Source organism: Rheinheimera sp. EpRS3, from assembly GCF_001513785.1.
Classification (GTDB): Bacteria; Pseudomonadota; Gammaproteobacteria; order Enterobacterales; family Alteromonadaceae; genus Alishewanella.
Map to the genome: position 1 here is coordinate 1 of NZ_LNQS01000009.1, position 115,343 is coordinate 115,343.

Here is a 115,343-nt window from a genome sequence, read left to right on the forward strand (position 1 = left end):
GACGATGGTAGTGTAGCATTCGCTATGCGAGAGTAGTTCACCGCCAGGCTCCCAAATAAACAGACCCTTCGTGAAAACGAAGGGTTTTTTTATTTGTATTGCGGTAATTCACCACTGGATGGCCAGCCCCGCAGCCTCCCAATTCAAGCAAAAGGCCTACCCTCACCGGTAGGCTTTTTGCTTTTTATCTCTCAGAACTCTCACTTTGACGAAAGCGTTTAATCCGGCTCTGTTATTCGGTTAGTATCAAATGGCACCTATAACTATAAAATCGGGTACTAAGATGAATCTAAACCATACAACCAGTCGTCTGTGTTTAATCGCTACGCTGTTATTAGCAGCAAACAGTGCCGATGCGGTTGCTACACCACTGCAATATGATGACGTATTTGAATTGGAGTTTGTGTCAGATCCACAGCCGGATGCCAAAGGCGAGCAAATTGTGTTCGTGCGCAACTGGATGGATAAACAAACTGATCGGCGCCGCATGACGTTATGGCTCAGCTCGGCCGATGGTAAAATGCTGCAAGCCTTAACTGACAAAGATATTAATGCCACCTCACCGCGTTGGGCGCCGGACAACAACCGCTTGGCCTACATCGCTAATGGCCAAATTCACATTAAATGGCTCGATAGCGGGCGTACCTCACAATCAGGCCAGTTGCAGCAAAGCCCCGCGAATTTGAGTTGGTCGCCGGATGGCAAATGGCTGGCGTTTAGCATGTTTACCCCTAAACAGGTTAAACCACCGGTAACGTTATCCGGAAAGCCGGAAAAGGCTGAATGGGCTAAAGCGCCGGTTTATATTGATAACAAGCAATACCGCGTTGACGGTGCCGGTTATCTCAAGTCAGGTTATCAACATATTTACATTATGCCTGCTGATGGTGGCTCTGCTATTAAATTAACGGAAGGTGATTTTAATCACAGTAGCACGCTAAGTTGGGCGAACGATAGCAGTGCGCTGTATTTTTCGGCCAACCGGCATGAAAACTGGCAATCACAGCCGGTGAACAGTGAGATCTTTCAGCTGACACTGCAAGATCGTAAGCTGACCCAATTGACTGACCGTAATGGCCCCGATGCACGGCCGGCAATATCTCCCGATGGCAAGCTGATCGCTTATGTGGGTTTTGATGATCGCAAGCTGGCACATCAGGCTAATCGTTTATATGTAATGAACACAGATGGCAGCAACATCCGTAACCTGGCCGAAGACTTGGATCGCTCAGTCAGCGATTTTCAATGGCTACCAAACAGTAAAGCGTTGTATATCTCTTATGACAGCGAAGGCAAAGGCATATTGGCGGAACAAGCTTTATCCGGCAAACGCAGTGTACTGACAGATGACCTGGGTGGCGGCTCTTACAGCCGGCCTTATAGCGGTGGCCAATTTGCCGCGGCCGGCAATGGTCTGATTGCCTATACCCAAATGAATACGCAAAAGCCGGCAGAGTTGGCTGTTATTGCCAAGCGTAAAAAACAAACTGTGACTGATCTGAATGCCGATCTGCTGTTTGCCAACGATATCGGCAAGGTAGAAGAGTTTTGGTATAACTCGTCGGTAGATCAGCGCAAGTTGCAGGGCTGGATTATTTACCCGCCACAGTTTGACGCCAACAAGAAATATCCGTTAATTCTTGAAATACATGGTGGCCCGCACACGGCTTATGGCCCGCATTTCGCTATGGAATTACAGCTAATGGCAGCACAGGGCTATGTGGTGCTGTATACCAACCCGCGTGGCAGTACCAGCTATGGCGAAGATTTTGCTAACCTTATTCACCATAATTACCCCAGCCAGGACTTTAATGATCTGATGGACGGCGTGGATGCGGTAATTGCCAGAGGTTTTATTAACGAAAAAGAGCAGTTTATTACCGGTGGTAGTGGTGGAGGTGTACTAACAGCCTGGACCGTAGGTCACAGCAACCGCTTCGCCGCAGCCGTTGCCGTTAAGCCGGTAATTAACTGGTTTAGCTTTGTATTAAATGCTGATATGTACAGCTATTTCAGCCAATACTGGTTTCCCGGCATGCCGTGGGAAGTACCGGAGCATTATCTGAAATATTCGCCTATCAGTTATGTTGGCAATGTAACCACTCCGACTATGCTGATGACAGGTGAGGCTGATTACCGTACACCAATCTCCGAGACAGAGCAGTTTTATCAGGCATTGCAATTGCGCGGTATTGATACTGCCATGGTGCGGATCCCGGAAGCATCGCATTCCATTTACAGCCGGCCGAGTAATTTAATGGCGAAAACGGCGTACATCATCCATTGGTTTGACAAGTACCGGCAAAAAGGCAGCGATTAAGCTTAAGCCAGCCCGGTAGGCAGACTGCCGGGCTTATGTTAGGCTAAGCAGCTGATTAAGCCCTGAATGCTCGTTTTGTATGCAGTTGAATGTAATAGCACAGCTTTTTGCTTTACCTTTGAGACGGCTTTTGTATAATGGCGCGACCAGCTACAGGGGCATAGTTCCAATTGGTAGAACAGCGGTCTCCAAAACCGATGGTTGGGGGTTCGAATCCCTCTGCCCCTGCCACTTTTCCTTATGACAACACTTTCTTATTCTCAGCAGCAGCTGTTAAAAGTTTTGCAAATCTCGCCGGTGAAATTAACCGACGCTTTTGCTACTCAGCCATTGCTGGCTGCAGTAAGTTCAGCTACCGAAAACCAGTCGCAGTCAGCACAAAGTTTGTCAGATAATATTACCTCTCTAAAGATTGAATCACAGAACGTAGCGCCGGATCTTAGTCAGCTATTAGCGCAGGATATTGCTGCGGCGTTAGCCGATGGCCTGAGCTGGCAAATTGATCCTGACGCTGTGCAAAGTCACATTCAGCAGCAACAGCTGCTGACGCCAGCGTTGGCGACATTGCAACTAGCTGAACAGAAAAAAGCTTTATGGGCGCAGCTAAGTAGTTATGTACAAGGTAGCTATGAACAAAGTTGAGCTGTTAAGCCATGCTGATATCGCCGCGGTTTTGCATCTTGAGCAAGCGGCCAATAGTTATCCGTGGACAGAGGCTGCCTTTGCCAGCTGTTTTGCTGACAGTTACTTCAGCTACAAGTTGCTGGATAACGCCGGTAATATTGTCGGATTTTATATTGCCCAGCTGATTTTAGAGCAACTGGAGCTGTTTAATATTTGCGTTGCGCCAACGCAGCAAGGCAAAGGTTACGGCCATATATTAATGCAGCACTTTTTACAGGAAGGTGCAGCCAGAGGGGCGACCGAAGTCTTTTTAGAAGTACGCAGCAGTAACCTCAGCGCCATCGCTTTGTATCAGCGCTATGGCTTTACGCAAGCGGGCTTGCGCAAAGGCTATTACGTCAGTAGTGCGGGTAAGGAAGACGCTCTGCTGATGAGTTGTATGCTGTAACACAGCAGTGCATTTGCACTCTGTGCCCGCGCCATCCAAGCTGTTATAATCGCGCGCATTATCATTTACTTTTTGGGTTTTATCCCTACACCGTAGCCGGATGCCTGCGGTAACACACTATTGGATATTATGAGCACAGATAACTTTTTAGCCGAAGTAAACAGCCGCCGCACCTTTGCGATAATTTCGCACCCCGATGCCGGTAAAACTACTATTACCGAAAAGGTATTGCTGTTCGGACATCTGATCCAAAAAGCCGGTACCGTTAAAGGTAAAAAATCTGGCCAGTATGCCACGTCCGACTGGATGGAAATGGAAAAAGAGCGCGGTATTTCAGTTACCACCTCTGTCATGCAGTTTCCGTATAACGACTGCCTGGTAAACCTGCTTGATACGCCGGGCCACGAAGACTTCTCGGAAGATACTTACCGTACTTTAACTGCGGTAGATTCCTGCCTGATGGTTATCGACGGCGCTAAGGGTGTTGAAGATCGCACCATTAAACTGATGGAAGTAACCCGCTTACGCGACACGCCCATTATCACCTTTATGAACAAAATGGACCGTGATATCCGTGATCCGGTTGATTTGTTAGATGAAGTAGAAAGCGTACTGAAAATTGCTTGCGCTCCTATTACCTGGCCTATTGCCTCGGGTAAAGAGTTTAAGGGCGTGTATCACATTTTACGTGATGAAATTATTCTGTATAAATCCGGTATGGGCCACACTATTCAGGATGTAGATATTATAAAAGGCCTGAATAACCCTGAGCTGGACAAGCGCATTGGTTATTACGCCCAGCAGTTGCGTGATGAAATGGAACTGGTGCAGGGTGCCAGTAACGAATTTGACCAAGAGCTGTTTTTAAAAGGTGAGTTAACGCCGGTGTTTTTTGGTACTGCTTTGGGTAACTTTGGTGTCGACCATATGCTGGATGGCTTAACGCAGTGGGCGCCGATACCACAATCGCGCGCTACCGATACGCGTACAGTTGAACCCACCGAGGCCGGCTTTAGCGGTTTTGTATTTAAGATTCAGGCCAATATGGACCCGAAACACCGCGACCGTGTGGCGTTTTTGCGCATAGTGTCGGGTAAGTACGAAAAAGGCATGAAGGTGCGCCATGTGCGTATTGGTAAAGATGTGTTGATCCCACAGGCATTAACATTCTTAGCCGGCGATCGCGAGCATTTGGAAGAGGCTTACCCGGGCGACATTATCGGTTTGCATAACCACGGTACTATTAAGATTGGTGATACCTTTACCACCGGTGAAAATATGCAGTTTACCGGTATTCCGAACTTCGCGCCTGAGCTGTTCCGCCGTATTCGCCTTCGTGACCCACTAAAACAAAAGCAGTTGCTAAAAGGCCTGGTGCAATTATCCGAAGAAGGTGCGGTGCAGGTATTCCGGCCGCTGGATAATAACGATCTTATCGTGGGGGCTGTCGGCGTACTGCAGTTTGACGTGGTAGTACACCGGCTTAAATCGGAATACAACGTTGATGCCTTGTACGAGTCGGTTAACGTATCTACCGCGCGCTGGGTGTACAGTGATGACGGCAAAGCGCTGGACGAGTTTAAAAACAAAGCCAGCCAGAATTTAGCGCTGGATGGCGGTGATGCCTTAACCTATATCGCACCTACTATGGTCAACCTGAATCTGTCGATAGAGCGTTACCCGAAAATTAAATTCCACAAAACCCGTGAACACTAACAGGCAGGCCGCATGAACATTAAGCATTTATTAACCGAAAAAACGCAGGCCTCTTTTGTCGCGCTGGGCTTACCTGCCGATACCAATGCCGCTGTTACCATAAGTACCAAGCCGGAGTTTGGTGATTATCAGATTAACGGTGCTATGGCCGCGGCCAAGCTGTTAAAAACCAATCCGCGTCAGTTGGCAGAGCAATTAGTACAACAGCTGGATCTTGCTGATATTGCCGATAAAGCCGAGATCGCCGGTCCGGGTTTTATTAACGTTACGCTGAACAAAACCTGGCTGGCCGCACAATTACAACATGCCGGCACAGACAGCCGTTTGGGCGTGTCGGCAAATACCGCACCGCAAACGGTAGTGGTGGATTACTCGGCACCTAATTTAGCCAAAGAGATGCACGTTGGCCATTTGCGCTCGACTATCATCGGTGACGCCGTAGTGCGCACGCTGGAGTTCTGGGGCGATAAGGTCATTCGCCAGAACCATATGGGCGACTGGGGTACCCAGTTTGGTATGTTGATTGCGCATCTGGAAGACAAACTGGCCGCCGGTATCGACTTAGAGCAGGTGGCATTGGCTGATTTGGAAGACTTTTACCGTGAAGCGAAAAAACGCTTTGACGATGAAGAGGGCTTTGCCGATAAGTCACGTGATTACGTGGTGAAATTACAAAGCGGCGATGCGCATTGCCAAAAGCTGTGGCAGCTGTTTATTGATACCTCAATTAAGCACAGCGATGAAGTGTATCAAAAGCTGAATGTCACTCTTACCCATGCTGATATTAAGCCGGAAAGCGCCTATAACAATATGCTGCAAGGCATCGTTGATGATTTAAAACAGCAGCAGCTGGCAGTGGAAAGCATGGGCGCTCTGGTGGTGTTTTTACAGGAGCTGGCTGATAAAGAGGGCAACCCGTCGCCGTTTATTATCCAAAAAACCGGTGGCGGCTTTTTATACTCCACCACCGACTTAGCCGCCTGCCAGCATCGCAGCCATACTTTGCAGGCCGATCGGGTAATTATTTTTACCGACGCCCGCCAGGCGCTGCATTTTAAACAGGTAGAGCTGGTAGCACGTAAAGCCGGCTATCTGCGGGACGCAACCGCTTATGATCATTGCCCGTTTGGCACCATGATGGGGGAAGATGGCAAGCCATTTAAAACCCGTACCGGCGGTACCGTTAAACTGGCAGAACTGCTGGAAGAAGCAGTAGTACGCGCCAAAGCTGTAGTGCAGGAAAAAGCCACTGATTTAACTGAAGCAGAAATTGCCGAAGTGGCGCGTAAAGTGGGTATTGGCGCGGTAAAATTTGCTGATTTATCGAAAAACCGTACCAGCGACTATATTTTCAGCTGGGATGCAATGCTGAGCTTTGAAGGTGCTACAGCACCTTACCTGCAATATGCTTATACCCGGGTACGCAGCATTTTACGCCGCGCTGAGATTACCGATGGCTTTAGCGCCACATTAAACCTGGTTGAAGAGCAGGAAAAGCAACTGGCGGTTAAATTGCTGCGGTTTGAAGAAACGCTGCAACAGGTAATTAAAGATGCCCAGCCAAACCTGCTGTGTAATTATCTGTATGAACTGGCCAGTTTGTATATGACCTTCTACGAAGCCTGCCCGATGTTAAAAGACGGCATTGAACCGGCCGTGCGTGATAGCCGTTTAATGCTGAGTATTATTACTTCACGGATGCTGAAACAGGGTTTAGACTTGCTGGGTATCGGAGTTATGGAGCGCATGTAAAGATGAAAATCGACGCTATTCGCCGCAGCTATGTGAAAGACAAACTGGATTTGGATAAGCTCAATGCTGATCCGATAGCGCAGTTTGAATTCTGGCTAAAAGATGCCATAGCGGCAGAATTACCAGACCCTACAGCTATGTGTGTGGCCAGCGTCGACGAGCATGACCAGCCGTCACAGCGGCTGGTGCTGTTAAAAGACGTCAGTACTGAAGGTTTTACTTTTTACACTAACCTGGGTAGCCGTAAGGCCACCGAGCTTGCCGGCAACCCTAAGGTATGTCTGCATTTTCCCTGGCACTCGCTGGAGCGCCAGGTGATAGTGTATGGCACCGCCGAGCGAGTATCGAATACGCAGGTAATGAAGTACTTTTTATCCCGGCCCAAAGAAAGCCAACTGGCCGCCTGGGCGTCAGAGCAAAGCCGGCCGGTATCTACCCGCCAGGCACTGATGCAAAAATTTGCAGAGATAAAGCATAAATTTGACCAGGGCGAAGTGCCACTGCCATCATTCTGGGGCGGCTTTTTAGTGCGGCCGCATAAAATTGAATTCTGGCAGGGCGGTGAACACCGGTTGCACGACCGCTTTATGTACAGCAAGTCAGCAGATAACCGCTGGAGTATTGAAAGGTTATGCCCTTAAACGGCGATGTATTTAAGCTGTTTGATACCCATTGCCACCTCGATCTCCCCGAGCTTGCCGCTGCGCAAGCTCTTCACTGGCAACAGGCTCAGCAGGCCAGGGTTGCCGCTTTAGTTATTCCCGCTGTACAGCAATCCGCCTGGCAAAACCTGCTGGATTTACAAAAACAACAGCCCAACTGGCATATAGCGCTGGGTATACATCCGTGGTGGGCGGCTGAGCACTCGTTTGACGCTATAGCCGCACTGGATAAGCTTCTTACAGCACATAGCATTGCTATTGTTGCCGTAGGCGAGATTGGGCTGGATTTTGCGCTGGATGAAACTACTTTTGCTATTCAGCAACAGCTGTTTATAGCGCAATTGGTGCTGGCAAAACAACATAATAAGCCGGTGATCCTGCATCATAGGAAAAGCCAGCCCCAGCTGCTGGCAGAGCTTAAACGCCAGCAGTTTGGCAGCGGCGGTATTTTGCATGCTTTTTCCGGCAGTCAGCAACAGGCAATGGCCTTTGTCGATTTGGGTTTTAAGCTGGGTATCGGCGGCACTATTACCTATGAACGGGCAGAGAAAACCCGTAAAACTGTGCAAAAACTGCCGCTTGAAAGCTTTGTACTGGAAACCGACGCACCGGCCATGCCGCTGGCTGGTTTTCAGGGCGAGATAAATACCCCGGCACAACTGGCGTTAGTGTTTGACACCTTTTGCCAATTAAGGCCGGAGCCACGCGAGCAGGTAGCGGCGACGCTGTGGCAAAACAGCCTTAACGCATTAAGGCTTAGCGCGGCGTAAGCGCAATGACTGACGCGACAAACGTGAGAAACCGCGGCGTAGCATAAAGCCGACTATACCGGCCAGCACCAGCATTGCCATCAACTGTTGCATCATTTGCTGCCATGACAGGCTTATTGGCGTTAAAGACGCATCCAGCCGTAAACTCAGTTTAATGTAGCCTAACAATTGCTGATCTTTAGTAATGGTTTGTACCATCGCCTGTAACTGCTCTGTTTGTGTTGGCCCATATAACAGCCGTGCCGGCGCACTGCCTTGTGACCAGCTCATGCGCACACCATTGGCGTCATACACCACCACATCATGTAAATACTGGCTGGCAGCAATGTGCTGTGTTAGTTGCTCCAGGCCATCAAGTTGATCATTTTCTATTAAATAAGCGGCGGTGTGGGATAACGCTGTCAGCATTTCTTGCATTAACTGACTGTTTTGCTGCTGCAACAAACGCTTACCTTGCTGTTGGGTTAGCACCCAGCTATGCAATAACAGCCAGATACCAATAACAGCAATAGCAATTTGCAACAGCTTAATAGTGCTTGAAGTACTGTCCGGTATTGGGATATCGTTCTGCATATTTTCCATAAAGCGCCAGCTGAGCTAGTCGTTAATGCGCGTAGCATGCCACGGCTGTAGCGCCAAGTATAGGTAATCCAGTGTCGTTTTTTTATCAGATCCCAGTGCAGCAGCAAGCGGTAACATCACCGGTAAAGCAGCTTTCGGTTAATCAATGTTATGGTTATGCCGTTAAAAGGCATGAAGAGATGTTGCTGCTGTACAGCAAGCAAAGTCTGGCGCTGCCGGATGCAGCCGAATTTGCGCTTGGACAGCCAACAAAAGTGGCTGTGCTGCGGCTGTTTGGCGATGCTCTTAACTGGGTTGCACTACATAGCATACTGCAGTTGTATACCACAGATACCGTACTGGGTTGCCATTTATATCAGCCTCATCCCGAACTTAGCCCCGCGCTCGATCTGGCCTTGCCCACCGCACTAACTGCAGCACAGCAACAACAATTAAATTATTTGGCTGTCAGGTTAGATATTGAACTGGTATACCTGCCAACTGCCCCTGTGCTGGCAAAACCCGGTTTGCTGGTAATGGATATGGATTCTACCGCCATACAAATAGAATGCATTGACGAGATAGCCAAACTGGCCGGTGTCGGTGAACAGGTGGCTGCCGTTACTGCGCGGGCGATGAATGGCGAGCTGGACTTTGCCCAAAGCCTGATAGCGCGGGTAGCGGCTTTGCAAGGCGCAGATGAGGATATTTTGCAGCAGGTATTGGCTGGCGTGCCTTTAATGCCGGGGTTAACTGAGTTGGTTAACCATTTAAAAGTGCATCAGTGGCAGGTTGCTATTGCCTCGGGTGGTTTTACCTATTTTACTGAAGCATTAAAGCAGCGGTTAGACTTAACTGCCACTTTTGCCAACGTGCTGGAGATTGCCGACGGTAAGTTAACCGGCAAAGTGCTGGGTGATATTGTAGATGCGAATACCAAGGCGCGGGTGGTTAATGAACTCGCCGCTGAATATGCCATTGCAGCAGGCCAAACTGTTGCTATCGGCGATGGTGCTAATGATATACCTATGCTTAAAGCAGCAGCGCTGGGGGTGGCCTTTCATGCCAAGCCCAAAGTGCAGGCACAAGCTAAAGCGGCTATCCGGCACGGTTCATTATTGCAGCTGTTGTATCTGCTGGATTAAGCATGAAGCATCAGCAAAGTTCGCTTTATCTGGATTTAGACCAATACCAGCTGCACCTACGCCGCTTGTTGCCGATGCAGCAAGGTATAGCACCGGTATTAATGCTGCACGGTGCTATTGAAAACGGCCGTATTTTTTACAGCCAGTCGGGTAAGGGACTGGGTTGTTATCTGGCCGATAACGGCTTTATGGTGTACTGCGCTGATTTTGCCGGCCGTGGTTTATCAAAGCCACATGTGTCAGAAGGTTTTGTCCAAAGCCAGCAGCAAATGATCACCTGCGATATTCCGGCGTTAATTGAACATGTGTACCAGTTACATCAACAAAAAGTTATCCTGATTGCCCACTCGTGGGGCGGTGTAGTTGCCGCTGCCAGCCTTGCGCGTTTTCCGCAGCTTACGGCCAAAGTGGCCGCTAAGGTGTGTTTTGGCAGTAAAAGGGTTATCAGCATACAAAGCCTGGAGCGCAAGCTGAAAATTAACCTGATCTGGAATAAGCTGGCACCCTGGTTGAGTAAAAAGTACGGTTATTTTCCGGCGCGAAAATGGCGCTTAGGTGCTGATGATGAACCGCAGAAGTTTTTGCAGGACACCGTACGCTGGATTGAAGGTGCAGCCTTTACTGATTTAACTGATCAGTTTGATTATGGCCACAGCTGTAAAACAACGCAGTGGCCACCGGTGTGGCACTTTGCCGGCCAAAATGACCGCTTGCTGGGCCATCCGCATGATGTAAAAGCCTTTATTGCTGAAACTGCACCGCAGGCACGGTTTAGTTTACTGGGCCGTGCTACGGGCTATCAGCAGGATTATGACCACATTTCTATGCTGACACACCCCAGCGCAGTGCAGGATCATTTTGCCCAGTTACGTGACTGGTTGCTTAAGCTGGAGTGTTAACTTCTGTTGCTGTTGTACTTTATTGCTAACAGGATTTACCGCAGCACCATAACGCCAGGGCACTTCCTCTGAAATATCAATTACATCTATTACGCCTGCCACACTCCATAACTCTTCTTCCAACTGTTTGGCTTTATGAATGGCGTAGGTGCTTATGTAGTTCATTTCAGCTGCAATATAATCGGTGTCAGGCCTGCCGGTGCGTGATAACGTCAGGCGAAAACAAAACAGGCTACCTTGTTGCAGCGCATCCAGCACAAATTGCTGTTTTTTCTGCTCGGAGCTGAATTCATAATCATAGCGACAGTCTGGTTCAATATTCCCAGCAGTGATATCGGCTGGCAGAGCGATAAAAAGCTCGTAGTTTCTGGCGTTGTCAAAGCGCTTCATCTGTTTTAGCTGTTGCGCAAATTGCAGGCTGGCAGCGTTATTGCGCAGGATCATATTCAAATCAATACCATTATTATGCTGCTGTTGTAAATTCAGCAGCTGATAAAGGCTGTTGCTGTCGCTGGTTTTAGCTACGGTATTAATTTCATAGCGAATACCTTTGCGGTGTAAAAACAGCGCAAAGCTATTTTGAGAGTTCAGGTACATATTGCGTAAGGCATTAGCCAGGCCGGGATATTTAGGGCTTTCTTCTGCCGGTGTCAGTTTGGCACGGTTGCTTTGGATCAATTGCTGAAAAAACAAACGCCCGACGTGAGGCTCATCTGTCTCAGCTGCGCGCAGATTCATAATCGTGTGGCTTTTGCTTACAGCCATGACTTCATACGGCAGTTCACTGAGGCTGTGGCGGTTGCTGATCTTTTGCATATCAGGCAGGCGTAACCGCAGAATATCGCCTTTATTAAACCTTACCGGCAAGGCTGTTTCTAACTGCAAGCCTTTTGATGAAAAATCCCTGCTGTGACCACTTAGTTCGGTCTGGCTTTGTGGATCTTTTACCATTACCGCGGTTTTATACAGATAGCGGGACTCTGAGCGCAGGTTAACATATTGCACCGGTATGGCTTCGCAGGAGGCAATGCCGGGGCGTTTTTTATGACCAAACTGGGCCAGCAGCTTAAGTTGTTGCTGGTTCACTTCATAACTCTGATACCAGAAGGTGCTGTCGGTGCTGCTGATATCAGTCAGGTTAACAATATAACGTAAATCCTGCAGCAGGCCTTTTATCAGCGGTACTTGTGATGCAGGCTTTTTAACCGCGTATTGCTCAGGCACTGTTGCTGGCATTTCGGCCATAGTTGCAGCTGTGCGCAGCAAGTTGCAGTGCAATACCCGCCAACTGGGTTTGCTGGCACCAAAGCCAAGAAATAACTCTTTTAGCTGCTCAGAAGCCGCCAGCTCTTCACTGGTTGCAGAATAGAAAAACAATTTCCCTTTCGCCGCATGGGTAAAGCAGTACAGAATTGTTGATTTTTCGTCACTACTTTGCTGCAGCAGCTGCTTCAGCCGTTTTACTGATAGCAGACTGTCAAAAATAGCCTGATGTTGCTCATCCAGAAAATAATGCCAGATAGCCCGGTTGTATTCAGTTGTCAGGGCAAACATCGGCATGGGTTGGCCGTCTTTTACTGCAATAAATACTGGCAGGCTGCTAAGGCGCGGCAGATAAAACTGCTCATAGCCTTTGGTACGCATGCTATGGCATACGCTGTCGAGGTTTACTTTATAGCGGCGTTTGTTGCCGGTGATAAACTTCTGCAAAAAGTCAGCAAACTGCTGCTCATTGTCATTTTGCAAGCGTTGCAGGCGCAAATAGTGGTTCTGGCCCTGTGACTCAGTATCAACCACTTTATAGATTACACCGTCTGACAGGCCGAGCATAAACTCCTGCTCCAGGCCGGTAAAATAGAGTTTTAGTTCGGCACCGACATTAGCCTTTACCGGTTTGGTTAATTTGACCTTGCAGCCGGATACCGATAAGTCTGAGGTGCTGGCCGTCATACGCTGTTTATTCAGCTCTATTTCCACTTCAATGGCATAATTCATCCGCTCATCGCGGCGTGTGGTATAGCTGCCAAAGGAAATTATATCGGCCACTTGAGGTGGCAAATTGTCCTCTTCGTCATGATTTTTAATACTTGACGACTGCTGCAGAGCATTTTTTACCCGCTCTTCGGTTTCTTTACGGTGCATTACACGAAAGTTGTTTTCGGTATTACGCACTTCTTCATACAAACCAAGTGTGTAACCGCCATATTGTTTCAGGCCGTTTTCAAACACCTTAATGGCGTTATTATCCATATAGTGAGTTTTGCCTTTATATTCATAAGGTTTAACATCACCATCCACATGGCCACGTAAATCAATAAAGTAATTACAGGGCTGAGCCATGCGTTTCAGTTCCATTTTTAACAGGAACTGTTTGGATTTAGGAATATCGGACGTTAATAAACCGAACACCTGATCAAAGTCAGCTGAGTTCAGTAAGCTTTTCATACGGTCAATAACGCCGACGTATTCCTGTAAATCTTCTGCTGTCATAATTCAGTCAGGTTAAATGCCATAATACCGGCACCTTGGGGTTATAATCTGTAGTACGCTACGTTGTTACAAATTGAAAAGCAATATCCATGCCTTTCATTTAGCTTGAGAAAATAAATTATGGCAAAAGTAAAAACCGCTTACGTCTGCAGTGACTGCGGCGCTGACTTTGTGCGCTGGCAAGGCCAGTGTACGGAATGTGGAGCCTGGAATACCGTTAGTGAAGTACGTTTAGGTACCGCCAGCAGTAAAAATACCCGTTTTGAAGGTTATGCCGGTGCCGCGGTGGCAAAAGTGGTACGGCTGGATGAAGTAGACTTACAGGACGTGCCGCGCTTTAGCAGTGGCTTTGCTGAGTTTGACCGTGTACTGGGCGGCGGCATAGTACCTGGCTCGGCTATTTTGATTGGTGGCCATCCCGGCGCAGGTAAAAGTACCTTATTACTGCAAATTATGTGTGGCCTGGCACAACAGGGCGGTGCACTTTATGTAACAGGTGAAGAGTCATTGCAACAGGTAGCCATGCGGGCGCAGCGTTTGGGTTTGCCAACCAATGCATTGAAAATGCTGGCCGAAACTAATGTGGAAACCATTTGCCTGCTGGCGCAGCAGGAAAAACCGCGCATTATGGTTATTGACTCGATTCAGGTAATGCATCTGGCCGATATTCAGTCGGCACCTGGCAGTGTGTCACAGGTGCGTGAAAGTGCGGCCTTTTTAACCCGTTTTGCCAAGCAGTACCATATCGCCATTATTATGGTTGGCCATGTTACTAAAGACGGCTCGCTGGCCGGCCCTAAAGTGCTGGAGCACTGCATTGATTGCTCGGTGATGCTCGATGGTGACAGTGATAACCGTTACCGCACCATGCGTGGCAATAAAAACCGCTTTGGCCCGGTAAATGAGCTTGGCGTATTTGCTATGACAGGCCAGGGCATGAAAGAGGTAAAAAACCCGTCAGCTATATTTTTAACCCGTGGCAAGGAAGACCAATCCGGTAGTATTGTTATGGTACTGTGGGAAGGCACGCGGCCGCTGCTGGTAGAAATACAAGGGCTGGTAGATTATTCACCATTGAACAACCCACGCCGGGTAACACTGGGGATGGAGCAAAACCGGATATCGATGCTACTGGCTGTTATGCACCGCCACGCAGGCATACAAATGGCTGATCAGGATGTGTTTGTCAACGTGGTAGGCGGCGTTAAGGTAAACGAAACCAGCGCCGATTTAGCCACACTGCTGGCGTTGGTGTCGAGTTTTCGTGATAAGCCATTGCCAAACGATTTAGTAGTGTTTGGTGAGGTAGGGCTGGCAGGTGAAATAAGACCGGTGCCAAGTGGCCAGGAACGGTTACGTGAGGCCGCCAAACATGGTTTTAAGCGGGCTATTGTACCGCAGGCAAATTGCCCGAAAGAGCCTATTGCTGGTATGGAAGTAATAGGGGTTAGTAAACTGGCTGAAGCATTAGAGGCTATTTAGCGCTAATAAAAAGCCCCGCTTTGGCGGGGCTGTCTGGTTTAAAACTTGGTGTTTTGCGGGAAGTTAAGCTTTAACACCTGGTAGGTGTCTTCTTTTAGCTTGCTCAGCCCCAGTTTGTCGTAGCTTTCTACCATAACTTCAAGCGCCTGCTCAACTAATGGCGAGTCGCGGTAAAACTCAACAATATATTTGCCGCGGTTAGCTGCAGCCAGATAAGCACCACGGCGCATATAGTAATCCGCCACCAGCAGTTCATGCCGGGCCAGCGCATCTTTAATGCTTAACATGCGTTTTTTCGCTTCAGCAGCGTACTTGCTGTCAGGAAAGCTGCTGACCAGTAATTTAAAATCATCAAACGCCTGGCGGGTGCTGGCCAAATCACGGTCTGCACGGTCAATACCCAACATATTATGCAGCGCATTTTCGTCGGCTTTCGTATTGCTTAGGCCTCGCATGTAATATACGTAGTCCAGCTCAGGATGGTTCGGGTTCAGGCGGATAAAACGGTCAATGCCGGCCAGTGCTTTTTGTACATCGCCAGCCTGATAATGAGCATAGATCAAATCCAGCTGTACCTGTCTGGCCAAAGGCCCGAACGGGTAACGGCTTTCTACGGCCATTAACAGCTCAATAGCGCGGTTGTACAAGCCGTTATCTAATACTTCTTTGGCTTGCTGATACATGGTTTGCGCGGTTTGTGTATTACTGGTATCCGCTTCCTTCGGTTTACCGGCACAAGCCGTAAGGGTTAATGCCAGTAAAGAAATCAGTAAAAAATTCGCTTTCATTTAAAAATCCGTTACTACTTGAGCTAAATGGCTGTCTAGTCTGACGTAAAATCGCTAAAATACACACTATTGCGATTCTACCCCAGACCTGCCGGGGTTGCACACAGGATAACTGCTTCCGTTATGACAAAACAGCTAAAACTTTCAGAAATTGTACCAGAGCATCTTTTCGGTAAACGCTTAGATCAGGTTCTGGCCGAAATGTTCCCTGATTATTCACGATCCAGAATAAAAGAGTGGATCCTGGCGGATGCAGTTAAGGTTAATGGTACCATGCAAAACCGGCCAAGGGAGAAACTCCTCGGCGGTGAGCAAATTGATATTCTGGCTGAGCTGCCTGAAGATCAGCGTTTTGAAGCCGAAGCCATAGAGTTAAATATCGTCTATGAGGACGAGCATATCCTGGTGATCAATAAGCCCGCCGGGTTGGTTGTGCACCCTGGCGCCGGCAATGCCGATGGCACTTTGCTGAATGCTTTATTACACCACTGTCCGGGGATAGGTGAAGTGCCAAGGGCTGGTATTATTCACCGTTTGGATAAAGACACGACCGGTTTAATGGTGGTAGCAAAAACCATCCCGGCGCAAACTCATTTGGTAGAGGCGATGCAGGCGCGGGAAATTACCCGTGAATACGAAGCCGTATGCCATGGCGCCATGACCGGTGGCGGTACTATTGACGAACCGATAGGCCGTCACCCAACCAAACGCACCCATATGGCGGTAAGCCAGTCAGGTAAGCCAGCAACCACTCATTTTCGCGTAATGGAAAAATACCGGGCTCACACCCGTTTGCGTTTGCGGCTTGAAACCGGCCGCACGCATCAAATTCGTGTGCATATGACTTATGTTAACCATCCGCTGGTAGGCGATCCTGTGTATGCCGGCCGGCCGCGGCCACCGCGTAAGGCGGATGAGCAATTACTGACTATTCTGCGTAACTTTAGGCGCCAGGCCTTACATGCCGCCATGTTGCGTTTAGCTCATCCAATTACGCTGGAGATTCTGGAATGGCATGCGCCTATTCCGGATGACATGGTGCAGCTAACTGCAGCGCTACGGGCCGATACGGCAGAACATGGCCTGGATTATGTCTGACAACCCGCTGTTACTGCCTGACTGGCCAGCCCCGGCCAATGTGCGGGCAGTATGCAGCACCCGTAACGGCGGTTGCTCAACCGGCGTGTATGCCAGTTTAAATCTTGGCAATCATGTGGCAGATAATGCTGAGCTAGTTGCTGAAAACCGGCGTCTTTACCAACGGCTGGCTCAGATGCCGGCAGCGCCGGTCTGGTTAAATCAGGTGCATGGCACTGCTGTGTCTGTACTGACAAAGGCGTCTATTGCGGATACCGCCGATGCAAGCGTAACCTGCAAGCCCGGTGTTGTGGCCACCGTAATGACAGCAGATTGCCTGCCGTTGTTATTGTGTGATAAAGCCGGTACTCAGGTGGCGGCAGTGCATGCTGGCTGGCGCGGTTTGTGTGACGGCGTGATAGAAGCCACACTGGCGCACTTTGCCAAACCTGCTGAAGTACTGGTATATCTTGGCCCGGCTATCAGCCAAAGTGCATTTGAAGTGGGGCCTGAGGTACGTGCCGCTTTTATTAACCACAGTGCACAGGCGGAGCTGGCCTTTATCAGCGGCCACAGTAATAAGTGGCAGGCGGATTTATATCTGCTGGCAAAACAGCGCCTGCAAGCCTGTGGGGTGCAACATATTTATGGTGGCCAGTACTGCACTTATCAGCAAAATGAGTTGTTTTTTTCCTACCGGCGTGATGGCCAAACCGGGCGCATGGCCAGTTCAATCTGGTTAGCCTGATCTAAGTCAAATTTTTGACGTTTTTCTGCTTGAATTTGCAGCAACAACGCCCAATCTTATAACGCAACAGTGTTGTGCTTGTAGGAGCCAGAAATGCGTCTTGAAAAATTTACCAGTAAGTTCCAGGAAGCGATAGCCGATGCGCAGTCGCTGGCGCTTGGCCGCGATCAGCAGTTTATCGAGCCGGTGCACCTGATGTTTGCCCTGTTAAATCAGGAAGGCGGCACAGTGCGTGAGCTGTTAAACAAACTGGCGATTAATTTTAATGAATTGCGATCTAAGGTTAGTCAGTCGATAGACAAGTTACCGCGGGTTGAAGGCGAGGGCGCTAACCTGCAGCTATCGTCTGCCACTGCACAGTTGCTGCAGCAGTGCGATAAGCTGGCACAAAAACGCAAAGATCAGTTTATTTCCAGCGAGCTGTTCGTGTTAGCGGCGACGGAAGATAAATCTGATCTGGGTAAAATTTTACGCTTAATCGGCGTAAGCAAAGAAAATGTAGAAACGGCCATTACTCAAATGCGCGGCGGCCAGAAAGTCGACGATGTGAATGCCGAAGATACCCGCCAGGCATTAACTAAATACACGGTAGATTTAACCGCCCGGGCCGAGGCAGGTAAACTAGACCCGGTAATAGGCCGGGATGAAGAAATTCGTCGCTGCATTCAGGTATTACAGCGGCGCACTAAAAATAACCCGGTCTTAATTGGCGAGCCTGGCGTAGGTAAAACCGCTATCGTTGAAGGGTTAGCGCTGCGTATTATCAATAAAGAAGTGCCTGAAGGCTTAAAAAATAAGCGGGTGCTGTCGCTGGATATGGGGTCTTTATTAGCTGGCGCCAAATACCGTGGTGAGTTTGAAGAGCGGCTAAAAGCGGTGCTGAATGAGCTGGCTAAAGAAGAAGGCCAGGTGATTCTGTTTATTGATGAAATTCATACTATGGTTGGCGCCGGTAAGGCAGAAGGTGCGATGGATGCCGGTAATATGTTAAAACCGGCACTGGCGCGCGGCGAGCTGCACTGCTTGGGCGCTACCACTTTGGATGAATATCGCAAGTACATCGAAAAAGATGCGGCACTGGAGCGGCGTTTTCAAAAAGTGTTAGTAGAAGAGCCGTCGGTGGAAGACACCATAGCTATTTTACGGGGCTTAAAAGAACGTTATGAAATTCACCACGCGGTGGAAATTACCGACCCGGCGATAGTGGCGGCGGCTACCTTGTCACACCGTTATGTGTCAGACCGGCAATTACCGGATAAAGCTATCGACTTAATTGACGAAGCGGCATCCAGCATCCGTATGCAAATGGACTCTAAACCAGAAGAGCTGGACCGGCTGGAGCGGCGTATTATTCAGTTAAAACTGGAAGACAATGCGCTGGCAAAAGAGTCTGACGAAGGCAGTAAAAAACGCCGGGATGCAATTCAGGAGCAAATTGTCGAACTTGATGCCCACTACAACGAGCTGGATGAAGTGTGGGAGTCAGAAAAAGCTGCACTGCAAGGTACGCAAAATATTAAAACCGAGCTGGAACAAGCCCGGTTAGATTTAGAAGTTGCCCGCCGCGCCAGTGATTTACAGCGTATGTCTGAGTTGCAATACGGCCGCATTCCTGAGCTGGAGAAAAAGCTCGATTTAGCCTCTCAGGCCGAAATGCACGAAAACACCCTGCTACGTAACAAAGTTACCGAGCAGGAAATTGCAGATGTCTTGTCTAAAGCCACCGGCATACCGGTTAATAAAATGCTCGAAGGCGAGCGTGACAAGCTGCTGCGTATGGAGCAAGCGCTGCACGAGAAAGTTATCGGCCAGGATGAAGCGGTAACAGCGGTATCGCATGCTATCCGCCGTTCGCGGGCTGGCTTGGCTGATCCGAATAAACCGATAGGTTCTTTCCTGTTTTTAGGCCCTACCGGCGTGGGTAAAACCGAGCTGACCAAATCGTTGGCCAATTTTTTGTTCGACAGCCCTGATGCGATGGTGCGTATAGACATGTCAGAGTTTATGGAAAAACATGCCGTATCACGTTTAGTTGGCGCACCGCCGGGCTATGTCGGCTATGAAGAAGGCGGCTATTTAACCGAGGCAGTGCGGCGTAAACCCTATTCGGTAGTGCTGCTGGACGAGGTAGAAAAAGCCCATCCGGATGTGTTTAATATTTTGCTGCAGGTGCTGGATGATGGTCGGTTAACCGACAGCCAGGGCCGTACGGTCGATTTTAAAAACACCGTTATTATTATGACATCGAACCTGGGCTCGGATCTTATTCAGGAGCACTATCGTGAATACAGTTACGGTCAGATGAAAGATATGTTGATGGGTGTGCTCAGTAAGCAGTTTCGGCCGGAGTTTTTAAACCGGCTTGATGAGACAGTAGTGTTTCACCCGCTGGATAGTGTGCAAATTCGCAGTATTGCCAAAATACAGCTGGCGAGGCTGGAGCAAAGACTGGCCGAGCGGCAGTATCGCTTCAGTATTACTGAAGCTGCGCTGGATAAACTGGCAGAAGTCGGCTTTGACCCGTTATATGGCGCCAGGCCGCTGAAGCGGGCTATTCAGCAGCATCTGGAAAACCCGCTGGCGCAAGCGTTATTACAAGGCGACGTAGCGCCTGGCAGTACCATATTGCTGGACCATAACGGTTCGCAATTTATTGTTAGCAGTAAGGTTTAACCTGGTCGTTGCCGGCAGAAAGTGACTGCTTCGGCGGTCACTTTTGCCTTCAGGCTATCCATGTTAAGGTATGTCCCTTATAATCCATTGTAAATCCACAACGTAGAAGTTGCTTTATGCCTGAGTCAAAAACAAATGATACCAGCCCGCGTAAGGGCATTTACCTGCTACCTAATTTGCTGACAACCGCTGGCTTATTTTCTGGTTTTTTCGCCATAGTGTCGTCAATGAACGGTCGATTTGAAGCTGCCGCCGTAGCGATTTTTATTGCAATGATTTTCGATGGACTGGATGGGCGTGTAGCGCGTTTAACCAATACGCAAAGCGAGTTTGGTGCCCAGTACGATAGTATGTCTGATATGTTGTCGTTCGGTATTGCACCGGCGCTGGTTGCATACAACTGGGGCCTTGCCGAGTACGGCAAGTTCGGCTGGCTGGCAGCATTTATTTTTGTTGCCTGCGCCGCGCTGCGTCTGGCACGTTTTAACGCTAACCTGGGTGTTACCGACGGCCGGTTTTTTCAGGGCTTAGCCAGTCCGGCCGCTGCAGCTATTATTGCCGGCATGGTATGGAGTGGCAGTATTTATCAGGTTGATGGCGATAACATTGGCTATCTGGTGGGCTTACTTACTATTGTTACCGGCTTACTGATGGTCAGTAATTTCCGTTATAACTCGTTTAAAGATCTGAACTGGCGCGACAGGGTATCCTTTTTAACCATTTTGATGGTAGTGCTGATTTTTGTCGTAATCGCTGCCCGACCAGCTGAAATGCTGTTTGGCATTTTCTTTATCTATGCCTGCTCTGGCCCGGTGACGACTATTCGCAGTGTGCGTAAACTGAAACTGGAACACGTGCTGGGTGACTCTGACGACGCTGATTTTGCCGATATAGACAAAGAGCCTAAAGCGGCAGACTCTGCCACCAAAGACGACAGCAAGAGCCTGTAAACCGGCAGTAATACGCTAAATAAGTAATACATTAAAAACTCCGCCGCGGCGGAGTTTTTGTTTTTTAACCAAAGCTTTTATTCATATCAGCAATTTTGCCAGCTTGCTGCTGCAAGGCTGAGCTGTTGTCAGACACTATCTGAATATTGTTCAGGTTAGTCTGGGCAATTTGCTGTATATGCTCAACGCTTTGCTGCACGTCATTGGCAACGACACCTTGCTGGGTTGCTGCAGTGGTAATTTGCGACGACAGTTGGGCTATGTGGTCAATCATGCGTGAAATCTCCGCCAGTTGCTGCTCGCTGTGCTGGGTTTCTGTTACGCAAATATCCACTTGCTGGCGGCTATGCAGCATAACCTTGCCCCAGCTGAGTAAGGTTTGCTGTATTTCGCCTATCGATTGTTTAATTTGCTCTGTAGCCTTGTGGGTACGGGAGGACAAAGCTCGTACTTCATCTGCTACAACAGCAAAACCACGGCCATGCTCACCGGCGCGGGCCGCTTCAATTGCTGCATTTAATGCCAACAGGTTAGTTTGATCGGCAATACCCTGAATTTCGGTCATCACTATGCCAATGCGCTCCGCTTCAACCGCCAGGCCGTCAGCTGTAGCTGCTGCGCCCTGAACTTCTGTTGCCAGTTGCTGTACTGTTTTGGCGGTGTGCTGCATGGTGGTTTTTGCTGCTTCACAGATTTTATGCGTTTCGTTTACCTGTTGATGGGTGTCCTGAGTACGTCCGGCAATGTCCTGTACCGTGCCGTAAAGCTGAGATGTTGCTGCGACAATACTGCTTAGGCGGTCATGCTGCTGGTGAATACCTTGCTCTGTCATATGCACGGCTTCTGCCTGCGTTTCAGCAATGATGCTCAATGCTGCTGTACTGTCTGTGGCCCGGCCCAGCACAGTACGCAGCCTGGCTTGGGCCATTTTTTGCTGAAAATCAGCAATGCCGTAAGGGCCAAAACCAGAGTAAATCCAGCGTGACACACTGTCGAATTTTGCTTTGGCTTGTTGCAACTGTGCCGGAATAATAAACAGTTCGTCATAACAGCAAAGCAACCATACCAGCGGCAACAGTAAGGCCAGCAAAAAATGCCAGCCAAAACTGGCAACACCAATAGCGGCAAGCAGCAGGCTAAGCGTAACGGCTACCAGGCGTTTTAAGCCAAAGCGGCTGCGCCAGTCTGATGGTATTTTACCGGCAGCTATGGCCGGATAACTTTTATTTGCCCGCTCTACCATGGCTGCATCGGGTTTTACCCGTACCGATTGATAGCCCACCAGTTTGCCCTGTTGATAAATGGGTGTAACAAAGGCATCTACCCAGTAATAACGGCCATCTTTGCAGCGGTTTTTTACCAGGCCACGCCATGATTGGCCTTGCTTAAGCTTGTGCCACAAATCAGCAAAAGCCGCTTTGGGCATATCCGGGTGACGTACAAGATTATGGTTGTTACCTACCAGTTCTTCTTCGCTGTAACCGGCCACCTTACAAAAAGCCGGGTTGGCATAGGTGATAACACCGCGTAAATCTGTGGTAGAAACCAGTTCCTGCTCAGCAATGAATTTAACTTCTTCGTTTATAGTATTTGTGTTGCGACGGTTCATGTCACCTGCTTATTTTAGTAGTTGTTACCTTGTACCTGATCTGGTAAGTCTAATGTATTAACGTAATAATTGCAGCCATGGCTGTGGCCGTTTAACGTGTAAGGAGGTTAAGCGACCAAATCTTCGATTGTTGAAAATGAAATTGCAGGCTAAATTAAGCACCGGTCTTGAGATTGGCCTTAGCGCCCCAATTTCAGCACAATCAGCTACCAATTAAGGAATTACCTTGGGCTCAACTTTACAACAACGTCTGGCTAAGCTAAATGCAGCGCCTAATAAACATGCCATTACAGGTATTCAGCGCGGTATAGAGCGGGAGACGTTGCGGGTGAAGCCCGATGGCAAGCTGGCTCTGACGCCTCATCCACAGGCGCTGGGTGCGGCTTTAACCCATCCCTGGATCACCACTGATTTTTCCGAGTCCTTGCTGGAATTTATTACACCGGTCAGCGACAGCATTGATACCACTTTAGCACAGCTGACAGATATTCACCGTTTTACGATTAAGAACATTGGTGATGAGCAGTTTTGGGCCGGCAGCATGCCGTGTTTTATTACTGATCAGAAGCAAATTCCGTTTGCCCAGTATGGCAGCTCTAATGTCGGCAGAATGAAAACCCTGTATCGCAAAGGCCTACATAACCGCTATGGCAGCATGATGCAGGCTATCAGCGGTGTGCATTTTAACTTTTCTTTTTCACACAGTTTCTGGCAACAGTACCAGCAAATTCTGGGGCAAAGTGGCGATTTACAGACATTTATTTCCGAGCAATATCTGGCGTTGATACGTAACTACAAACGCTACGTCTGGCTGATCGTATATTTATTTGGGGCATCACCGGCGATGTGTAAGTCGTTTCTGGAAGGACGCAGCAGCCGGTATAACTTTCAGGAGCTTGGCAAAGGGTCGTTGTATCTGCCTTATGCCACCTCGCTGCGTATGAGTGACCTGGGTTATACCAACAGTGCACAATCTAGCCTGAATATCACTTACAACAGCCTGCCAGAATATATTGCCGGTCTGCATCAGGCGATTAGCATGCCGTCTGACGAATATAAAAATATTGGCGTTAAGGTGAATGGTGAATACCAGCAACTCAATGCCAATGTACTGCAAATAGAAAATGAGTTTTATTCTACCATCCGGCCCAAACGCACAACCCAGTCTGGCGAGCGGCCAACGTGTGCACTGGCCAAGCGTGGCGTTGAATACATTGAAGTGCGGGCGCTGGATGTTAATCCGTTTAGTAGTGTCGGTATTAGCGCAGAGCAGATGCATTTTCTCGATGTTTTCCTGCTGTATTGCCTGTTACAGGACAGCCCGAATATGTCGGCGGCTGAGCAAACTATTACAGAGCAAAACCTGAAAAAAGTGGTCACCGACGGGCGGCGCACTAATCTGGAGATCCAGCAAAATGGCCAGCCACGGTTAATGCTGGATTGGGCAGAAGAATTGTTTGCCGATATGATGCCGCTGGCACAGTATCTGGATTCTGCCTATGCAACGCAGGGCTATAGCGGCGCTTTGAAGCAATTTTATCTTGGCTTGCTGGATCCATCCCAGACTTTTTCCGGTAAATTATTAAACCAGTTACTGGCACAACAGCAGGATAACAGCAGCTACACCTTAAAGTTATCGGCAACGTATCGCCAACAGCTGCTACAGGAACCCTATCAGTATTATTCTGCTGAACAGTTTACCGAAGCTGCTACACAGTCACTACTGGCGCAACAACAGGTTGAGCAACAGGATAATGTGAGCTTTGATCAGTATATTGAGCAGTATTTTGCAGAAGTACCGCAATGTGAGGATAAAAAAGCGGCTACCTAATGGTAGCCGTAACAGTATCCAGGGAGAATAAAACTTGGTTGCATCCGTGCACCTTGTTAGAATCGGTTGGATGAAAAAAGTTCATACACAAATAAAACCATTTATTTTTGCCACTGCAGCAGTGCTGTTTATCAGTGGTTGCAGTACACCACCGCCGCAGAACAGCTCTAATCTGTGTGAAATCTTCTATGAACACCGTGATTGGTATGATGCTGCCGCGAAAATGCGCGACAAATGGGGCGTGCCAATTCATGTGCCTATGAGCATCATGTATCAGGAAAGTAGTTTCAGGCATAATGCGCGCCCGCCAATGCGCTGGTTTTTAGGTTTTATTCCATATGGCCGTGCCAGCAGTGCTTACGGTTATTCGCAAGCAAAAACAGTTACCTGGGATGAATACGTTAAAGAAGCCGATCGCTTCTGGGCCAGCCGTGATAATTTTTCTGATGCCATGGATTTTATGGGCTGGTATCTGGATAAAACCCACAGGGTTAATAAAATATCCAAGTGGGACGGTTACAACCTTTACCTGAATTACCATGAAGGCTGGGGCGGTTACCGGCGCGGCACCTACAAAAATAAAGCATGGCTGGTTAATGTTGCCAAGCAGGTTGATAACCGCGCCAAAACCTATGCCGCGCAGTTAAACCGGTGTGAGGATGATCTAAAACGCGGCTGGTTGTGGCGGTTGTTTTTCGGCTGACTGGATATAGAAAATAAAAAAAACGGCGCTGCCGGTTTTTTTATTGCCGTTTTAAGGCTTTTTCAGGTGCGGTAACAGACGCACGGTTTTAATCATATTGTCCTGTACGTCTACTACTTCAAGCGGATAACCGGCCAGCTTTATACTCAGCTTACCCTGGGGTATTTCTTCCAGATACTCCAAAATCAGGCCGTTTAGTGTTTTAGGGCCATCGGTCGGCAGCTCCAGGTGCATTTCCCGGTTAAGATCGCGCAGGTTAATGCCGCCGTCAATCAGGTAAGAACCATCAGGCTGAGCAATAATATCGTCGCTACCATTGCTGGCAATATCCGTAGTAAATTCACCGACCACTTCTTCCAGAATATCGGCCAGCGTTACCAGACCCTGAATATCGCCATACTCGTCAACCACCAGGCCGATACGATCTTTGGTGCGCTGAAACTTTAACAACTGTGTATTGAGCTGGGTACCTTCAGGAATAAAGTAAATATCGCTTACTGCACGCATCAGGGTAGATTTAGTCAGTTGCTCTTTAATCAGCAGGCGCATCAGCTCGCGAGGGTGCACAAAGCCGATGGCATCATCAATGTTGTCACGGAATAACAAGATGCGGCTGTACTGCATATTCGCCAGCTGTCGCTCGATGTCTTTCCAGTCGTCATTAATATCGATACCGACAATTTCATTGCGCGGCACCATAATATCTTCAACCGTGGCGTTTTCCAGATCCAATACGCCCACCAACATACTCTGGTGTTGCTCGGGGATAAGGGCGCCAGCTTCATGTACTACGGTACGTAATTCTTCAGCGCTTAAGCTATTACCCTGATGTTTTTCCGGGCTAATGCCCATAACCGCCAAAATACCGTTAGTAATAAAATTAACTAACCATACCAGCGGATAAAAGATCTTTAACAGTACTTTAAGTAACGCTGAACTGGGAAAGGCAATACGCTCCGGGTGCAGGGCTGCAATGGTTTTCGGCGTAACTTCGGCAAACACCAACACCACCATAGTTAGCGCTACGGTAGCAATCGCAATACCAACATCGCCGTATAAACGCATACCAATAATAGTGGCGATCGCAGAGGCGGCGATATTTACCAGGTTATTGCCAATTAAAATAAGGCCGATTAGGCGATCAGGCCGTTTTAACAGTTCGCTGACCCTGATGGCACCCTTATGGTTCTCGTTTGTTAAATGCTTTAAACGATAAGGGTTAACAGACATCATGCCTGTTTCTGATCCTGAGAAATAGGCAGATAAAAATAAGAGCACGCCAAGAATGATAAACAGCGTACCCGTCGATATGTCGTCCAAGAGTTAAATACCCGTATTGCCAAACACCTGTACTTGATATTACGAAGTGGCAGATGAGTCAAGAATTAAAGTGTATTTAGCAGCACTTCGCGTACAAAGCGGCTGCCAAAATAGCCAAGTGTTAACAAGGCTGCACCGGTGACAGTTAAAATATTAGCAGTTTTACCGCGCCAGCCTTTGCGGGCATGGCCCCAACATAATACGGCAAAAACAGTAAAACCAAGCAGACTGAACACGTTTTTATGCAGGTTATCTTTTGCCAGCCAGTTATCCATAAAAACTGCAGCCACCAACAAGGCCAGCCCCAGCAATATAGTACCGGCCAACAGGATGCGAAATTGTAACACTTCGGCCTGTACTAAAGGCGGCATATGCCGTGTCATGGCGGCAAAGTCTTTTTGCTTTAATCTGTTGCTGATATAGCTAACCTGAAACGAGTACAGCATCGCCATCATTAAAATAGCGTAGGCAATAAAAGCCAGCATAATATGCAATAGCAATACAATATTTTGCTCAAAGTGCTGCAGTTGCACACTGTGCGGTAAGGTAAGTACGGCCAGTTGCACGAGGCTGGCAAAGCCATAAACAACCGGTAACAGCAAGATAGTTGGGGTACGCAGGGCTGTAAGCGTTATCGCCACCGTAATAAGCCAGCACACCAGAGAGCTGACATTAAGCAAGCTGAAATTTTGCCCTTGCTCAGTAAACAACATCGTTGCCAGTACCAGCATATGCAGCACCAGGCCAATAATGGCTGCACTAAAGGTGGTTTTAAAATGCGGCCCCTGCGGGTGAAAAATGCGCAGCAATACCGAGCCGGTAGCAACCAGATAGGCAATTAAGGCCAGCGCAGTTAACAGCACCGTAGACATTAGCAGCATTTCCTTTTGTTTTAATGGCTAACCATTGTATTGCAACTTTTGCCGGATGCCCATAGCTGCGATCAACAGTTTCTTAACGGCTGCTTCTGCCGCTTGAGTTTGATATAATCGGCCGCATTATGGCTGTCGAGTGAAAAACCATGTTTGAAAATCTTTCTGATCGTTTAAGCGCCACGCTAAAAAACATTACCGGCCGGGGCCGTTTAACTGAAGACAACGTTAAAGATACGCTGCGCGAAGTACGTATGGCACTGCTTGAGGCCGATGTAGCGCTGCCGGTAGTGCGTGATTTTGTTGCTAACGTTAAAGAGCGTTCAGTCGGGCTGGAAGTAAGCAAAAGCCTGACTCCCGGCCAGGAATTTCTGAAAATTGTCCGCAAAGCCTTAGAAGAGGCGATGGGCGAGGCTAATGAAGAGCTGACACTGAACACTCAGCCACCGGCAGTAGTGCTAATGGCGGGCTTGCAAGGTGCAGGTAAAACCACCTCTGTAGGTAAACTGGCTAAATTTTTAACCGAGCGTAAAAAGAAAAAAGTGTTGGTAGTGTCTGCCGACGTTTATCGCCCGGCAGCGATTAAACAGCTGGAAACACTGGCTAAAGATGTTGGCGTAGAGTTTTTCCCCAGCGATATTTCACAAAAACCCGTTGATATTGTTAATGCGGCTATTGCTTATGCCCGTACCCGCATTTTTGATGTGTTGTTAGTCGATACTGCCGGTCGCTTGCATGTCGACAGCGACATGATGGACGAAATAAAGGCGTTACATGCGGCAGTAAAACCTATTGAAACCCTGTTTGTGGTAGATGCCATGACAGGCCAGGATGCGGCCAATACAGCCAAAGCTTTTAACGATGCCTTACCGCTTACCGGGGTTATTTTAACCAAAACCGATGGTGATGCCCGTGGTGGTGCGGCGTTGTCTATCCGCCATATTACCGGCAAGCCGATTAAGTTTTTAGGTACCGGTGAAAAAACCGATGCCTTAGAGCCGTTTCACCCGGACAGGGTGGCATCGCGTATTCTGGGTATGGGTGATGTGCTTAGCTTAATTGAAGAGCTTGAGCAAAAAGTAGATAAAGAAAAATCTGCCAAAATGGCGCAGAAGATGATGAAAGGCAAAGGCTTTTCATTAGAGGATTTTCGTGAGCAATTGGTGCAGATGCGCGGTATGGGTGGCATGATGTCGATGCTGGACAAATTGCCAGGCATGAAAAACCTGCCAGCCGGTGCGATGAACCAGATGGGTGACAAGCAGTTTGTTAAAATGGAAGCCATTATTAACTCGATGACACCCAAAGAGCGTGAGTTTCCGGATTTGCTCAAAGGCTCACGCAAGAAACGTATTGCCGCCGGTTCCGGCACTCAGGTGCAGGATATTAACCAGTTACTGAAGCAATTCACCCAAATGCAGAAGATGATGAAGCAAATGTCGGGTAAAGGCGGTTTAATGAAGATGATGCGTGGCATGGGCGGAAAACTGCCGCCGGGTATGCTGCCACCGCGCTAACCAGCAAAGAAGCTTACTTAACCCCGCTGTAATGCGGGGTTTTATTTACTGCCATAATAACGCTGTAATAGCAGCCAAGCCGCGAAATACCTTGCAATTGCGCGTCAAATCAGTAAAATGCTGCAGCCCTTCGGTCCAACCGGGGGCTTTGTTATTTTTGATAAAACCTGAACGATAAAATTAGAGGGCCTTATGGTAACTATTCGTTTACAACGTGGTGGCGCGAAAAAGCGTCCATTTTACCAAGTTGTGGTAGCGGACAGCCGTTTTGCTCGTGATGGCCGTTTTATTGAGCGCGTGGGTTTCTTTAACCCAATCGCCGGCGGTACTGAAGAGAAACTGCGTCTGGACCTGGACCGCGTTAATCACTGGGTAGCACAAGGTGCTTCACTGAGTGATCGCGTTGCAACTTTGGTAAAAAACGCTAAGAAAGCAACTGCTTAATTAGCTTAAAGGTCGTGTGGAGTAGTCAGCTTGAGTGAGAAAGATTTAGTCGTTCTTGGCAAATTTGGTGCAGTTTACGGCATCAATGGCTGGCTGAAAGTTAACGCTTACACCGACTTCCCGGAAGGGATTTTTGATTACACACCCTGGCAAATAAAATTTCAGGGTAACTGGCAACCAGTGCAGGTTTCCAGCTGGAAGCGCCATAGTAATGGCCTGATAGCGAAACTGGACGGCGTCAATGATCGGGATTTGGCACAGCAGTATGTAAATGCTGAAATTGCCGTAGCAAGCCAGGCACTGCCTTCATTAGAAGACGGTGACTATTACTGGAAAGACCTGATGGGCTTAGCAGTAATAAACGAGGCGGGCTACCACTTAGGTGAAGTAACCGACATGATGGAAACCGGCTCTAACGACGTTTTAGTAGTTAAAGCCAACCGTACCGATGCATTTGGTCAGAAAGAAAGGTTGTTGCCGTTTTTAATCGATACCGTGATTAAAAGCGTCGATTTAACCGAGCGTCGCATTATCGTAGACTGGGATCCCGCGTTTTAATGCCGGATGACACTAAGCTGTGGGTAGGGGTTATATCCTTATTCCCGGAAATGTTTCAGGCAATAACGCAATACGGGGTAACCGGCCGTGCTGTAAAGCAAGGCATTATGCAACTGCAATGCTGGAACCCGCGTGATTTCACAACGGACAAGCATCGCACTGTAGATGACCGGCCTTATGGTGGTGGCCCCGGTATGCTGATGATGGTGCAGCCGCTGCGTGACGCTATACGCGCTGCCAAGCAAGCTGCAGGTGAAGGTGTACACACGGTGTATTTGTCGCCGCAAGGCCGCAAATTAGACCAACAAGGTGTCACTGAACTGGCGACGTATTCTAAGCTACTGTTAGTAGCTGGCCGGTATGAAGGCATTGATGAGCGCGTAATAGAAAGCGAAATTGACGCAGAATGGTCAATTGGTGATTACGTGTTAAGTGGCGGTGAATTGCCGGCGATGACATTGATAGATGCAGTGTCGCGCTTAGTACCAGGCGTACTTGGGCATGAGCAGTCAGCAGAGCAGGATTCTTTTGCATCCGGTTTGCTGGATTGTCCACACTACACAAGGCCCGAAGTGTTATCAGACAAACAGGTACCAGCAGTTTTACTGAGTGGTAACCATGAAAATATACGACGCTGGCGTTTAAAGCAGTCTCTTGGGAGAACCTGGCTTAGACGACCGGATATGTTAAATCTCCTGGCTCTGACTGAGGAGCAACGACGGTTACTGGCTGAGTTCCAACGTGAATATCAGCAAGAGTGCCGGACGGGGCAGCAAGAAGACAGTTAATTCCAGGTAAAGTGAGATTGTTATGAGCAAAGTTAGCCAAAACATCATCAAAATGCTTGAAGACGAGCAGTTAAAGAAAGACGTTCCAGCGTTCGCGCCGGGCGACACTGTCGTAGTTCAGGTAAAAGTAACTGAAGGCGATAAAACTCGTCTGCAGGCTTTTGAAGGCGTAGTTATCGCCAAACGTAACCGTGGTCTGCACTCTGCATTCACTGTACGTAAAATCTCTAATGGCGAAGGTGTTGAGCGTGTATTCCAGACGCACAGCCCAATGGTAGACAGCATCACCGTTAAACGTCGTGGTGCAGTTCGCCGTGCTAAGCTTTACTACTTACGCGATCGTTCAGGTAAATCAGCGCGTATCCGCGAAAAGCTTAACTAAGCTACCCTTAAAAGGCCGACACTTGTCGGCCTTTTTTCTTTTTGGCATAGTGCACCTATGACCGATACTCAAGCCCCCCTTAGCACTGCCATTCTTAACTTGTTGCAAGGCCAGCTGGAAAGCCTGATCCTGGCGTATACGCCATCACACAGCCCGATAGAAGAACAGTATTTGTTATCGCGGCTGGGGTTAAAGCTACACAGCGATACGCTGCAAAGCGCCGATCTTGCCCGCTTTCAACAACACTTTGTGCTGTACCACCTGTTATACCGCATTCAGCAGCACTGGCTGGCCCAGCGCCACGGCTATTTGGCCATTGGCCTGGCCAAACTACAGCTATTACCGTTAACGCAAGCCTTGCCGCCAGACTCCGATGCCGGCCGGCAAGACTATTATCTGAACTGGCAGAACTTTTATGCCATGACAGAGCAATTACTTGATCAGCATCTGGATGCGTTCTGGCAACAGTGGCAACAGCCGGTCGTATCGGTAAATACAATGGCGCACAACGAAGCGCTGGCTTTGCTCGGTTTGCCCGCTTCATTTACGCCGCAACAGCTGAAAAAAGCTTATCGCACTAAGGCATTACAGCTACACCCGGACCGTGGTGGCGAGCAGCAGCAATTTATTTTACTGCAACAGGCTTATCAGCAACTGCAGCAACCCGGCTGATAGTTTTTATGTACACTTAACTATACGTATTTTCTGTGGTGCAATTATTTGCTTCCATCTTGATTTTATTGGTCTTCAATGGGTTGACGCGCTGCTTTAGGATCTTTACTATTCGCAAATCGTATTTAAATGATTACGTGTTGTATATTAAAGTTTACGTAAGGGCGCGCCTTAGCAAATTTAGCGTTTTTACCTATGCTTAATGCCTGCAACACCGCACACCGGAGTTTTAGCATGAGTAAAATAGTAGACGACCTGCGCATAGTGGCAGAAAAGCCGTTAAGCCCACCGGCAGTATTAAAAAGAGTATTGCCGCTTTCAGAGCAGGGCGCCCAGTTTGTGCAACAGGCACGTAATACCATTGCCGATATCGTACATGGTCGCGATAAACGGCTGTTAGTGGTAACAGGCCCTTGTTCCATTCATGACCCTGTAGCGGCGATTGAATATGCGCAAAAATTAAAACAACTGCAGCTACAATACGCCGACAGCCTATACATTGTGATGCGGGTATACTTTGAAAAGCCGCGTACTACAGTGGGCTGGAAAGGCTTTATTAACGACCCGCATTTAGACGACTCGTTCGATCTGGAAACCGGTTTAACCTGGGGCCGCGAGCTGTTGCTGAAAATGGTAGAAATGCAATTGCCTACTGCTACCGAAGCGCTGGACCCTATCAGCCCGCAATATATGTCGGATTTAATCAGCTGGTCAGCGATTGGCGCACGCACGGTAGAGTCGCAAACCCACCGCGAAATGGCCAGCGGTTTATCGATGCCGGTCGGTTTTAAAAACGGCACCGACGGCAATTTAAATATCGCGCTTAATGCGCTGCAATCTGCCGCCAGTGGCCACAGCTTTATTGGTATTAATCAGCGTGGTGAAGTGAGCTTAGTGCAAACCGCTGGCAACCCAGATGGCCATATTATTTTGCGTGGCGGTGCTAAGCCTAACTATGACGAGCAGAGCATTGGCGAAGCCCTGGCCAAACTGGATAAGTTGAACCTGCCGCGTGGCATAGTGGTTGATTGCAGCCATGGCAACTCAAATAAAGATCACAACCGCCAGGGTGAGGTAGCGCACAATGTACTGGCACAGCGTTTGGCGGGTAACGATGCCATTATCGGTATTATGCTGGAAAGCCACCTGTTTGCCGGCCGTCAGGATTTGATTGACGGCAAAGCAGAAAAGTACGGTGTGTCGGTAACGGATGCCTGTATTGATTGGGATACGACAGCCCAGTTACTGGCGGCATTACACCAGCAGATGCAGCCGGCGGTGGTGGCAGCCTGAAATGACAGATCTGACAGCACAGCAGGCACTGGCGCCACTGCGTCAGCAAATAGACAGCATTGACAGCCAGCTGGTGGCGCTGTTGGCGCAGCGCGCTAAAGTGACCGCTCAGGTAGGTAAAATAAAGCAGCAATTCGCTTTGCCGGTATATGTACCCGAGCGTGAGCAAGCGTTACTTAGTGCCCGGCGTGAACAGGCGCAAGCGCTGGGCGTATCGGCAGACTTAACTGAAGATGTGCTGCGCCGTATTATGCGCGAGTCATACCAGACCCAGGAAAGCGGCTTTGTGTGTTGCCGAGAGGGCGGTGGCAAGGTGGTTGTAGTTGGTGGTGGTGGTGCGCTTGGCGCCCGTTTTGTTAGTCTTTTTCAGCGTTCCGGTTACGAAGTTGTCGTGCTGGAGCAGCAAGACTGGCCGCAGGCGGAGGCTATTTGTGCTAAGGCAGCATTGGTGCTGTTGGCGGTGCCAATTACCTTAACCGAACAGTTAATTAATAAGCTACCAGCATTACCGGCTGACTGCGTACTGGCCGATATTACCAGTATTAAGCAACAGCCGCTTAATGCCATGCTGCAACAACATAAGGGCCCGGTGGTCGGGCTGCACCCGATGTTTGGCCCGGATATTACCAATCTGGTAAAACAGGTAGTGGTGGTGTGCCATGGCCGGGATGAAAACCAGTACCAGTGGTTGTTAAAACAGCTTAATGTCTGGGGCGCCGAATTGGCAGTAAAACAGGCGGCTGAGCACGACAGTGCCATGCAGCTTATTCAGGCCATGCGGCACTTTTCCTCTCTGGTGTATGGTGTGCATTTAGCCGATGAAAACGCTGATCTTAATGAGCTGTTGCAACTCAGCTCACCAATTTACCGGCTGGAGCTGGCAATGGTAGGACGCTTATTTGCGCAAAACGCCGAGCTGTATGCCGATATTATGTTGTCATCCTGTGAAGTGACTGCTTTGCTGGAGCGCTACCAGCAGCGCTTTACTGCACTGTTGCAGCTACTTAAAGCTAAAGATAAAGCCGGCTTAATGGCGCAATTTGGCAAAGGCCAGCAGTTTTTCGGTGACCTGGCCGGGCAGTTTTTACAAGAGAGTAAACAACTGCTGCAAAAAGCTGCTGACAGCCGCAGTTAACCCAACTGTGGCGGGTTATTTCTGCAACTGATAGTAATCCAGTATCAGCTGCCACGCCTGCTCCGCTGTATCGGCGTACTGGATCAGCTGCAGATCTGAGGCGCTGATCACGCCTTCTTCTACCAGCATGTCAAAGTTAATCAGCTTTTGCCAAAAGGCTTTGTCGTACAAAATTACCGGCACCCGCGCAGCCTTTTTGGTTTGAATAAGGGTTAAGGTTTCAAACAGCTCATCTAAGGTGCCAAAGCCACCCGGGAAGGCTACTAAGGCGCGGGCGCGTTGTAAAAAGTGCATTTTACGAATGGCAAAGTAGTGAAACTGAAAACAAAACTGCGGTGTAATGTACGGGTTGGGCTGCTGCTCTCTGGGTAGCACAATATTTAAGCCTATGCTTTCACCGCCGGCGTCCATAGCGCCGCGGTTGGCCGCTTCCATCACGCCGGGGCCACCGCCGCTGATAATTGTCATGGCGCAATCGGGGTTGCAACAGCTGTAACGGGTAACCAGCGCCGAAAACTGCTGTGACGCCGTGTAATATTTACTGTTATCTAACTGTTTGTTAGCCCGCTTTAGTGCCTGCTGGTTTTGTGCGGTATCGGCTGCTGCCAGCTGCTTTTCTGCCAGGGCTACGGCCGTTTTCGCTTGATCCGGTGATAGAAAGCGTGCACTGCCAAATACCACTATGGTAGCGGTAATATTGTGCTGCTCCAGCACCAGCTGTGGCTTTAAATATTCCAGTTGCAGCCGTACATGACGCAGCTCGTCCTGCATTAAAAATTCATTGTCGGCAAATGCCAGCCGGCAAGAGCTGTGGTCCTGCAGCCTGGCAATAGCGTCGACAGACTGCTGCGCCGATGCCAGATGACGTTCGTGTAGTTGATGCGGATCAGATGTCATAACGGCTCCTTTAAAGCTAATGCTGCTTACTTTAGCTACTTACTATACAGATAATCGGCAAGTGGAAAAATGTTAAAACCAACGTCTTGTTTGATATAGGCTAACCTTTAGGCCTGACTGTTGCGGTATAACGAAGGTTAGTAAACTGACAAGGAAACACCCGATGCCTCTTTCTGCCACTCTTAGTTTTATCGGTGCCGCTCAGCAGGTTACCGGCTCTTGCTACCTTATACGCTTTAATAACCTGCAAATTCTGCTCGATTGCGGCATGGTGCAGGGCGCCGACCAAATTCGCGAATGGCACAAATTTCATTTCGCTTTTCGGCCCAAAGATATTGATTTGGTGATTTTATCCCATGCTCATATTGACCACAGCGGCTTGCTACCGCTGCTGGTAGCGCGTGGTTTTGACGGCAAAATACTCTGCACCCCCGGCACGGCCGAATTACTGCCGGTACTGTTAAAAGACTCGGTGCATTTATACTTAAAAGATCTGGAGTGGCAAAACAAAAAAGCCGCGCGCGCCGGTAAAAAGCTGCAAGACCCGGTGTTATCCGTCGCCGACGCCGAGCGCGTAGCGCAGTTGTGTGAAACAGTAAACTACAAAAAGCCTATTACGCCACTGCCGGGGTTAGAGCTGGAGTTTGCCGACGCCGGCCATATTCTCGGTTCAGCCATCGTGCAATTGTGGCTTAAAGGCAGTAAAGCTATGCGCAAGTTGGTGTTTTCCGGTGATTTAGGCAACCCGGCTACCGTGCTGATGCACGACCCAACCGACATAGGCCAGGCAGATATCGTACTGATGGAAAGCACCTATGGTAACCGTAACCATCAGAATATCGACAACTCGCTGGAAGAGCTGGCAACTGCGCTGGAACATGCCAATAAAGACGGCGGTAATGTGTTTATTCCGGCCTTTGCACTTGGCCGTTCGCAGGAAATCTTGTATTACCTCGCACTGCTGCACCATCAGTGCCGGTTAAAACAGCGGCTGGTGTTTCTTGATAGCCCAATGGCCATTAGCATTACCAACATTTATAACGACTACCTGCACAGCCTGGACCAAAAAGATCTGGCTGCCATAGGCTTTAGAAAAGGCATGCTGCTGGAGGATTTACTGCCAATGCTGCGTTTGACTGAGAGTGTGGAAGAGTCGATGGCAATTAACCGCGTAACCCAGGGCGCCATTATTATTGCTGGCAGTGGCATGTGTAACGGTGGCCGGATAGTGCATCATTTAAAGCACAATTTATGGAAAAGTTCGAATCACCTGATTTTTGTTGGTTTTCAGGCGCAGGGCACCTTAGGACGGCGTTTGGTAGATGGCGAGCGGCGGGTAAAGCTGTTTGGCCAGGAGATAATGGTAAAAGCCAAAGTGCACACCATTGGTGGCTTTTCGGCACATGCCGGCCAGAGTGAACTGCTGGACTGGGCACAGGCCATTGGCGGGCAGCCACAGTTTTATTTAGTACATGGCGAGCCAGAGGCACAACAGGCATTGCAGCAGGAATTAGCGCAGCTTGGCATAGCAGCAAATATTCCGGCCAAAGGCGATGTTATTGAACTATAAGCGTTAACATACATTTTGTTACTTTTGACCTATGGTCAGGTGCGCGTGCTGTGCTTTATAGTGTTTGCTACTTAATTGTCGCAGCGCGATACGGAGCAGCACCATGCGTAGCATCCTGTTTTTTTCCGGCCTGATACTCAGCAGTAGCGTGCTGGCCAATTCGGCAGATCCACAGGCATTAACTGCACAAGTTAAAGCCTTATGGCAAGCCAAAGATATGCAGGCAGCACAGGCATTACTAACGCCTTTAGTCACTAAAAAAACCAAAGATGCACAACTGCTGGCCTTGCTGGGGCAAACCGAAGCTCTGTTAAACAACGCTGACAAAGCAGAAGACTTGCTGGAAAAGGCCGTGAAGATTGATAGCAACAACGCTGACTACCAGCACTGGTATGCCACGGTAAGCTGCAACTTGGCAGCTTCTGCCAGTATGTTAAGTGCGTTGGGGCATGCTAAGCGTTGTAAAAAAGCCTACGAAACCGCGCTTAAACTGGCACCGGATAACCCGCGCAGCTATATTGCGCTGGGCAGTTTTCTCGCCCAGGCCCCCGGTATTGCCGGTGGTGATAAAGACAAAGCCTTGCAACTGGCTGAGCAGTTAAAGCAGATTGACCCCTTACAAGGGGCTTTATTACAGTTAAATGCATCTGATTTGCAGGATGACGCTGTGTTTAATGCGCTTTTAGCCAAAGATGAATTGCTAACACAGCGGCCGGAAACCTACCTGCAGCGTGGTGTTGCCTTTTCCCGCGCTGATGAGCATACCAAAGCAGTCGCATTATTTGACCAGGCATTGACCATGCCAGCAAGCGATGATGAAGCCGCCGCTGCACAAGCACAGGCACTGTACCAAATTGGTCGCTCGGCAGTAAAAGGCGGCATAGCTGTTGATAAGGGCATTAGCGCTTTGCAGCAGTTTATCGCTCAGCAGCCAGCAGCGGATAATATCGACTGGGCAAAATTGCGTTTAGGCCAGTTATATATAGCGCAGCAGCAACAGGCTAAAGCAGAGGAAATTTTAAAACCACTGCTGGCATCAACACAGGATAAAGAGTTAAAAGGTGAGCTGCAAAAGCTGCTCTGATACACTTAGGGCCTTAGTAGCTTAAGGCCTTTTTTATGACCCGCCCTGTACCTCTTTCTATAACGCGCCCTGTGCTTGGTGCCATTCATCATGTGGCGATAATTTGCAGTGATTACGCCCGCTCAAAGCAGTTCTATACAGAGCTGTTGGGTTTAAGTGTTATTGCCGAAAACTATCGCCGCGAGCGCGATTCATGGAAGCTCGATCTTGCCCTGCCAAACGGCAACCAAATCGAGCTATTCAGCTTTCCAAACCCGCCAGCAAGGCCAAGCAAACCCGAAGCACAAGGCTTGCGCCATCTGGCGTTTGTGGTAGAGAGTGTTGCAGAGTTTGCCGATTATCTAACCGCGCAGGGTGTAGCAGTAGAACCAATCCGCATCGACGAATTTACCGGCAAAGCTTTCACCTTCTTTCAAGACCCCGACGGCCTGCCGCTGGAGTTGTATCAGCGCTGATGCACGGGGCATTAGAGCTCCGAGTTAACCATGATCAGTAGACACCTTCTATAGTTAGATATCGCCCTTGGGGTCGGGTATTCAACGAATCACTGGTCAAGGCTGTTACGGACTGAGGTATAACATGTTTTATGTTGTTTTGATTAACTGTTTGGTTGTTGCGACAGCAGTACTGGTACATTACGAGTTTTTGGTTCGCTTATCGTCTGTTATCCCTAAAATGCAAATAAAACATCGCTACAAAATTGTGTTTGGCGTATGTGGTGCTTTAGTGGCACATATGGTTGAAATTTGGCTGTTTGCCCTGGCGTACTATTTGATGCACAACGCCGAAGGTTGGGGAGAACTTACCGGTAATTTTAACGGCAGCCTGATGGATTGTGTGTATTTTTCTTCTACGGTGTTCAGCACTGTAGGCTTTGGTGACATAGTGCCGATGGGGGATTTACGTTTTTTAACCGGCATTGAATCGCTAACCGGGCTGGTACTGATTACCTGGACGGCGTCTTTTTTATTTTTTGAAATGCAGCGCTACTGGGGTACGCACTAATACATAACGGAGGCTTTCGGAAAAGTAGTAGCCCGGTTGGTTGACAGATAATAAACCTGCTACTGTCGCTTTGAGGCCAGCAATAAGCCGGTCTATGGCAACGCCGTTTTGGTTTGTTGATACTCGGCAATAGCGTTATTTAACTGCACCATAAAATTAGGTTCTTTTTCTAAAAAACGTTTACTGATGTAAATGGCAAAAGGTAACTCCCGCATAGTTTTAAACTGATAGTTCTGCAACGGGTAGCTGTTTTCCTGAATCACGGTTAGCGCAGTTTGTTCAGGTAGCATAATGGCATCTACCCGGCGATTATTTAATAAGCGGAATAGATCCCGAATATTGTTTGGCCCACCAGCAACGCGGTAGCCTTGCGCTTTTAACCATAGATAAATATTGCTGTTAATTTGCGCCGATACAATAGCGCGGCTGGCAAAGTTGCTGCTATCGGGCGTAAGAGTTTGCTGCTGCGTTAACCACACCCAGGTCCAGCGGGTAATGCTTACCGGATCTGAGAATACGGCCATGCTGTTGCGTTCGGCATTTTCTGAGGCTAAAAATAAACCGTCGATTACATTGTTCTGCAAATCCAGCACTGCGCGGCCATAATTGGGCACCAGTGAAATATTAAAATCACGCTGTAGTTGCTGCATAATAAACACAAAAGCGTCATAACCTTCGCCTTGATATTGGCCATCCTCAACATAGGTGTAAGGAGGGTAGTCAGGCATGGCCATGCGCAATACGGCTTTTTCTGACGCGGCAGCGGCGAAGCCGACAATAAAACAACAAAAACACAGTAAGTGCCGCATTAAAAGCTAAACCTTATGGTTGCTGATTGCCGGTAAAGCTTAGTTTATTAACATAAATTTGACTAGTAAAGCAGAGGGGCTTTGTGCCCCTCAGGCTTGCACATTATCAGCCGGCAGTGACCTGGGTTGGCTCGATATCTTCACTGGGGTAGCAACCTAATACCTTAATAAACTTCGTGATTTTATTCAGCTCTTCTAGAGCGCGGGTCATGGCGTAGTCGTTCAGATTGGCAAATACGTCGACGTAAAACATCTCTTCCCACGGGTTACCGTTAATAGGCCGCGATTCCAGTTTGCCCATACTGATACCATGTTGCTTTAACACCAGCAGCGCATCTACCAGCGCGCCGGGTTGCTGGCCGGTGTACATAATAAAAGTGGTTTTCGCCGGTATGGCTTTGGCCACTGTCACCGGTTTGCGCGCCACTACAATAAAACGGCTGACGTTGTCTTTCTGGTTAGCTAAATCACGGGTAAGCACTTGCAAACCGTATAGCTGGCCGCCTTCTTCGCCGCCAATGGCTACCACTGTTGGGTCTTGCTGCTGCTTAATGCGGTTAAAGGCGTCGGATGAGCTGTCGCAGTATTCAATTTTCACCTGTGACAAACCTAAAAGATACTGGCTGCACTGGGCAATAACCTGCGGGTGAGCGCACACCTGGCGGATTTTGCTTAAATCTGTGCCCGGTAAACCGAGCAGGCAGTGGGCGATAGGGTGGGTTAGCTCGCCAACAATAGACAACCGGGTATGTTGCAGTAAGTCGTACACCTCGTTAATACTGCCCGATGAGGTGTTTTCAATCGGCAGCAGGGCGTAATCAGCATGGCCGGTTTCAACCGCCTGCACTATTTCGTTAAAGCTGTCGCAACCTTGTTCAATAATACGCTCGGCGCGGCGGGTAAAATACTTTTGTGTTGCCCAGTAACTGTATGAGCCCTGGCCGCCCAGAAAAGCTACCCGTACTGCCGGGCTGTTGGTGCCGTTTAGCTGGCCCTGAATTTTGGCCTGTTGTTGCAGCACTGAGTCTTCAATAATGACATGGTACAGCCGGGTTACGTATTGGGCGTCCAGCGCTAATGGTTTGCCTTGCTCAATCAGCGACAGCAGTAGCTCTTGCTCGCGCTTTTGGTCACGTATTGGTTTGTTTTGTGCCAGTTTGGCGTCGGCTACAGCCAGTGCCAGCTGCCGCCGTTTTGATAATAAAGCCAGCAATTGCTTGTCGGTGTCAGATATTGCGTGGCGTATTTCATCCAGTTCCATGTTAATTCTCTTTGTCTGAGCTAAAAGTAAGCAAAAAAAAACCTCCCGGCGTGGGAGGTTTCAGGTATTACTGCGCGCGCAGCTCACCGCCTCCCGTGTAAGGTGGTAAAGCGAAAAAAGCTGAGCGCGGTGTTAAGTATTTTCATGGCGTCTAACATAATCCGTCTGGATGGCTAAAGTCAACCCTGAGGTGTCAGCAGCAGCTGATATTTTTTCTCACCGGGTAAAAACGGCAAGGCCACTTCGTTTAACCAGTATTGATGATCGCCACGGTAAAACGGCGAAAGCGGGTGGCCAGACTGACCTGCCGGTATGGTTAAAATACCTTTATGTTCTTGCCCCGGCGCTACCACCATACGCTGCGACTGGCCAAAACCAGGGCGCTGCACCCTTGGCATATGGCTGTCGCCGTTAAGCTCTGTTGCTGGCATATTAAGCCAGCCACCCAACATTGGTATAGCTGCGGATAGCGGGTGATGTATACGGGCCTGATTAATGTAACCCCAGTTACTCTCGTTGATGCTGCCGTTGTCCTGCTGCAGTTTTTGCTTACTTTGTAACACGGCAGCCAGCAGTAACTCATCCCAACTGCTGAAGTTTGCCGGTAAGGTATCAGTGCGCCGCTGTTGTAACATGACCCAAAGTGGCGTTTCCAGTGAGTATTTCAGATCCCGGCTGCGGGCGCCGTGCTGCTCCAGATACGCTGACAGCGGGGCAAACTGCAACTCAAGTAATTGCAGGCGAAACGCCCGTACCAGGCTGTAACCAACGGCATCAACACTGGCACTTTGTGAGCTGGTTAGCACATGTTGACGGTATGACTGCAACTGATGTTGTTGCACAGTGTCGTTGTCCAGCACCTCTAACAACAACTGTTGCCAGCGCTCCAGCATTAATGCACGGTTATCCAACTGGATGTTATGCAGTGCCTGTTCATCGGCACTATGTAACGTGTTCAGGCCTTGCTGAATTTGCCAGCCTCTGGCGCCTAAGTCGTAACCGCCATTGCCAATTAACTGATAGTCAGCTGCGCCAATAACACGCGAATTTGCCGTCCATAGCCGGTTACTGCCGGGGTTTAATAACTGTGGCTGGGCATCTGGCGCTATATAACCAAACCAACCGTATTCAGCGTTGCTCCAGTCTTGTGCGGTATCCAGATCCGGCAGGTTGCGTTTAGGTACACGGCCCATCAGGCTCCAGCCAATATTGCCTTTATTGTCGGCCACCAGCAGGTTCTGCGTGGGTATGCCAACCTGTGGAGCCAGTTGCAGGGCCTCTTGCGCTGTTGCTGAAGTTTCCAGCTGCAGCAGGTTAAAATTAACCGCTTCAATATCATATGCTACCCAGCGCAGGGCATAAGCCGGGCTGTCGCCAAAGCGCACCAACGGCCCCCAACGGGTTTGTGCCAGTTGCAAGGGCTGATCAGGCCCGTTGGCAACTTTAATGGTTTCGTACACATATTCCAGTGCCTGCCAGCCGTCGGCGGTTAAGTAGCGTTTGCCATCGTCTGACAGTTGCAGCGCTACCAGATCGTGCCAGTCGGCGGTGCTGTTGGTAAACCCCCAGGCAATATTACCGTTAGAGCCCACTACAACAGCGGGGGTGCCGGGCAACGTAAGGCCGGAAACCGTGCGTAGTTGTGTGCCATCGCGCCAGTTTAGCTGGGCTTTATACCAGGTGCCGGGTACGCGAATACTCAGGTGCATATCGTCAGCCAATATAGCGCTGCCATGGCTGGTTAAACTGCCGGCTACGGCAAAGTTATTACTGCCAATATCGGTGGCATCTTTTACTGCACACAGGTTGCAGGCACTCTGGCTGTTAGTTAACAGTTGTGGATAGGTTGAGGCGGGCATAGGTATGGCTTCAATCTGGCTGTTATCTATTGCGGCCTGCCAGATATCAGAATGTTGCTGTAAAAAGCGATACCATTCATCCGGCACGGTTTGTTTTAATATGGTCATTGCATAGTCGTCGCGGCCCAGTTTGCCCTGTAAATCCAGATACATGCTGTAAATAACTAAAAACGAATCAGCCTCTTGCCAGGGTGTTGGTGTTTGCTGTAGCACGGTGTATTCAAATGGCGGCCGGTTAAGGGCTGCTAGGCCCTCATTAACACCACGGCTATAGTTGCTCAGCAGCTGTTTGTCCTCAACAGGCAGTGTAGCCAGCGCCTGGGTGGCCCGGCTGCGAAAGCGGTGTTGGCGCAACGCCTGATCGGCCTTTAGTGCGCGTTTGCCGAACAGTTCGGCTAGTTCGCCGGCGGCATTGCGGCGCAGTAGATCCATTTGAAAGAACCGCTCCTGCGCATGAGCAAATCCCAGTGCAAAGGCGGCATCGCTGCGGTTTGCGGCATGGATGCTAAGATAACCCAACGCATCGCGTTCCAGCCTGGCGGTATTACTGATACTGCTTGGCTGAGTGCCATCATAGCTTGGTAAGCTCAGGTACAACACGGCATAAATTGCCGCAGCGGCGAGGGCCAGCAACAAGGTTAATATGGCAAGGATCCATTTCCACCAATTCATCTTTTTGTGTCTCTGGTATAAAATCAAAAACTTAGCATAACGGAGACTACGCACAATGTCACAAAAAGTAAAAGTCTGGGATTTTGCCGTCCGGTTTTTCCACTGGAGCCAGGTACTGTTGCTGGCCGGGTTGTGGTACACCGGTGAAGAAGGTTTAATAGCGCAGCATCAGTTACTGGCGTATACGCTGCTGGCGTTGGTGGTGTCACGGCTGGTTTGGGGTTTTGTGGGCAGTAAAACCGCACGTTTTAGCCAGTTTGCCGCCACACCTGCTGCGGCTGTGTATTACCTTCGTAAGCCTTATGCTGTGCAAGGGCATAATCCGGCGTCTTTTTATATGATAGTGCTGCTGATTGTGTTGGTACTGGTGCAACTGCTCACCGGGCTTGCCACTTTTGACAACAGTTATATGAGTGACGGCCCACTGGTGCGCCTGTTACCGGCAAGCTGGGTCGACATTGCTTCGGATATTCATAAGATCAATATTAATATTCTTTTGGCGGCGGTGGCCGTGCATATTATTGCGGCACTCTGGCACAGTGCGCGGGTACATAATGTGTTGTGGGTCATGGTTACCGGCAAGGATAATACAGCAAGCACAGATGCTGGCGGTGTAAAACACAGTACGGTTTACTTTATTCTGTTTGGGCTATTATTGATGGCGTTGTATTTCTGGCAGGGGCACAAATTGCTGGCGCTGCTGTAAACAGCGCCGTGTCGCTATTAGTTTTTGTAGTCGTCGTGGCAGGCTTTGCAGTTGCGGGCAAAGCTGCCAAAGGCTTTACGCACCTCGGCCTGATCCATGCTGTCAGCCGCCGATTTTAATGCCAGTGCATCAGTTGCCAGCTTTTCGCCACGGCTTTGAAAATCGCTTAGGTTCTTCCACACATCAGCTTTGGCATCGCCACCGCCTTGTTCGGCTCCCGGTACAGTAAAGGCTTCCCAGGGTAGGGTTGTTAGCGTAGCCAGAGCGGTAGCGCGTTTGTTGACACGCTCTGCATCGTAACTGACGTCGCCTTTTAGCATATCGGCAATGTCGGCCATATTATGGCGGATCAGCTGAAATGCAGATTGACGGTACGTAACACTGTCTTTAGCTTCAGTAAAGGCGCTGCCGGCAAAAGCAGAGGTAGATAGCAGTGATACTAAAACGACAGTTAACAGGGGTTTTTTCATTGTTTCATTCTCTTTTGATGAATTAACATGCAATAATGATTGCGTCGTGTCGTTATAGAAAGCGATATCTTGCCAATAATCAATAGTTTTTTCAAAATCAGGCAGAGTAGTGAAGGACGTAAACTTTATTAAACCAACAGGAATGGACTCGCTGGGGCGCAAATTTGCGCTGGTGGTATTTCTTGCCATCGTTACTGCCGGTTTTGCCATAGGCTATGCGGTTATTTTGCTGCAAGAAGCCAATGAATTCGAGCAACAACAAGTTGCTCTGAAACACAGCGCGGCAAACCATGCCTTGCAGCTGAATAAAAACTTTTTGCAAAAAGAACAAAAAGCCATTGCCGCAAATCAGGTGATAAGCCGCAGCCTTGGCATGGCACAGCTGTCGGGGCCGACCACGATAAAAGCCGCTGCTGATGGCAGTATTCGCGTGCAGGATGATTACTCCGGCGCTTTTGTCGCCGCGCAAAACTACAATACCCGTGTTGCTGGCCTGTTTGATAAAACCGGCTTGTTGTGGCAGCAGCTTTCACCGTTGATGCTGCAGGAGTTTTTTAACTTTTATTTTATTTCCAAAGAACAGTTTATCCGTATTTCACCGGCTGACTGGGCGCTGCAGGTAAGCAGCCAGCATGATTTTAATCAGGATCTGTTTTACAACATTGCCACACCAGAGCAAAACCCGGCACGCCAACCGCGCTGGACGCCACTGTATTACGACAATATCTGGAAAAAATGGATGACCAGCCTGATCATTCCGGTTTATGTCAATGATGAGTTTGTTGGTGTTACAGGTACGGATTTTATTCTGCAGGATATTCTGGCCATGTTGCCGCGCCAGGAAGGCCGCCATAGTATGATTTTTGACAGCCAGGGCCAGATTATTAGTTCTGCCGGGCAGTTTTTGCGCACCGATCCGCCAATGAACACCCCTTTACAGGCCGATGAGGCCGGTGCCGATAGCCTGAGCCAGTATGCGCGCCAGTATGCGGCCAATCCACGACAAGTTATGCAGGCACAAGCTCTGGCGCCGGAAAAGCTTATTGCGACAGATGTTGTCGAGCGTGCAGACTGGTATGTGAGTGTTTATGTTGATAAAGCCGATATTTCTACCGCTTTTAGTTCAGTACGCTCGCGGCTGGTACTGGTATTTACTGCTGTGGCGCTGCTGGTGGCATTGTTTTTACAGCTGATTATTTATCATTTTATTTTAAAGCGGATCAACCGCTTGTCCGGTGCTATCAGCCGCCTGTCACGCGGCGATATGGAGCAGGTGCAACTGGATACGCAGAACGATGAGATAGGTTTGCTTAATCAGGCGTTTGGCCGTATGTCTGATGAAATATCTACCTTAGTTAGCGGTTTAAATGCCCGGATAGAAGAAAAAGAGCAGGCAGAGCGCTCGGCCAGAAAACTGAGTAAAGCGGTGTCTTTTTCCAGCTCAGGTATAGTGTTAACCGATCAGTTGCTGCGTATCGAGTACGCCAACCCGTTTCTGACCGAGATGATTGGCACTACAACAGAACAAATACAGTTACAGCCGCTTGGCAGTTTATTTGCCGAAGAAATGCACCACGTGGCAGAGGAAATTCAGCAAACGCTGGCTGAGCGTCAACACTGGCGTGGTGATATGTTGTTGCAGCATGCTGAGCGCCAGTTGTGGGTGTCTCTGGCGATAGCGCCTATCCGTGATGAAAAAGGCGGTATCAGTAACTATGTCTGTGCCATGCAGGACATCTCCTTTATTAAACAAAGCCAGAAAAAGATGGAGCAACTGGCCTATTACGACGTGCTGACCGGGCTGGCTAACCGCAGTTATTTCCGTGACCAGTTGCGTAAAGCCATCGCTATGTCGCACCGCGGCTACTACAGTTTTGCGTTGTTGTATTTTGATTTGGATGAATTTAAACGTATTAACGATACCCTGGGACATGATGCCGGTGACGAATTATTAAAAGAAGTGGCCAAGCGGCTGATCAGCCGCTTGCGCGAAGAAGATACTATTGCCCGGCTGGGCGGCGATGAATTTGCCGTTATTTTAAGCGGCATTACTGACCGGGGCCAGGCGTCCAGCATTGCCGCTAATTTACAGCAGGCTTTTGCTGCGCCGGTAAAACTGGGTAACCATGAAGTATCTATCAGTGCCAGTATTGGTATTACAGTAGCGCCGGAAGATGCCTCAGAAGAAGAACTGCTGCTAAAACATGCTGATTTAGCCATGTATGAAGCCAAAGCCCGCGGTAAAAACACCTTCCACTTTTTCAGCCATGACTTAAACGAAGCGGCCAATGAACGATTGCTGATTGAAAACCAATTGCGTGAAGCCATCCGTGAGCATCAGTTCCTGCTGTATTATCAGCCAAAAATTGATATTCGAGATAACAGCATTGTTGGCTATGAAACCTTACTGCGCTGGTTACGGCCGGACAATACCCTGGTGCCGCCGCTACGGTTTATTGGCGTGGCCGAAAGCACCGGGCTGATCGTGCAAATTGGCGAGTGGATTATCTGGGAAGCCTGCCGGTTTTTATCACGCCAGCATAGCCGCGGCCACAATGTTACCTTGTCGATTAACTTGTCTGTGCGGCAGTTTAAGGATGATAACCTGCCGGAAATTGTCGAGCGGATTATACTGCGCACCGGCGCTAACCCGGCGTTTTTAATCTTTGAAATTACTGAAAGTATGTTGATGGGTGACACCGATGCGGCTATTAACCAGTTAAATCAGTTAAAGCGTCTCGGGGTGTCTTTATCTATCGATGACTTTGGTACAGGCTATTCTTCGCTTAGTTATTTAAAGCGTTTTCCGGTAGACGAGCTGAAAATAGATCGCTCGTTCGTCAAAGATATTCCCGATGATCGTAACGATATGGATATTGTTGCTGCGATTATCGCTATGGCGCAAAAGATGAATCTTCGCGTAGTAGCAGAAGGGGTAGAAACTGCCGAACAAGTTGAATTTCTAAGAAAAAATGCTTGCTACCAGGTTCAGGGTTACTACTTCAGCATGCCATTGGCTGAGCAGGAGCTTAGTCGCCTGAACTATGTTGTTAACAGTTAACCCTTAATTCAGGAACATGTTATGACTTCAGAGCGTTTGTCGCTGTTAAGCGCAGCGCTGTTGACGGTATTTGCCGCCAGTAGCCACGCCGACCAGACCAGCCCCTTGCAAGGTATCCAGGATAAAACCCCCAATTTAATCGCCCTGACCGGTGCCACGGTCTATACCGAACCCGGTAAAAAACTGGAAAATGCCACCGTATTAATTGCCGATGGCCGCATCAGTGCGGTAGGCACCAGTGTAAAGGTGCCAGCGGGCTATCAACAAATTGATGCCAGCCGCTATACGCTGTATCCGGGCTTTATCGACCCTTATACCCAATATGGTATTGAGGCAGCCAAGCCAGCCAAACCCGGCAGCTATCGTGATGCGCCGGTGTATAAAAATGAGCGCAAAGGTGGCAATGCCAGCAATGACGCCATTCATGCCCAGCAGCGTTGGGTAAGTGAATTTAAGCCTGATGCCAAAGCTGCAGAGGCTTTACGCAAACTCGGTTTTACTGCCACGCAGTCAGCCCGTTTTGATGGTATTTTCCGCGGCCAGGCTTTTGTCAGCTCCTTAGGTGAAGGTTTACCAAATCAACTGGTACTAAAAGCTGATGGCCCGCAATTTATGGCTTTTAGCAAAGGTTCGTCAAAGCAAAGTTACCCGTCATCGTTGATGGGCAGTATGGCGCTTATCCGCCAGACATTAAGTGACGCCAACTGGTACAGCCAGGCTTACGGTAAAACCGATGTGCGTTATTTTAACCAGCCGGTTGAATTTAATGTGGCACTGCAAAACCTGGCCAATATTAACCAGCAAGGCGCGGTGTTTGAAACCGGTGACGACAGATCCTTACTGCGCGCTCACTTGTTGTTAAATGAGTTCAAACTGAACAATGCCGCTATGGTGGGTTCTGGTTTTGAATATGTGCGGCTGGATGAAATTAAAGCCACCGGGCGCAGCCTTATTTTACCACTTAACTTCCCTGCGGCGCCTGCGGTAGAGCAGGTGGCCGATCAGCTGGATGTGAACCTGGCCGATTTACGCCACTGGGAGCGCGCACCTGCAAACGCTGCGGCCCTGGCGCAGGCTGGCGTGCCTTTTGCACTAACCACCTACAAGTTAAAAGACACTAAAGACTTCTGGCCTAATTTACGCAAAGCCGTGCAGTATGGTTTATCTGCCGACACCGCTTTGGCTGCATTAACCACAGTGCCAGCCCGTTTGAGTGGCGTAGCCGACAAGCTGGGTAAAATTGCCCCTGGTTATCAGGCCGACTTAGTGCTGGCCAGCGGCGATTTATTTGCTGATGGCGAAATTGTGGCCACCTGGGTGCGTGGCCAGCAGCACAATATTAAAGCCATAACCCCGGTAGACTTTGCCGGCGATTACCAACTGTCTGTTGCAGGTAAGGCTGTTAAAGTTACCTTAACCGGCCATGCCGATAAACTCAGTGGCTCTGCCGTGTTACAGGCTGGCGGCGCTGCAGCAAAAAGCGTCAAGTTAGAGCATATTCACAGCCAACAGCAACTGTTGCAGTTTAACCTGAATCTGGCTGAGCTTACCGGCGATAAGCAGGTAGCGCAGTTTAGCGGCAAGTTAGCGGATAACAGCCTGACAGGTAAATGGCAGCTTGGCAGCAGCACCGAGTTGGTAACGGCACAGCGTCAGCCGCTGACAGAAAGCCCGGCCAAAACCGCAGCCAGCAAGCCAGACACCGTGATGCTGTCTAAATTAACTTTCCCTAACCGAGCTTACGGCTTACCGGTCTTAGCTAAACAACAGAATGTGCATATTAAAAATGTCACAGTCTGGACAGCAGAAAAAGACGGTATCCTTGAAAATACCGACGTGATAGTGCGCAACGGCAAGTTCGATAAGATTGGTCAAAACTTGGGTACGCCAGGTGGTTTTGACGTTATCGACGGCACCGGCATGCACCTTACGCCCGGTATTATCGACGAGCACTCGCATGTCGCTATTGAGGCCGGTGTCAATGAAGGTACCGATGCAGTAACCTCAGAAGTGCGTATTGCTGATGTAATAAACCCGGAAGATATTAACCTGTATCGTGGTTTAGCCGGTGGTACTACTACCGCACAGCTGCTGCACGGCAGTGCCAACCCTATTGGTGGCCAGGCTCAGGTTATTCAGTTTCGTTGGGGCGAAAATGCTCAGGGGCTGAAAATGAAAGCCGCACCGCCAAGTATTAAATTTGCTCTGGGTGAAAACGTTAAACAATCTAACTGGGGTGATGCCTTTACCGAGCGTTATCCGCAAACCCGTGTTGGTGTTGAAACCACCATTCGTGATGCTTTTGTTGCCGCCAAAGAGTACAAAGCCAAACTGGCAGCTTATGACAAACTGTCTAAACGCCAGCGCGAGCAGGTAGCGCCGCCACGTATTGATTACCGCTTAGAAGCACTGGTAGAAATTCTGGATAAGCAGCGTTTTATTCATACCCACTCTTATGTAGCGTCAGAAATTCTGATGTTGATTGAGCTGGCCGATGAGATGGGCTTTAACATCACTACTTTTACCCACATTCTGGAAGGCTATAAAACCGCCAAAGAAATGCAGGCCCATGGTGCCAGCGCTTCTACCTTTGCCGACTGGTGGGCGTATAAAATGGAAGTACAGGATGCCATTCCAACTAACGCCTGCTTAATGGCCGAACAGGGGATGAATGTCAGCATTAACTCAGACGATGCTGGTTTACAGCGCCGCCTGAACCAGGAAGCGGCTAAATCAGTGATGTACTGTGGTATGGACGAGCACGAAGCACTGAAAATGGTCACCATTAACCCGGCGATGCAGCTGAAAATAGACAAGGTTACCGGTTCAATTAAAGCCGGTAAGCAGGCCGATTTTGTGCTGTGGAACACCCATCCGCTATCGGTATACAGCCAGGCACAACAAACCTGGATTGAAGGTACTAAGTACTTCGATATCAATACGGATAAACAGCTGCAACAACAGCTGGAAGCTGAAAAAACTGCGCTGATCCAAAAAGTGCTGAGCGCAGATGACAGCGCTAAAGCCGGCAGCAAAGATGCTTACAAGCAGGATGAACCAGAATGGCACTGTGAAGATCAGGGCGACTGGTGGAACATCGGCAGTTATATTCACAGCCACGGCCATGGCCACAAACACTAAGGAGCAGCAGCATGAAACTTTCTAAAACCTGTTTAAGCCTGTTTGCTGCCTTAGCAGGCAGCCTGAGCGGCACACAAGCACTGGCGCACGATATGGTGCCGGGTAAAGCGGCCGAAGGCCCGTTACTGTTAACCGGCCTGACCATTCATACCGTAACCGATGGTGTAAAAACCGACAGTGATGTATTAATTGTGGACGGTAAAATTGCGGCTGTTGGCCAAAACCTGAGCGCGCCGCAAGGCGCAACGGTGCTGGCGCTGGACGGCAAACACCTGTATCCGGGCCTGATAGCCCTGGCTAACCAGCTGGGCTTAATTGAAATAGAGGCTGTGCGCTCTACCGACGATTCGCGTGAAGTAACCCAGACTAACCCGGATATTAAAGCCAAAGTGGGCTACAACGCCGACTCAGAGGTTATCCCAACCATTCGCAGCAATGGTTTTGCCTACAGCATGATTTACCCGGACGGCAGTATGCTGATGGGCCAGTCCAGCCTGATGCAGTTAGATGCGTGGAATTATCAGGATGCTGTAGTCGCTGACGGCACCGGTTTGCATGTGCGCTGGCCTAATGCCAGTACGCTGGGTTCGCGCTGGAACCCAAAACCGGCCGACGAAGTGCGCAAAGCCAATGCTGAGCAACTGGCTAAACTGCAGCAGTATTTTCAGGCAGCAAAAGCATATTATGATGCTGAGCAAGCCGGGTTAAACAGAGGCATAGACTCGCGCTGGCATGAAATGCTGGCCGTGTTTAAAGGTGAACGGCCACTGTTTGTGCATGCCGATGACGAGCGGCAAATTCGCCAGGCTATGTTGCTGGCTAAAGAGTACAACCTTAAGCTGATTATTGTTGGCGGCCGTGACAGCTGGCGCCTGGCCGATGAGCTGGCAGCAGCTAAAGTGGCAGTTATTTACACTGCACCTTATGGTTTACCCAGCCGTGGCGATGAAAACTACAGCCGGGCGTTTACCGTGCCGAAAACTTTGCAGGATGCCGGTGTTAACTACGCGTTGTCGCTTGATGGTTACTGGGATACCCGCAATCTGGTATTTGCAGCAGGCCAGGCCATAAGCTTTGGGTTAACACCAGAGCAGGCGTTACGTTCTGTTACCATTAATGCCGCGCAAATTGCCGGTGTTGCCGATAAAATTGGCAGCATTGAAGTAGGCAAAGCTGCCAGCCTGGTCGTGTCTGACGGAGATATTTTCGATTATCTGGGTCACAAGGTCACTCACTTGTGGATTGATGGCCGGGAAGTTGACTTAAACAACCGCCATAAGCAGTTACACGACAAATATAAGCAACGGATAAACTAAGCTGGATCTGTTGCCGTAAAGTCAGTGCCAGCTCATGCTGGCACTGTTGTTTTTAAAGGAAACCCTATGAAAAGCAAATTTATACCCGCTGCATTGCTATTGGCTGTAGTAGCCGGTTGTGCTGCTACGCAGTCATCAGATCCAGCCCCCGCTGCTACGGCGGCAAGCGCTAAAGCCATTGAAGCCCATATGCAGTTTTTGGCCGCGGATGAGCTGGCCGGGCGTGAAACCGGTAGTAAAGAGCATGAAATTGCCTCGTTGTATATTGCCACGCAATTACAGGCACTGGGCCTGGAGCCCGCAGGTGATAATGGCAGCTATTACCAGCGTGTGCCGCTGCGCCAGGCGCGTTTAGCACAGGAAAGCGCTAAATTTACCCTGCATACCGATGGCAAAGATACACAGCTTAGTTACCCCAAGGCCTTTTTTACCGGCCCGAGTTTGCAGTACAACCAAACCGACATTACCGCACCGCTGGTGTTTGCCGGTTATGGCATGGTATCGGAAGAGTTTGGTTTAAATGACTACGCTAATCTGGATGTAAAAGGCAAGATAGTCGTGCTGCTAACTGGCCGGCCGGACAGCCTGCCAAGTGAAGAAGCGGCGCACTTAAGCAGCCAGAAGACCCGTTTAGCAGCAGAGCGCGGTGCAGTAGGTATTATTACCGTGCACACCCCGGCTCAGGAAAAAGTGCGGCCTTATGCCAACAGCCTGTTGTATTTAAATACTCCGGGCATGGAGTGGCTGCAAGCCGATGGTACGCCGGCTGACAGCTTCCCGGATTTAAAAGGTGGAGCCTACGTGCATCATGAAGCCGCTGCTGCACTGTTTGCCAAAGCGCCGCAATCGCTGGCGGATATTTTTACCCAACTGGAAAACAAGCAAAACCCTGTGGGATTTCAGCTTGGTGTATCGGCTAGCTTAAGCCGTAGCAGCAGCCATGAAGATATTTCCAGCCCCAACGTTATTGCGGTATTACCGGGTTCGGATCCTGTACTGAAAGATGAGTACGTTGTGGTCACGGCGCACTCTGATCATATTGGCTACAGCAACGACTTACGCAACGAAGATAAAATTAACAATGGCGCCATGGATAACGCTGCCGGTGTGTCTATTTTACTGGAAACCGCGCGTTTATTTGCCCAGTTGCCGGTAAAACCAAAGCGTTCGATTTTGTTTGTGGTGGTAACCGGTGAAGAGAAAGGCTTACTGGGTGCCGATTACTTTGCGCATTTCCCCACCCGGCCAATAGATAAACTGGTGGCTAACGTTAACCTGGATATGCCGGTATTACTGTATCCGTTTGCCGATATGATCGCTTTTGGTGCTAACCATTCGTCGCTGGGTAAAGTGGTAGAAAACGCCGCGGCGAAAGAGGGCATAGCGCTAAGCGCAGATCCTATGCCGGAGCAGGCTATTTTTACCCGCTCAGATCACTATACCCTGGTGAAAAAAGGCGTACCGGCAGTATTTTTAATGACCGGTTTTAAATCGCAGGATCCAAAGCAGGATGGCGGTAAAATCTGGGCCAGTTTTTTTGCCAAGCACTATCATAAGCCATCAGATGATATTCCCAGCCTGATTAAAGACTACGGTGCAATCCGCTATGACGCTGGTGCGGTGTTTGCCAATATTAACTTTAATATTGCGCTGGATATTGCCAACACCACGCAGCGACCTTACTGGTTAAAAGACAGCTTTTTTAACGGCGCCGTTGGCCAGCCGTATAATCGTGAAGCGGTGAAGTAAGGCTCTACTCAACGACACTGATATAGAGAACCGGTTTGCTCTAAGCTAACCGTTGAAGCCCAGGACGGGCTGAGACGAGCCCCCAGGGATGGGTTTACGGCGTGTTAGCGTGAGCAAACCGGTTCGGCTTTACTGCGCAGGACTCTGATGTTCAGGATGTGGCGTCAACCACCAGCCCATTTAGTTTTAAAGCCCTCGGCCTGTAATAACTGCTCTACCAGCTCGCGCTTATCGCCCTGAATTTCAATCACGCCATCTTTTACTGCACCGCCACAGGCACATTTCTTTTTCAGTCTCGCTGCCAGCAACACCAGTTCGTCATGTGGTTTGGCAATACCGCTAATAGTCAATACCGCCTTGCCACCGCGGCCTTTGGTTTCGCGCCTTATGCGCACTGCGCCATCGGCAAAAGCTTCTGCCACCGGTTTGACTGCGGGTTTTGCATTTATTTTGCCGCTGTCGGTGCTGTACACCAGATTCGTATCGTCTTTTACTGCAGCAGTTGCACCTGCCGGGTTCATTTTTGCCTGCCAGTCGGCCAGTGAAATTTTATTGCCTGCCATAAGTGGGTTCGCTTACTTTACTTCGCTTACTTTACACAGCTGTCAGCTTAAACATCCACTTAAGCCGCGGCAACAATTTCCTTAACTTGTTGCCGACTGACTTGGTTTTTCAACCGCTTCTGGTAGAATGTTCAGCAACTTTTAGAAATCTGGATGGCTATAATGTCACGAGATGCTGTTTCTGTATCAGACTATGTTGCACACGCCGGTATACAGGCGTATCTGGACGACGTTTCACTGGCGGCTTTTGCTGAAAAAGTACAACAGCGCCAAACCGAACTGAAGGCTTTTTTAACAGCAACAACTGCGCCTGCGGTGCAATGGCAATATAAAGTGCCGGAGTTAGGCGAGGGCGGCGCTTGCTCGCTGTTTGGCCAACTGGCAGATGAGCCCTATGATTTAACGGCAATTTTGGGTGGGCAAAATGCGGCCAATCAGCATGCACTTACACAGCTAAGCCTTATTGCTGCATTTTACCGCGAACATTCTGCACTGGACTGGTTTGGTATTTATCAGGCCCGTGCCAACGGCGCAGGTGAGCTTGTGCTGGTAAAACTGGCTTATTATGGTGCGCCATCGCGCGCTGAATTTCCGTTAAATAGTGAATTTGCCAAAATCAGTAATAACAGCACGGTAGGTTTAAGCGGCAAAGCCAAAGTTATTAATGATGTGGCGGCTTATTTAGGCACAGGTGGCGAATATTACACCTGCGATCCTAAAGTGCAGGCTGAGGCTTGTTTGCCTCTGTTTAGCCAATCAGGCAAAATAGCCGGCATTGTCGATGCAGAAGATTTTAATAAAAACGTATTTACGGCGGATGCTTTGGCTTTACTGGTGGCGGTATGTTTAACCGTGCCGGCGTATTTACCATAACCGTAGCTTTTTTCATGCAACTTTAACTCAGGTAGAACACTATGTTTGCTCAGTTACAACCGGTGGCAACCGATCCAATTCTAGGTTTAATGGCAGCTTATAAAGAAGACACAAACCCGAACAAAGTAGACCTCGGCGTAGGGGTGTATAAAGACGAGCAAGGCCATACGGCGGTACTGAAATGCGTAAAAGAAGCTGAAGCGCTGCGCCTGAAGCAGGAAGACAGCAAAACCTATATCGGTATGGCCGGTGATTTGGGCTTTAATGCCCACATCGAAAAACTGGCGTTTGGCATTGGCCACAAAGTATTGCTGGCTAACCGTGTTACTACAGCACATACCCCAGGCGGCACAGGCGCACTACGCGTCGCGGCTGAGTTTATTAAAAAAGCTAACCCGAATGCGACTATTTGGGTAACCAGCCCAACCTGGGCTAACCATATCTCTATGTTTAAAGCCGCTGGCCTGAACGTAAAAGAATACACTTATTACGATTATGACACCAAAGGCCTGAACGAAGACGCTATGTTTGCCGAGCTTGCTACAGTGCCGGCTGGCGATGTAGTGCTGGTGCATGCTTGTTGCCATAACCCCAGCGGGATGGATTTAACCTTTGCCCAGTGGCAGCGTTTTACTGATATCGCCAAAGAGCGTGGTTTTACGCCTTTAGTTGATATGGCCTATCAGGGGTTTGGTACCGGCCTGGATGAAGACGCCAAAGGCTTGCGCTATCTGGCAGATAACGTTGATGAGATGATTCTGTGCAGCTCGTGCTCAAAAAACTTTGGCTTATACCGTGAGCGTATTGGTGCAGTATCTATCGTTGCAGTAGATAGCAAAGTAGCGGATGTTGCCAAAGTAAACCTGTTAAGTGTAGTGCGCAGTATTTATTCTATGCCACCGGCACATGGTGCCATTATTGTTGCCAATATTCTTGATAGCAATGAGCTAACCAGCTTGTGGCATCAGGAACTGGCCGAAATGCGTAATCGCATTAACAACTACCGCCAGCTGATTATCGACACTCTGGCTGCTGAAGGTGTACAGCAGGATTTCAGCTTTATTACCCGTCAGCACGGTATGTTCAGCTTTTTAGGTATTAACAAAGCGCAAATTGACCGCCTGCGCAGCGAATTCAGCATTTATATGGTGGGTTCAAGTCGGGTCAGTATTGCTGGTTTAAACCACAGCAATATTAATTACTTCGCTAAATCAGTGGCAACAGTATTAAAAGGCTAGGCTGGTTTTATACAGCAAAGTGAGTAAATAAAACGGCCTCTTGCGCCTTACCGCGCAAGAGGCCGTTTTGTTATGCAGCTATTTTACCTGTGCATCTATAGTCTGGCCGTTAACAGTAATGCTGTCGTCACTCATCAGATAAACATAAAGCCACATTAAATCCGCCGGGGTTTTTAACAGGTTAACATCTTCGCCCGGATAGGCACGGCTGCGCATTTTGGTGCGGGTCGCACCCGGGTTAATGCAGTTTATCCGCACGGTGCTGTTGTCATACTCATCTGCAATAACCTGCATCAGGCCTTCTGTGGCGAACTTAGATACCGCATAAGGACCCCAGAACGCACGGCCTTTACGGCCAACGCCGGAAGAGGTAAAAACGACAGATGCCTGAGCGGATAATTTTAGTGCCGGCATTAATGCCTGTGTCATCAGCATTGGCGCGGTGACATTAACCTGCATAATGTCTTGCCAGGTGGGCAAGTCAATATGTTCAAATGGGCTTAACACACCCAGAATACCGGCGTTATGCAGTACACCGTCCAGTTTGCCGAATTCAGCGGTAATAGTGGCAGCCATATCGCGGTAATGTTTCGCGGTAGCACCTTTTAAATCAAGCGGCACTATAGCTGGCTCTTTACCACCATTGGCCACTATTTCATCATAAACTGCGGTTAGCTTGCTGACTGTTTTGCCCAGCAGGATAACGCTGGCACCGAAACGGGCATAGGTTAATGCCGCTTCTTTACCAATGCCATCACCGGCACCGGTAACTAAAATTACTTTGTCTTTTAATGCATCTGTAGCTGCTTGATAATTGTGCATAAAATGTCACCTGTTGCTGCAAAAACGGCGAAAGCATACGCCCAAACGGGGCTATTTGCACCTTTCTTCGTTTATTCTGTATTTTTCAGCTAGCGATTTTGGTTGGTTTGAGTTAACTTTAACTGGTCGTAGCTGTTACAGGCTATATGTACAACAGGTTTCCAATAAGCAAGGTAAGTTTTTGCTTTGCATATAAAAAATAAGAGACAGGATAGGGGAGAAACTATGAATAAGCTGACACTGAGTGTGGCTGTCGCGGTTGCATTGGGTTTAACCGGATGTGGCGGTGATTCTTTAGATGATATTAAGCAAGATACCGGCGACAACACCGTTAAACCATATTCCAGAGTAGTATTCGATCCGGGTGCCGCCACACCAAGGCTGTCAGTGCCAAATGATTTATTATTTCAAGGCACTACTGATGGCACTTTAACCACCGACTCTGGCACAGAGCCTGATTACACTAACCCACAGGTTGCATTAGGTGCGTTAGATGGCTGGTCGACCCAAAGCCCTTATTCTATTGCTGTAGATATAGCTCCTGGCGCGGCTTTAGAAGCCAGCTCAGTGCAGCAGCCCGGTGCAGTCCGGCTGTTTGAAGTGGTCATGCAGGGTTCTACTTCAGCAGTAGAAGAGTGCAGAACGGCTAACCAGGGCTTTGCTTGTCAGGTAGTAGCAGAGCTGACCTTTGGTCAGGATTTTGTGACTGCTGTAAGTGGTAACAGCATAGCTGTTGTGCCACTGCGGCCGCTGAAGCCCGCTACCACTTATATGACAGTATTGACGTCATTAATTGAAGACAATAATGGTAACTCTGTTGCGCCTTCGACATCTTATGAACTGGTAAAACAAGACGACGAAACGCTGCCGTTAAGCACACCATCGCAGTTATCATTACAAAAGCTGATTAATAGTTTTGAAGACGTTATCGAAGCTGAAGGCGTTAACCGCGACAGTATTATTTATACGGCGGCAATGACTACACAATCGATCTCGAATGTGCTGGCAACGGTAAAGTCACTAATGGCTGCACCGGGTTCGCCTTATGCACCTTCTGCACTTGAAGTGGCCGCTGTAGCGCCGGTATCAATGCTCCCTGGAACACCGCTTACCGGTAATCCGTCTTTTGATAATGTAATGCTGTATAGCGGCAGTTTTAACCTGCCTTATTATTTAGGGGCACAAACTGCTTCAGCAACATCAGCGCCATTAAGTACCCGCTGGACAGCTGCTTGCGATAGCGGCGCTATTTTGGCTCAGGCGCCTGCCGGTACTATTCCTGCTGCTGCACAATCCCAGAACGATGGTGTCTGTATGGCATTAACGGCGACTCAGGCTGTGCAGTTACGTGATCTTGGTTTGGATAGCCGCCGCCACCTGACGAAATTTAACCCGATCCCAAAAATCAATTCATATGAGTCGGTTGACGTTATTATGACGGCGCCAAATGCACCGGCGCCTGCCGCTGGTTGGCCGGTAGTAATAATGGCGCACGGTATTACCTCTTGCAAAGAAAATATGCTGGCGGTTACTGCAGCGTTAACTCAGCAGGGTTTTGCCACAGTAGCGATAGATCAACCGTTACATGGTTCACGTGGTTTTACGGGTATTAATGCTTCGGGTGAAAGTTGTGGTGTAGCAAATGGCAATGCCACTGTATATATGAACCTGTCTAACCTGCTGGTTACCCGTGACAACTTACGCCAAAGTATCGCTGATACGCTGGCGCTGCGTTTGGCACTAAACAGCATTGAAGGTATTAGCCTGAATATGGCTAATGTTCAGCTGCTGGGTATGTCGCTGGGCTCTATCACTGGCTCGTCAGCGGTGGCAGTTGCCAATACACCATCAGGTATTACCGCAGTTGATGCAGCATACAATATGAAATCTGCTGCCTTATCTGTACCAGGTGGTGCGGTAGCCAATTTCCTGCTTGAGTCTGCCAATTTTGGCGCACTCATCCGCGCCAGCGTTATTCTGGGCGCAGATGCGCTACAGCCTGGTTTTGTTGACTACCTGGAAGATGAAAGCCCCTGTATGGCACTGGCGGCCAATCCGGCCAGTTTCACCGGCTGTGCCGCGCAATATGTTGACGCGTACTTAGCCAGCTTGGCTGAGAGTGAGAGCACTGCGGCCACTTTGGCAGCTATCAGGGCCACTATCTCCCAGTTTGCCTTTGCGGCGCAAACTATTACCGATGCCGGCGATCCAAACAACTATGCCCAGTTATTGGTTGCAAGCGAGACACCGGTGTACATTTCAGAAGTGATTGGTTCCGGTATTAACTCGGCTACCTCTGATCGGGTTATTCCAAACCAGACGGTAGGTATGCCGTTGGGCGGTACTGAGCCACTGGCTAAACTGTTGGGTGCAACTGCTATTAACGCTGTTGCCGGGCCGCAGCAACTGGCAGGTAATGTTATTGCCCGCTTTACTGCCGGCACTCACAGCTCGTTACTTGACCCAGCGGCTGGTAGTGCAGCAGCTACGGTTGAAATGCAAACTCACGTAGCATCCTTCCTGGCTACTCAGGGCGCATCAGTGGTTGTAGCTAATCCGGCGGTATTAGCGCCAGCTAACTAAGTTGTACTGTTCTATCATGTAAAGCCCGGTTCGCCGGGCTTTTTCTTTTTGTCAAAGCCGTTACAATGCAGCAAAACGTTATTAAGGAGCCTGTCTTGGAGTTTATATACGAATATGGGATGTTTCTGGCCAAAGCGGTAACGCTGGTAGCAGCCGTTGCTGTAATTATCGGTTTAATCGCCGGTGCCGCTGCGGGTAAAGCCAGGCCGAAAAAAGGCCAGTTGCAATTTACCGATTTAACTGCGCAGTACAAAGCCGTAACTGAAGATATGCAGCAGCAGTTGCTGGATAAAAAACAGTTTAAGCAATGGCAAAAAACACAACAGAGCAAAAAAACGGAAACAAAACCCAGGCTGTTTGTGGTTGATTTCCATGGCAGTATGGATGCTCGTGAGGCAGAGTCGCTGCGCGAAGAAGTGACTGCAATACTGGCGGTTGCCGACAAGGAAGACGAAGTATTACTGCGCCTGGAAAGCGGTGGTGGTGTAGTGCACGGCTATGGCCTGGCCGCATCGCAGCTTGACCGTTTGCGCAAAGCTGAATTAAGCCTGACTGTGGCTATTGATAAAGTTGCTGCCAGCGGCGGCTATATGATGGCTTGCATTGGCCATAAAATCCTGGCGGCACCTTTTGCCATTGTTGGCTCTATTGGGGTTATTGCGCAATTACCTAACTTTAATAAGTTATTGAAAAAAGGCCATATTGATTTTGAGCAATTTACTGCCGGAGAGTACAAACGCACGGTAACGCTGTTTGGTGAGAACAATGACAAAGGGCGGCAAAAGTTTCAGCAGGAACTGGAGCAAACGCATCAGTTGTTTAAACAGTTTGTGCAGGATCACCGGCCACAGCTGGATATAGATCAGGTTGCCACCGGTGAGCACTGGTTTGGCTACCAGGCTTTGCCGCTTAAACTGGTGGATGAAATTCAGACAAGCGACGCTTATTTATTGTCGCAAATGCCACAGCGGGATCTGTTTCAGGTGCGGTATCAGCTGCGCAAAGGCATTGCCGAAAAAGTCGGCATCGGTTCGGCAAATATTTTATCGGTGTGGTGGCAAAAACTGATGCAGCAATCAAGGATAGGTTAGCAGGCAGAGTTAACTGCCTGCTTAGCGACTAGCGCAGATGGATAGTTTAGCGGTTAGCGCAGATGATGAAAATCGACACTTTCCTCTTTGTTTCCGGCGTTAATGTCGTTAAAAACATTAACGTCGAACTCATTCTCACTTTTACCTACAATACATGACACCATCGCATCGCCGGTAATATTCACTGCAGTGCGGGTCATATCCAGTAAACGGTCAACGCCAATAATCAGTGCGATACCTTCTACCGGTAAACCAACCTGTTGCAGCACCATTGCCAGCATAATTAATCCTACACCAGGTACACCTGCTGTGCCGATAGAGGCCAGCGTGGCAGTAACTATTACCATTAAATAGTCGGCTAATGTCAGATCCACTACAAAAACCTGGGCAATAAATACGGTGGCTACGCCCTGCATTATTGCCGTGCCGTCCATATTAATAGTGGCGCCAAGCGGCACGGTAAAAGAGGCTATGCTGTTTTTAACACCTAACTTTTTGGTTACGGCTTCCATCGTAACCGGCATAGTGGCGTTGCTGCTGGAGGTGCTAAAACCAAACAGAGCGGCATCACGCATTTTACGGAAGAAAATTAACGGGTTCAGGCCAGTTAACAACTTTAATATCAAGCCATAAACGACCAGGCCATGTAATATCAGCACGATCATTACTACCGCAAAATATTTCGCCAGACTAGCAATCGTTTCAAACCCGAGTGTGGTAAACAGTTTTGCCATCAGAAAGAACACACCATAAGGGGCCAGATTCATCAGCAGCGTTACCAGCTTCATAATAACTTCGCTAAGATCATTAAAAACAGCCGCCAGCCGTTCACCGGCTTTGCCGCTTAATGCCATTGCCAGGCCAAATAATACAGCAAAAACAATAATTTGCAGCATATTGCCAGAAGCCATAGATTCAATAGGATTACTCGGGAAAATATCAATAAATACCTGAGATAACGGCGGCGCTTCACTTATATCAAAACTGGCATCAGACTGCATTTCTACGCCTTTGCCCGGGTTTATCAGCAAGGCCGCAAAAATAGCCAGAGTGATGGCTATCGCTGTAGTTATCAGGTAAAGACCGATAGTTTTACCACCAAGCCTGCCCAGGCTTGAGGTGTCAGACAGCGAACAGGTGCCACACACCAGAGAGACAAACACCAGCGGCACAACCAGCATTTTTAAACTGGCTATAAAAATCTCGCCACCAATATGAAAAATACCGTCAATAAAGAATGTTTTAAGTGGCAGTTCCATACCCAGAATATGCAGTATTCGTTCGTCCTGACCTGCAAGCAGCCATTTGAAGAAAAAGCCGACCAGAATACCTGCCGCCATACCAATTACAATACGGGCAGTTAACCCAAGTTTTTTATTTCCTGTCATAACATCAGACTAGTTTTAATTAAGCAGTGGCTCTAAGCCTAACAGGTTGGCCTCTGGAAAGGCAGATTGTGCTGGTTTTTTTTTATAAATTGCTATCACGCTTGCCAGATTAATGGTTTAAGATACAGAATTAACAAAAACTATATAATAAAAAACAGCTTGGGAGAGTTTTAATGCGAAACGTTCAGCAACTTATCGTTGCGCTGCTTTTAACTATGTTAGCAGCCTGCGGTGGCGGTGGTACTCTTGACTCTGACGGCGGTACAGGCGGTGGCAACACTACACCGGTTTACAGCTTAGCCGTAACATTAACTAACTCTGCAGGCACTGCTTCCACAGCATTAGCCCAGGCAACCCCATTAACAATAACGGCAACGTTAACTGCAACGAATAGCGGCAGCATTGCTAATCAGGTTATCAACTTTGCTCTTAGTGATACCGAGCTGGCTGTTTTAGGCAGTTCTGCTGGTACTGCACTGACTAATAGTAATGGTGTCGCAACCATCAGCCTGCTAGTTGGCAGTAAAAGCGGTGCGGGTACCGTATCCGCTATTTTTGGTGAAGCCACGGCTAATGCTGGTTTTACCTCTGCCGGTGATGGTGGTGATCAGGTTGATGTGACGGTAGGATCTGTTGCATTAATTGCGGATAGTTTGCTGTTAGGTTCTGGTGCGTCAGCTAAAGTAGAACTGACGGCACTGGTTCGTGATTCCAATAACGTTGTAATAGCTGGCGTTCCTGTTACTTTCGCAAGTGATTCCGGAGAATTAGTGCAGGTTGATGCAGTAACTGCTGCTAACGGTACTGCGAAGGCTACCCTGACGACTCAAACCAACAAAAACAATCGTGATATTGTCGTGACTGCAATCGTGCAACAGCAAGCGTCACAGTTAACTGTGGCCGTGTCTGGCACTTCAATTGAAGTGGCTGCACCTAACTCTGTGGTCTTAGGCGATACGGCTTCAATAGACGTATTTTTAACAGACTCAAATGATACTGGCATTGCAAACACCGAGATTGAAGTGACGTCAGCTTTGGGTAATACCTTAAGCGATACCAGCCCGGCAACTGCTGGCTCTGCCGGCAAGGCCACCTTTACTTATACCGCAGTGAATTCTGGTGTTGATACATTAACTGTTGCCGCATTAGGCGCAACCAGCACAATAACACTGAACGTCAGCGCAGATGAGTTTGCATTTGTGGCTGGCGCAAATGAAGCTGAAATACTGGAAGTTAATCTGAATACTGCTCAGGAACTTGAGGTGGAGTGGTTGATTAACGGCGCAGCTAATGTGGGTGAAAATATTGTATTTAATACTACCCGAGGTGCAATTGCTGATGCTGCAGCTAATCTGGGTAGTGCTGTAACTGCTCAGGATGTTACAGACGCTAATGGTTTAGCACAAACTTTTGTACGTTCGCAATTTGCCGGCCTGGCGACAATCAGTGCAACTGGTGGAGTAGGTGAGGATGCCGTCAGCGCGAAGAAGGTAGTAGAGTTCGTTGCTGTTAACCCGACAAAAGTTGAAACGCAGGCATTTCCTGCTCAGATTGGTGCTGGCGAGTCTAGCGCTATACGTGCAATCGTTCGTGATGTTAACAATAACCCGGTAAAAAACCAGACTGTTGTTTTTTCTCTGGATAATGCCGCTGGTGGCGTAATTAGCACCGGAACGGCTGTAACCAACTCTCAAGGCATAGCTTCTACGGTGTTTACAGCTGACACTAATACCGGAGCCGGTGTTGAAGGCTTGAATCTGGTCATTAAAGCGGCATTGCAAAACAACAACGCTATATCGGACGAGACAGACATTGCCGTTGGTAAACGCACGTTGTTTTTCCGTTTTGGTACGGGTAACGTTATTACTAAACCCAGCATCAGCACTTATGCAAAAGAGTTCTCTGTTATTGTAACTGATAGTTCAGGTAACCCAGTGGCAAATCAGGCACTCAATGTTGCAGTTGTACCAACGGGGTATCGTAAAGGCTTCTGGATTGCATCACCTCCTGCGCCAGCAGCATTTAAGGTTTGGGAGCCAAATGTTACTGCTAGCTGTGAAAATGAAGACGCAAATCTTAATGGTATCTTGGATCCTGGTGAAGATGAAAACCTTGATGGCCAGTTAACCCCAGGCAATGTGGCTGTTGTGCCGCGGACTGTGACTGCAGACGATAGTGGCATAGCAATATTTACTATAACTTACCCGCAGGACTATGGTGCTTGGATCGATGTTCGTTTGCAAGTTAGTGGTACCGCCGCAGGAACTGAAAATGTTACGTTCCGTGAATATGGTTTACCCATATCTGCAGAAGATGTGACTACTGAAACTTCGCCTCCTCCTGCTAATCCATTAGGATTCAGTAATAGTTGTGGTGATGCGCTGTAACTAGAACGAAAAGGGAGCTAAACCAGCTCCCTTTTTTTCTATCTAAATCACCTGGTTTATTCTTGCTGGAACTGATACACCGAACCCAGATCCAGAATCTGGGTTAAATCATCCAGTGCTGTGCGGGACTCCAGCAGCAACTGTGGATCGGCCAGATCGGCTTCGGAAATCTCATCACGATAATGTTTATCTACCCACTGATTTAACCGGGTAAACAACGCATCGCTCATCAGCACGTTTTGGTTTACGGCTTGTTTTTCCTGCTCGCTCATGGCTACGCGCAGACGTAAACAGGCTGGGCCGCCGCCGTTACGCATGCTTTGTTTAACATCATAGTAGTGGATTTGTTTTATCGGTGTATTGCGCTCTGTCAGCGCTGCCAGATAGGACGACACCGCGGGGCTATCCTGGCATTCTGTTGGCGCAATAATGGCCATTTCGCCGCCGGGTAACGTCACCACCTGAGTATTAAACAGGTAAGTTTTAATCGCTTCGGCTACAGAAACCTCGCTGTCTTTTACTTCAATCAGATGCAGCTCTGTGTTATTACCAAACTTACGCTGCAATTCGGTTAGCTTTTGCTGGCTGTCGATAAAGGCTTGTTGGTGGTAAAACAGCACATTTTGGTTACCCACGGCGATAACATCATTATGAAATACACCCTGATCAATCACATCGGGGTTTTGCTGCATATACACCACATGCTCTGCACTTAAACCATGTAACCTTGCTACCGCTTCGCATGCTTCCAGCGTGTGGCGGGCCGGAAAACGCTGTGGTGCCGGTTTACTGCTATCGAACGCATAACGGCCAAATACAAAGAGTTCAATACCCCGTTTGCCATAAGCGCTGCAAAGTCTGGTATGATTCGCGGCGCCTTCATCACCAAAGTGATCATTGTCCGGTAAATGTGTATGATGCGCAAAATGTTGATAGTCACGGAACATTGCCTGCAAAATCTTGCCTGTAGTAACAGGTTCAAGTGAGCGGTGAAATTTGTTAGTAAGATTGGCAGGGGTAAAATGCACTTTGCCATCAGCAGTATCAGCAGAGGGTGATATGGTGGCGGCGTTGGCTGTCCACATGCTGGAGGCTGAACAAACGGCTTTAAACACAGCGGGGGCTTGTTTGGCAGCTTTTTCAATTACCTGTGCATCTGTACCGGTAAAGCCAAGGCGGCGCAGAGTGTATAGATCGGGCCGCTCTTGTGGTGCCAGCACACCTTGCACTAAACCCAGGTCATGCAGGGCCTTCATTTTACTTAAGCCCTGTTTGGCAGCCTGACGCGGGCTGGAACTGTTCTTTGCGTTAGATAGTGAGGCAACATTGCCGATAGATAAACCGGCATAGTTATGGGTTGGGCCTACCAGCCCATCGAAGTTTGCTTCAAAGTATTTCATTTTTGCTTTATATCCTTGTTTGGAAAGGGCACTGTTTTTATTATTTTTGCGGCCACTTGAGGATGCTTCATTTGGATTGGCGAAGGTTTCGCCAGACAGCTCTGAAAATGAGCTGGTTTGCATAATAATGAGTTTATTCACTTGTCACAACTGCGGTTTACGGATATACGTTAAAAAAGCAGCATAATTGGCATGCACAAAATGTTAGGGATCTCGGGATTAAGATGGCGAAATCACTGGTTATAGTCGAATCACCGGCAAAAGCGAAAACAATTAACAAATACCTCGGTAATGACTTTGTCGTAAAGTCCAGCGTAGGTCATATTCGTGATTTACCCACCAGCAGCAGTAAAGAAAAATCTGCTGCCAGTAAAACGCTGAGTAAAGAAGAGAAAGAATACCAGGCGCTGGTCGACCGCATGGGTATAGACCCGGCACATGGCTGGAAAGCGCGCTATGAGATTTTGCCCGGCAAAGAAAAAGTGGTGAAAGAGCTAAAAGCGCTGGCAGAAAAAGCTGACACCGTTTATCTGGCAACGGACTTAGACCGTGAAGGAGAAGCTATTGCCTGGCATTTGCAGCAAATTATCGGTGGCGAAGAGCAAAAGTTTAAACGTGTGGTATTTAACGAAATTACTAAAAATGCCATTCAAAATGCTTTTAAAGAACCTGGTGAAGTGAATGTCGACCGGGTAAATGCCCAGCAAGCCCGCCGTTTTTTAGACCGCGTGGTGGGCTTTATGGTGTCGCCTTTGCTATGGAAAAAAGTCGCCAGAGGCTTATCGGCTGGCCGCGTACAATCGGTTGCGGTACGCCTGGTAGTAGAGCGTGAGCGCGAAATTAAAGCCTTTGTGCCGGAAGAATACTGGACTATAGCTGCTGATACGCACACGGCAGCTAAGCAAGCATTACAACTGGATGTCACTAAGCAACAAGGCAAAGCCTTTAAGCCGGTAAACAAAGCTGAGGCTGATGCGGCCCTGGCGCTGTTAAATAAAGCCAGTTATACCGTGCAGGAGCGTGAGGATAAACCCAGCAGCAGTAAGCCGCAGGCGCCGTTTATTACCTCAACCCTGCAACAGGCTGCCAGCACACGGCTGGGCTACGGTGTAAAGAAAACCATGATGCTGGCACAGCGCTTATATGAAGCTGGCCACATTACTTATATGCGTACCGATTCTACTAATTTAAGCGCCGATGCGGTTGCTGCCTGTCGCGATTATATTACTGAACAGTTTGGTAAAAAATATCTGCCGGAACAGCCGTTAAGTTATGGCAGCAAAGCTAATGCGCAGGAAGCGCACGAAGCTATCCGGCCGTCCGATGTTAACGTACTGGCATCCAGCCTGGCTGATATGGAAGCTGACGCCCGCAAATTGTATGAGCTGATCTGGCGTCAGTTTGTGGCCTGTCAGATGCCGCCAGCGCTTTACGACGTAAGCAATATTATTGTAAAAGCCGGTGATTTTGAGCTTAAAGCCAAAGGCCGGGTGCTGCGTTTTGACGGCTGGACCAAAGTACAACCGGCAGTGAAGCGTAAAGATGAAGAAGACAACGTTTTACCTGACGTTAAACCCGGCGAAATACTAAGTCTTGAACAGCTGATAAGCGGTCAGCACTTTACCAAGCCTACCGCCCGTTTTAGCGAAGCAAGCTTAGTTAAAGAGCTGGAAAAACGCGGTATTGGCCGGCCTTCTACTTATGCGGCCATTATTTCAACTATTCAGGAGCGTGGTTACGTCCGGGTAGAAAATAAGCGCTTTTACGCTGAGAAAATGGGTGAAATTGTTACCGATCGCCTGGTTGAGAACTTTAACGACCTGATGAATTACGATTTCACTGCCAATATGGAGTTAAAGCTTGATGACATCGCCAATGGTCAGGCGCAGTGGCGCAAAGAGCTCGATAGCTTCTATGGTGATTTTTATCAAAAACTGAAAACAGCTGAAAATGACCCTGAGCAGGGCGGCATGCGCGTTAATCAGTTTGTGCTTACCGACATCGCCTGCCCAACCTGTGGCCGGCCTATGGGCATTCGTACGGCTTCTACCGGGGTGTTTTTAGGCTGCTCCGGTTACAACCTGCCCCCGAAAGAGCGCTGTACTACCACAATGAACCTGGTTTCAGGTGATGTGGCAGTGAATGTCAGCGACGAAGATGAAATGGAAACCGAAGCACTGCGGCAGAAAAAACGCTGCACTAAGTGCGGCACTGCCATGGACAGCTATCTGATTGACGAGCAGCGTAAACTACACGTTTGTGGTAATAACCCAGCCTGTGATGGTTATCAGGTAGAGCAGGGCAGTTTTAAAATTAAAGGCTACGATGGCCCGCTTATTGAGTGCGATAAGTGCGGCAGCGATATGCAGTTAAAATCAGGCCGTTTTGGCAAGTATTTTGGCTGTACTAACAGTGACTGTAAAAACACCCGTAAGCTGCTGCGAAATGGCGAGGCCGCGCCGCCAAAAGAAGATCCGGTGCACTTGCCAGAGCTGAAATGCGAAAAGTCAGATGCCTACTTTGTACTACGCGATGGCGCTGCCGGGTTGTTTATGGCGGCCTCTACGTTCCCTAAATCACGTGAAACCCGGGCGCCGTTAGTGGCAGAGTTAGCTAAATACCGCGCTCAGTTATCGCCGAAGTTCTATTATCTGGCCGATGCGCCGGTAAAAGATCCCGATGGCAACCCGGCAATAGTGCGCTGGAGCCGTAAAACCAAGCAGCAATATGTGATGTCGGAAAAAGACGGCAAAGCTACCGGTTGGTCTGCCTGGTATGAAAATGGCAAATGGGTGGTTAGCAAATAAGGGGCTAGCCCTAAATAAGGGCATTCCCCACAGTAAAAAAACAGGCCGCATTAGCGGCCTGTTTCGTATAACACTATAAAGTTACCATTTGCGTTTAGGCGCAAACAGTTCGTCTAAATCTTTGTTTTCTTTTTCTTCCTTCTTCTCACGATCGCGCACATTGCCCTCTTTTAACTGAGTAGCAATGTCTTCCAGTGCCTGCAGCACTTCAGATTTACGGGTGCTGGTGTAGTCGTCCTGGTGGGGCGTATTTGTCAGTGCAGTTAGCGCTTTCTCAAAGTACTGCCGGGCAGAGCCAAGCATATTATTGGTGCGGGCCTGATTACCGCGTTTAATCTGGCTTTCAACATTAATGCGAAGCTGCAGCACTTCCAGGCGACGATCTTCCTGGATCACCATCTGGGTATCAACATTGCCCCTGGCATGTTCACCGCGCAGTACAGTGCGCAGGCGCTTTATGCCTTTAATCATCCCTATCAGTTGCTGATCATTGTCTGGCAGTGTGACTGATTCAGCCGGCGTGCCGCTGTCGGGGGGGCTGTTGGTTAACTGGCTTTCAGTTTCCTGCAGGCGTTGTTTGAGATCGCGTGCGCCGGGTTCAAGCTCTACCATGGCCCGCAACGTAAAAGCGACACGTTTTAGCAGCATCTGGCTGACAGCGGGCGATAATGGCACATTGGCAGAATTTACCAATAATTCTTCACTGTCCTCCAGTACAGCGCGTAACTTGCTGTATTCTGCCCGTTTTAGCGTTGCCAGCCGTTCCTTATGTTGCTGAATAGCACTGACAATAACGGCAATAATTACCAATGCAATTATCAGTGTAATGATCAAGGTTACCAGCATTCCAACCTCATTATGGACAGGTTCTACAACTCATATTAATCACAAAACAACTGAAATAACAGCTATCTGTATTACTCAGGGTAAAGTGACCCTGAGTACGCCACCGTTATAGACACCACCGTTGAACAATTCAACCGCGCCATACTGGCCTTTATTGGCATGGGCTTTGGCAATAAGCTTAGCAAAAAATATTCCAAGTCCGGTGTGATTGTTGGTTAAATCTGGTGTGTTCATGTCCAGTGCGTCAGTATTTAGCATAAACTCCGGAAAGCCGGGGCCATCATCATGCACTTCTATCTGTAATCTGTCTGCCAGTTGCTCAAACCTGAGTAATATCTGTTTGTTGCCATAACGCAGCGCATTGGCGACCGCATCGTTCAGCAGGTTTGACATCAGATCGTAGTCAAAAAACCAGTGCAGGTTAGCAGCGTGCTCTACCTGAATACAAAAACTACGCTGTTCAGTATAAAACTGATTTTTAAGTAAAATTTCTTCAACAAGATCGGTAATATAGTGCTGATCAATTTGTACCGGCAGTTGGTTACGCTCTAAACGGTACAGCGACAGCAACTGCAGCAGGTTGGAGTTGAGCCGGTTAGCTTCATAGTTAAGCCGGGCCAGTTCATCTTTTGCCGGCTCTGATAACTGAGTACTTTCCTGCTGAATAAACTCCGTAGACTGTATCAGCATGCAAAGTGAGTTTTTCATATCATGCACGGTAGAGGCCAATACAGAAGCAAAGTCTATGGCCTGAACATCTGATGTCATGTAACCTCCGATAAGCACGCAGGGAATGCGCGCGTGTAGCCTGTTTTAGCTACCATTAGTTCTAGTAAGCAGATAAATAAAAATTAGTTGGAATATCCTGCCATATAGGTATATTGAGCAATGATATGCCATTACCGGACCAGTGACACATGAAATTGCAGCAGCTGCGTTATATAGTTGAAGTGCTGAACCACAATCTAAACGTTTCCTCTACCGCTGAAAGCCTGTATACGTCGCAGCCCGGTATCAGTAAACAGGTGCGTATGCTGGAAGACGAGCTGGGTATTCAGGTGTTTGGCCGCAGCGGCAAGCATCTGACACATGTTACCCCCGCCGGGCGTGATGTTATTGATATAGCCCAGCAAATTCTGGCAAAAGTTGAAAGTATTAAAGCGGTTGCCAAAGAGCACACATTGCCGGATCAGGGCAAACTGAATATCGCTACTACTCATACACAGGCGCGGTATGCATTACCGCCGGTGATCAGTGGCTTTATGCATAAATATCCTAAGGTGTCGCTGCATATGCATCAGGGCACGCCGCAACAAATTTCTGAGGCGGCTTCGCGCGGTGATGCCGATTTTGCTATTGCCACAGAGGCCTTGCATTTATACAGCGATCTGGTGATGTTACCCTGTTATCACTGGAACCGCAGCGTCATAGTGCGCCAGGATCATCCGTTGCTGCAACTGGGTGGAAAAATTGCTGTAGAAGATGTTGCGCAGCACCCGATAGTGACCTACGTATTTGGTTTTACCGGCCGATCTGAGCTTGACAGAGCTTTTGCCGCTAAGGGACTGGAGCCGAAAATTGTGTTTACTGCCACCGATGCCGATGTTATTAAAACCTATGTTCGTCTGGGCCTTGGCGTTGGGGTTATTGCCTCTATGGCGATGGACAAAACGCTGGATAAAGATTTAGTCGCAATAGATGCCAGTCATTTGTTTGACGCCTCCACTACGAAAATCGGTTTTCGCAAAGGCGCGTTTTTACGCACCTATATGTACGATTTTATCGAGCGTTTTGCTCCGCATCTGACAAAAGATGTGGTAGAAAAAGCCAATATGCTGCGTAATCAGGAAGAGATCGACCGCATGTTTGCCCGCTTTGATTTACCAGTGCGCTGATTTGCTGCTTTGGGCCGCACCCGGGTATTACAGCCGCATGGCTGGTTTTTGCCTGGCGCGGTAGCGCACACTCATCTTAATATCTGCAACACAATACACTTTCGCAATAACATCATCTGATCAGGTGTGCATAAGTTAGGCTTATACACTACGCTTAGGGCGTCACATAACGCCTTGAGGTGTAATATGAAAACTTACATGCTGTTGGTCGTTGTCGTATTTTTACTGTTATCGGGCTGTAAACCTGCATCTGAGCCGAGTATGCCTGTTGCAGCCACTGAAACCCCTCCCCAGGCTACACCATGCAGTTTTACTATGGGTCTGGACGCCTGGGAGCCATACCAATATATGACGGTAGGCAATACCGTTACCGGGCTTGATGTTGAGTTGGTACAAAATGTAGTTGCCGATATGGGCTGCACGCTGGATGTGGTGCAGGGTAGTTGGCTTGAGCTTTTGACACTGCTAAAAAATGGCGATGTCGATTTTGTACTGGGAGCATCTAAAACTGCAGAGCGGGAAGAATTTGCTTTTTTTTCCGAGCCTTACCGCCAGGAGCGTTTTCAGTTGTATGTTCGCAAAGAGCAGGTCGGTTTGCCTTACTCCGGCTTAAAAGAATTTGTTGCTGCCGGGCATAAGGTGGGGGTGGTAAATGAATATTATTATGGTGACGAAGTGGCAGAGCTATATGCAGATGATAATTTGCGGCCACTGTTTGTCGGCGCCATTATCAGTGAGCTGAATATGGCGCGCTTACTGGATGAAGAAATAGATGGCCTGCTGGAGGATAGCTTTGTCGGTGCTGCAATATTACGGCGCAAGGGCCTGGACAGGTATATTCAGGCGCACAATATCAGCCTGGGCAGTTCAGATGTTTATGTTATGTTCAGCCAGGTATCGGTATCAGCAGAGCAGGTTGCGCAGTTTAATGCCGGGTTGAGCCAACTGCGTGACAACGGCCGTTACAACCAGATTGTCGATAAATACCGTAACTAGCTAAAACTAGCCAGGCGGCAGAGCAAACTGCTGTTGCAGCAGGTTGGCAGTGAAACTGCTTTTAAGATAAAAACCCCGTGGTAAAGTGCGGATCGGCTCTCCTTCTGCACCTATGGCATTGGTCAGCGCTTTGCTGTTGGCGGCTTTGGGGCGCAGCTGCAGTACTTTGCCGGTAGCGCCTTTTATATTATGTATGCCACCGAGGCTGATAAGCTCCATCAGTTCTTCCCAGTCCTGCTGCAGTGCCTGTTGCTGCAGTGGGTCTGGCTGCCACAAAAACGCGGTGCCGGCCATTCTGTCGGGTAACGGAATTTGCCGCTCTGCCAGCACCGGCAACCACAACACTTTTTGCAGTTTCTGACACACCCAGGATTCATGCCATTGTTGCCCGGCCACACCTGTTAGCGGCGCCACACAAACATAGGTACTTTCCAGCGGTTTGCCGTTGCGGTCTATCGGCAGGGTTTTTAATTCAACACCTAATTGCGGGAAATCCGGCTCAGCTTTAGAACCCGCACTGGCACCCAGCACATGTTCCAGTAACTGGCCAACCCAGCCCTTATCTTTTTTCAGGTTAGCCGGAACGGGTAATTGTGCCTGTGCCGCAATTTGCCCCAAAGTCAGCCCTGCCAGTGCCTGGCAGCGTGCCAGCAATTCTTCTAATGAGGCCGGTGGAGTAAACATGATCGTCGCCTTTAGCAAATACCGGATAACGCTAGCATTTTTTGCTGCTTTTGGCTGCTTAAAAACGCAGCAAACCAACTTACACACAGCCGCATTATAAAATTATTAGCGCCTGATAATAAATAACTAATTGAATTTATTAATTAATGCTTGGTGGTTAGGCCTGGCATTTTTTTGCGATAGTAAGTTATGCAATGGCTAACTAGGTGATATGCACAGTTTTATCAACAGTACCTGTGAAAAAGTGCACATTGGCAAGTGTCGCAATAGCTTAACTGTGGATAACTGTGTAAAAGGTGTGGTGAAAATACCGTTTGCCGAAGTAGCGACTTTATGAAAGAATCTTTGGCATAGTGATTTGTGATCCGCCAGAGGTTTGTGTGATCGATGCCGAAGGTTTTCGGGCCAATGTCGGCATAGTGATTTGTAACCACCAGGGACAGGTGTTTTGGGCAAAACGGTATGGTCAGCATTCCTGGCAGTATCCACAGGGTGGTATTGATGACGGTGAAACACCTGAACAAGCCATGTTTCGCGAATTGAATGAAGAAGTAGGGCTTAGTGCCGCAGATGTGGAAATAATTGCCACAACCAAGCACTGGTTAAGATACAAACTACCCAAACGCTTAATCCGCAAAGACAGCAACCCGGTGTGTATTGGCCAGAAGCAAAAATGGTTTTTGCTACGACTGACCTGCGCTGACGAAGATGTAAACTTACTTAAAACCACTCATCCGGAGTTTGACAGCTGGCGCTGGGTCAGTTACTGGTACCCGGTACGGCAGGTAGTGGCGTTTAAGCGTGAAGTTTATCGAAAAGTCATGAAAGAGTTTGCTCCGGTCGCTTTGCCGTTTATACGCCGCGAAGGCAAGAAGAAAAGTTAACTCAGCAGGGTAGTACCTGTGACGACGAGGCTCTTATGTTAGGCCAGTTACGGCGAATTGTTCAGGATGTAGCACAAGAGCCAGTGCTTCAAAATGCATTAGCTGGCTTAGTCACGAGCGTAAAACAGGCACTGGCAACAGAATGTTGCTCTGTGTACCTTGCCGATTATGAACAACAACAATTTATGCTGATGGCCACTGACGGTTTAAACCCGGACGCCATCGGCAATATTGCCATCGGTTTCTCTGAAGGTTTAATTGGCTGGGTAGGCCAGCGCGAAGAACCCATTAACCTTGCCAAAGCTCATTTGCATCCCCGCTTTAAAGTTACCCCTGAGGTAAGTGAAGACCGTTTCTCTGCTTTTCTTGGTTGCCCTATTATCCATCACCGTAAAGTGCTTGGCGTGCTGACTATTCAGCAAGCTGCAGAACGGGTGTTTAACGAAGACGAAGAATCTTTTCTGGTGACGCTAGGAGCGCAGTTAGCATCAGTGCTGGCCAATGCCGAAATGCGCCAGGCTGCCAGTGAAAGCAGCCCCAGCCAGACACAAACCGGCCAGTTAAAAGGTTTGCCCGGTGCGCCAGGCATTGCTATTGGTGAGGCCTTTGTGCTGGAACCTGCGAATGACTTTAACGCCATTTCGCTAAAACGTGCCGATGATCCGGAAAAAGAGCTGGCGCATTTTTATCGTGCCGTGAAGATTACTAAAGCAGAATTTAACCGCCTGGCTGAGCGTATGAGTGGCCATTTACCGGCTGATGCACTGGCTATTTTTGATGTTTATCATCAACTGCTGGATGCGGCCAGTTTAGGTAATGAAATAGAGCTGCAAATTGCTGAGGGCTGGTGTGCCAAAAGTGCCCTGAAGCGGGTGGTAGAAAAGTTTGCCCGCCAGTTTGACGACATGGACGATGCTTATTTGCGTGAACGCGGTACTGATATCCGCGATCTGGGGCAACGGGTACTGAATAATTTGCTTGATACTGAGCAGCGCAAAATTAAACTGCCGGAAAAAGTGGTATTAGTGGCCGACAACGTTACGGCCACCATGCTGGCAGAGGTACCCCGCGAGCAGCTGGTTGCAATAGTGTCGCTAAAAGGCTCGGTAAATTCACACGCTGCTATTATGGCGCGGGCGCTGGGTATACCTGCTGTTATGGGCGTTAGCGAGCTGCCATTATTGCACTGGCAAGGACAGCGGCTGATAGTGGATGGTTATCAGGGCCATATATTGTTGTCGCCGGTTGAAGCCATTTGTGCTGAGTACCAACGGTTAATCAGTGAAGATGTGGCGCTAAACGCCCGTTATCTGGCTGAAATAGCCGAGCCTTCACAGTCATTATGCGGTAAGCAGTTTAACCTGATGGTCAATTCCGGCCTGGCGATTGAACTGGAAACCACTAACCCGGTGTATACCGATGGCGTTGGCCTGTACCGTACTGAGTTTCCGTTTATTATGCGCAGCCGGTTCCCAACCGAGCAGGAGCAGATAGAGCTGTACCGTAAGGTACTGGAAAACTATCCTACCAAGCCGGTTGTTATGCGCACGCTGGATGTCGGCGGTGACAAAGCTTTACCTTATTTTAGTATTGTGGAAGAAAACCCGTTTTTGGGCTGGCGCGGCATCCGCCTGACACTGGATCACCCGGAGATTTTTCTGGTGCAAATTCGCGCTATGTTAAAAGCTAATCTGGCGCTGGATAATTTGCATATCTTACTGCCAATGATTTCCGATCTTGCTGAAGTAGATGAATCTGTGCGGCTGATCAAGCAAGCCAGCTTTGAGGTAAGTGACGAGCTGGCCATTGAGCTGCCTAAACCTAAAATCGGCGTGATGATTGAAGTGCCGTCGATTATGTATCAGTTACCAGAGTTAGCCCGTAAGGTGGATTTTTGCTCTATTGGTACCAACGACTTAACCCAGTACCTGCTGGCGGTTGATCGCAATAACCCGCGTGTTGCCAGCCTTTATGATGCCATGCACCCTGCAGTGCTGAGGGCCCTGCATCAATTTAGTTTGCAGGCGCAGGGCTTGCAGTTTCCTACCAGTGTCTGTGGCGAACTGGCGGGCGAGCCGGCCGGTATCTTGTTGCTGGCCGCGATGGGATACAATAGCTTTAGTATGAACAGCAGCAACCTGGCAAAAATTAAATGGCTGTTACGCCGGGTAGAGTTATCTGAGCTGGCCTTGTTACTGCCGCAGGTGCTTGCATGTCAGTCGGCAAAACAGGTGCGGTTACAGGTGCAGCGGTTTTTAGAGCAAAAACAACTACTAAGCCAGTTACGTGCCTGATATCCACCTTTTTATCCGGCCAGCCTGTTATACTGCTGCGTCACTAAACTTGAAGAGAAGCATGTGCTTACTGTTGTTCTGATCTCACTTGTGCTGGGAGCTGTGGTTGGCTTTTTTGCCGGTTTACTGGGTATTGGCGGTGGTCTTATAGTCGTTCCTGTGCTGGTTATGTTGCTACCTGCTTTTGATATAGTGACCCAACAGCATGCCATGCTGGTGGCTGTTGCAACTTCGCTGGCCTCCATTATCGTTACCGCCAGTTCCTCTGTGTACGAGCACCATCGCTGGGGCAATGTACCCTGGTCACTGGCAGGTACCATAATGCTCGGTTCCGCATTGGGGGCCTGGCTTGTTGGCTATATGGCGCATAATATCAGTGGCGATATCTTGCAGCTTATTTTCGGTGGTGCGGTATTGCTGCTGGCATTACGTATGCTGGGCTCGCGTTCAGCCGTAGGCAAAAAAGCTTTGCCCCATAATGGCATTATTATGTTGATTTCATCAGCTCTGGGCGGCATTGCCAGCTTGCTGGGCATTGGTGGTGGCGCCTTATTTGTACCGGTGTTGAACTACTTTTCGGTAGATATGCGCCGTGCAATAGGCTGTGCCGCTGCCAGCGGTATTGCTATCGCCGTTTTTGGTACTCTGGGCTATGTTATCTCCGGCTGGCAACATTATGAATTGTCGCAGGGCTTTATTGGTTATATTTACCTGCCGGTGCTATGTGGCATAGTGCTGACATCGGTATTTACGGCACCTATTGGTGCACGCCTGACCCAGCGCTTGCCAGTACTGGCAATGAAGCGGGTTTTTGGTGTGTTTCTGTTGTTAGTATCGGCAAAAATGATTTTGAGTTAAGGGTAGTTATGTCAGCAAGTTATATTACATTTCCACAAATTGATCCGGTGATATTTTCTATCGGCCCGGTAAGCTTGCGCTGGTACGGCTTAATGTACCTTATTGCTTTTGCCATGGCCTGGTGGCTGGCCAACCGGGCAGCTAAAAAACCGGGCTCAGGCTGGACGGAGCAGCAAGTCAGCGACTTATTATTTATTGGCTTTTTAGGTGTGATCCTCGGCGGGCGTATTGGCTATGTGCTGTTTTATCAGTTCGAGCTGTTTATGCAGGAGCCATTGTATTTATTTAAAATATGGACCGGTGGTATGTCATTCCATGGAGGTTTGCTGGGGGTGCTGGTAGCAATGGCCTGGTTTGCCCGCAAGAATAACAAGCCTTATCTGCAGTTAGGCGATTTTGTTGCCCCGCTTATTCCACTTGGCCTGGCCGCTGGCCGCTTAGGTAATTTTATTAATGCCGAGTTATGGGGCAGGACAACTGATGTACCCTGGGGCGTATTGTTTCCCGGCGCCGGGCCTGCACCGCGTCACCCATCACAGTTATATGAGTTTGCGCTGGAAGGTGTAGTACTGTTTGTGGTGATTATGCTGTACCGGCGCTTTTCCCCGCCGGTAGGGGCACTGGGTGGTTTATTTCTGGCCGGTTATGGTAGCGCGCGGTTTTTTGTTGAGTTTTACCGTGAGCCGGATGCGCATCTTGGCGTTTTGTCGGCGGGCATGTCGATGGGGCAGTGGTTGTCTTTACCGATGATCATCTCCGGTGTAGGGCTGATTATTTTTGCCTATGTGCACAACAAAAAAGTGGCTAAACAGGTAGTAAAAGCATGAAACAGTACCTTGATTTAATGCGCCATGTACTCGAGCACGGCCATAAAAAAACTGACCGTACCGGTACTGGCACCATCAGTGTATTTGGTTATCAGATGCGGTTTGATTTGCAGCAGGGATTTCCGCTGATCACTACTAAAAAATGCCACTTGCGCTCTATTATTCATGAGTTGCTGTGGTTTTTAAAAGGTGAAACCAATATTGAATACCTTAAAGCCAATGGTGTGTCGATATGGGACGAATGGGCCACGGCAGAAGGCGAGCTGGGGCCGGTGTATGGTGCGCAGTGGCGTAGCTGGCAAGCCGCCGATGGCAGGGTGATTGATCAGATAAGCCAGCTTATTGCTGATATTAAACGCACGCCGGATTCGCGACGTTTGCTCGTCAGCGCCTGGAACCCGGCACTGCTGCCCGACACTTCAGTGTCGCCAAAAGAAAATGCCGCCATGGGCAAGCAGGCGTTACCGCCTTGCCATACGTTGTTTCAGTTTTACGTTAATGACGGTAAGTTGTCATGCCAGCTATATCAGCGCAGTGCTGATATCTTTCTGGGTGTGCCATTTAATATTGCCAGCTATGCCTTGTTAACACTAATGGTGGCGCAGGTATGTGGTTTACAGCCGGGAGACTTTGTCCATACCTTTGGCGATGCACATTTGTATTTAAACCACCTGCAACAGGTAGAAACTCAGCTGGCGCGCCAGCCTTATCCGTTACCACAAATGCAGCTTAACCCGGAAGTTAAAGATATTTTTGCTTTTACTATTACTGATTTTACGCTGCAAAATTATCAGGCGCATCCGCATATTAAGGCGCCCGTCGCTATCTGAGTGCCAAAAGCTTGTCATTTTTTATGGCGCGTATTTTGCTTAGCTTCTGCAGACATTATGCCGAGGTTGCGTATGAAAGCGATATTTTATCCTGTGCTGGCCTGCCTGTTGCTAAGTTGCAGCAGTGCAGAGCCGGTTGCTAAATCCAGAAATCAGCCAGCGCTAAGTGAATATCCGCTGCATTACTATACGAAACAGCTGGCCGACAACTTATTTGCTCAGTTGCCAAAACAGAATGGCATTTACCATGTGGCCCCGCAAATTGCCGTTGCCTCTTTTTTACCGGTTAATACGTTGTCGCTGTCTGATGCGGATGCTGGCGAAAAGCAGCTGGCCAATCAGCTTAGTGAAAGCATGCTGGCACATGCCCGGCAACACGGCCTTAAGGTGTACGACTACCATTTACGCGCGCAGTTATTGTTAGGCGGTGATCACGAGCAGGCATTGTCGCGCCAGCTAAGCGATATAGAAACTAACAGCGATGCCGATACCCTGCTGGTGGGCACTTACAGCGCAATGGAAGATGGTTATCTGGTTAATGCCCGGCTGATCAGTATTTTGGATAAACAAGTATTGGCTGCGGCCAGCGGTTATGTGCCACATAATGTATTGTGGAGCCAGCAACAGGTAGGCAAGCGCGGTGATAAACTCTACCGGCAGGACCGTACAGGAGAGCAAAAATGAAAGCCTTATTAATTATCGTTGGCCTGACGCTGGTGGTTGGCTGTGCCAGACAACCAGAGCAGCCAAGCAGTGTGGTTACCGCGTCTGAGCGCAGCTCACGGTTAAATACGGCGGCCGATTACCAGTTAGCGTCTGTTGTGACATCACCAGCAGAAAACCAGCCGATGCTGACGGCGAACGAATATTCCCGTGCACTGGTGCATGAGCTGATGTCCAGCCAGCGTCAGATGGAAGAGGGCGGCATGGTAGGTGTAACAGATTTTGCTTTTGTTGATACCGGCCTGGATCAGGGCAGTGTGCTGAGTAACCATATGAGCGAAGCCATGATTTATGATCTGCATAAGTTTGGTGTACCGGTGCTGGATTACAAAGCGACTGATTTTATCCGCGTAACACCCAGCGGCGATTTTGCCCTTAGCCGTGACTTTACTGAGTTAAGCGGTGAGCTGCCCATCCGTTATGTGGTAACCGGCACCATGACGGCTCATAAGCAAGGTGTGCTGGTTAATGCCAGGCTAATCCACATTGGCACTAAGCAGGTTATTTCTGCCGCCCGTACTTTTATGCCACAACCGGTAGTGCAGGCTATTATTAAACGCAGCGGTAACGACAAGCTGCAGTTAAAACAAGGCTAAGTTAGGATTAAAGAAAACCCTGTTAGCTGCCGATACCTGTTTAATCAACAGTTTATCAGGCCGGGGTTGTAATGAAATTATGGGTTGTATGCAGTGGCGTATTGCTGTTGTCGGGTTGTCAGTGGAACTCTGCTGACCCTAACAGCCAAACACCTCCCCCCACAGAGCCATTGCCAGAGCAGGTTATATTGCCTGGCAATAACGGCAATTATTTACCGGCTGTTGCCGCCAGAACAAATACCAAGCCGCTATCAGATTATGCCGCAGATCTGGCGTTACAGTTAATGATGTCCATGCACTACACGCCGCCACAACAGGCGGTGGCAATCAGCTCTCTGGTGTGGTTTGACCATCAGCTTGATAACAGTAATGCACTTGGAAACCACTTAGCTGAACATCTTTATGTGTATTTACAGCGTCTTGGCGTATCAGTAGCCGATATTAAAGTGGGCCGTCAAATTCGTGTCACCCCGCAGGGCGATTTTGCCTTAAGCCGTGGTCGCTACCTGGACTCATCACAGGATATAAGTTACGTACTGACAGGCACCTTGTTGCAAGATACCGGCGGTACCGTAGTGAATGTGCGTGTGGTGCATTTACAGCATAAAACGGTTATTGCCACTGGCCAGGTGCATATTCCTGATGCTGTGCTCAGTCAGGCTACTGCTGATGTGGCGTATATTGCCTCGCCATAGGTATTCATCCGTTGCTAAACTGGCGTTTTGCACCCTAATACGGGTATTATCAGCGCCGGATACGTAAGCAGCGGAGAACATGCATGGATACACTGAGCGCAGTAGCGCTGGTAAGAAGCCTGTCGGCGCAGCAGTGTCCTGTGACTTTACTCAGCACCCTGATCAACTGGCTGAGTTACAGTGAGTTTGGTACTGAGCCGGCACAACGGGCGGCGAAATTACGTGATGCATTACAAAATAACCCCCGTCACAGCGCAGAAATTGGCGAAGTACTATTTAACTGGCTGGGCGAGGTAAATATTTACCCGGCATTGGTTAATCTGGGCTTGTTTTCCCGCTCTGGTTTCTTGCGTGAAATGGGCTCGCGGCTATACGAGCGTTTTAATCCGGCACCGCGCGATCAAAATGATTTCGCTGATGTATTAGTACAAATGTGTGACGGTAAAAGTGACGCCCGTTGGCTGCATAAACTCAATAAAGACGACATGCTGGCCTGCTTCAGTATAGTGGCGCAGCATACCAGCAGCGCCGCACTGCAAAAAATGACCGCGCACTTTCGTGAAGAAAGCTTATACGCGCTGGAAATGCTGGCAATCTGGGTCGCTGCGGAAGAAATTGAACCTGATCTGATGCGGCTTGATCGGCGCCTGAGCAGTATCGATTCGCCATTTATTGCGCTAAGCCGCGAAATGAATCTGTTTGTTGAAAGTGGCCGCCGCCAGTTGATGGAGGCGGATGCTGCACTGCATGACACCGCGCATTTGCAGGTCATGATGCAGCAGTCCCGCGAGCAGGTAGAGCGCTTAAGGCGTCGGGGCGCCGGTGTGGGCAGCTCAGTGTCGGTTGCACATCTGCTGGAGCGGCTGGAGCAAACACTGGATCGTATCGACATGCTGCTGGAGGTATTAACCAGCGATGCCGACACTCAGCCGGTAAAAGTGCAGGTTATGCTAATGGTATTGGTTGAAGCCAGCGGCGAGCACAACAGTATTTCTGCATTGTGGCGCAGCAGCACCCAAATGCTGTCAAAAAGTATCACAATTAATAAAAGTGGCCATGGTGAGCACTATATTACCCGCACCCGGACTGAATTTTTTACGCTGATGCGCTCTGCCGCAGGCGCCGGCGTTATTATTGCGCTGATGGCACTGATCAAAATTTATCTCGAAGGCCAGGGCTTTAGCCCGTTGCAAAAATCGCTGCTGGTTAGCCTGAACTACGGCCTGGGTTTTGTGCTGGTGCACATGCTGCATTTTACCATCGCCACCAAACAGCCTGCGATGACAGCCGCCAGTTTTGCACAGGAAGTCGAGCGGGGCGAAAACGGCCGCGCAGTAAACCGCAAATTAGCCGGCTTGCTGATCGACGTAAACCGCTCGCAGTGGGCAGCAGTATGGGGCAATGTCAGCAGTGCCGTATTGCTGGCCAGTAGTATTGCTTTGCTTACACTATTGATAACCGGCACACCGCTACTTAATGCTGAAATGGTGCAGTACCAGCTTAAGTCGTTGTCACCGGTTAGCGGGTTGGCATTGCTTTATGCCGCTATTGCCGGTGTCTGGCTGTTTTGTGCCGGTATTATTGCCGGTTTTTTTGATAACCGGGCCAATTGCCTTGAACTGAGGTTACGGTTATACCATCACCCGCTATTAAAACGGCTGTTATCCGACAGTCGCCGGCAGCGTTTTGCCGATTATCTGCATGACAACTATGGCGCCCTGGCCGGTAACTTTTTCTTTGGTGTGTTACTGGGCATGACCGGCTATCTGGGGTATTTAACCGGTTTGCCGCTGGATATCCGCCATGTGGCGTTTTCCTCGGCTAATTTAGGTTACAGCGCGGTCAGTGGTGAAATAGGTATACTGAATTTTCTGCTGCATCTGGTGTTTGTATTGTTGATTGGCTTTGTTAATTTATGGGTTAGCTTTACGCTGGCGTTAACTATAGCACTGCGGGCACGTGGCACTAAAATAAGCCGGTTTCGTTTACTGCTTAAAAGCCTTTGGGAGCAAGCAAAACAGCAGCCTTTGCAGGTGTTTTTTCCGGTCGATATGATACGCCAAACGCTGGCCGAAGCTGATAAAACCGATAGCAAAGCAGCAAATAAACACTGAAACAAACCCTTAATTAAATACCCCGCCAGACGCTGTGTGTCTGGCGGTAATACCGGCTTAAACCAGATATTATTCCGGCAACGGGATAAACTCTTCTTCGTCACCCACTACTTTAGCAAAGCGGCCTGCTGCCCAATCTTGCCTTGCTTGCTCAATACGCTCTTTACGGCTGGAGATAAAGTTCCAGTTGATAAAACGCGGGCCGACATTTTCTCCGCCAATAATGGCAATTCTGCTGTCCTGATTAGCGGTAATAGTGACACCCTTAGCGGCAGAAAACACCACCATACTAAACTCAGGCACTTGCGTATCTTTCACCTGTAACTGGCCTTTGGCCACATATACCGCGCGCTCTTCGCAATCGGGCAATGTAAGCGACTGGCCGGGTTGCAGATGCGCTTCAATATACAGTGTATTGGCATAGGTTTTTACCGGCGATTTCACGCCATAGGCTTCGCCCATCAGCACCCGCAGCAATACACCATCAACGGTTTTCCGCGGAATATCGCGCTCAGGGTAGTGATAAAATGCTGGCGCAATTTCTTCATCTTCTACCGGCAGAGCCAACCAAAGCTGAAAACCGTGCAGGCGATGCTCGCTGCTGCGCACTTCTGGCCGCTCACGCTCTGAGTGCGTAATACCACGGCCTGCCACCATTAAATTAATATCACCCGGTGTAATAGTCTGGTAACTGCCCAGCGAGTCGCGGTGCAGTATTTCACCTTCAAGCAGGTAGGTAACGGTTGCCAGGTTAACATGCGGGTGCGGCCGCACATTAATACCGCTGCCGGGTGCAAAATCAGCCGGCCCTATGTGGTCGAAAAATATCCAGGGCCCCACCATTTTACGCTGTCGGGTAGGTAAAGTGCGCTTAACCTTAAACTCACCTAAATCGGTTTCACGCGGTTGTATGATCAGCTCAATAGCGTCACAACCCTGATTAATATCGCATTCAAGTTCAGTGTTTTCTGTTTCAATGCTCATCTGTAATGCCTTTTAGTTGGTGTCATATAAACTATCAAACGACAGAATTTCGACTGTAATATTATCTACCTGCCTGTAGATACCGTATCACATGAGTAGTGCCAAATGCCGGATTTGTTCCTGAACAGTATGTTATTGCAATTAAATAATAAATACAGTTATCAGGCTGATTCAAAAAGCCGTAAACAACATCCTGATTAATAACAAATACAACAAAAACGGTTAAAAAATAACTTGTCAAATTGTAATTATTTGTATATCTTGCAACCGTTCAGCTTGAGTTCACACTTAATATAAGTGTCTCTTCCCAGGCTAAGACAATTAAAAGGCAAACTGCACCGAAAGGGCAGGACGCAAAGCCGCTGGTCTAACAGTATTGTTAAATACTAATGATGGCAGAGGTTACATTAGCTTAGTCGCATCCCTCTGATGTACTGCAACGCTGCCCATGTGCAGCAGTACTCATTTGCGCTTCCTATGTAGTTTGTCTTTTATGCAACCGGAAATTTATTTTTCAGTATCTGTGCGCGTTTAACGCTCAGGCAGATTATTGCAGGGAAGACTTAACAGTGATGTTGCTCCGAAAAATACCATTAGGCGTATCTGAGATACTGCTGACGTCTTTGCTGGTTTTGTTGTGGTTTACTGCAAGTGCTTTGCATGCGCAGGAACAATCGCTATCTGATCACGAGAAGATGCTAAAGCAGGGGCTGGATCGTCTTGAGCATCAGATAGCGCCCTTGCGTGAGCGGCCTGACGTTCGCTTGCAGCAGCCTAAACAGGCCACAACAAACTTCTCTGATATTGAAACTGCCGGCAATTGCTTTGATATCTCTGCTATTCACCTGCAGGGCGCCCAGATTATTTCTGCGGCCTTAATCGAAAAAGCAACCTTACCTTATCTGAATCAATGCCTTGGGCTTGAGCATATTAATGCGCTGCTTGGCGTAATATCCAATTTGTATCTAGAGCAGGGCTATGTAACCAGCCGTGCCTATATTGTGCCACAGGATTTGTCTGACGGCAGTTTAGATATTGTTGTTATGGAAGGTGTGATTGAAGGCATTAGCTCTGCCGACGGTAGTATCAGTAATACCCAGCTGAAGTGGGCTTTCCCGGCATATGCTGAAACAGTGCTTAATATCCGTGACATTGAACAGGGCGTTGAGAATTTAAATGCACTGGGACAAAACAATGCCACAGTAGCACTTAACCCCGGTGCTGAACAAGGCGGAACCCAGGTTGTAATAAGTAACCAGCTATCCAGAGCCTGGCGTGGCTCGCTGGGCATTAATAATAGTGGCGTTGACAGCACTGGCGAGTACCAGCTGGATGGCAATCTGGTGTTTGATAACCTGCTGGGAGTAAATGACACGACCTTTTTCTCCGCATCAACCAATATTGGTAAACATGAGTTGCCTCATGCGTTATCCCGCAGCTATGCCATGTCCTGGTCAATGCCGCTGGCGTACTGGCAGTGGTCATTACAAAATAGTTTTTATGAGTATGAACAAACGGTTATTGGTAATGTTGTTAACTTTTCGATTCATGGCTCGTCACTGAACAGCAGTGTTCAGCTTAACCGCACGCTATATCGCGGCCAAACCGGCAAATTGGATCTCTCAGCCAGTTTTATCCGCAAAGACAGTAAAAATTATATTGAAGATGTGTTTTTAGAAACGTCGTCCCGCACGCTTTATATCTGGGATCTGGCTGGCAGTTACCGGCATTTTTTACCTCAGGGCACTTTCAGCGTTAATGCCCATATCCATAAAAGTGTGCCCTGGTTTGGTGCCAAACAACAGTTAGTTGCAGCTGAGGACGATTTTCAGTTTACCAAATATCAGCTGAACCTTGGTTATAACACCCAGTTTCATCTGGGCGCCATGCCGGTGCTCTATGCTGTGGCGGCTGATTTTCTTTATTCCCCTAAAGTGATCCTGGCATCTGAAGGCCTGACAGTAGGTGGCCGTTACTCGGTGCGGGGCTTATCTCAAAGTAGCTTGTTTGGTTACAAAGGCGGTTATATCCGCAACGACTTTAGCTTGCCCTCAGAAACCTCGTGGCCCTGGCTGGACCAGGTGCAGTATTACGCTGGTGTTGATGTTGGTTCCTCAAATTTACCAGAGTATCCAGACAGAGGTTCTGAGTGGGTAGCGGGTTCTGTCGTTGGCATTAAATTGTACGACCGTAATCTCAGCGTCAATATTTCTTATGCCAGAGCACTGCGGGTGCCTGATTTTTTGCAGCAAAAACAACAGGAAATTGATTTTTCTGTCCGGCTAAGTTTTTAAACAAGACGTTTTTAAATAAAAAGTTTTTAAGTAAGGAAGCGAGCATGTTAACCATGAAATGGCGTGTCATAGTTGCCAGAACCCTGATCCTGGTAATGGCGGGTAATCCGGTTATTTTTGCTGCGCATGGTATGGAGCGCACAGCTAACGAGCATCTTGTAAAGCAGGCTACAGAGCAGCGCGAGATGGTTCGTATGCGGCAACAACTGGCCGCTGCACAGGTGAGAACTGCACAAACCGCGGCGCAGGCAACCGCGCCGACAAGCACAGGTGTCAGCCTGGCAAATGGACAACAAGCCGGCATTAAAACATCGGCTAATGGGACAACAGTTGTTGATATTGCCGCCCCCAGCCAGCGCGGTGTGTCGCATAACCGGTTTAATCATTTTAATGTGCCGGCACAAGGCCTGATCCTTAATAACAGCAAAGATCCACTGATTTCTGTACTGGGCGGCTGGACTGACGGTAACCGTCGTCTTACCGGCGGTACCGCCGGCCTTATTCTGGCCGAAGTAACCGGCGGTAGCCGTTCCAGCTTACTGGGCTATACCGAGGTTTTGGGAGATGCGGCAGAGTTTGTGCTGGCAAATCCTAATGGCATTACCTGTAACGGCTGTGGTTTTATTAATACGCCACGTGTTGTGCTGGCTACCGGTATCCCTGATCTGTTAAACGGTGAACTGATCGGCATTAATATCTCCGGTGGTGATGTGCGTATCGACGGCGCAGGCCTTAATGCGTCGAATGTCAGCAAGTTTGACATCCTCACCCGTGCCATGCAGCTCAATGCTGCGCTGTATGCCGATGAGCTGAATATTCGTACCGGTAGCAATTACTACGATTTTCGCACCGGTCAGGTGCAGGCAAATGCAGAGCAGGCCGCTGGTCATTCTGCTTATCAGTTTGCGTTAGATGCTTCAGCGCTGGGCGCCATGTATGCCAACAGTATTAGCCTGATTGGTACCGAAAAAGGTTTGGGGGTACGAAGTGACGGGCTGATTAACAGCGTTGATAGTTTACAACTTAGCGCTGATGGCCAATTGCAGCTAAAAGATACGGTTGCCGGTGGTAACCTGGCACTACACTCACAGCAGGCCGATATTGTTACCAGCGGCACGACCTATGGCCAGAATGTAAATATTGAACTGGCAGGTACACTGCATAACAGCGGTGTCATTGCTGCTGCAGACGCTATGCAAGTGGTCGCTTCCGGCATGCAACAAAGTGGCGATCTGATTGCCGGTGTTAATTTGCAGGGCGAGTGGCAGCAAAGTGCCACGCAGCAAGTTACTATTAGCGGTGAGCTGGTTAACCAGGGCCGCATTATCAGCCAGGGCCAGCAAACGCTGGCAGCTACCCAGCTACAGAACAGGGCCGGTGCGCTGTTACAGGGTGGTGTCGCAAATATCTCTGCACAATCGCTTAATAACCAGGGCGTTATAAATAGCACCAGTCTGGCATTAGATGCCAACACGGCACAGAGTGCCGGTCATATTCAGGCGCAGCAACTTAATATCAATGCACAACAGTTTAACTTGCTTGATGGCATGGTATATCAGTCCGGTACAGACGGTAGCTTTAACTTCAGCGGTGAAAACCTGCTGTTAGGCGGTGGCTTACTGGCTGCGGACGGTGCCACCAACGTTATTGCCTCAGGTGAAATACGCAATAATACCGACTGGTTAAGTACCGGTAATGCCGACATTAGCGCAACAAATATTATCAACAGCGGGACTTTACAACTGTTGGCCGGCTCTGATGTAACTGCAGATACATTAAATAACACCGGCAATATGTTGTTTGCCGGTGAACAGGCCGCTGCACTTAATATTAATAAGGCGCTGGATAATCAGGGCGGTCTGTTGCAATTTAGCGGCGATGCCGCATTGTCTGCAACAAACATTAATAACGATGCAGGGCAAATTTATCATCTGGGGCAGGGCAATATTTCACTGCAGGCGGCCGGGCAGTTAACCAACCGTGGTGGCCAGATACTGAGTAACGGCAATATGGCGCTGGCAGCCCCGCAGATAGAGAACCAGCAAGGTACCCTTAGCGCAGAGCAGCTTCAGCTTAGCGCGACCAGTATTAATAGCCAGGCCGGCAATATACAGGCTACTTCGCTGGACGTAATGGCACAGCAGCTGAATAACCAGCAGGGCAGTATTGCTGCACTGGGCGAGTCTGGCCAGAGTTTGCAGTTAAAGATTACCGATACACTGGATAACAGCCAGGGCTTTATATTGGCTAAAGGCCAACAGCTAAGCCTTAGTACTCAACAGCTTATTAATGATCAGGGCTCATTGCTGTTGTCCGGCGCTGATGGTTTAACCATCACTGCCAGCGGGCAGTTGCGTAATCAACAAGGCTTGATCCATAGCGGTGGCAGCCTGCGGGTAAATACTCCCTTGCTTAATAATGAGCAGGGCGAAATCAGCGCCACAGATATCAACGCGGCTGCTGCAAGGCTGAATAATCAGCAGGGTGTGATTGGCGCACAACAGGTAACATTACATGGCGCTTACCTGAACAACCGGGCCGGTAACATTGGCGCGTTCTCAGCAGCCGGTAACAACCTGACATTAAACTTTAGCCAGGCTATTGATAACAGTGCGCAGGGCATTATTCAAAGTGCTGCTGACGTTGCGGTAATAACCAGCCAGCAACTGGACAATACCGCGGGCAATATTGTACTGGCAGGCAACAATGGCAGCCTGCAGTTAAGTGCCGCGGCACTGCAAAACCAGCAGGGGCAAATTCAAACTAACGGCCAGTTGCTGTTAACTGCAGACAATGTGAATAACCAGGCGGGTTATATCGCAGCAGTGAGCGATGTCAGTATTACCGCAGCAGGGGTAAACAACAGTGCCGGCCAGATTCTGGCAGATAAGCTGCTACTAAGCACAGAGCAGCTAACGAATACCGACGGCATGATTCTGGTGCAGAATGAGCTGAATTTACACAGCCCTTTGCTGGCTAACCTACGCGGCGTTATCTCAGCACAGACACTTAATATAACCGGCAATACGCTGGACAACACCGGCGGGCAACTGCTGGCAGCCACAGAGCTGAATATCAACACCGGGCAGTTAACCAACCTTGATGGTGTTATCAACAGCCAGCAGACGCTGCAGCTAAGAGCGACAGAGCTAAATAACCGCTCTGGTGTAATACAAGGCGTTAATTCGTTTAGTGCTCAGGTGCAGGGCAGTACCGATAACCACAGCGGCCAGTTACTGGCCGGTGATAACCTGCAATTACACACCGGGCTGCTTAATAACGCCGAGGGCACAGTAGCTGCTGGCGGGCAGCTGAATATACACACCACAGAGTTGCAAAATACCGCGGCGGGCGTAATCAGTGCCAGAGCGTTAAATATTACTGCGACGACGTTGCGCAATGATGCCCAGGCCAGAATAGAAGGGCAGCAACTTCAGTTAACAACCCAATCACTGAACAACGCCGGCACCTTACTGGCTGCCGGCCAGCAAGGCGACTCTCTGGTTCTGAATACTGACGTGCTGAACAATCAGGGCCGCATCGAAAGCCATGGTGAAAACCTTAGCCTGACTAATGTGCAGCTTAATAACCAGCAAGGGCAAATTTACCATCTGGGTACTGGCGTGCTGCAACTGGAGTTTCTGGCTGAGCTGAATAATAGCAGTGGCGAAATATATTCTGCGGGCCGGCTGAATATTCACGGCGGTAATATTAATAACAGCAGCGGTTCGTTGATAGCGCAGCAGGCTTTACTGCTTAACGCAGCACAACTGGATAACAGTGATGGTGCGATACAGACCTCGGATAGTTTGAATTTGCAGGCTGCAGCGTTAAATAACCACCACGGGTTGTTAATGGCTGCAGCAGACATGCACCTGACTGTGCAGCAGTTGGATAACACTGACGGGCAATTACTGAACTTAGGTTCCGGATTGTTGAATATCGACAGCCAGCAGGTATTAACGAATGAGCACGGCACGATATACAGCGCAGGTAATCTGGCGATACAAACTGAAACCATGGCTAACCGTAGTGGTGAGTTACAGGCACAGGCTATTAGTTTAAGCAGTAACCAGTTGGATAACCGTGGCGGCCAGGTACTGTCTTTAGCTCAGCAAGGCAGCAGCCTGAGTGTTGCTGTAACCGAGCAGCTAGATAACCGCGGGGGGGTACTGTACAGCGCAGGTGGTGAAGCCGTAATAGTCGCAGATAGTTTACTCAATACCGCCGGTAATGTGGTTCATGCCGGTAGTGGCCGTTTGCTGATGACAGCGCAAAGCATAGCTAATGGTGCAGACGGCGTTATCGCCAGTAACGATGCATTATGGCTTGAAACGCAGCAGCTTGAGTCAGCAGGCCAGCTAAGTGCGCAAGAATTACATATTCAGGCTGATACGCTGGCCAATAGTGGTGCTATTGAGGCGGCTAATCTGCAACTGGGGGCAACCAATACAAATAACAGCGGGCTGATTGCGGCACAGCAACAGCTGGTGCTGAACAGCACTCTGTTGAACAACAGTGGTACCATTTTTAGTGAGGGCAACTTAACCCTTACCGGCACCGGGGTAACCAATTCTGGCACGATAGCGCAGTCGGGCGTTGGTGTACTGCACCTTGACGTACTGGATAGCCTGAATAACCAGGCGGGCCAAATTATATCTGAAGGTGCATTATTATTGACTGCCGACACTGTCAATAATAATCAGGGGCTTATTCAGGCTGAGCAGGCAGACATCTTTGTTACAGCATTGAACAATAATAATGGCCGTTTGTTCAGTGACCAACTGCAAATCCAGGCGGCTAATCTGAGCAATAACGCCGGCCTGATAGTGGCCAACGACAGCCTGTTACTGCAGGTAGAGCAGGCACTGGATAACAGCCAGGGCGAGCTTATCATCACTGACGGCAATGCCAGTATCACTGCAGGCACCCTCAATAACGATAACGGTATTATCAGCCAGTTAGCCGGGCAGAGCCTGCAGCTTACCAGCGGTGTTATAACAAATAACGGTGGCACACTGCATAGTGCACAGCAGTTAAACATCAATGCGGCACAGCTTGACAACAGTGGCCTGGTGGATGCCGCTACGCTGATTGTTGTAACCGACAGCCTGACTAACAGTGGCACTATTCAAGCGGTCAATGCCCGGCTTAGCAGCACGCAACTGGTCAATGAGGGCCTGTTGCTGGCCACCGGTACTGTGGGTGAATCTCTGCAACTTGACGTCGCTAATGGCATTGTCAACCGTGGCCATATTCAAAGCCATGGCCAAAACCTGATACTGCGCGATGCACTGGATAATGATACCGGCACGCTGGTCCATGCCGGTAGCGGCGAATTGCAGCTGACACAGTTATCCAATCAGCAGGGTACGGTGTATGCAGGCAATGCACTAACCATCGCCGGTAAGGTGCTAAACCGCGAAGGGGTATTGCAGGCGCAGGGTGCGGTAAATATCAGCGGCGCTGAGCTGGACAATAACGGTGGCGTTATCCGTAACGGCGGTAATCTGCTGCTGGATATTACAGCACTGGATAACCGTAACGGTGAGCTAAGCAACCAGGGCGCTACCGCTGAACTGAAAGTGGCCGGCCGCCTGCTTAATGCAGGAGGCATTATTGTCAGTACCGGGCAGCAACTGGACGTGCAGGCAGCAGAATTACTGCAGGGCGATGGGGTTATCGCCGGTCACGGTCTGGTCAGTATCGCTGCCGGGCAGCTTAGCCTGAATGAAGGCGGGCAAATCAGTGCCGGGCAAACACTGCAGCTAAGTGCAGATGCACTGAGCAATCAGGGCCTGTTAAGTGGCCAGAATGTGCTGGTGCAGACCGCAATGCTGGACAACCAAAGCGGGGTAATAGAAGCAGCCGACAGCCTGCAACTCAATGCGGGTTATGTGAATAATGCTGACGGTGTGCTGGTAAGCCAGGGTGAACTCAGCCTGGATTTACAAGGCCAGCAAGATGGTATTGCCCTGAATAATAATGACGGTCAGATTATAGCAACTGGTGCTTTAACACTGGTAACGCCTTACGTGGTAAATAACACTGCGGGGCAGTTGTTAAGCGAGCAACAACTGCAGGTACAGGCCGGCGCGCTGAACAACAGTAGTGGTGAGATACTGGCAGGCAGCGGCTTAACGGTTAATCTGGATACGGTGTTAGATAACAGTGGTGGTGTGCTGTATACCCGCCAGGGCGATATGACACTGACAGCCCAGAGCCTGCTCAATGATGCCGATGGCTTAATACTGCAGCACGGCACCGGCCAGATGCAACTGACGCTGAATGCGCTTAACAATAGTGGTGAAATAGGTGCCGGCACAGTATTAGCTGTGACGGCACAGCAGTTAACCAACAGCGGTTTAATACAGGCCTCAACCGTTGAGTTGGCGGCAGAGCAACTGCGCAACAGCGGAAATTTGCTGGGTGATAACCTGTTTATCAGTGCTAACCAGCTTAATAATACCGATGGCACTATAGCGGCACTGGCCACCGACAGCGCGCTGCAAATCAACGCTGCTGAACTGAACAACCAGCGCGGCCTGATCCAAAGCCGTGGCAATACTTTGCAACTGAATACTGTGCTGAACAATCAGCAAGGCGATGTGGTGTTGCTGGGTAATGGCACACTAAATATCAGTGCACTGGCGAATAACCAGCAGGGGCGCATTCTCAGTGAGGGCGCGGTAGCATTAGCCGGTGTGGTGAATAACAACCAGGGCGTCGTGCAGGCGACGACAGATCTGCAGCTTGCGGGTACTGACATCAGCAATATTGCCGGTGTGATGCATGCCGGTGGCGAGCTGAATATCAGTGGTAACAGCCTGATTAACCAGGGCGGTAAAATTTCTGCTGCCGGGCAACACTATCAGCTGGCTATCAGCGGTGCGATAGATAACAGCCTTGACGGCATACTGACCACCGCCGGTAATATGCAGATAACGGCAGGCAGCGTAAATAACACGTCCGGCCTGATTTACCAGCAGGGCGATGGCAGTTTACTGCTGCGGGTAGATAGCACGCTTAATAATAACGACGGCACTGTTGCTGCCGCTGACCTGACAATAACAGCAGCCCAGCTGAGCAACAATGCCGGCCTGCTGCAGGGCGGGGCTGTGGACATCAGCACGGCGCTACTAAACAATAATGCCGGCACGATTTACCAGCAAGGCAGTGCCGGTCAGCTGAGTATTAGCAGCGACGGTTTAACTAACGATGCCGGCCAAATCTCAGCGCTGGCTGATGCCAGCATCAGTGCCGGCCAACTTAGCAATAATGCCGGCCGGATAGAAAGCGGCAGCACACTACACCTTCGCGGTGGTGCCCTGAATAACGATAATGGCAACCTGGTTGCCAATAATATCGATATGCAACTGACCGGCGCACTGAGCAATAATCAGGGTACCTTGTTTGCTGCAGATACGCTGAATATTGCCGCAGACAGTATTGATAATACCCAGGGCACCTTAGCCGCTAATGCTGATCTACAGCTGACAGTAGCTACCGGGCTTACCAATAACCAGGGCTTATTGCAAGCCGCAGGCAACCTTGTCGCCAGCGCACAGCAAATTGACAACAGCGCCGGAACCATACAGGCCACAGCGGCGCAGCTAAATGCCCGGCAGAGTATTAATAACACAGCAGGGGTGATTAACGCCCAGACACTGGCATTAAGTGCTGCCGCGCTGGACAACAGTTACGGTGTTATTCTTGCCACCGACACCAACGACAACTCGTTGCAGCTAACTAACGTTGCGCAGTTAAACAACAGCAACGGTACCCTTGCCAGCCATAGCCGCAACTGGGATTTTACTCTCGAGGGCCTGAATAACAACAACGGCAAACTGTTACATCTGGGCTCAGGTACTTTTACCTTGTCTCAGGCGGGTAATTTAGCCAATACCGGCACCATAGCGTCAAATGCCAATCTGGTGATAAACGCCGGTAATGTTAGCAACAGCGGTACTTTGCAGGCACAGCAACAGCTGCAGCTTAATTCTGCTCTGGCTAACCAGGCCGGTGCCGTGCTGGTAGCCAACAATATTACGCTTAATGCTGCCGGCAATACTATTACCAACGCGGGTAGCATTTCTGCTGCGAACAACCTGCAGCTGGACGCTGCCAGTGTAAATAACAGCCATTTACTGTATGCCGGCAATAATGCGCTGGTAAAGGCTGCCAACGTTAGCAACAGCGGTACCTGGTCGGCCAATAACCTGAATGTATCCGGCTTTAACCTGTTGCAAAATAGCGGCCGCATTGAAAGCAATACCGCAAGTTATACCGGTAATACGCTGCAAAACCAGGGTAGCGGTGTGCTGATTAACGCTGCCACTGCGGCCAACAGCTTGCAGCTTAATGTGGCACAGCTAACCAACAGCGGCACCCTGTATAACAATGCCAGTGATATGAGCTTTGGCGGCAACCTGAGCAACAGTGGCAGCATTATTCATGCCGGCACGGGCAACTTACTGCTTGGCAATAACGGCAGCATCAACAATACCGGTGGCAGTATTGCCAGCGCAGGTTTGGCTACCATTCAAAACAGTATTATCGGTGCCGGCACCGTTTATGCTGAACAGGGTATGCTGATCAACGGCAGTGGTACCTTTACCAACAACAGCCAGCTGTATACCAAAGGCAATATGCAGGTAAACAGTGCGCTGCATAACCAGGGCGGCAGCCTGCTAAGTGATGGCAATCTGACCATTAATACCGCAGGTAGCGTGACTAACAGCGGCAGTTTGCAAGGGCAAAACCTTAGCCTGACTTCGGCTGCGCTAAACAATAACGGCGGTGTTATTACCTCAACGGGCACTAATAATGCGCAAATCAGTGCGGCCAGCCTGAGCAATAACAACGGTGTTATTCAGGCAACCAATAATAACTTCAGCCTTATTACCCGCAGTGGCGAGCTGAATAACAGCAATGGTCAAATCAAGCACGGTGGTAATGGTGTTCTGACACTGCAAAGCGCCAGCCATTTAAACCAGCAATCAGGCCTGGTGCAAAGCGCTGGCCAGTTAGTGGCTACGGCACAGGGCAACCTGGATAACAGCTATGGCGTGTTATCTGCCAGCCAATATCAGCTTACCAGCAGTGGCACCCTTACCAATAGCAACGGACAGGTTATCGGTACGGGTAGCGGTTCAAGCAGTATTCAAAGCGGTGCTTTACATAACCGCAACGGGCACATTGCTGCCAATGGCACTAACCTGACACTCAATACCGCTGCGCTGGACAATAACAATGGCAGTATCCTGCTGGCCGGCAGCGGTAATCTGGCCATTACTGCCAGCTCGGTAGCCAATGATGCGATAAATTCACGGATTATCAGTAATGGTGGTATCAGCCTCAATAGCGGCAGCGCGCTTAATAATGCCGGGGTTATTTCTGCTGCCAACCTGTTTACCCTAACGGGTACTAACCTTACCAATAGCGGCACGCTGGCCAGCCGTGGCGGTAAAGTGGATATCGACAGCATCGGTACTTTGACCAACAGCGGTACTATAAGCGGTGCTACAGCAGTAGATCTGGACGTGCGCACACTGAATAACACCAGCGGCACAGTGCAATCTGACGGCACTGTTGCTATTGCAGTAAACAGCCTGTCTGCCGGCCAGATTTATGGCCGCGATCTGCTGCTTAACAGCGATAACAGTATAGTATTGCAAAATGGTGAGCTGCTAAGTGCCAGCCGTAACCTGCAGTTAAACAGCAATGGCAATATCACAAATAGCGGCAATATTGTTGCCAGCGGTACATTAAATGTAGATGCTGCAGAGCTAACTAATAATGCCACTGGCGTGATCCGCTCTGGTGGTAATGCTGTGCTCGACCTTAACCGGTTAACCAATAATGGTATTGTCAGCAGCGATGCGGTATTAACGCTAAATGCCGCGAATACTACCAACACTGGCACCATAGCTGCGGGTAGCCATTTAGATATTAATGGCAATATCGACAACCGCAACCTGCTGTTTGCCAGTAATTTGCTAACCATCGACGGTAATGTCAGCAATACCGCCAATATTTACTCCAATCAGGACGCTATTATTTCAGGCGCCACGGTAACCAATACCGGCGGTACTATAGCTGCGGCGAGAGACTTAAGCATTAGCGGCACTATTTTGAATGATCATACCGGCACCGTTGAGTTTGTTGATGGAGCTGTAACGACCAGACATACCTATGTCGATGGGGACCCTTCCAGCTACAACCAGTATGGGCCAAAGCAAATAATTACATCAACCACAGAAAAACGCACTACAACAACCTATAGTGCACAACTATCTGGTACTGCCGGTATTATCGCATCAGGCAGAGATATGTATCTTGATGGCCATATTACCAATAACTACAGCACGATTTCTGCCGGTAATAACCTGGTGGTTAGTGGTATCAATTTTATTGGCAACTCAGCGTCTAACCAGCAAGTGCATCAGGTAGAAGTGTATGAGGAAACCATGACAGTTGGTTGCCTGGTGGGTATTACTGACAGAGGATGTATGGAGCCTGGGCCGGGCTATGGCTCTGGTGCCCCTGTAAAAGTAGATGAATACAACGAAACAACCTATACAGGCGGCAGTGTCGGCACTGTTTATGCTGGTAATGGTATTTCTGGTTCATTAAAAAACAAGGTAGAGTTAAACAATGCCAGCCCGCTAAACGGCAATCTGGTATCGGGCGTGTCTACTGCAGCCAATGGCAGCAGTGGTAGTGCTTCACGTGGTAGTAACGCCGGTGCCAGCAATAGCAGTACCGTTGCCGTTAACCGCAATAATGGTACTAGCCAGAATACCAGCGGTGCCAACCGCTCTGCCAATGGTGTCACTGCCGGTAATAGCGGTACTGTTGATGCCGAATGGCGTGACAGCAATGTTAACCATACCGGCGTGCAACCGGGCAGCCAGCTGGATAATGTAGGCATTGATCAGGTAGTTGGCACTACCGCACGGCAGATTAATACGCTGGATGCTGCAGGGCAGACAGTAGCCAATAACACCGCACTGCAAAGCCAGCAACAGCAGGTAGGGCAAGTTGGTAGTGCAACGCTGCAATCTAAGCAACAGGCCGGGTTGAATACAGATGTCAGCGGCGTTGACGCTGTGCAACTGGCGGTTAATCCTGATGCCGGTACGGCAGCTAATATCGCTGTAAATAACCCCACCCAGCAAATAACGGCTGTTAGCAGCGACAATCGCCAGCTTAATGCCGGTGATCTGTTGCATGGCAATGATCTAAACGTGGGTTCGGCGCAGTTAGTGGCCACTCAGGGCGACGTGCGCAATGTGCAGGTAACTGATCCTGCACGCCAGCAGGCTGATGCTATGCAATCGGGTATCGCCGCGCAGGGTATTGGTTTTATGTCACCGGATATGGCAGCCAGCTTGCGGGTGTCGCAAGGCACTGCACCACAGGGCCCCGGCCAGCAACAAGGTGGCGGCCTGGTCGGCAACGGTAATATCGCCGGCAATGGCGACTATAACCCCGATCTCATTATCAAAGGCCTGGTAGATAACCAGCAGGGCACGCTCGCGCAGCAGAAAAATAGTGCGCAGCAACAAAGCGCTACACAAACTGCCACACAAGGTAATAGCGCTACCGGGCAGCAGGCAGGCCAGAATGTGTTTATTACCGACGAGCAAATGCGCGTACTTACTGAAGATTTAGGCTTCGACGCTAACGCCATTAATAAAGGCCAGCAAGCCCTGTACGCCGCTATCAGCCAGAACGATTTACTGGCCGACGGCGTAACCTTAAGTGCAGGCGGTACTATCGATATTACTGCTGATGCCGGTTTTAACATCGACAGCGGCATCGCTGCCGGTGAAGGGTTAATTCTGCGCAGTGAAGGCGGCCTTAATATGGGCAACTTTGGCTTTCTCGACAGTGAAAACCTGCTGGGCCTGCAACTGGGTGGCGATTTTACCAACAATATGAACCTGCAAAGCGACACGCTATGGCTGGATATTGGCGGTGACTTTACTAACCTTGGCAGCTTAACCGGCAATGATGTATTAAGCATTAGCGCCGGTAATAATCTTATTAACCAAAACCTGCTAAGCGGCGGCCATGTGCTGTTAGATGCCGGTGGCGATATTATTAACCGCACCGAGTTTAGCCAGCACACGGTTAACTTTGACAACGGCAACAGCACTACCTACACCTCGGTAGGTAAAGCACCGCAAATTATTTCTAACGACAGCCTGAGCATGACAGCAGGTAATAATATTGACCTGCAAGGCAGCAAATTCAGCGCCGCAGGCGATATCAGCCTGAATGCCGGTAACGACGTACTGCTGGGCGCAGTAGAAAAGCTCAGCGGCCACGAGAAGTACTTTAAAGGCGGCCACGATATAGAACTGCACCGCACTTATGATGTCGTCAGTTTTGACGCTGGTGGTAATTTAAGCGTGGTGGCGGGGAATAATTTGCAGTCTGAGGGGGCGGTGTTTGCCGCTGCTGGCGATGTTGAGCTGGCAGCGGGTAATGAGATGAACTTGCTGGGTGTAGTGGAATATCACGAAGATCTTGATAAACGCACTAAGAAAAGCACCTTTAAGAAAACCGTTTATATCGATGAAACCTACAGTGCCGAGCATCAGGGCTCGGTAATTGTTGCCGGTGGCAATGTCAGCCTGAATGCGCAGCAAAGCGATGATGGCCTGCAACTGCTTAATTCCGGCAATGTGTTGCTCGAAGGCACTTACGTTCAGGCTGGCGGCAATATGGTGGCCTACAGCGGCGGCGAGTTAAATATTGTCTCCGGTGAAGAATGGCAGGCTGAAAACCATGTGAAGAAAAAAAGCATGTTTGGTGGTTTGTTCGGCTCTACCAAAATCAGCGAAACCGATGTGCAGTACCTGGGCCATGCCGAATTAAATGCCGGTGGCGATATGGTGTTGTTAGCCCAGAACGATATTAACGTGCTGGCTGGGCGTATTAACGCCGACAATATCGTGGCACAAGCCGGTTTTGGTAATGAAGGTGCCAAAGCGGCAGATATTAATATTCTGGGCGATACCGAAACAACCTCGCTGTATCAGGAAACCCGCCGTAACGGCCTGGCGCTTGGCTTTAGCGATAACTTTTTATCGGTCGCCAAAGAAACCGCGAATGAAAACCGCACTATTCAAACCGACTATGTTGGCAGCGTCTTTACCGCGAAAGACAATATGGCACTGAGTGCCAGCCGCGATGTCAATATAGTAGGCTCTGAGCTGCATGCCGGGGGTAATTTGTTGCTGGATGCCGGGCGGGATATTAATGTGTTAACCGGCCAGGGCAGTAACAGCAGCTACAGCCGCCAAACTGAAACCAAAACCGGTATTGCCATCAGCGCAGACAGCAATACCTTAAGCGTATTTGCCGGTGACGACACACAAAAAGATGCCTTAACCAGTAACAGCACTACCCAAACGGGCAGTGTATTAACGGCAAATAATGTGCAGCTAAATGCCGGTAATGACCTGCTGATATCGGGCAGCGATATTGCTGCGGTAAATGATATCCGCCTCAGTGCAGTAAAAGATATCAGCATTGTTACTGCGCAAGAGCTGTTTAACCAGCAAACCGAGCATAGCAGTATCCGCGACGGCTTAACGGTAAGCGCTAATTACAATATTGGTAATACCGTCGATGCCATCAGTAATTTAGGCCAGGGTGGTGATGCGGTCAGTGTTGCCAGTTCGGTAATGCAGGCGGCCGACACCCTGAATAACGCTGGCCCAAGTGCCGGTGCGCATTTAGGCCAAACCACGACAACCACTACCAACACCGTGCAACAAGGTATCGCCAAAGGCAGCAGCTTAACGGCCGGTGGCAATGTTACGGTTAACGCCGGTGGCGATGCCTTGTTTGAAGGGGCCCAGGTTAATGCGATAGGCAACATTAACGTTGATGCCGAAAATATCAGTGTTCTCGCCGCGCAAAACAGCAGTGGCAGCCAGCATAATACCGAATATCTGCAGGTAGGCTTAAACCTGAATGCCAGTACCAGTAATGTCAGTTTAACGGCCGGGTTCAGCCAGTCAGACAGCGAGCTGGACACGCAGAACACAGATGCAATGGGCAGTGGCCTGAATGCCGGTGGTAACGTTAACGTAAATGCCCGCAACGATTTAGCCATTATAGGCAGTGACATTAACGGCGATGACAGCGTAGCGCTGACAGCCGGTAACGACATTATTATCAAAGCGGCCGAAAACCAGTTTAGCAGCAACAGCGAAGACAGCCATTTAAGCGCAGGGGCGGGAGCGAACTTTGGCTCTAACGGCGTTGGCTTTACTGCCAATATGGCCATGGGCGAAGGCGAGCTAGACCGCGAAGGCACGAACCACAGCAACAGCCATATTACGGCAGGCAATAACCTGACGGTAAAAAGTGGCAACGACACCACTATAGCCGGTGGCAACCTGGCAGCAACCGATGTGGATATGGATATCGGCGGTAATTTAACCGTGGCGTCTGTGCAAAACACCAGCCAGGTAGAAGGTGACCGTTGGGATGTCAGCGCCAATATCACGGTAGGTGCTGGTGCCAGCGGTGGTGCCAGTGTTGGCTATGGCGAAACCGAAGGCAGCAGTGCCTGGGTTAATGAGCAAAGCAGCATTATTGGCAGCGGCTCAGTCAATATCCGCACCGAAGGCCATACCCAGATAGACGGTGCCGTGATTGCCAATATCGATGAAAACGGTAATGACCAGGGTAACTTAACCCTGGATACCGGCAGCCTGGCGTATACCGACATAGCCGACCATGACAAAGAGAAAAGCTACTACCTGAATGTAGGTTTTACCATAGGTGATGACACCAGCACTAACCAGAAAGAGAGCAACACCAACTACAACGCCAGTGGTAATTACAGTAACCACGACAAAGAGCAAATTAACCGCGCCACGGTGGGCGAAGGCAACATTATTGTGCGGGATAACCCACAACAAGACCTGAGCGACTTAAACCGCGATACCAGTATTGCGCAGGAAATCACCAAAGACGACAGCAAGGATGTGAACCTGTACGCCAGCACCACAGCGCTGGATAGTTTGGGTAATCTGGTAGAGAACCCAGAGCAGCAACTGAATAAGTGGCGGAATAATGTTGCCAGCATAGGCAGCCCGGAAGCTTACATGGGGTTACTGAATGCCAGCCTGGACGCCCTGGAGCAAACGCCGGGTGCCATCAATGATGCGATAGCGGCAGTGAGCTACTTTATTGAAAACCTCGGGGGGTTATCGCCGAAAGAGCTGATTGCGTTTGACGAAGCAGTGAAAAACAATCCCGAACTGCTTCAGCGGCTGCAAAACAGCGACAGTGCTGCAGAGCGGGAACTTGCGGAAAAAATGCTGGCGGGAATAGCCCAGATAAAAGACGGAGCACTGGCAAACCAAGGGCAGTTACCGGAAGACAATCACCAGATAGCTGATGCGCCACCGATGCCGGAGAAGAGTTTTGCCGAGCAGCAAAATGAGTTTAATTCCTTGGGTGGTTTACTGAATGACTACTACGATGAAGGGCAGAAATACGCCGACCAGAGCCTGGAAACGGGCATTAACAGAGGCCAGTACGCGGCTTCGCAAAATGAAACTATACCGGCTTTTGGTAGTGAGATAGACTTTAATGGTGCGATAGGTTTTTACCAAAATCAAAATACACAGTTACGTCAGAGTTTAGGTTTATCGCCAGATGCTCCCGTTGGAGATGGCCTCGATGCAATGTTATGGGGTGGTGCAAGCTTACTGGATGCTACATACCAGACATTACAGTTTGGCATGAACATATACAATTACCCAGCAAGTGGCGTTAATCCATTTACAGCAAAATATGACTCATTAATTGGTTATGGCACACCATTTGGTAACCCTGATTCAGTTGCCGGGGCGGCTGGCCGCAATGTAGGAGAAATAGGCAGTTATATATGGGAACCCGCTGCCTTGTTAGGGGGAGTGGCAAAATTAAGTGGTATAAATAAATTCAGCGGAGCTGGTGATATCCCGCATGGAGCAGAAATTTGGCCTCCAAACAGAGGATTTGATGGATACTCGGCCCCAGCAACATTAATTCCTGGAGTGAAAGTTGATAGGTATGGAGGTCCACAAGGAACATTTGTTGCTCCAGATGGGACACCATTCCCTTTAAGAGCTCTGCCGAATTCATCGGAAACTAAACCTTTGAATATTTATGAGGTTGTTCTTCCTATTCAAGTTGATGCTGGAAATGCAGCTCCATGGTTTAATCGACCTGGTGGTGGTGTACAATTCGAATTACCTAAAACAGTACAAGAATTAATTGATTCAGGACATTTAAAAAAGGCTGACGGAGATTGATATGGAAGAGCGGAGATATCTGAATTTCAATTTAGATCATGGGTATCCTGTAGGAAAAGGGATCTACTATGAATGCATTATATGCGGGGATGTTATCCCTAGCCATCCAGAGGAGGGTATGGGTTGCTCTTGTCGTAATATATTTATTGATGTTGATGCTGGTCGGGTATCTATCAAAAATGAAAGTCAATTTAAAGCTTTCGAGAAAAGAGAACAAAAGGGGGGGTAGCTAGAGAGGAAAAAGGGGTCGGAGCTGAGGAAAAAGGGGTCGGAGCCTGAGGGATCCCCACGAATTCAGCTCCAACACAATCCATACTCTGCCGTTTTTTGTCTGAAGTGTCCCGTTCATACCGTTCGCACACCGGGGACGGGTAAAAACAACCGGATTTTGTTGGATATTTAATCAGCTTCCGGTTGTTAACCATAAAAAATCTGGCGCTTTCGCCGGATTTTTTTATGTCTGTTGCATTTGGTTAGCCGCTTTCTGTATTTCAGGCAGGGTAAGGCGGCATCCTGTGCGAATGCTGTTTTTTTATCCTGCCATAAAACGGTTGCTGCTAATCAGGCACATAATAACCACATAACACACCCTGCCATGCACTAACCCACTGCGCCTTATCTGCATTTTTGTTCTGCCTGCCTTGCCATACTTCGGCAGGAGTTAGCCCACCTAAATTCTGATGAGTTCGGATTTGGTTATACCAAGCGCGGTAAATCGCCAGCTCGGTTTGGAGATCACATTGGTTGAAGTTTAGCTGCTGCCATTTCTGTTTAAACGTACCAAAGAGGCGCTCAATTCTGCCGTTTTGCCAAGGGCTGGCAACCTTTGTTGTTTGGTGTTTAATGCCGAGTAATTTCAGGCAACTTTTTAACCACCATGAATTAAAACAGGCTTCATTGTCCGACCGGATAAATTTGGGCAAGCCAAATTGTCTTATTGCCTGGCAGATCTCAAGAAGCAGCACATCGGAATGTTTAGATTTCAGCTCCCGCAGCGCAATACTCAGCCTTGAACCGTGATCGACAATTCCAAGAATGAGTTTTTGCTGTTTGCTCAGTGTCACCGTAGTTAAATCCATGCCCCAGGTTTGGTTAACCGGCAAGGTGCGCGGTGGCTTGTGCTTAATATCCCGGCGCAGAATGCGTATCTGGTACTGCTGATTTTTTATCTGATAGTAAACAAAGGTTTTCCCCACGCTATCACCGTTATGGCCGTAGCGCTGGTTAAACAACTCCGCTACTTTACCGGCCCCGTAGCCAGATATCGCTGCCAAATAGAGCACCTTGTCCACCACCCATTGCGGCTTTTTACGGTTTTTGTAGTAACGCTGTGTTGGCAAAACTGCTGTAATGGGTTTGGCATAAAGAGGTGCTGTCTGTGGTTTTCGGGTAAAGCAGCTGTACCAGCCTTTCAGCATCAGCAATAAGCTAAAGCTTATGTAAATTAGTAACTTTAAAAGCATGTTGTCTATAGTTCACTGAGCAGGGTTCTGAGTATACACATCCCTGATGATCGTCCTCCCGGCTCGGACGTCCTTTGTCCTCGCGTTCAGCCCTAAGAAAGCTGCGCGCCCTCGCTTTCTTCAAGACGGGCCTTACCCTGCAAGGCAGTAAATTCAGCGCCGCAGGCGATATCAGCCTCAATGCCGGTAACGACGTACTGCTGGGCGCAGTAGAAAAACTCAGCGGCCACGAGAAGTACTTTAAAGGCGGCCACGATATAGAACTGCACCGCACTTATGATGTAGTCAGCTTTGACGCCGGCGGCAATTTAAGCGTGGTGGCGGGGAATAATTTGCAGTCTGAGGGGGCACAATTTAATGCCGGTGGCATAGCGGCCCTTGCAGCAGGTAACGATATGAACCTGCTGGCGGTGGTGGAATCGCATTACGATGCTGATAAAACCACCAAAAAGAGTACTTTTAAGAAAAAAGTTACCGAAACGGTAAGCCTGCATGAAGAAGTGCAGGGCACCAGTATTACTGCCGGTAATATCCTGCTAAATGCCACGGTGGATGAGGCAGGCAATGTAGTTGAACTGCCTGGCGGCAATATCACTATGGTAGGCAGTAACCTTAACGCTGAGCAGAATATTATTGCCTTTGGTAATGATATTACCGTAACAGCCGGTACATATCAGGACTACGCCTACAGCCACACCAGCAAGAGCAGCTTTGGCGGTTTAAAATCAAAAAGCCGTGAAGAGTTGGCGCAGGATGCGCTGCTGGCAGGCTCTGAGTTAACTGCGGGTGGCAATATTCTGCTCAATGCCGGTAACGATATCGCCATCCTGGCCAGTGAGCTGAACGGCGACAATATCGGCTTAACCGCCTTTAACGAAGTGCTGGTAGCCTCGGGTGAAGAAAGCAGTATTCGTGAGTCACGCAGTCAATCCGGTGGTTTCTTTAGCGGCGGCAGCCTGTTCTCCTCCAAAGAAGCGTTAAGTGGTTTAGCCAGCATCACCGCCGACAGTTCAGTCATTAACGCCAGCGGCAATATTATTATTGATGCCGGCAGTGCTACCGTGATTGGCTCGGTGTTGGATGCGGATAAAGGCATATCGGTTAAAACGGATATTGGTGATATTCAGGTACTGGCGGCAAGGGAAACCACCGAGACCTATTCACGTGAGCAAAATATCAGCGTCAGCTTCGGTGATGCGTTAAAAGCGCTGACCCGGCCGGACGAGCTGTTAAAAGCTGAAAATGGCCAGTTAAAACTGAGCCTGGGCAGTGCCACTTACGATAAAGTCGATTTTGCTAGCAACGCCACTCACCACAAAGCCAGTGAGTTAAATGCCGGTGAGGGTATTCAGCTGGATTCGGTTGCAGATATTAAGATTGAAGGTTCGGCGATTAATGCTCAAGGCAATGTCAACCTGATAGCTGGTGGCGATGTTGTTGTTAAAGAAGCCACAGGCAGCTACAGCGAAACCTTGGAAGAAGTGCATGGTAAGGCTGAAATCAGTCTGGTGGTGCAACATCAGGCGGTAGAGGTTGCAAAGGCGGCGATGGCGGTAGATGACGCTAAAGACCAGGTAAAACAGGCCGAAGCGGATTACCGTAAATACCAGAAAGAAAAAGACCAACTGGAAACCACCTTAGCGCAACTGGAAGCTGATTATCAGAACAAAGTACCTGGCGTAAATTACAGCGACATTGTAGAGCTGCGTAACCTGCTGGACGATGTAAAAGGTGATGAAGCCTGGTACGTGGCAGGTATCGCTACTGCCAGTGCTAACTTGGTCAGTAAAAGCACCTTGCTGGTACAACAAACCGCAGCGGCAGCGCAAAGCGGTGCCACCTATGGCTTTAATGCCGGCTTACAGCTGGATATAGCGGCCAGTAAAACCGACAGCAGCCTGGATGCGACCAGCTCAGTGGCCTCCACCATTAACGGCAATAATATCAATATTGTTACCGGAGGCGATGGCCAAAGCGGCAATACCCTTATTCAGGGCAGTGCACTTAACGCCAACCAAAACCTGAATATCTTTACCGGCGAGCTTAATGTGCTGGCCAGCCAGGATACGCAGCGCTCAGAAACCGATACTCAAAGCGGCAGTATGACCATAGCGCAAACGGTGTGGGGCGCAGCAGGCGGGCCAACGGTGAATGCCAGCTTAAACAGCAGCCAGCAGCAGGATAAACAAACCACACACACCAACAGTAGCTTAACGGCAGATAACCTGAACATCGTCACCACCGGCGATGCCAATATTATCGGCGGCAACCTGCACGGTGCCAGCAGTGTATACATGGATATTGGCGGTGATTTACTACTTGAGTCGGTGCAAGACCGCTTTAGCGGCAGCAATAAAGGCTTTGGTATCAGTGGCGGTGCAGGTTTTGATGGCAGCAGCGGTGATACAAGCAGCGTAAATGGTGGTATTAATGCCAGCAATGGCCGTTACCAAACCACCGAAACGGTGCTAAGCAGCATTACCGGCGGCGCCGTTAATATTGATGTAAACGGCCATACCCAGCTAACCGGCGCCTTAATTGCGGCACAGGATGCACAAGGTAATGACACCGGCAACTTAAGCCTGAACACCGGTAGCTTTAACTTTACTGATTTGAGCAACCGTAGCTATAGCAGTAACCAGAGCTTTGGTATCAGTGGCAGTGTCGGGGTAAGTGATGCCGCCAACCCGGCAGACCCAAACCAGAGCAATACCGATTTAGCGTTAAACAGCAGCAACTACAGCTACCAGAACCAAAGTAGCCAAAGCCTGGATAAAACCTTAGCCACTGTTGGCCAGGGCAATATCACCGTGGGCGGCAATGAAGTTGAGCCACAAGGTTTAAACCGCGATGTTGATGCCATTAACAAAGAGTTGTACGCAGTAGACCGCCAGCAGGGCAATATTGACCTGACAGTAGACCACAGGTTGTTAACTGAGGAAGGGCGGGAACAAATTGCACAGGATGCAGAAGTTGTGCAAGAGGCTGTTGGTGATGTTGCACATAACCTTGGGCTGAATGACATAACCCAGTTTTTATATAACATTGACAATCCCAATGTATCAGCAGCACTTAAAGATAATGCTGAAAAAACACTAGATCTGCTGATTGCGTCAGGAGTTGACCCCGCAGTTGCTAAAGCGCTGTTAACAAATCCTGCGTTTTATAGCGTTGTTGGTGACATCCTAACCAATGGCGATGCAATAGGGGATGGTAAAATTACACCTGCTGCAAGCAGTGGTAGTGATAATCAGTCATCACCTGTGCCAGGTGAGCCTATTGAAATACTGATTACAGGTGTTAAACCTACCCCGCTACAAAAAGTTCTGCTCGGTATGAACAATGTAAAAGAGTTTGTATCTGGTTTACCTGCAGAAGAAGCACAGGCCGCCATGATTGGATTGGGCCTGCTTACTGGCGGCGTAATTAAAACCGCAGTGGATGTTGCAAAAGATATTGTTGTTGACACAGCACTCGGAGAGCAAATCAGAGACTTGCAGCAAAGCGTTGCGAAAGTTGTTGCGGCTGGAGCTACCGGGGTTGACGTCGATACCCATGAGCGCTTTTTGGGAATAGAAGTCGATGGCGGCTTCTCAACTAATCTGCAAGCGGGGTCAGAATTCGGCCTTGAAGTACTAGGTTTAGGCGCTGGTATAGGGTTTGTTAAAAAAGGCGATGGCGCTTCTTCACCGTTACCAGAGGGGTATCAGCGAAATACTGATGGTACTATAACGGGACCTGGAGGCGGCAAGGCGGTAGATACCGGTTATGCTGTAGACGGGCAAACCGTTTATCAGCGTCAAGGAGAGAGTGGCAACGGCAGTTACTATACGATTGATGCAGATGGTAAGCAGCAACCTATTAAGTCTCCAAGGCCTAAAACTGATATTGGTGAAAAGCGAGATCATCATAATGCGGAGGTTGCGGATATTGGTGGTCAATATCAGAACAAGGGTGATGTTGTAGTATATGATGGGTCGGTGACAGGTAATTGCGGAACAACATGCAAGCCCGATATATTCCATATGGGGCAAGATGGCAGTATGGGTTTTATTGAAGTTAAAACTGGCAATGCAGGATTATCCACAAATCAATCCAAGGTATTTGAACAGGTCGGAGTGGACGCTAGTGGCAAGCCGCAGTATCGGATTCCGCCAGATGCAGTTCCTAGCGGTAAGCTGGCTAAACAACTGGACGCCAGACCAGGACAAACCTTTGCTGACTTAGGTTATCCTAATGGCATCCCCGTGAAAATAGTCGAAACGGACGGTATAGGAGGGTAGGTTGAAAAAAGCGGAGTTGATTAAGTCACTAAAGAGTAAATATAAATTTGAGAAAATTGATAGTGACTGGATATTTAATTTAAAGAATGATGAAAATGGGATGCTAGATATTATTCCTAACGTAGCTGGAAGACTTGGAGCTCAGTACTTGAGGTGCATGGCTTCTATGAGTTTGCCTTGGTATGTGGAACTGCAAAGACAAGTTTTTCAAGAAGAGGATGGTTTTCTGCGGCCTTTATTTATAGGGGGGGACTCAAACTTTAAACCCCCAGCGGGAGTTGTGGAAGAAGTTCACTTGGATGCAATGATTGAAAGCAGTATCAATTGGTTTAAACAGCAATGTAAGCCAAGTGTGATAGCTGCCGATTTAGCTATTCATTATGAGAAGCGTAGTGGAGTTCCTCCATCCCGTTGGCAGTTTAAACACATATTGACCTGTGTACTAAAAGGCGATGTAGATAAATTACAAAGTTATTTAGATGCTTTTAAGCGCGGTGACCGAATGGAGTTTATCCCTATTATTCAGCAAGAGTACTTCGAGCGAGCGATTCCTCTGGCTGAAAAATACCGATCTGGCGAGTTAGTATCACCTGTTCAGTTTTGATAAAGTGTATTAGTCCCGACTTGATCTGACACATCTACTTGAAAAGATGAGAGTTACCAGTTTTGATATGGGTGTCGAATCCGTAATCAAAAACAAAAGGTAACTCTCATGCTGCATACTAACAATCCGATAATTAAACACAAGGCTGGGCTGCTGAATTTAGCTCAGGAGCTTAATAACGTCTCAAAAGCCTGCAAGGTTATGGGCGTCTCTCGTGACACGTTTTGCCGCAGAAAAAGGGGTCGAGAAAAAGGGGTCGAAGCTAATAAAGTAAAACTGAACTACACTGGTTACAAATAAATAACATGGTAATCAGCGATGGCCCGCAAACCCCGCTTTTACGTAAAAGGTATTCCTTGCCATGTGGTCCAACGTGGCAATAACCGGCAAGCTTGTTTTTACTGCGACGATGATTTTGGTTTTTACATGCAAAGCCTGGGTGAGGCTTTAAAGCGTTACCAGGTGGAATTGCATGCGTTTGTGTTAATGACAAATCACGTACATTTATTGATGACACCGCAAGATAGCGAGGGTATTTCCCGAGTAATGCAAAGTGTTGGGCGGGACTACGTGCGTTATATAAACAGCCATTATCGGCGAACAGGCACGTTGTGGGAAGGACGGCATAAAGCCAGCCTGATAGACAGCGAACAATACTTGTTGCTGTGTTTGCGCTACATAGAATTAAACCCGGTAAGGGCGTTAATGGTAACGCACCCTGGCGAGTATCGCTGGTCGAGTTTTCAATATCATGGTTATGGCAAGGCGATAAAGAGCCTGACACCGCATCCGTTATACCTTAACCTTGGTGCAGAAGCTGAAACGCGCAGAGAAGCCTACAAAGCATTATTTAGTTACGATATTACTGATGAGGATATGCGGGAATTACGGCAATGCTTAAAGCATAACTACCCGTTGGGCGGCGAGCGTTTTCGGGCAGAGATAGAGCATATGCTTGGTGTGCGGTTAGGGCGGCAGGGGCCGGGCAGACCGATGAGACCGATGAAGGAGTATTAGCTCCGACCCCTTTTTCCCTTTTAGCTCCGACCCCTTTTTCCCAGACCCCTTTTTCCCAAGCAAGGCGGCAGTTCTGGAAGAGTTTTTACACGGAACGCAAACACGACTAGGTATTACTGATAAGTTGGGTACAAGTGGACTTGGTAGTGCTGAGACGCATGTAAAAGACTTTATGATCAGACATCAAAAAATGTTAGGACTAGGTGCTGAAGATGTCGAAATATTGAAGACACTAAGAGATAAGGGGCTCTAACAATGAATGTTAGAATGAGAATAACTGAGAAGTTTGAGTTGTCAGGTGGTGTCACAGTCTTAATTTGTAAAGATTGCGAGTCAAATATTAATGTCGTAGGCAAACAGTTCAGCTTAGTTTCTGGCGGTAATCTTCGGCAGACTCTGACAATAATTGGTAAGCGGAGTATATTGAATCAGAAATCAAAATTTGACCAAGTGGCTTTTGAAACAAAAGACACTGTTGAGCTGTCGCAAAAAGAAGCGCAAAGCGGAGAATGGCAGTTGGTTGGAGACTAGGATGCTGTCATGTTAGTTGTAAAAAATCTGGCTGCTTAGCTGTGTGATTTCCTCGTTTATCTGTTTCAATTTTAAAGCGCTGGATCTGGCCGCTGGCAGCTAGTGTTTGCGGTGAAGCTGGCGCAATGCCAGCCTCCGGCATCGCCTCTAGCGATGTTTTATTGGTCGTTGGCAGCCTCCAGCAAGCGGAAAATTTTCAGTCTTAGCCGCTTATCAATACCAAGTTGTAAAGCCCGTTTAACTTCCATCAGATGCCAGTGCCAGGAAACGCTCGGTTTGTCTGTACGGAATTTAGCGATTACAAAACCAAGCGGAATGAGCATTTCATTCAGGTATTGGCTGGCGTTGTGGTGGTTATTACTCTTGATGAACTTTGATAGCTGGTCAGTTGCTATGCCTTGATTAGCCGCAATAACTCTCAGATAAGCGTTGTACTCATTATACTTTAACAAGCTAATTAGTTGCTCTACATCGGTTGGCGCTAGTCTATTTAGTCTAGATTTCGCTTGCCTCTGCTGTTTAGATGAATTAAATTCCATAGTGTTAACCTCTTTTCAGTATTGAATAGGTGTTAAAAAAGGTCAGTGCATCCGCCAAGTTGCTTGCTGACCTTTTCATTTCTGTGTTACTCATGCTGCGGTATCTTGTTTGCTTTGACTGATGCGTTGATCAAGCCATTCAGTAATGTCACTTATTAGCCAGGCAACGGCTCTATCACCAAGTTCTATTGGCTTTGGCGCTTCCCCTTTCTTAACTTTTGAATACCAAAATGGCTGCTGCATTTTGTCATTGCCAAGACTTCAGACAGATTAATTACATTCATTTTGAAACCTCATTAAAGTGGTATGTTAAGCCTCATCCTCCGAAGGCTTGTTAAATGCTAAGTGGATTCGTGCAAAACTGCAAACAAAACTTCAAACAAAATATCTCCATAAGTTATTGATAAGGTTGAATTAAATTCAGCGATGGCATGGGTTAGGCTGTCGTAAGTTGTTAATATTTAATCGAATCGACTAATTAGACTACTGTTTTTTTTATTCCAGTATTTCCTCCGAAATATTTTACTTATTTCTATTCGTTCTATTAAATAGAGTGTAATTCGGCAATACTCGGTAACGATTCAGTATAAAAAAGCCGCTAAAATGCGGCCTTTCGGGGATTCGGTAACTACCCAACAAGAAAAAGATTCTTTTTGCCTGCTGCCAAACTTAGGTTTCCGGTTGCGGCTTCTTCTATGCGGTTGCTCCACCATTCCATAAGCTTTGTTCTGCGCTCAATGTATTTTTGCTTTATTGTAAGTTGCTTCCTTGAGGGAGAAATCCCGAGCTGCAGGCCACCGTTGTCGTACAAGAAATATAACTTTTCTTTTGGGTTGGGATTATGGACTTGTGTGTCACTCAGCAGCTTGGTTTTCTCGGACATAGTCATTTTCTTAGTACTACAGAAAATGCACTGACGATGCTGTAGTACATCCTGTAGTACATTCCGTGGCGGACTCTACCAAACGGTTCTGTACTAAAGTTGCACTATTATTTTTTTAAGATACTGATTTTATATTGATTTTTTAACTTTATTGATCTTGGCTGGACTTTCTGTTTGGAGGTTATGGCTGCCCCAGCAGGAATCGAACCTGCAACTGCCCCTTAGGAGGGGGCCGTTATATCCATTTAACTATGGGGCAACGGCGCGAAATTCTAACAGAGTGCGCCGGGGTTGGGAACCTGCATACTTAGTAACCGCTGCTTTTACGTACACTTACTACATCGCCCGGCTGAATATGCTGCAGTAACTCTTGTTTATCAGTGCTGGCCCAGGCATTTCGCTCTGTCAGTTCTGTAATGGTGAGGTTTAGCTGGCTTTGTAGCAACCGTTTTACACCTGGTGTAGTAGGGTGGCGTTGTAGCTGGAACAGCTGCAATTCATCACCAATCTGCAAGCCGTGCAGTTTGCCAAGATCGAGCATAATTTCATTTTTTCTTACCTGCTTTATCGCACTGAGTAGCGGCTTACATTGCAACTGTTGTTGCATATCTGCGGCGATGATCTGCAGCAGTTTGTCTACTTTACTGCCATAAGGCATTTGCCAGAACGCCTGGCTGTGGCTGGCTGGCGTGTTGTGGCTTTTATAAGGCCAACTGGCACTGGTGCGGTATTCCTGCTGATACACTATGTTTTGCTCGAACAGATCAAACAGCGTTACATCAATAGCAAAGTAGCGCTGTTTTAAATCTTTTTGCCAGAAGTGGCTGGTGGTTTGGCCAAGAGACATGTCGTTGATACGCGCGCTTATAACATACTGATACCCCTGGCTAAACAGTTGTTCGGTTGCCGGGTATACCAGATATTGCAATGGCATTTCCTGCGGTAAACTGCTTACCGTGGCGGTGGGGCTGTAATCGCGTAAGTGGCGCTCTAACTGCGTTGTGCTGTGTTCACCCAGATCAAATAATTCGCCGTATATAGCGTCCTGGCGGGCCTGCAGCTGAATTTGGCTTAGTAATACTGGTTTACGGTATGGGTTGCCGCTGCAGTTGCTTATTTGTGGGGTGATATCTGCGCGTAGTGTTACTGTCAGCATATTATTGTGCTGGTTTTCAGATAACAGCTGTAGTTTGCGGATCTGTGCATTGCTGACTACACCCAGTTGTTCTTGCTGCAAAATGCCATTAATAAGTTGCTGGGTGCTGCTTAGGCTGGCGCCGGCAAATAATGCGGCTCTTTTCAGCGCATCTTCAATAGCTGCCTGACGGGCTGAGTCTATATCGCCTTGTTCAATAACGGCCTGGCCGGTTGCTTCATACCAGTCTGCTGTGCTGTTTGCACTGAACAGGGTTACAGCAAGCACTGCGATAAATGGGTAAAGTTTCATATAAAGTCTGCAATAAATTGGCACTGCGGATAACTAAGCAAAATGTATGCCTTAAGCTAAAGTGCTATTAAATTATGGCGTGAATATTGCTAATTCTGTTTGACAGCTAACTTTTAGTGCACAGTAAGTTTATTGTGCTGCAGGAGAATAAACATGACAGCGTGGCACACTTTAGTAGTGTTAACTGCCGTATTAGCCGGGGGGTGCTCTCCGCTGGTGAACCGGCATGTAGAGTATGCGCCGGTAAAGCCGGATGCCTTTCCGGTGTTAACTGCGGTAGGTTATGCGCCGATCAGTGTGCAGCATGGTGACAGCAATGAACACAAAATGCTGCAGGCGATGAAAGCATCGAAGCTGGATGCTTACCGTGAACTGACTGAAGTCGTATATGGACAAAAAATTGACGCGACTAATCAGCTACGCGCTATGGTGCTTGAAGATGAGCATTTGTCATCGTCGGTAAAAGGTGTGATAAGTGGCGCCCGGGTGATAAAGACTTATGCCATTGATGATGTATATGTGACGGAGCTGGAACTGGATTTTGAGCAGGTGTACCACTTATATCAAAACACCCAGCCAAGACAAACGATTAAAAGTGTACGTTATTATTACTAACTATGGGCTGAGCGTGGTTCAGGCTTTAATGCCTTTACCTTTACTGTCTACTGCAGGTTTGCCTTTGCTGGTGTAAGTCAGGCCTGATTTACCCCGGCTGGCCAGCAGTTCGGTTTTAAATCTGGCTAGTGTAAGCTGGCTTTGTTCCAGTGTTTGCTGATTAATATCATTTTGCCGTTTACACTCTTCCAGCTTTACATCCAGCGCTGCCACTTTTTGTTTAAACCAGGGCTGTTGTTTTTGCTCATCAATACCAGCGCAGGCGGCCAGTAAGGCATCATTCTGTTGTAGTTGCTGTAGCTGAGTAGTTTTAAGCGTAATAATGCTTTCCAGCACGGCGATATCGCGGCTGGCAAGGGCGGCAATTTCCTGCCGCAAAGACAAAAGCAGCTCATCCAGTAGCTGCTCTTGCTGATCTAATAAGGCGATGATGTCGTTGCTGGCGGTCGTCATTTTTTACCAAACAACTCGCTTTCAAACTGCACTATACGCCGTGCCAGTTGTTCAACATTCACTTTGTACTTACCATCGGTAATCGCCTGTCTGATTTTATCAACCTTCTCCTGATCGATGCCGCTGCTGTTACTGGCTTTTTCGGTCAGTTTAGAAAATTGTTGTGCCTGGGGCGTAATAGACACAGAATCTTGTTTTTGTGCCGCTGCCTGATTGGCATTTTGCTGCACAGTAGCCTGCTGACGTTGGGCATTTTGCTCAACTTTGTCAGTTTTTACTTGCGGACTATTCTGCAAGTTATTGATATTAATAGCCATGCTCGTACCTCATCACCTTAATACAGTTCCTTATGCACAGGTTAACGGCGTTAAACTACAAAACTTTAGTTAATATTTAAAATTTAATACTAACCTGATTTACTGCAATCACTTCTGCTGTTATAGCCCGCTTTGATTGGCGGTTAAGCACGCTTATTACATCACCTAAGCTACCATCGGCTTGTGCTATTCCGGTTGCTGCCACATTTAAGCCACTATTGCTGACTGATATTGTAACAACATCTCCTTTACAGACAAGGCAAAGATCCTGCAAGGTGATAATTTGTCCAATAGACATTGCCCGCCGGGTTTTTGCGCCGATAATTTGCTGAGTATCACTGACCAGGCTACCGCGTAAA

84 protein-coding genes, 2 tRNA genes, 1 pseudogene and 1 riboswitch (1 of these 88 running past the window's edge) are annotated in these 115,343 nt (G+C 48.8%); of the genes and pseudogenes, 59 read left to right on the forward strand and 28 right to left on the reverse strand.

Annotation, left to right across the window (positions count from 1 at the left end; genetic code table 11):
• The first annotated feature begins 283 nt into the window (after positions 1 to 283).
• The 8 genes from AR688_RS12490 (at position 284) to AR688_RS12525 (ending at position 8,292) form a co-directional block, all read left to right on the forward strand.
• A complete protein-coding gene (locus AR688_RS12490) occupies positions 284 to 2,320 on the forward strand; it encodes a S9 family peptidase (RefSeq protein WP_068234207.1) in 2,037 nt (678 codons plus the stop codon).
• Positions 2,321 to 2,474: 154 nt separating this feature from the next.
• A tRNA-Trp gene (locus AR688_RS12495) sits at positions 2,475 to 2,551 on the forward strand.
• A gap of 9 nt (positions 2,552 to 2,560) precedes the next feature.
• Positions 2,561 to 2,962: a hypothetical protein gene (locus AR688_RS12500; protein ID WP_068234208.1), complete on the forward strand. Its 402-nt coding sequence runs from the start codon at positions 2,561 to 2,563 to the stop codon at positions 2,960 to 2,962.
• On the forward strand, positions 2,949 to 3,392 hold the full coding sequence (gene rimI, locus AR688_RS12505; protein WP_068234209.1) for a ribosomal protein S18-alanine N-acetyltransferase: 444 nt from the start codon (positions 2,949 to 2,951) through the stop codon (positions 3,390 to 3,392). The genes AR688_RS12500 and rimI overlap by 14 nt, the downstream gene beginning before the upstream one ends.
• A 129-nt stretch (positions 3,393 to 3,521) precedes the next feature.
• Positions 3,522 to 5,108, forward strand: coding sequence for a peptide chain release factor 3 (gene prfC / locus AR688_RS12510; protein WP_068234218.1), 1,587 nt, complete (start codon positions 3,522 to 3,524; stop codon positions 5,106 to 5,108).
• A 12-nt stretch (positions 5,109 to 5,120) separates the two neighbouring features.
• The gene (argS, locus tag AR688_RS12515; protein WP_068234221.1) at positions 5,121 to 6,860 is read left to right on the forward strand and encodes an arginine--tRNA ligase; all 1,740 of its coding nucleotides are present in this window, start codon (positions 5,121 to 5,123) and stop codon (positions 6,858 to 6,860) included.
• A gap of 2 nt (positions 6,861 to 6,862) precedes the next feature.
• Positions 6,863 to 7,501: a pyridoxamine 5'-phosphate oxidase gene (gene pdxH, locus AR688_RS12520; protein WP_068234224.1), complete on the forward strand. Its 639-nt coding sequence runs from the start codon at positions 6,863 to 6,865 to the stop codon at positions 7,499 to 7,501.
• Positions 7,492 to 8,292: a TatD family hydrolase gene (locus AR688_RS12525; RefSeq protein WP_068234227.1), complete on the forward strand. Its 801-nt coding sequence runs from the start codon at positions 7,492 to 7,494 to the stop codon at positions 8,290 to 8,292. Before pdxH ends, AR688_RS12525 begins: the two co-directional genes overlap by 10 nt.
• Here AR688_RS12525 and AR688_RS12530 read toward each other — a convergent pair.
• Positions 8,272 to 8,874, reverse strand: coding sequence for an AhpA/YtjB family protein (locus AR688_RS12530; RefSeq protein WP_092795545.1), 603 nt, complete (start codon positions 8,872 to 8,874; stop codon positions 8,272 to 8,274). The two genes, AR688_RS12525 and AR688_RS12530, sit on opposite strands and share 21 nt — an antisense overlap.
• 71 nt (positions 8,875 to 8,945) lie before the next feature.
• Here AR688_RS12530 and serB point away from each other — a divergent pair, with 71 nt between their 5' ends.
• Positions 8,946 to 9,998: a phosphoserine phosphatase SerB gene (gene serB, locus AR688_RS20655; RefSeq protein WP_068234230.1), complete on the forward strand. Its 1,053-nt coding sequence runs from the start codon at positions 8,946 to 8,948 to the stop codon at positions 9,996 to 9,998.
• 2 nt (positions 9,999 to 10,000) lie between these two features.
• Entirely contained in the window at positions 10,001 to 10,897 is an 897-nt protein-coding gene (locus AR688_RS12540) for an alpha/beta fold hydrolase (RefSeq protein WP_068234233.1), read from the forward strand.
• Here the strand turns inward: AR688_RS12540 and AR688_RS12545 are convergent.
• Positions 10,865 to 13,387: a PilZ domain-containing protein gene (locus tag AR688_RS12545; RefSeq protein ID WP_068234236.1), complete on the reverse strand. Its 2,523-nt coding sequence runs from the start codon at positions 13,385 to 13,387 to the stop codon at positions 10,865 to 10,867. The two genes, AR688_RS12540 and AR688_RS12545, sit on opposite strands and share 33 nt — an antisense overlap.
• A gap of 120 nt (positions 13,388 to 13,507) precedes the next feature.
• On the opposite strand from AR688_RS12545, the gene radA reads away from it, so the two are divergent.
• Entirely contained in the window at positions 13,508 to 14,869 is a 1,362-nt protein-coding gene (radA, locus tag AR688_RS12550; RefSeq protein WP_068234245.1) for a DNA repair protein RadA, read from the forward strand.
• 38 nt (positions 14,870 to 14,907) lie between these two features.
• Here radA and AR688_RS12555 read toward each other — a convergent pair whose 3' ends face one another.
• Complete coding sequence (locus tag AR688_RS12555; protein WP_068234248.1) at positions 14,908 to 15,657, reverse strand: outer membrane protein assembly factor BamD; 750 nt, start codon at positions 15,655 to 15,657, stop codon at positions 14,908 to 14,910.
• 123 nt (positions 15,658 to 15,780) lie between these two features.
• On the opposite strand from AR688_RS12555, the gene rluD reads away from it, so the two are divergent.
• From rluD to pssA, 4 genes are all read left to right on the forward strand, one after another.
• A complete protein-coding gene (gene rluD / locus AR688_RS12560; RefSeq protein ID WP_068234251.1) occupies positions 15,781 to 16,755 on the forward strand; it encodes a 23S rRNA pseudouridine(1911/1915/1917) synthase RluD in 975 nt (324 codons plus the stop codon).
• Positions 16,736 to 17,482, forward strand: coding sequence for a peptidoglycan editing factor PgeF (gene pgeF, locus AR688_RS12565; RefSeq protein ID WP_231732060.1), 747 nt, complete (start codon positions 16,736 to 16,738; stop codon positions 17,480 to 17,482). Before rluD ends, pgeF begins: the two co-directional genes overlap by 20 nt.
• Before the next feature lie 93 nt (positions 17,483 to 17,575).
• On the forward strand, positions 17,576 to 20,155 hold the full coding sequence (clpB, locus tag AR688_RS12570; RefSeq protein WP_068234254.1) for an ATP-dependent chaperone ClpB: 2,580 nt from the start codon (positions 17,576 to 17,578) through the stop codon (positions 20,153 to 20,155).
• 116 nt (positions 20,156 to 20,271) lie between these two features.
• Positions 20,272 to 21,105: a CDP-diacylglycerol--serine O-phosphatidyltransferase gene (pssA, locus tag AR688_RS12575; RefSeq protein WP_068234259.1), complete on the forward strand. Its 834-nt coding sequence runs from the start codon at positions 20,272 to 20,274 to the stop codon at positions 21,103 to 21,105.
• 64 nt (positions 21,106 to 21,169) lie between these two features.
• On the opposite strand, the gene AR688_RS12580 is transcribed toward pssA, so the two are convergent.
• A complete protein-coding gene (locus AR688_RS12580; RefSeq protein WP_068234262.1) occupies positions 21,170 to 22,714 on the reverse strand; it encodes a methyl-accepting chemotaxis protein in 1,545 nt (514 codons plus the stop codon).
• Between the two features lie 226 nt (positions 22,715 to 22,940).
• Here AR688_RS12580 and gshA point away from each other — a divergent pair, with 226 nt between their 5' ends.
• Both gshA and AR688_RS12590 read left to right on the forward strand, forming a co-directional pair.
• Positions 22,941 to 24,545 carry a glutamate--cysteine ligase gene (gene gshA / locus AR688_RS12585; RefSeq protein ID WP_068234265.1) on the forward strand — a complete coding sequence of 535 codons (1,605 nt, stop codon included), beginning with the start codon at positions 22,941 to 22,943 and terminating at the stop codon, positions 24,543 to 24,545.
• 70 nt (positions 24,546 to 24,615) lie between these two features.
• The gene (locus AR688_RS12590) at positions 24,616 to 25,248 is read left to right on the forward strand and encodes a transglycosylase SLT domain-containing protein (RefSeq protein WP_068234268.1); all 633 of its coding nucleotides are present in this window, start codon (positions 24,616 to 24,618) and stop codon (positions 25,246 to 25,248) included.
• 51 nt (positions 25,249 to 25,299) lie between these two features.
• Here AR688_RS12590 and AR688_RS12595 read toward each other — a convergent pair whose 3' ends face one another.
• Positions 25,300 to 26,568, reverse strand: a complete 1,269-nt coding sequence (locus AR688_RS12595; protein WP_068234270.1) for an HlyC/CorC family transporter — start codon at positions 26,566 to 26,568, stop codon at positions 25,300 to 25,302.
• Between the two features lie 65 nt (positions 26,569 to 26,633).
• The gene (locus tag AR688_RS12600; protein ID WP_068234272.1) at positions 26,634 to 27,440 is read right to left on the reverse strand and encodes a cytochrome C assembly family protein; all 807 of its coding nucleotides are present in this window, start codon (positions 27,438 to 27,440) and stop codon (positions 26,634 to 26,636) included.
• Positions 27,441 to 27,589: 149 nt separating this feature from the next.
• On the opposite strand from AR688_RS12600, the gene ffh reads away from it, so the two are divergent.
• The 8 genes from ffh to tyrA all read left to right on the forward strand — a co-directional run bounded on the left by ffh (position 27,590) and on the right by tyrA (position 34,229).
• Positions 27,590 to 28,957, forward strand: coding sequence for a signal recognition particle protein (gene ffh, locus AR688_RS12605; RefSeq protein ID WP_068234273.1), 1,368 nt, complete (start codon positions 27,590 to 27,592; stop codon positions 28,955 to 28,957).
• 192 nt (positions 28,958 to 29,149) lie between these two features.
• Positions 29,150 to 29,401, forward strand: coding sequence for a 30S ribosomal protein S16 (gene rpsP / locus AR688_RS12610; protein WP_068234274.1), 252 nt, complete (start codon positions 29,150 to 29,152; stop codon positions 29,399 to 29,401).
• A gap of 30 nt (positions 29,402 to 29,431) precedes the next feature.
• Positions 29,432 to 29,959 carry a ribosome maturation factor RimM gene (gene rimM, locus AR688_RS12615; protein WP_068234275.1) on the forward strand — a complete coding sequence of 176 codons (528 nt, stop codon included), beginning with the start codon at positions 29,432 to 29,434 and terminating at the stop codon, positions 29,957 to 29,959.
• On the forward strand, positions 29,959 to 30,747 hold the full coding sequence (gene trmD, locus AR688_RS12620; protein ID WP_068234278.1) for a tRNA (guanosine(37)-N1)-methyltransferase TrmD: 789 nt from the start codon (positions 29,959 to 29,961) through the stop codon (positions 30,745 to 30,747). The genes rimM and trmD overlap by 1 nt, the downstream gene beginning before the upstream one ends.
• Before the next feature lie 22 nt (positions 30,748 to 30,769).
• Complete coding sequence (gene rplS / locus AR688_RS12625; RefSeq protein WP_068234280.1) at positions 30,770 to 31,129, forward strand: 50S ribosomal protein L19; 360 nt, start codon at positions 30,770 to 30,772, stop codon at positions 31,127 to 31,129.
• Between the two features lie 57 nt (positions 31,130 to 31,186).
• Positions 31,187 to 31,801, forward strand: a complete 615-nt coding sequence (locus AR688_RS12630) for a DNA-J related domain-containing protein (protein ID WP_068234281.1) — start codon at positions 31,187 to 31,189, stop codon at positions 31,799 to 31,801.
• Between the two features lie 234 nt (positions 31,802 to 32,035).
• Positions 32,036 to 33,094: a 3-deoxy-7-phosphoheptulonate synthase gene (locus tag AR688_RS12635; RefSeq protein ID WP_068234282.1), complete on the forward strand. Its 1,059-nt coding sequence runs from the start codon at positions 32,036 to 32,038 to the stop codon at positions 33,092 to 33,094.
• 1 nt (position 33,095) lies between these two features.
• Positions 33,096 to 34,229 (forward strand): bifunctional chorismate mutase/prephenate dehydrogenase, encoded by a 1,134-nt coding sequence (tyrA, locus tag AR688_RS12640; protein ID WP_068234287.1) that lies wholly within the window; start codon positions 33,096 to 33,098, stop codon positions 34,227 to 34,229.
• Positions 34,230 to 34,244: 15 nt separating this feature from the next.
• On the opposite strand, the gene AR688_RS12645 is transcribed toward tyrA, so the two are convergent.
• Positions 34,245 to 35,126: a TIGR00730 family Rossman fold protein gene (locus tag AR688_RS12645; RefSeq protein WP_068234290.1), complete on the reverse strand. Its 882-nt coding sequence runs from the start codon at positions 35,124 to 35,126 to the stop codon at positions 34,245 to 34,247.
• Positions 35,127 to 35,289: 163 nt separating this feature from the next.
• On the opposite strand from AR688_RS12645, the gene AR688_RS12650 reads away from it, so the two are divergent.
• From AR688_RS12650 to AR688_RS12665, 4 genes are all read left to right on the forward strand, one after another.
• Positions 35,290 to 36,696, forward strand: coding sequence for an MBL fold metallo-hydrolase RNA specificity domain-containing protein (locus AR688_RS12650; protein ID WP_068234293.1), 1,407 nt, complete (start codon positions 35,290 to 35,292; stop codon positions 36,694 to 36,696).
• Between the two features lie 103 nt (positions 36,697 to 36,799).
• Positions 36,800 to 37,780 (forward strand): tetratricopeptide repeat protein, encoded by a 981-nt coding sequence (locus AR688_RS12655; RefSeq protein ID WP_068234296.1) that lies wholly within the window; start codon positions 36,800 to 36,802, stop codon positions 37,778 to 37,780.
• Between the two features lie 35 nt (positions 37,781 to 37,815).
• A complete protein-coding gene (gene gloA2, locus AR688_RS12660) occupies positions 37,816 to 38,235 on the forward strand; it encodes an SMU1112c/YaeR family gloxylase I-like metalloprotein (RefSeq protein WP_068234299.1) in 420 nt (139 codons plus the stop codon).
• 124 nt (positions 38,236 to 38,359) lie between these two features.
• A complete protein-coding gene (locus AR688_RS12665; protein ID WP_068234303.1) occupies positions 38,360 to 38,785 on the forward strand; it encodes a potassium channel family protein in 426 nt (141 codons plus the stop codon).
• A 92-nt stretch (positions 38,786 to 38,877) separates the two neighbouring features.
• Here the strand turns inward: AR688_RS12665 and AR688_RS12670 are convergent, their stop codons facing one another.
• From AR688_RS12670 to AR688_RS12680, 3 genes are all read right to left on the reverse strand, one after another.
• The gene (locus tag AR688_RS12670; protein WP_231732062.1) at positions 38,878 to 39,594 is read right to left on the reverse strand and encodes a substrate-binding periplasmic protein; all 717 of its coding nucleotides are present in this window, start codon (positions 39,592 to 39,594) and stop codon (positions 38,878 to 38,880) included.
• Between the two features lie 106 nt (positions 39,595 to 39,700).
• The gene (locus AR688_RS12675; protein ID WP_068234305.1) at positions 39,701 to 40,855 is read right to left on the reverse strand and encodes a chorismate mutase; all 1,155 of its coding nucleotides are present in this window, start codon (positions 40,853 to 40,855) and stop codon (positions 39,701 to 39,703) included.
• 179 nt (positions 40,856 to 41,034) lie between these two features.
• A complete protein-coding gene (locus AR688_RS12680) occupies positions 41,035 to 43,386 on the reverse strand; it encodes a penicillin acylase family protein (protein ID WP_068234308.1) in 2,352 nt (783 codons plus the stop codon).
• 55 nt (positions 43,387 to 43,441) lie between these two features.
• Between AR688_RS12680 and AR688_RS12685 the strand changes: the two genes are divergently transcribed.
• Positions 43,442 to 44,092 (forward strand): cytochrome b/b6 domain-containing protein, encoded by a 651-nt coding sequence (locus tag AR688_RS12685; protein WP_068234315.1) that lies wholly within the window; start codon positions 43,442 to 43,444, stop codon positions 44,090 to 44,092.
• A gap of 17 nt (positions 44,093 to 44,109) precedes the next feature.
• Here the strand turns inward: AR688_RS12685 and AR688_RS12690 are convergent, their stop codons facing one another.
• Complete coding sequence (locus AR688_RS12690) at positions 44,110 to 44,562, reverse strand: c-type cytochrome (RefSeq protein ID WP_068234318.1); 453 nt, start codon at positions 44,560 to 44,562, stop codon at positions 44,110 to 44,112.
• Between the two features lie 109 nt (positions 44,563 to 44,671).
• Between AR688_RS12690 and AR688_RS12695 the strand changes: the two genes are divergently transcribed.
• The 4 genes from AR688_RS12695 to AR688_RS12710 all read left to right on the forward strand — a co-directional run bounded on the left by AR688_RS12695 (position 44,672) and on the right by AR688_RS12710 (position 53,829).
• Entirely contained in the window at positions 44,672 to 47,623 is a 2,952-nt protein-coding gene (locus AR688_RS12695) for a bifunctional diguanylate cyclase/phosphodiesterase (protein WP_068234321.1), read from the forward strand.
• Positions 47,624 to 47,644: 21 nt separating this feature from the next.
• Complete coding sequence (locus tag AR688_RS12700) at positions 47,645 to 50,764, forward strand: amidohydrolase family protein (RefSeq protein WP_068234327.1); 3,120 nt, start codon at positions 47,645 to 47,647, stop codon at positions 50,762 to 50,764.
• Between the two features lie 11 nt (positions 50,765 to 50,775).
• Positions 50,776 to 52,080: an amidohydrolase family protein gene (locus AR688_RS12705; RefSeq protein WP_068234329.1), complete on the forward strand. Its 1,305-nt coding sequence runs from the start codon at positions 50,776 to 50,778 to the stop codon at positions 52,078 to 52,080.
• A gap of 66 nt (positions 52,081 to 52,146) precedes the next feature.
• Positions 52,147 to 53,829 (forward strand): M28 family metallopeptidase, encoded by a 1,683-nt coding sequence (locus AR688_RS12710; protein ID WP_068234332.1) that lies wholly within the window; start codon positions 52,147 to 52,149, stop codon positions 53,827 to 53,829.
• 164 nt (positions 53,830 to 53,993) lie between these two features.
• Here the strand turns inward: AR688_RS12710 and AR688_RS12715 are convergent, their stop codons facing one another.
• Positions 53,994 to 54,392, reverse strand: coding sequence for a translation initiation factor (locus tag AR688_RS12715; RefSeq protein WP_082694769.1), 399 nt, complete (start codon positions 54,390 to 54,392; stop codon positions 53,994 to 53,996).
• A 162-nt stretch (positions 54,393 to 54,554) separates the two neighbouring features.
• Between AR688_RS12715 and AR688_RS12720 the strand changes: the two genes are divergently transcribed.
• Together AR688_RS12720 and AR688_RS12725 are read left to right on the forward strand one after the other, a co-directional pair.
• Positions 54,555 to 55,265: a GAF domain-containing protein gene (locus AR688_RS12720; RefSeq protein ID WP_068235863.1), complete on the forward strand. Its 711-nt coding sequence runs from the start codon at positions 54,555 to 54,557 to the stop codon at positions 55,263 to 55,265.
• 41 nt (positions 55,266 to 55,306) lie between these two features.
• Positions 55,307 to 56,503, forward strand: a complete 1,197-nt coding sequence (locus AR688_RS12725) for an amino acid aminotransferase (protein WP_068234335.1) — start codon at positions 55,307 to 55,309, stop codon at positions 56,501 to 56,503.
• 78 nt (positions 56,504 to 56,581) lie between these two features.
• Here AR688_RS12725 and AR688_RS12730 read toward each other — a convergent pair whose 3' ends face one another.
• Positions 56,582 to 57,325: a YciK family oxidoreductase gene (locus AR688_RS12730; RefSeq protein WP_068234338.1), complete on the reverse strand. Its 744-nt coding sequence runs from the start codon at positions 57,323 to 57,325 to the stop codon at positions 56,582 to 56,584.
• 225 nt (positions 57,326 to 57,550) lie between these two features.
• Between AR688_RS12730 and AR688_RS12735 the strand changes: the two genes are divergently transcribed.
• Positions 57,551 to 59,908 carry a VolA/Pla-1 family phospholipase gene (locus AR688_RS12735; protein ID WP_068234341.1) on the forward strand — a complete coding sequence of 786 codons (2,358 nt, stop codon included), beginning with the start codon at positions 57,551 to 57,553 and terminating at the stop codon, positions 59,906 to 59,908.
• Between the two features lie 95 nt (positions 59,909 to 60,003).
• The gene (gene sohB / locus AR688_RS12740) at positions 60,004 to 60,999 is read left to right on the forward strand and encodes a protease SohB (protein WP_068235866.1); all 996 of its coding nucleotides are present in this window, start codon (positions 60,004 to 60,006) and stop codon (positions 60,997 to 60,999) included.
• 53 nt (positions 61,000 to 61,052) lie between these two features.
• On the opposite strand, the gene AR688_RS12745 is transcribed toward sohB, so the two are convergent.
• Complete coding sequence (locus tag AR688_RS12745; protein WP_068234344.1) at positions 61,053 to 62,387, reverse strand: dicarboxylate/amino acid:cation symporter; 1,335 nt, start codon at positions 62,385 to 62,387, stop codon at positions 61,053 to 61,055.
• Positions 62,388 to 62,560: 173 nt separating this feature from the next.
• On the opposite strand from AR688_RS12745, the gene AR688_RS12750 reads away from it, so the two are divergent.
• Positions 62,561 to 64,774 carry a beta strand repeat-containing protein gene (locus AR688_RS12750; RefSeq protein ID WP_068234347.1) on the forward strand — a complete coding sequence of 738 codons (2,214 nt, stop codon included), beginning with the start codon at positions 62,561 to 62,563 and terminating at the stop codon, positions 64,772 to 64,774.
• 56 nt (positions 64,775 to 64,830) lie between these two features.
• Here AR688_RS12750 and astB read toward each other — a convergent pair whose 3' ends face one another.
• Positions 64,831 to 66,174, reverse strand: coding sequence for an N-succinylarginine dihydrolase (gene astB / locus AR688_RS12755; RefSeq protein ID WP_068235869.1), 1,344 nt, complete (start codon positions 66,172 to 66,174; stop codon positions 64,831 to 64,833).
• A 224-nt stretch (positions 66,175 to 66,398) separates the two neighbouring features.
• Here astB and topA point away from each other — a divergent pair, with 224 nt between their 5' ends.
• Positions 66,399 to 68,981, forward strand: a complete 2,583-nt coding sequence (topA, locus tag AR688_RS12760) for a type I DNA topoisomerase (protein ID WP_068234350.1) — start codon at positions 66,399 to 66,401, stop codon at positions 68,979 to 68,981.
• A gap of 81 nt (positions 68,982 to 69,062) precedes the next feature.
• On the opposite strand, the gene AR688_RS12765 is transcribed toward topA, so the two are convergent.
• Positions 69,063 to 69,827, reverse strand: a complete 765-nt coding sequence (locus AR688_RS12765; RefSeq protein WP_068234352.1) for a hypothetical protein — start codon at positions 69,825 to 69,827, stop codon at positions 69,063 to 69,065.
• 75 nt (positions 69,828 to 69,902) lie between these two features.
• Positions 69,903 to 70,595 (reverse strand): sensor histidine kinase, encoded by a 693-nt coding sequence (locus AR688_RS12770; protein WP_068234355.1) that lies wholly within the window; start codon positions 70,593 to 70,595, stop codon positions 69,903 to 69,905.
• 149 nt (positions 70,596 to 70,744) lie between these two features.
• Here AR688_RS12770 and cysB point away from each other — a divergent pair, with 149 nt between their 5' ends.
• Entirely contained in the window at positions 70,745 to 71,722 is a 978-nt protein-coding gene (gene cysB, locus AR688_RS12775) for an HTH-type transcriptional regulator CysB (protein WP_068234358.1), read from the forward strand.
• A 186-nt stretch (positions 71,723 to 71,908) separates the two neighbouring features.
• Positions 71,909 to 72,718, forward strand: coding sequence for a substrate-binding periplasmic protein (locus AR688_RS12780; protein ID WP_068234361.1), 810 nt, complete (start codon positions 71,909 to 71,911; stop codon positions 72,716 to 72,718).
• A gap of 6 nt (positions 72,719 to 72,724) precedes the next feature.
• On the opposite strand, the gene mutH is transcribed toward AR688_RS12780, so the two are convergent.
• Positions 72,725 to 73,402: a DNA mismatch repair endonuclease MutH gene (gene mutH, locus AR688_RS12785; protein ID WP_068234364.1), complete on the reverse strand. Its 678-nt coding sequence runs from the start codon at positions 73,400 to 73,402 to the stop codon at positions 72,725 to 72,727.
• Between the two features lie 380 nt (positions 73,403 to 73,782).
• Between mutH and rppH the strand changes: the two genes are divergently transcribed.
• From rppH to AR688_RS12830, 9 genes are all read left to right on the forward strand, one after another.
• On the forward strand, positions 73,783 to 74,286 hold the full coding sequence (gene rppH, locus AR688_RS12790) for an RNA pyrophosphohydrolase (protein WP_068234366.1): 504 nt from the start codon (positions 73,783 to 73,785) through the stop codon (positions 74,284 to 74,286).
• A 35-nt stretch (positions 74,287 to 74,321) separates the two neighbouring features.
• A complete protein-coding gene (gene ptsP, locus AR688_RS12795) occupies positions 74,322 to 76,580 on the forward strand; it encodes a phosphoenolpyruvate--protein phosphotransferase (RefSeq protein WP_068234369.1) in 2,259 nt (752 codons plus the stop codon).
• A 63-nt stretch (positions 76,581 to 76,643) separates the two neighbouring features.
• Positions 76,644 to 77,438 (forward strand): sulfite exporter TauE/SafE family protein, encoded by a 795-nt coding sequence (locus tag AR688_RS12800; protein ID WP_068234372.1) that lies wholly within the window; start codon positions 76,644 to 76,646, stop codon positions 77,436 to 77,438.
• Between the two features lie 8 nt (positions 77,439 to 77,446).
• Positions 77,447 to 78,265, forward strand: a complete 819-nt coding sequence (lgt, locus tag AR688_RS12805) for a prolipoprotein diacylglyceryl transferase (protein WP_068234375.1) — start codon at positions 77,447 to 77,449, stop codon at positions 78,263 to 78,265.
• Positions 78,262 to 79,095: a thymidylate synthase gene (locus tag AR688_RS12810; RefSeq protein WP_068234378.1), complete on the forward strand. Its 834-nt coding sequence runs from the start codon at positions 78,262 to 78,264 to the stop codon at positions 79,093 to 79,095. The genes lgt and AR688_RS12810 overlap by 4 nt, the downstream gene beginning before the upstream one ends.
• 72 nt (positions 79,096 to 79,167) lie before the next feature.
• Positions 79,168 to 79,779: a FlgO family outer membrane protein gene (locus AR688_RS12815; RefSeq protein ID WP_068234385.1), complete on the forward strand. Its 612-nt coding sequence runs from the start codon at positions 79,168 to 79,170 to the stop codon at positions 79,777 to 79,779.
• A complete protein-coding gene (locus AR688_RS12820; protein WP_068234388.1) occupies positions 79,776 to 80,414 on the forward strand; it encodes a FlgO family outer membrane protein in 639 nt (212 codons plus the stop codon). The genes AR688_RS12815 and AR688_RS12820 overlap by 4 nt, the downstream gene beginning before the upstream one ends.
• Before the next feature lie 71 nt (positions 80,415 to 80,485).
• Positions 80,486 to 81,109, forward strand: a complete 624-nt coding sequence (locus tag AR688_RS12825; RefSeq protein ID WP_068234393.1) for a FlgO family outer membrane protein — start codon at positions 80,486 to 80,488, stop codon at positions 81,107 to 81,109.
• 83 nt (positions 81,110 to 81,192) lie between these two features.
• Positions 81,193 to 83,223, forward strand: a complete 2,031-nt coding sequence (locus AR688_RS12830; RefSeq protein WP_068234396.1) for a site-specific recombinase — start codon at positions 81,193 to 81,195, stop codon at positions 83,221 to 83,223.
• Positions 83,224 to 83,292: 69 nt separating this feature from the next.
• Here AR688_RS12830 and AR688_RS12835 read toward each other — a convergent pair whose 3' ends face one another.
• Complete coding sequence (locus AR688_RS12835; protein ID WP_068234397.1) at positions 83,293 to 84,207, reverse strand: pirin family protein; 915 nt, start codon at positions 84,205 to 84,207, stop codon at positions 83,293 to 83,295.
• Positions 84,208 to 84,524: 317 nt separating this feature from the next.
• A riboswitch (cyclic di-GMP riboswitch) is annotated at positions 84,525 to 84,617 on the forward strand.
• Positions 84,618 to 84,779: 162 nt separating this feature from the next.
• Here AR688_RS12835 and AR688_RS12840 point away from each other — a divergent pair.
• Both AR688_RS12840 and AR688_RS20210 read left to right on the forward strand, forming a co-directional pair.
• Positions 84,780 to 86,501: a ShlB/FhaC/HecB family hemolysin secretion/activation protein gene (locus AR688_RS12840; RefSeq protein WP_068234398.1), complete on the forward strand. Its 1,722-nt coding sequence runs from the start codon at positions 84,780 to 84,782 to the stop codon at positions 86,499 to 86,501.
• Positions 86,502 to 86,545: 44 nt separating this feature from the next.
• Positions 86,546 to 102,832 carry a hemagglutinin repeat-containing protein gene (locus AR688_RS20210; protein WP_068234403.1) on the forward strand — a complete coding sequence of 5,429 codons (16,287 nt, stop codon included), beginning with the start codon at positions 86,546 to 86,548 and terminating at the stop codon, positions 102,830 to 102,832.
• A gap of 557 nt (positions 102,833 to 103,389) precedes the next feature.
• On the opposite strand, the gene AR688_RS20725 is transcribed toward AR688_RS20210, so the two are convergent.
• Positions 103,390 to 104,295: an integrase core domain-containing protein gene (locus tag AR688_RS20725; protein ID WP_068234415.1), complete on the reverse strand. Its 906-nt coding sequence runs from the start codon at positions 104,293 to 104,295 to the stop codon at positions 103,390 to 103,392.
• A 74-nt stretch (positions 104,296 to 104,369) separates the two neighbouring features.
• Between AR688_RS20725 and AR688_RS12860 the strand changes: the two genes are divergently transcribed.
• From AR688_RS12860 to AR688_RS12880, 5 genes and pseudogenes are all read left to right on the forward strand, one after another.
• Positions 104,370 to 108,578, forward strand: a complete 4,209-nt coding sequence (locus AR688_RS12860; RefSeq protein WP_068234418.1) for a hemagglutinin repeat-containing protein — start codon at positions 104,370 to 104,372, stop codon at positions 108,576 to 108,578.
• 1 nt (position 108,579) lies between these two features.
• Entirely contained in the window at positions 108,580 to 109,182 is a 603-nt protein-coding gene (locus tag AR688_RS12865) for a DUF6990 domain-containing protein (RefSeq protein WP_068234432.1), read from the forward strand.
• 108 nt (positions 109,183 to 109,290) lie between these two features.
• A pseudogene (locus AR688_RS12870) lies at positions 109,291 to 109,437 on the forward strand (helix-turn-helix domain-containing protein); the annotation flags it as partial.
• Between the two features lie 63 nt (positions 109,438 to 109,500).
• On the forward strand, positions 109,501 to 110,199 hold the full coding sequence (locus tag AR688_RS12875; RefSeq protein ID WP_068234437.1) for a transposase: 699 nt from the start codon (positions 109,501 to 109,503) through the stop codon (positions 110,197 to 110,199).
• 255 nt (positions 110,200 to 110,454) lie between these two features.
• Positions 110,455 to 110,730, forward strand: a complete 276-nt coding sequence (locus tag AR688_RS12880; protein WP_068234440.1) for a hypothetical protein — start codon at positions 110,455 to 110,457, stop codon at positions 110,728 to 110,730.
• 158 nt (positions 110,731 to 110,888) lie between these two features.
• Here AR688_RS12880 and AR688_RS12885 read toward each other — a convergent pair whose 3' ends face one another.
• From AR688_RS12885 to AR688_RS12900, 5 genes are all read right to left on the reverse strand, one after another.
• Positions 110,889 to 111,269 carry a hypothetical protein gene (locus tag AR688_RS12885; RefSeq protein ID WP_068234443.1) on the reverse strand — a complete coding sequence of 127 codons (381 nt, stop codon included), beginning with the start codon at positions 111,267 to 111,269 and terminating at the stop codon, positions 110,889 to 110,891.
• Positions 111,270 to 111,359: 90 nt separating this feature from the next.
• A complete protein-coding gene (locus AR688_RS20660; protein WP_082694771.1) occupies positions 111,360 to 111,512 on the reverse strand; it encodes a helix-turn-helix transcriptional regulator in 153 nt (50 codons plus the stop codon).
• 385 nt (positions 111,513 to 111,897) lie between these two features.
• A complete protein-coding gene (locus AR688_RS12890; protein WP_156420301.1) occupies positions 111,898 to 112,152 on the reverse strand; it encodes a hypothetical protein in 255 nt (84 codons plus the stop codon).
• A gap of 184 nt (positions 112,153 to 112,336) precedes the next feature.
• A tRNA-Arg gene (locus AR688_RS12895) sits at positions 112,337 to 112,411 on the reverse strand.
• Between the two features lie 48 nt (positions 112,412 to 112,459).
• Entirely contained in the window at positions 112,460 to 113,599 is a 1,140-nt protein-coding gene (locus AR688_RS12900) for a flagellar assembly protein T N-terminal domain-containing protein (RefSeq protein ID WP_068234448.1), read from the reverse strand.
• 153 nt (positions 113,600 to 113,752) lie between these two features.
• Between AR688_RS12900 and AR688_RS12905 the strand changes: the two genes are divergently transcribed.
• Complete coding sequence (locus AR688_RS12905; protein WP_068234449.1) at positions 113,753 to 114,214, forward strand: LPP20 family lipoprotein; 462 nt, start codon at positions 113,753 to 113,755, stop codon at positions 114,212 to 114,214.
• 18 nt (positions 114,215 to 114,232) lie between these two features.
• Here AR688_RS12905 and flgN read toward each other — a convergent pair whose 3' ends face one another.
• The 3 genes from flgN to flgA all read right to left on the reverse strand — a co-directional run.
• Positions 114,233 to 114,667: a flagellar export chaperone FlgN gene (gene flgN, locus AR688_RS12910; RefSeq protein ID WP_068234450.1), complete on the reverse strand. Its 435-nt coding sequence runs from the start codon at positions 114,665 to 114,667 to the stop codon at positions 114,233 to 114,235.
• Positions 114,664 to 114,984: a flagellar biosynthesis anti-sigma factor FlgM gene (gene flgM / locus AR688_RS12915; RefSeq protein WP_068234453.1), complete on the reverse strand. Its 321-nt coding sequence runs from the start codon at positions 114,982 to 114,984 to the stop codon at positions 114,664 to 114,666. Before flgM ends, flgN begins: the two co-directional genes overlap by 4 nt.
• 76 nt (positions 114,985 to 115,060) lie before the next feature.
• Positions 115,061 to 115,343 carry the 3' end of a flagellar basal body P-ring formation chaperone FlgA gene (flgA, locus tag AR688_RS12920; protein WP_068234455.1) on the reverse strand. Its footprint extends 428 nt past the window's final position, so only the last 283 of its 711 coding nucleotides appear in the window; its start codon lies off the right edge, out of view; it ends in the stop codon at positions 115,061 to 115,063.

Coding starts and splice junctions, on each gene's coding strand:
- AR688_RS12905 (WP_068234449.1), top strand. CDS start 113,753: ATGACAGCGTGGCACACTTTAGTAGTGTTAACTGCCGTATTAGCCGGG.
- AR688_RS12600 (WP_068234272.1), bottom strand. CDS start 27,440: ATGTCTACGGTGCTGTTAACTGCGCTGGCCTTAATTGCCTATCTGGTT.
- AR688_RS12720 (WP_068235863.1), top strand. CDS start 54,555: ATGTCACGAGATGCTGTTTCTGTATCAGACTATGTTGCACACGCCGGT.
- lgt (WP_068234375.1), top strand. CDS start 77,447: ATGTCAGCAAGTTATATTACATTTCCACAAATTGATCCGGTGATATTT.
- AR688_RS12815 (WP_068234385.1), top strand. CDS start 79,168: ATGAAAGCGATATTTTATCCTGTGCTGGCCTGCCTGTTGCTAAGTTGC.
- AR688_RS12680 (WP_068234308.1), bottom strand. CDS start 43,386: ATGAATTGGTGGAAATGGATCCTTGCCATATTAACCTTGTTGCTGGCC.
- mutH (WP_068234364.1), bottom strand. CDS start 73,402: ATGTTTACTCCACCGGCCTCATTAGAAGAATTGCTGGCACGCTGCCAG.
- AR688_RS12770 (WP_068234355.1), bottom strand. CDS start 70,595: ATGACATCAGATGTTCAGGCCATAGACTTTGCTTCTGTATTGGCCTCT.
- pdxH (WP_068234224.1), top strand. CDS start 6,863: ATGAAAATCGACGCTATTCGCCGCAGCTATGTGAAAGACAAACTGGAT.
- AR688_RS12735 (WP_068234341.1), top strand. CDS start 57,551: ATGAATAAGCTGACACTGAGTGTGGCTGTCGCGGTTGCATTGGGTTTA.
- cysB (WP_068234358.1), top strand. CDS start 70,745: ATGAAATTGCAGCAGCTGCGTTATATAGTTGAAGTGCTGAACCACAAT.
- AR688_RS12710 (WP_068234332.1), top strand. CDS start 52,147: ATGAAAAGCAAATTTATACCCGCTGCATTGCTATTGGCTGTAGTAGCC.
- AR688_RS12580 (WP_068234262.1), bottom strand. CDS start 22,714: ATGAACCGTCGCAACACAAATACTATAAACGAAGAAGTTAAATTCATT.
- clpB (WP_068234254.1), top strand. CDS start 17,576: ATGCGTCTTGAAAAATTTACCAGTAAGTTCCAGGAAGCGATAGCCGAT.
- AR688_RS12700 (WP_068234327.1), top strand. CDS start 47,645: ATGACTTCAGAGCGTTTGTCGCTGTTAAGCGCAGCGCTGTTGACGGTA.
- prfC (WP_068234218.1), top strand. CDS start 3,522: ATGAGCACAGATAACTTTTTAGCCGAAGTAAACAGCCGCCGCACCTTT.
- AR688_RS12675 (WP_068234305.1), bottom strand. CDS start 40,855: ATGGAACTGGATGAAATACGCCACGCAATATCTGACACCGACAAGCAA.
- AR688_RS20210 (WP_068234403.1), top strand. CDS start 86,546: ATGTTAACCATGAAATGGCGTGTCATAGTTGCCAGAACCCTGATCCTG.
- AR688_RS12715 (WP_082694769.1), bottom strand. CDS start 54,392: ATGGCAGGCAATAAAATTTCACTGGCCGACTGGCAGGCAAAAATGAAC.
- AR688_RS12545 (WP_068234236.1), bottom strand. CDS start 13,387: ATGACAGCAGAAGATTTACAGGAATACGTCGGCGTTATTGACCGTATG.
- AR688_RS12820 (WP_068234388.1), top strand. CDS start 79,776: ATGAAAGCCTTATTAATTATCGTTGGCCTGACGCTGGTGGTTGGCTGT.
- radA (WP_068234245.1), top strand. CDS start 13,508: ATGGCAAAAGTAAAAACCGCTTACGTCTGCAGTGACTGCGGCGCTGAC.
- AR688_RS12890 (WP_156420301.1), bottom strand. CDS start 112,152: ATGTCCGAGAAAACCAAGCTGCTGAGTGACACACAAGTCCATAATCCC.
- AR688_RS12830 (WP_068234396.1), top strand. CDS start 81,193: ATGGATACACTGAGCGCAGTAGCGCTGGTAAGAAGCCTGTCGGCGCAG.
- AR688_RS12670 (WP_231732062.1), bottom strand. CDS start 39,594: ATGCGGCACTTACTGTGTTTTTGTTGTTTTATTGTCGGCTTCGCCGCT.
- topA (WP_068234350.1), top strand. CDS start 66,399: ATGGCGAAATCACTGGTTATAGTCGAATCACCGGCAAAAGCGAAAACA.
- rluD (WP_068234251.1), top strand. CDS start 15,781: ATGACAAAACAGCTAAAACTTTCAGAAATTGTACCAGAGCATCTTTTC.
- AR688_RS12690 (WP_068234318.1), bottom strand. CDS start 44,562: ATGAAAAAACCCCTGTTAACTGTCGTTTTAGTATCACTGCTATCTACC.
- AR688_RS12880 (WP_068234440.1), top strand. CDS start 110,455: ATGAATGTTAGAATGAGAATAACTGAGAAGTTTGAGTTGTCAGGTGGT.
- flgN (WP_068234450.1), bottom strand. CDS start 114,667: ATGACGACCGCCAGCAACGACATCATCGCCTTATTAGATCAGCAAGAG.
- AR688_RS12655 (WP_068234296.1), top strand. CDS start 36,800: ATGCGTAGCATCCTGTTTTTTTCCGGCCTGATACTCAGCAGTAGCGTG.
- AR688_RS20725 (WP_068234415.1), bottom strand. CDS start 104,295: ATGCTTTTAAAGTTACTAATTTACATAAGCTTTAGCTTATTGCTGATG.
- AR688_RS12555 (WP_068234248.1), bottom strand. CDS start 15,657: ATGAAAGCGAATTTTTTACTGATTTCTTTACTGGCATTAACCCTTACG.
- astB (WP_068235869.1), bottom strand. CDS start 66,174: ATGAAATACTTTGAAGCAAACTTCGATGGGCTGGTAGGCCCAACCCAT.
- gloA2 (WP_068234299.1), top strand. CDS start 37,816: ATGACCCGCCCTGTACCTCTTTCTATAACGCGCCCTGTGCTTGGTGCC.
- AR688_RS12650 (WP_068234293.1), top strand. CDS start 35,290: ATGCCTCTTTCTGCCACTCTTAGTTTTATCGGTGCCGCTCAGCAGGTT.
- flgM (WP_068234453.1), bottom strand. CDS start 114,984: ATGGCTATTAATATCAATAACTTGCAGAATAGTCCGCAAGTAAAAACT.
- AR688_RS12875 (WP_068234437.1), top strand. CDS start 109,501: ATGGCCCGCAAACCCCGCTTTTACGTAAAAGGTATTCCTTGCCATGTG.
- AR688_RS12810 (WP_068234378.1), top strand. CDS start 78,262: ATGAAACAGTACCTTGATTTAATGCGCCATGTACTCGAGCACGGCCAT.
- pgeF (WP_231732060.1), top strand. CDS start 16,736: ATGGCCTGGATTATGTCTGACAACCCGCTGTTACTGCCTGACTGGCCA.
- AR688_RS12540 (WP_068234233.1), top strand. CDS start 10,001: ATGAAGCATCAGCAAAGTTCGCTTTATCTGGATTTAGACCAATACCAG.
- AR688_RS12900 (WP_068234448.1), bottom strand. CDS start 113,599: ATGAAACTTTACCCATTTATCGCAGTGCTTGCTGTAACCCTGTTCAGT.
- AR688_RS12645 (WP_068234290.1), bottom strand. CDS start 35,126: ATGACATCTGATCCGCATCAACTACACGAACGTCATCTGGCATCGGCG.
- AR688_RS12745 (WP_068234344.1), bottom strand. CDS start 62,387: ATGACAGGAAATAAAAAACTTGGGTTAACTGCCCGTATTGTAATTGGT.
- AR688_RS12500 (WP_068234208.1), top strand. CDS start 2,561: ATGACAACACTTTCTTATTCTCAGCAGCAGCTGTTAAAAGTTTTGCAA.
- AR688_RS12825 (WP_068234393.1), top strand. CDS start 80,486: ATGAAATTATGGGTTGTATGCAGTGGCGTATTGCTGTTGTCGGGTTGT.
- AR688_RS12685 (WP_068234315.1), top strand. CDS start 43,442: ATGTCACAAAAAGTAAAAGTCTGGGATTTTGCCGTCCGGTTTTTCCAC.
- rimI (WP_068234209.1), top strand. CDS start 2,949: ATGAACAAAGTTGAGCTGTTAAGCCATGCTGATATCGCCGCGGTTTTG.
- AR688_RS12835 (WP_068234397.1), bottom strand. CDS start 84,207: ATGAGCATTGAAACAGAAAACACTGAACTTGAATGCGATATTAATCAG.
- AR688_RS12530 (WP_092795545.1), bottom strand. CDS start 8,874: ATGGAAAATATGCAGAACGATATCCCAATACCGGACAGTACTTCAAGC.
- AR688_RS12750 (WP_068234347.1), top strand. CDS start 62,561: ATGCGAAACGTTCAGCAACTTATCGTTGCGCTGCTTTTAACTATGTTA.
- ffh (WP_068234273.1), top strand. CDS start 27,590: ATGTTTGAAAATCTTTCTGATCGTTTAAGCGCCACGCTAAAAAACATT.
- AR688_RS12780 (WP_068234361.1), top strand. CDS start 71,909: ATGAAAACTTACATGCTGTTGGTCGTTGTCGTATTTTTACTGTTATCG.
- AR688_RS12705 (WP_068234329.1), top strand. CDS start 50,776: ATGAAACTTTCTAAAACCTGTTTAAGCCTGTTTGCTGCCTTAGCAGGC.
- AR688_RS20660 (WP_082694771.1), bottom strand. CDS start 111,512: ATGCAGCAGCCATTTTGGTATTCAAAAGTTAAGAAAGGGGAAGCGCCA.
- AR688_RS12725 (WP_068234335.1), top strand. CDS start 55,307: ATGTTTGCTCAGTTACAACCGGTGGCAACCGATCCAATTCTAGGTTTA.
- pssA (WP_068234259.1), top strand. CDS start 20,272: ATGCCTGAGTCAAAAACAAATGATACCAGCCCGCGTAAGGGCATTTAC.
- tyrA (WP_068234287.1), top strand. CDS start 33,096: ATGACAGATCTGACAGCACAGCAGGCACTGGCGCCACTGCGTCAGCAA.
- AR688_RS12665 (WP_068234303.1), top strand. CDS start 38,360: ATGTTTTATGTTGTTTTGATTAACTGTTTGGTTGTTGCGACAGCAGTA.
- AR688_RS12525 (WP_068234227.1), top strand. CDS start 7,492: ATGCCCTTAAACGGCGATGTATTTAAGCTGTTTGATACCCATTGCCAC.
- AR688_RS12635 (WP_068234282.1), top strand. CDS start 32,036: ATGAGTAAAATAGTAGACGACCTGCGCATAGTGGCAGAAAAGCCGTTA.
- rpsP (WP_068234274.1), top strand. CDS start 29,150: ATGGTAACTATTCGTTTACAACGTGGTGGCGCGAAAAAGCGTCCATTT.
- rplS (WP_068234280.1), top strand. CDS start 30,770: ATGAGCAAAGTTAGCCAAAACATCATCAAAATGCTTGAAGACGAGCAG.
- AR688_RS12840 (WP_068234398.1), top strand. CDS start 84,780: ATGTTGCTCCGAAAAATACCATTAGGCGTATCTGAGATACTGCTGACG.
- AR688_RS12765 (WP_068234352.1), bottom strand. CDS start 69,827: ATGCTGGTAACCTTGATCATTACACTGATAATTGCATTGGTAATTATT.
- ptsP (WP_068234369.1), top strand. CDS start 74,322: ATGTTAGGCCAGTTACGGCGAATTGTTCAGGATGTAGCACAAGAGCCA.
- AR688_RS12730 (WP_068234338.1), bottom strand. CDS start 57,325: ATGCACAATTATCAAGCAGCTACAGATGCATTAAAAGACAAAGTAATT.
- trmD (WP_068234278.1), top strand. CDS start 29,959: ATGCCGGATGACACTAAGCTGTGGGTAGGGGTTATATCCTTATTCCCG.
- AR688_RS12885 (WP_068234443.1), bottom strand. CDS start 111,269: ATGGAATTTAATTCATCTAAACAGCAGAGGCAAGCGAAATCTAGACTA.
- AR688_RS12630 (WP_068234281.1), top strand. CDS start 31,187: ATGACCGATACTCAAGCCCCCCTTAGCACTGCCATTCTTAACTTGTTG.
- AR688_RS12490 (WP_068234207.1), top strand. CDS start 284: ATGAATCTAAACCATACAACCAGTCGTCTGTGTTTAATCGCTACGCTG.
- argS (WP_068234221.1), top strand. CDS start 5,121: ATGAACATTAAGCATTTATTAACCGAAAAAACGCAGGCCTCTTTTGTC.
- AR688_RS12590 (WP_068234268.1), top strand. CDS start 24,616: ATGAAAAAAGTTCATACACAAATAAAACCATTTATTTTTGCCACTGCA.